The organism is Rhizobium sp. NXC14, from assembly GCF_002117485.1.
Classification (GTDB): Bacteria; Pseudomonadota; Alphaproteobacteria; order Rhizobiales; family Rhizobiaceae; genus Rhizobium.
Genome location: NZ_CP021030.1, coordinates 1,653,338 through 1,768,437, shown reverse-complemented (window position 1 = coordinate 1,768,437; position 115,100 = coordinate 1,653,338). Strand labels below are relative to the sequence as shown.

The 115,100-nt window shown below is 60.7% G+C and carries 102 protein-coding genes, 4 tRNA genes, 4 pseudogenes and 1 riboswitch (2 of these 111 running past the window's edge); of the genes and pseudogenes, 44 read left to right on the top strand and 66 right to left on the bottom strand.

The window, feature by feature from the left end:
• Positions 1-1,552, top strand: the 3' portion of a protein-coding gene (locus NXC14_RS08625; protein ID WP_085777808.1) for a ribonuclease E/G. Its footprint begins 1,316 nt before the window's first position; 1,552 of the gene's 2,868 nt are visible here — the last part of the coding sequence; its start codon lies off the left edge, out of view; its stop codon occupies positions 1,550-1,552.
• A gap of 143 nt (positions 1,553-1,695) precedes the next feature.
• Complete coding sequence (locus NXC14_RS08620) at positions 1,696-1,914, top strand: type II toxin-antitoxin system VapB family antitoxin (RefSeq protein ID WP_085777807.1); 219 nt, start codon at positions 1,696-1,698, stop codon at positions 1,912-1,914.
• On the opposite strand, the gene NXC14_RS08615 is transcribed toward NXC14_RS08620, so the two are convergent.
• On the bottom strand, positions 1,896-3,554 hold the full coding sequence (locus tag NXC14_RS08615) for an acyl-CoA dehydrogenase family protein (protein ID WP_085777806.1): 1,659 nt from the start codon (positions 3,552-3,554) through the stop codon (positions 1,896-1,898). The genes NXC14_RS08620 and NXC14_RS08615 overlap by 19 nt on opposite strands.
• A 178-nt stretch (positions 3,555-3,732) precedes the next feature.
• On the opposite strand from NXC14_RS08615, the gene NXC14_RS08610 reads away from it, so the two are divergent.
• The 9 genes from NXC14_RS08610 (at position 3,733) to rpmG (ending at position 15,303) form a co-directional block, all read left to right on the top strand.
• The gene (locus tag NXC14_RS08610; RefSeq protein ID WP_085777805.1) at positions 3,733-4,689 is read left to right on the top strand and encodes an aspartate carbamoyltransferase catalytic subunit; all 957 of its coding nucleotides are present in this window, start codon (positions 3,733-3,735) and stop codon (positions 4,687-4,689) included.
• Entirely contained in the window at positions 4,686-5,975 is a 1,290-nt protein-coding gene (locus tag NXC14_RS08605) for a dihydroorotase (RefSeq protein ID WP_085777804.1), read from the top strand. Before NXC14_RS08610 ends, NXC14_RS08605 begins: the two co-directional genes overlap by 4 nt.
• A 77-nt stretch (positions 5,976-6,052) precedes the next feature.
• Complete coding sequence (gene plsY / locus NXC14_RS08600; RefSeq protein WP_085777803.1) at positions 6,053-6,670, top strand: glycerol-3-phosphate 1-O-acyltransferase PlsY; 618 nt, start codon at positions 6,053-6,055, stop codon at positions 6,668-6,670.
• 2 nt (positions 6,671-6,672) lie between these two features.
• Positions 6,673-7,815, top strand: coding sequence for a DNA-processing protein DprA (dprA, locus tag NXC14_RS08595; protein ID WP_085777802.1), 1,143 nt, complete (start codon positions 6,673-6,675; stop codon positions 7,813-7,815).
• 245 nt (positions 7,816-8,060) lie between these two features.
• Complete coding sequence (gene topA / locus NXC14_RS08590; protein WP_085777801.1) at positions 8,061-10,715, top strand: type I DNA topoisomerase; 2,655 nt, start codon at positions 8,061-8,063, stop codon at positions 10,713-10,715.
• A 1-nt stretch (position 10,716) separates the two neighbouring features.
• Entirely contained in the window at positions 10,717-13,089 is a 2,373-nt protein-coding gene (gene rnr / locus NXC14_RS08585) for a ribonuclease R (protein WP_085777800.1), read from the top strand.
• A gap of 71 nt (positions 13,090-13,160) precedes the next feature.
• Positions 13,161-13,607: a DUF983 domain-containing protein gene (locus NXC14_RS08580; protein WP_085777799.1), complete on the top strand. Its 447-nt coding sequence runs from the start codon at positions 13,161-13,163 to the stop codon at positions 13,605-13,607.
• Positions 13,608-13,858: 251 nt separating this feature from the next.
• The gene (locus NXC14_RS08575) at positions 13,859-15,043 is read left to right on the top strand and encodes an MFS transporter (protein ID WP_085777798.1); all 1,185 of its coding nucleotides are present in this window, start codon (positions 13,859-13,861) and stop codon (positions 15,041-15,043) included.
• Positions 15,044-15,135: 92 nt separating this feature from the next.
• A complete protein-coding gene (gene rpmG, locus NXC14_RS08570; RefSeq protein WP_003587245.1) occupies positions 15,136-15,303 on the top strand; it encodes a 50S ribosomal protein L33 in 168 nt (55 codons plus the stop codon).
• 745 nt (positions 15,304-16,048) lie between these two features.
• Here the strand turns inward: rpmG and NXC14_RS08565 are convergent.
• Both NXC14_RS08565 and NXC14_RS08560 read right to left on the bottom strand, forming a co-directional pair.
• Complete coding sequence (locus tag NXC14_RS08565) at positions 16,049-17,422, bottom strand: PleD family two-component system response regulator (RefSeq protein WP_085777797.1); 1,374 nt, start codon at positions 17,420-17,422, stop codon at positions 16,049-16,051.
• An 18-nt stretch (positions 17,423-17,440) separates the two neighbouring features.
• Entirely contained in the window at positions 17,441-17,812 is a 372-nt protein-coding gene (locus NXC14_RS08560; RefSeq protein ID WP_003547430.1) for a response regulator, read from the bottom strand.
• Between the two features lie 133 nt (positions 17,813-17,945).
• On the opposite strand from NXC14_RS08560, the gene NXC14_RS08555 reads away from it, so the two are divergent.
• Entirely contained in the window at positions 17,946-18,254 is a 309-nt protein-coding gene (locus tag NXC14_RS08555; protein WP_085777796.1) for a DUF3572 domain-containing protein, read from the top strand.
• A complete protein-coding gene (locus NXC14_RS08550) occupies positions 18,251-18,925 on the top strand; it encodes a hypothetical protein (protein WP_085777795.1) in 675 nt (224 codons plus the stop codon). Before NXC14_RS08555 ends, NXC14_RS08550 begins: the two co-directional genes overlap by 4 nt.
• Here the strand turns inward: NXC14_RS08550 and NXC14_RS08545 are convergent.
• Positions 18,900-19,487 (bottom strand): GNAT family N-acetyltransferase, encoded by a 588-nt coding sequence (locus NXC14_RS08545; protein ID WP_085777794.1) that lies wholly within the window; start codon positions 19,485-19,487, stop codon positions 18,900-18,902. The genes NXC14_RS08550 and NXC14_RS08545 overlap by 26 nt on opposite strands.
• Before the next feature lie 76 nt (positions 19,488-19,563).
• Here NXC14_RS08545 and NXC14_RS08540 point away from each other — a divergent pair, with 76 nt between their 5' ends.
• Both NXC14_RS08540 and NXC14_RS08535 read left to right on the top strand, forming a co-directional pair.
• Positions 19,564-20,856 carry a DNA polymerase IV gene (locus NXC14_RS08540; protein ID WP_085777793.1) on the top strand — a complete coding sequence of 431 codons (1,293 nt, stop codon included), beginning with the start codon at positions 19,564-19,566 and terminating at the stop codon, positions 20,854-20,856.
• Positions 20,857-21,079: 223 nt separating this feature from the next.
• Positions 21,080-22,336: a L,D-transpeptidase family protein gene (locus tag NXC14_RS08535; RefSeq protein ID WP_085777792.1), complete on the top strand. Its 1,257-nt coding sequence runs from the start codon at positions 21,080-21,082 to the stop codon at positions 22,334-22,336.
• A 34-nt stretch (positions 22,337-22,370) separates the two neighbouring features.
• Here the strand turns inward: NXC14_RS08535 and dnaE are convergent, their stop codons facing one another.
• Complete coding sequence (gene dnaE, locus NXC14_RS08530) at positions 22,371-25,868, bottom strand: DNA polymerase III subunit alpha (protein ID WP_085777791.1); 3,498 nt, start codon at positions 25,866-25,868, stop codon at positions 22,371-22,373.
• 513 nt (positions 25,869-26,381) lie between these two features.
• Here dnaE and NXC14_RS08525 point away from each other — a divergent pair.
• Positions 26,382-26,843: pseudogene (locus tag NXC14_RS08525) on the top strand (DUF5680 domain-containing protein); the annotation flags it as partial.
• Positions 26,844-27,036: 193 nt separating this feature from the next.
• On the opposite strand, the gene NXC14_RS08520 reads toward NXC14_RS08525, so the two are convergent.
• From NXC14_RS08520 to NXC14_RS08400, 25 genes are all read right to left on the bottom strand, one after another.
• On the bottom strand, positions 27,037-27,720 hold the full coding sequence (locus NXC14_RS08520) for an ABC transporter ATP-binding protein (protein ID WP_085777790.1): 684 nt from the start codon (positions 27,718-27,720) through the stop codon (positions 27,037-27,039).
• A gap of 14 nt (positions 27,721-27,734) precedes the next feature.
• Positions 27,735-29,039 carry a lipoprotein-releasing ABC transporter permease subunit gene (locus NXC14_RS08515; protein WP_085777789.1) on the bottom strand — a complete coding sequence of 435 codons (1,305 nt, stop codon included), beginning with the start codon at positions 29,037-29,039 and terminating at the stop codon, positions 27,735-27,737.
• Positions 29,040-29,054: 15 nt separating this feature from the next.
• Positions 29,055-30,377, bottom strand: a complete 1,323-nt coding sequence (proS, locus tag NXC14_RS08510; protein ID WP_085780039.1) for a proline--tRNA ligase — start codon at positions 30,375-30,377, stop codon at positions 29,055-29,057.
• Positions 30,378-30,965: 588 nt separating this feature from the next.
• Positions 30,966-31,241 carry a DUF1467 family protein gene (locus NXC14_RS08505; protein ID WP_085777788.1) on the bottom strand — a complete coding sequence of 92 codons (276 nt, stop codon included), beginning with the start codon at positions 31,239-31,241 and terminating at the stop codon, positions 30,966-30,968.
• Positions 31,242-31,404: 163 nt separating this feature from the next.
• Positions 31,405-31,809 carry a methylmalonyl-CoA epimerase gene (mce, locus tag NXC14_RS08500; protein ID WP_085777787.1) on the bottom strand — a complete coding sequence of 135 codons (405 nt, stop codon included), beginning with the start codon at positions 31,807-31,809 and terminating at the stop codon, positions 31,405-31,407.
• 2 nt (positions 31,810-31,811) lie between these two features.
• Positions 31,812-33,482 (bottom strand): ribonuclease J, encoded by a 1,671-nt coding sequence (locus tag NXC14_RS08495; protein ID WP_085777786.1) that lies wholly within the window; start codon positions 33,480-33,482, stop codon positions 31,812-31,814.
• 17 nt (positions 33,483-33,499) lie between these two features.
• Entirely contained in the window at positions 33,500-34,264 is a 765-nt protein-coding gene (locus NXC14_RS08490) for a biotin--[acetyl-CoA-carboxylase] ligase (RefSeq protein WP_085777785.1), read from the bottom strand.
• Positions 34,264-35,709: an NADH-quinone oxidoreductase subunit NuoN gene (nuoN, locus tag NXC14_RS08485; RefSeq protein WP_085777784.1), complete on the bottom strand. Its 1,446-nt coding sequence runs from the start codon at positions 35,707-35,709 to the stop codon at positions 34,264-34,266. Before nuoN ends, NXC14_RS08490 begins: the two co-directional genes overlap by 1 nt.
• 18 nt (positions 35,710-35,727) lie before the next feature.
• On the bottom strand, positions 35,728-37,239 hold the full coding sequence (locus NXC14_RS08480; protein ID WP_085777783.1) for an NADH-quinone oxidoreductase subunit M: 1,512 nt from the start codon (positions 37,237-37,239) through the stop codon (positions 35,728-35,730).
• Positions 37,239-39,239: an NADH-quinone oxidoreductase subunit L gene (gene nuoL, locus NXC14_RS08475; RefSeq protein ID WP_085777782.1), complete on the bottom strand. Its 2,001-nt coding sequence runs from the start codon at positions 39,237-39,239 to the stop codon at positions 37,239-37,241. Before nuoL ends, NXC14_RS08480 begins: the two co-directional genes overlap by 1 nt.
• 7 nt (positions 39,240-39,246) lie before the next feature.
• Entirely contained in the window at positions 39,247-39,555 is a 309-nt protein-coding gene (gene nuoK / locus NXC14_RS08470; RefSeq protein WP_010066755.1) for an NADH-quinone oxidoreductase subunit NuoK, read from the bottom strand.
• Positions 39,556-39,578: 23 nt separating this feature from the next.
• Positions 39,579-40,193, bottom strand: coding sequence for an NADH-quinone oxidoreductase subunit J (locus NXC14_RS08465; protein WP_011424932.1), 615 nt, complete (start codon positions 40,191-40,193; stop codon positions 39,579-39,581).
• Positions 40,194-40,333: 140 nt separating this feature from the next.
• A complete protein-coding gene (gene nuoI / locus NXC14_RS08460; protein ID WP_004680064.1) occupies positions 40,334-40,825 on the bottom strand; it encodes an NADH-quinone oxidoreductase subunit NuoI in 492 nt (163 codons plus the stop codon).
• 40 nt (positions 40,826-40,865) lie between these two features.
• Positions 40,866-41,909: an NADH-quinone oxidoreductase subunit NuoH gene (gene nuoH / locus NXC14_RS08455; protein WP_085777781.1), complete on the bottom strand. Its 1,044-nt coding sequence runs from the start codon at positions 41,907-41,909 to the stop codon at positions 40,866-40,868.
• Positions 41,910-41,921: 12 nt separating this feature from the next.
• Positions 41,922-44,003, bottom strand: coding sequence for an NADH-quinone oxidoreductase subunit NuoG (gene nuoG / locus NXC14_RS08450; protein WP_085777780.1), 2,082 nt, complete (start codon positions 44,001-44,003; stop codon positions 41,922-41,924).
• Between the two features lie 222 nt (positions 44,004-44,225).
• Positions 44,226-44,909, bottom strand: coding sequence for a 5' DNA nuclease (locus NXC14_RS08445; RefSeq protein WP_085777779.1), 684 nt, complete (start codon positions 44,907-44,909; stop codon positions 44,226-44,228).
• Between the two features lie 2 nt (positions 44,910-44,911).
• Positions 44,912-46,216 carry an NADH-quinone oxidoreductase subunit NuoF gene (gene nuoF, locus NXC14_RS08440; RefSeq protein ID WP_085777778.1) on the bottom strand — a complete coding sequence of 435 codons (1,305 nt, stop codon included), beginning with the start codon at positions 46,214-46,216 and terminating at the stop codon, positions 44,912-44,914.
• Between the two features lie 10 nt (positions 46,217-46,226).
• A complete protein-coding gene (locus NXC14_RS08435; protein ID WP_085777777.1) occupies positions 46,227-47,390 on the bottom strand; it encodes an NADH-quinone oxidoreductase subunit E in 1,164 nt (387 codons plus the stop codon).
• Positions 47,391-47,406: 16 nt separating this feature from the next.
• Positions 47,407-47,679 carry a hypothetical protein gene (locus tag NXC14_RS08430; protein WP_085777776.1) on the bottom strand — a complete coding sequence of 91 codons (273 nt, stop codon included), beginning with the start codon at positions 47,677-47,679 and terminating at the stop codon, positions 47,407-47,409.
• Positions 47,679-48,869: an NADH-quinone oxidoreductase subunit D gene (locus tag NXC14_RS08425; protein ID WP_085777775.1), complete on the bottom strand. Its 1,191-nt coding sequence runs from the start codon at positions 48,867-48,869 to the stop codon at positions 47,679-47,681. The genes NXC14_RS08430 and NXC14_RS08425 overlap by 1 nt, the downstream gene beginning before the upstream one ends.
• A gap of 66 nt (positions 48,870-48,935) precedes the next feature.
• Positions 48,936-49,538, bottom strand: coding sequence for an NADH-quinone oxidoreductase subunit C (locus NXC14_RS08420; protein ID WP_085777774.1), 603 nt, complete (start codon positions 49,536-49,538; stop codon positions 48,936-48,938).
• An 18-nt stretch (positions 49,539-49,556) separates the two neighbouring features.
• Positions 49,557-50,141 carry an NADH-quinone oxidoreductase subunit B gene (locus tag NXC14_RS08415; protein ID WP_085777773.1) on the bottom strand — a complete coding sequence of 195 codons (585 nt, stop codon included), beginning with the start codon at positions 50,139-50,141 and terminating at the stop codon, positions 49,557-49,559.
• Positions 50,132-50,497, bottom strand: coding sequence for an NADH-quinone oxidoreductase subunit A (locus NXC14_RS08410; RefSeq protein WP_010055493.1), 366 nt, complete (start codon positions 50,495-50,497; stop codon positions 50,132-50,134). The genes NXC14_RS08415 and NXC14_RS08410 overlap by 10 nt, the downstream gene beginning before the upstream one ends.
• A gap of 247 nt (positions 50,498-50,744) precedes the next feature.
• Positions 50,745-50,821 (bottom strand) — tRNA-Asp (locus NXC14_RS08405).
• Positions 50,822-50,872: 51 nt separating this feature from the next.
• Positions 50,873-50,949: transfer RNA gene (locus NXC14_RS08400), tRNA-Asp, on the bottom strand.
• 411 nt (positions 50,950-51,360) lie between these two features.
• Between NXC14_RS08400 and NXC14_RS08395 the strand changes: the two genes are divergently transcribed.
• Positions 51,361-51,436, top strand: a tRNA-Val gene (locus tag NXC14_RS08395).
• 310 nt (positions 51,437-51,746) lie between these two features.
• The gene (locus NXC14_RS33940) at positions 51,747-51,959 is read left to right on the top strand and encodes a hypothetical protein (RefSeq protein ID WP_085777772.1); all 213 of its coding nucleotides are present in this window, start codon (positions 51,747-51,749) and stop codon (positions 51,957-51,959) included.
• A 24-nt stretch (positions 51,960-51,983) separates the two neighbouring features.
• Here NXC14_RS33940 and NXC14_RS08385 read toward each other — a convergent pair whose 3' ends face one another.
• Positions 51,984-52,532 (bottom strand): glutathione peroxidase, encoded by a 549-nt coding sequence (locus tag NXC14_RS08385; protein WP_085777771.1) that lies wholly within the window; start codon positions 52,530-52,532, stop codon positions 51,984-51,986.
• 126 nt (positions 52,533-52,658) lie between these two features.
• Complete coding sequence (locus NXC14_RS08380) at positions 52,659-53,021, bottom strand: hypothetical protein (protein WP_085777770.1); 363 nt, start codon at positions 53,019-53,021, stop codon at positions 52,659-52,661.
• Positions 53,022-53,185: 164 nt separating this feature from the next.
• On the opposite strand from NXC14_RS08380, the gene NXC14_RS08375 reads away from it, so the two are divergent.
• Positions 53,186-53,791 carry a class I SAM-dependent methyltransferase gene (locus tag NXC14_RS08375; RefSeq protein WP_085777769.1) on the top strand — a complete coding sequence of 202 codons (606 nt, stop codon included), beginning with the start codon at positions 53,186-53,188 and terminating at the stop codon, positions 53,789-53,791.
• Positions 53,792-53,796: 5 nt separating this feature from the next.
• On the opposite strand, the gene NXC14_RS08370 is transcribed toward NXC14_RS08375, so the two are convergent.
• On the bottom strand, positions 53,797-54,198 hold the full coding sequence (locus NXC14_RS08370; protein WP_085777768.1) for a cupin domain-containing protein: 402 nt from the start codon (positions 54,196-54,198) through the stop codon (positions 53,797-53,799).
• A 141-nt stretch (positions 54,199-54,339) separates the two neighbouring features.
• On the opposite strand from NXC14_RS08370, the gene NXC14_RS08365 reads away from it, so the two are divergent.
• The gene (locus NXC14_RS08365) at positions 54,340-55,326 is read left to right on the top strand and encodes an aldo/keto reductase (RefSeq protein ID WP_085777767.1); all 987 of its coding nucleotides are present in this window, start codon (positions 54,340-54,342) and stop codon (positions 55,324-55,326) included.
• A 231-nt stretch (positions 55,327-55,557) separates the two neighbouring features.
• On the opposite strand, the gene NXC14_RS08360 is transcribed toward NXC14_RS08365, so the two are convergent.
• The 7 genes and pseudogenes from NXC14_RS08360 to clpP all read right to left on the bottom strand — a co-directional run bounded on the left by NXC14_RS08360 (position 55,558) and on the right by clpP (position 65,327).
• Complete coding sequence (locus NXC14_RS08360; protein WP_085777273.1) at positions 55,558-56,529, bottom strand: IS110 family transposase; 972 nt, start codon at positions 56,527-56,529, stop codon at positions 55,558-55,560.
• A gap of 178 nt (positions 56,530-56,707) precedes the next feature.
• Positions 56,708-58,368: pseudogene (locus NXC14_RS08355) on the bottom strand (esterase-like activity of phytase family protein).
• Between the two features lie 92 nt (positions 58,369-58,460).
• Positions 58,461-59,356: pseudogene (locus NXC14_RS08350) on the bottom strand (DMT family transporter).
• Positions 59,357-59,548: 192 nt separating this feature from the next.
• Positions 59,549-59,700, bottom strand: a riboswitch (FMN riboswitch).
• Between the two features lie 116 nt (positions 59,701-59,816).
• A complete protein-coding gene (hupB, locus tag NXC14_RS08345; protein WP_003558438.1) occupies positions 59,817-60,092 on the bottom strand; it encodes a DNA-binding protein HupB in 276 nt (91 codons plus the stop codon).
• Between the two features lie 206 nt (positions 60,093-60,298).
• Positions 60,299-62,716 (bottom strand): endopeptidase La, encoded by a 2,418-nt coding sequence (lon, locus tag NXC14_RS08340; protein ID WP_085777766.1) that lies wholly within the window; start codon positions 62,714-62,716, stop codon positions 60,299-60,301.
• 401 nt (positions 62,717-63,117) lie between these two features.
• Positions 63,118-64,395 (bottom strand): ATP-dependent Clp protease ATP-binding subunit ClpX, encoded by a 1,278-nt coding sequence (gene clpX / locus NXC14_RS08335; RefSeq protein ID WP_004680013.1) that lies wholly within the window; start codon positions 64,393-64,395, stop codon positions 63,118-63,120.
• A gap of 302 nt (positions 64,396-64,697) precedes the next feature.
• Positions 64,698-65,327 (bottom strand): ATP-dependent Clp endopeptidase proteolytic subunit ClpP, encoded by a 630-nt coding sequence (gene clpP, locus NXC14_RS08330; RefSeq protein WP_038688182.1) that lies wholly within the window; start codon positions 65,325-65,327, stop codon positions 64,698-64,700.
• Between the two features lie 396 nt (positions 65,328-65,723).
• Between clpP and NXC14_RS08325 the strand changes: the two genes are divergently transcribed.
• Both NXC14_RS08325 and NXC14_RS08320 read left to right on the top strand, forming a co-directional pair.
• On the top strand, positions 65,724-66,977 hold the full coding sequence (locus NXC14_RS08325) for a GGDEF domain-containing protein (RefSeq protein ID WP_085777765.1): 1,254 nt from the start codon (positions 65,724-65,726) through the stop codon (positions 66,975-66,977).
• 146 nt (positions 66,978-67,123) lie between these two features.
• Positions 67,124-68,368, top strand: a complete 1,245-nt coding sequence (locus NXC14_RS08320) for a cytochrome P450 (RefSeq protein ID WP_085777764.1) — start codon at positions 67,124-67,126, stop codon at positions 68,366-68,368.
• Between the two features lie 61 nt (positions 68,369-68,429).
• Here NXC14_RS08320 and NXC14_RS08315 read toward each other — a convergent pair whose 3' ends face one another.
• The 7 genes from NXC14_RS08315 to NXC14_RS08285 form a co-directional block, all read right to left on the bottom strand.
• Positions 68,430-70,556, bottom strand: a complete 2,127-nt coding sequence (locus tag NXC14_RS08315; protein ID WP_085777763.1) for a bifunctional diguanylate cyclase/phosphodiesterase — start codon at positions 70,554-70,556, stop codon at positions 68,430-68,432.
• Positions 70,557-70,789: 233 nt separating this feature from the next.
• Positions 70,790-71,143: a cupin domain-containing protein gene (locus NXC14_RS08310; RefSeq protein WP_085777762.1), complete on the bottom strand. Its 354-nt coding sequence runs from the start codon at positions 71,141-71,143 to the stop codon at positions 70,790-70,792.
• Between the two features lie 253 nt (positions 71,144-71,396).
• Entirely contained in the window at positions 71,397-71,708 is a 312-nt protein-coding gene (locus NXC14_RS08305) for a DUF982 domain-containing protein (protein WP_085777761.1), read from the bottom strand.
• Between the two features lie 258 nt (positions 71,709-71,966).
• The gene (locus NXC14_RS08300; protein WP_085777760.1) at positions 71,967-72,344 is read right to left on the bottom strand and encodes a VOC family protein; all 378 of its coding nucleotides are present in this window, start codon (positions 72,342-72,344) and stop codon (positions 71,967-71,969) included.
• A gap of 84 nt (positions 72,345-72,428) precedes the next feature.
• The gene (locus NXC14_RS08295; protein WP_085777759.1) at positions 72,429-72,947 is read right to left on the bottom strand and encodes an AAA family ATPase; all 519 of its coding nucleotides are present in this window, start codon (positions 72,945-72,947) and stop codon (positions 72,429-72,431) included.
• Positions 72,948-73,363: 416 nt separating this feature from the next.
• Complete coding sequence (locus NXC14_RS08290; protein ID WP_085777758.1) at positions 73,364-73,588, bottom strand: hypothetical protein; 225 nt, start codon at positions 73,586-73,588, stop codon at positions 73,364-73,366.
• 102 nt (positions 73,589-73,690) lie between these two features.
• A complete protein-coding gene (locus NXC14_RS08285; protein ID WP_064711990.1) occupies positions 73,691-73,885 on the bottom strand; it encodes a hypothetical protein in 195 nt (64 codons plus the stop codon).
• Between the two features lie 624 nt (positions 73,886-74,509).
• Here NXC14_RS08285 and NXC14_RS08280 point away from each other — a divergent pair.
• Positions 74,510-74,752, top strand: coding sequence for a BON domain-containing protein (locus tag NXC14_RS08280; protein WP_085777756.1), 243 nt, complete (start codon positions 74,510-74,512; stop codon positions 74,750-74,752).
• A gap of 261 nt (positions 74,753-75,013) precedes the next feature.
• On the opposite strand, the gene NXC14_RS08275 is transcribed toward NXC14_RS08280, so the two are convergent.
• Together NXC14_RS08275 and NXC14_RS08270 are read right to left on the bottom strand one after the other, a co-directional pair.
• Positions 75,014-76,297, bottom strand: coding sequence for an O-acetylhomoserine aminocarboxypropyltransferase (locus NXC14_RS08275; protein WP_085777755.1), 1,284 nt, complete (start codon positions 76,295-76,297; stop codon positions 75,014-75,016).
• 119 nt (positions 76,298-76,416) lie between these two features.
• Entirely contained in the window at positions 76,417-76,845 is a 429-nt protein-coding gene (locus NXC14_RS08270) for a CoA-binding protein (protein WP_085777754.1), read from the bottom strand.
• Between the two features lie 116 nt (positions 76,846-76,961).
• Between NXC14_RS08270 and NXC14_RS08265 the strand changes: the two genes are divergently transcribed.
• Positions 76,962-77,285, top strand: coding sequence for a hypothetical protein (locus tag NXC14_RS08265; RefSeq protein ID WP_085777753.1), 324 nt, complete (start codon positions 76,962-76,964; stop codon positions 77,283-77,285).
• A gap of 473 nt (positions 77,286-77,758) precedes the next feature.
• Entirely contained in the window at positions 77,759-78,595 is an 837-nt protein-coding gene (locus NXC14_RS08260; RefSeq protein ID WP_085780038.1) for an EamA family transporter, read from the top strand.
• On the opposite strand, the pseudogene NXC14_RS08255 reads toward NXC14_RS08260, so the two are convergent.
• A pseudogene (locus NXC14_RS08255) lies at positions 78,596-79,422 on the bottom strand (enoyl-CoA hydratase). It abuts the gene before it with no gap.
• 82 nt (positions 79,423-79,504) lie between these two features.
• Positions 79,505-79,735 (bottom strand): DUF1127 domain-containing protein, encoded by a 231-nt coding sequence (locus tag NXC14_RS08250; RefSeq protein WP_085777752.1) that lies wholly within the window; start codon positions 79,733-79,735, stop codon positions 79,505-79,507.
• A gap of 92 nt (positions 79,736-79,827) precedes the next feature.
• On the opposite strand from NXC14_RS08250, the gene NXC14_RS08245 reads away from it, so the two are divergent.
• The 7 genes from NXC14_RS08245 to NXC14_RS08215 all read left to right on the top strand — a co-directional run bounded on the left by NXC14_RS08245 (position 79,828) and on the right by NXC14_RS08215 (position 86,387).
• Positions 79,828-80,706 (top strand): LysR family transcriptional regulator, encoded by an 879-nt coding sequence (locus tag NXC14_RS08245; RefSeq protein WP_085777751.1) that lies wholly within the window; start codon positions 79,828-79,830, stop codon positions 80,704-80,706.
• A gap of 292 nt (positions 80,707-80,998) precedes the next feature.
• Complete coding sequence (rplM, locus tag NXC14_RS08240; RefSeq protein ID WP_011424898.1) at positions 80,999-81,463, top strand: 50S ribosomal protein L13; 465 nt, start codon at positions 80,999-81,001, stop codon at positions 81,461-81,463.
• A gap of 2 nt (positions 81,464-81,465) precedes the next feature.
• On the top strand, positions 81,466-81,933 hold the full coding sequence (rpsI, locus tag NXC14_RS08235) for a 30S ribosomal protein S9 (RefSeq protein WP_011424897.1): 468 nt from the start codon (positions 81,466-81,468) through the stop codon (positions 81,931-81,933).
• A gap of 305 nt (positions 81,934-82,238) precedes the next feature.
• The gene (gene cml, locus NXC14_RS08230) at positions 82,239-83,429 is read left to right on the top strand and encodes a CmlA/FloR family chloramphenicol efflux MFS transporter (protein WP_085777750.1); all 1,191 of its coding nucleotides are present in this window, start codon (positions 82,239-82,241) and stop codon (positions 83,427-83,429) included.
• Between the two features lie 205 nt (positions 83,430-83,634).
• Positions 83,635-84,597, top strand: coding sequence for an agmatinase (speB, locus tag NXC14_RS08225; protein ID WP_085777749.1), 963 nt, complete (start codon positions 83,635-83,637; stop codon positions 84,595-84,597).
• Positions 84,598-84,658: 61 nt separating this feature from the next.
• Positions 84,659-85,591: an N-acetyl-gamma-glutamyl-phosphate reductase gene (argC, locus tag NXC14_RS08220; protein ID WP_085777748.1), complete on the top strand. Its 933-nt coding sequence runs from the start codon at positions 84,659-84,661 to the stop codon at positions 85,589-85,591.
• Between the two features lie 4 nt (positions 85,592-85,595).
• Positions 85,596-86,387, top strand: a complete 792-nt coding sequence (locus NXC14_RS08215) for a sulfite exporter TauE/SafE family protein (RefSeq protein ID WP_085777747.1) — start codon at positions 85,596-85,598, stop codon at positions 86,385-86,387.
• Positions 86,388-86,409: 22 nt separating this feature from the next.
• Here NXC14_RS08215 and NXC14_RS08210 read toward each other — a convergent pair whose 3' ends face one another.
• Positions 86,410-87,513, bottom strand: a complete 1,104-nt coding sequence (locus tag NXC14_RS08210) for a COX15/CtaA family protein (protein ID WP_085777746.1) — start codon at positions 87,511-87,513, stop codon at positions 86,410-86,412.
• A 114-nt stretch (positions 87,514-87,627) separates the two neighbouring features.
• On the opposite strand from NXC14_RS08210, the gene NXC14_RS08205 reads away from it, so the two are divergent.
• Both NXC14_RS08205 and NXC14_RS08200 read left to right on the top strand, forming a co-directional pair.
• On the top strand, positions 87,628-87,837 hold the full coding sequence (locus tag NXC14_RS08205; protein ID WP_003573983.1) for a DUF2842 domain-containing protein: 210 nt from the start codon (positions 87,628-87,630) through the stop codon (positions 87,835-87,837).
• A gap of 118 nt (positions 87,838-87,955) precedes the next feature.
• Entirely contained in the window at positions 87,956-89,197 is a 1,242-nt protein-coding gene (locus tag NXC14_RS08200) for a GNAT family N-acetyltransferase (protein ID WP_085777745.1), read from the top strand.
• A 29-nt stretch (positions 89,198-89,226) separates the two neighbouring features.
• Here NXC14_RS08200 and NXC14_RS08195 read toward each other — a convergent pair whose 3' ends face one another.
• Positions 89,227-91,392, bottom strand: coding sequence for a Wzz/FepE/Etk N-terminal domain-containing protein (locus tag NXC14_RS08195; RefSeq protein ID WP_085777744.1), 2,166 nt, complete (start codon positions 91,390-91,392; stop codon positions 89,227-89,229).
• Between the two features lie 188 nt (positions 91,393-91,580).
• Here NXC14_RS08195 and NXC14_RS08190 point away from each other — a divergent pair, with 188 nt between their 5' ends.
• From NXC14_RS08190 to NXC14_RS08175, 4 genes are read left to right on the top strand one after another with little or no spacing between them, the layout of a single operon-like run.
• Entirely contained in the window at positions 91,581-92,156 is a 576-nt protein-coding gene (locus NXC14_RS08190) for a polysaccharide biosynthesis/export family protein (RefSeq protein WP_085777743.1), read from the top strand.
• 3 nt (positions 92,157-92,159) lie between these two features.
• The gene (locus NXC14_RS08185; RefSeq protein WP_085777742.1) at positions 92,160-93,326 is read left to right on the top strand and encodes a glycosyltransferase family 4 protein; all 1,167 of its coding nucleotides are present in this window, start codon (positions 92,160-92,162) and stop codon (positions 93,324-93,326) included.
• A gap of 55 nt (positions 93,327-93,381) precedes the next feature.
• Positions 93,382-94,944 (top strand): undecaprenyl-phosphate glucose phosphotransferase, encoded by a 1,563-nt coding sequence (locus tag NXC14_RS08180; protein WP_085777741.1) that lies wholly within the window; start codon positions 93,382-93,384, stop codon positions 94,942-94,944.
• On the top strand, positions 94,941-96,185 hold the full coding sequence (locus tag NXC14_RS08175) for an O-antigen ligase family protein (RefSeq protein WP_085777740.1): 1,245 nt from the start codon (positions 94,941-94,943) through the stop codon (positions 96,183-96,185). The genes NXC14_RS08180 and NXC14_RS08175 overlap by 4 nt, the downstream gene beginning before the upstream one ends.
• A 20-nt stretch (positions 96,186-96,205) precedes the next feature.
• Here the strand turns inward: NXC14_RS08175 and NXC14_RS08170 are convergent, their stop codons facing one another.
• The 3 genes from NXC14_RS08170 to NXC14_RS08160 form a co-directional block, all read right to left on the bottom strand.
• Complete coding sequence (locus tag NXC14_RS08170; protein ID WP_085777739.1) at positions 96,206-97,039, bottom strand: carbohydrate ABC transporter permease; 834 nt, start codon at positions 97,037-97,039, stop codon at positions 96,206-96,208.
• Positions 97,039-97,932: a sugar ABC transporter permease gene (locus NXC14_RS08165; protein WP_085777738.1), complete on the bottom strand. Its 894-nt coding sequence runs from the start codon at positions 97,930-97,932 to the stop codon at positions 97,039-97,041. Before NXC14_RS08165 ends, NXC14_RS08170 begins: the two co-directional genes overlap by 1 nt.
• A 125-nt stretch (positions 97,933-98,057) precedes the next feature.
• Positions 98,058-99,404 (bottom strand): extracellular solute-binding protein, encoded by a 1,347-nt coding sequence (locus NXC14_RS08160; protein WP_085777737.1) that lies wholly within the window; start codon positions 99,402-99,404, stop codon positions 98,058-98,060.
• Between the two features lie 166 nt (positions 99,405-99,570).
• Here NXC14_RS08160 and NXC14_RS08155 point away from each other — a divergent pair, with 166 nt between their 5' ends.
• Positions 99,571-100,173, top strand: a complete 603-nt coding sequence (locus NXC14_RS08155; RefSeq protein ID WP_085777736.1) for a GNAT family N-acetyltransferase — start codon at positions 99,571-99,573, stop codon at positions 100,171-100,173.
• A 32-nt stretch (positions 100,174-100,205) separates the two neighbouring features.
• Here the strand turns inward: NXC14_RS08155 and NXC14_RS08150 are convergent, their stop codons facing one another.
• Positions 100,206-101,963 (bottom strand): glycogen debranching protein, encoded by a 1,758-nt coding sequence (locus tag NXC14_RS08150; protein WP_085777735.1) that lies wholly within the window; start codon positions 101,961-101,963, stop codon positions 100,206-100,208.
• A gap of 359 nt (positions 101,964-102,322) precedes the next feature.
• Here NXC14_RS08150 and NXC14_RS08145 point away from each other — a divergent pair, with 359 nt between their 5' ends.
• Both NXC14_RS08145 and NXC14_RS08140 read left to right on the top strand, forming a co-directional pair.
• Complete coding sequence (locus NXC14_RS08145; RefSeq protein WP_085777734.1) at positions 102,323-103,504, top strand: ROK family transcriptional regulator; 1,182 nt, start codon at positions 102,323-102,325, stop codon at positions 103,502-103,504.
• Positions 103,505-103,574: 70 nt separating this feature from the next.
• Entirely contained in the window at positions 103,575-103,868 is a 294-nt protein-coding gene (locus NXC14_RS08140; RefSeq protein WP_085777733.1) for a helix-turn-helix domain-containing protein, read from the top strand.
• A gap of 54 nt (positions 103,869-103,922) precedes the next feature.
• Here the strand turns inward: NXC14_RS08140 and NXC14_RS08135 are convergent, their stop codons facing one another.
• Positions 103,923-104,135, bottom strand: a complete 213-nt coding sequence (locus tag NXC14_RS08135; RefSeq protein ID WP_064801730.1) for a hypothetical protein — start codon at positions 104,133-104,135, stop codon at positions 103,923-103,925.
• A gap of 237 nt (positions 104,136-104,372) precedes the next feature.
• Between NXC14_RS08135 and NXC14_RS08130 the strand changes: the two genes are divergently transcribed.
• Positions 104,373-104,552 (top strand): DUF982 domain-containing protein, encoded by a 180-nt coding sequence (locus tag NXC14_RS08130; RefSeq protein ID WP_085780037.1) that lies wholly within the window; start codon positions 104,373-104,375, stop codon positions 104,550-104,552.
• 72 nt (positions 104,553-104,624) lie between these two features.
• Here NXC14_RS08130 and NXC14_RS08125 read toward each other — a convergent pair whose 3' ends face one another.
• Entirely contained in the window at positions 104,625-104,846 is a 222-nt protein-coding gene (locus tag NXC14_RS08125) for a hypothetical protein (protein WP_085777732.1), read from the bottom strand.
• A 541-nt stretch (positions 104,847-105,387) separates the two neighbouring features.
• On the opposite strand from NXC14_RS08125, the gene NXC14_RS08120 reads away from it, so the two are divergent.
• A complete protein-coding gene (locus NXC14_RS08120; protein WP_085777731.1) occupies positions 105,388-106,020 on the top strand; it encodes a class I SAM-dependent methyltransferase in 633 nt (210 codons plus the stop codon).
• Between the two features lie 81 nt (positions 106,021-106,101).
• Here NXC14_RS08120 and NXC14_RS08115 read toward each other — a convergent pair.
• Positions 106,102-106,178, bottom strand: a tRNA-Pro gene (locus NXC14_RS08115).
• Complete coding sequence (locus NXC14_RS08110; RefSeq protein WP_198175512.1) at positions 106,169-106,492, bottom strand: hypothetical protein; 324 nt, start codon at positions 106,490-106,492, stop codon at positions 106,169-106,171. The genes NXC14_RS08115 and NXC14_RS08110 overlap by 10 nt, the downstream gene beginning before the upstream one ends.
• A gap of 367 nt (positions 106,493-106,859) precedes the next feature.
• Here NXC14_RS08110 and NXC14_RS08105 point away from each other — a divergent pair, with 367 nt between their 5' ends.
• Positions 106,860-107,240 carry a hypothetical protein gene (locus tag NXC14_RS08105; protein ID WP_064801724.1) on the top strand — a complete coding sequence of 127 codons (381 nt, stop codon included), beginning with the start codon at positions 106,860-106,862 and terminating at the stop codon, positions 107,238-107,240.
• A 249-nt stretch (positions 107,241-107,489) separates the two neighbouring features.
• Here NXC14_RS08105 and NXC14_RS08100 read toward each other — a convergent pair whose 3' ends face one another.
• The 5 genes from NXC14_RS08100 to bcsA form a co-directional block, all read right to left on the bottom strand.
• On the bottom strand, positions 107,490-108,158 hold the full coding sequence (locus NXC14_RS08100) for an HAD family hydrolase (RefSeq protein ID WP_085777729.1): 669 nt from the start codon (positions 108,156-108,158) through the stop codon (positions 107,490-107,492).
• 77 nt (positions 108,159-108,235) lie between these two features.
• On the bottom strand, positions 108,236-110,578 hold the full coding sequence (locus NXC14_RS08095; RefSeq protein WP_085777728.1) for a cellulose synthase: 2,343 nt from the start codon (positions 110,576-110,578) through the stop codon (positions 108,236-108,238).
• Positions 110,575-111,621: a glycosyl hydrolase family 8 gene (locus tag NXC14_RS08090; protein ID WP_085777727.1), complete on the bottom strand. Its 1,047-nt coding sequence runs from the start codon at positions 111,619-111,621 to the stop codon at positions 110,575-110,577. Before NXC14_RS08090 ends, NXC14_RS08095 begins: the two co-directional genes overlap by 4 nt.
• The gene (locus NXC14_RS08085; protein ID WP_085777726.1) at positions 111,618-114,047 is read right to left on the bottom strand and encodes a cellulose biosynthesis cyclic di-GMP-binding regulatory protein BcsB; all 2,430 of its coding nucleotides are present in this window, start codon (positions 114,045-114,047) and stop codon (positions 111,618-111,620) included. The genes NXC14_RS08090 and NXC14_RS08085 overlap by 4 nt, the downstream gene beginning before the upstream one ends.
• On the bottom strand, positions 114,044-115,100 hold the 3' portion of the coding sequence (gene bcsA / locus NXC14_RS08080; RefSeq protein ID WP_085780036.1) for a UDP-forming cellulose synthase catalytic subunit. Its footprint extends 1,136 nt past the window's final position; only the last 1,057 of its 2,193 coding nucleotides appear in the window; its start codon lies off the right edge, out of view; the stop codon is at positions 114,044-114,046. The genes NXC14_RS08085 and bcsA overlap by 4 nt, the downstream gene beginning before the upstream one ends.

The window sequence follows — 115,100 nt, the reverse complement described above, 5'->3', positions numbered from 1 at the left end:
CCACCCGATCTTCTCGCGCTCCGGCATCGAGGCCCAGCTGGACCGCATGCTGCAGCCGCAGGTGACGCTGCGTTCCGGCGGCTATCTGATCATGAACCAGACGGAAGCGCTGGTTTCGATCGACGTCAACTCCGGCCGCTCGACGCGCGAACACTCGATCGAGGACACCGCGCTGCAGACGAACCTCGAAGCCGCGGAAGAAATCGCCCGCCAGCTTCGCCTGCGCGACCTCGCCGGCCTGATTGTCATCGACTTCATCGACATGGAAGAGAAGCGCAACAACCGCGCCGTCGAGAAGAAGCTGAAGGAATGCCTGAAGAACGACCGCGCCCGCATCCAGGTCGGCCGGATCTCGCATTTCGGCCTGCTCGAAATGTCACGCCAGCGCATCCGCGCTTCGGTTCTCGAATCGACGACCCAGGTCTGCTCGCATTGCGGCGGCACCGGCCACGTCCGTTCGCAGTCCTCCGTCGCCCTGCATGTGCTGCGCGGCATCGAGGAATATCTGCTGAAGAATACGACGCACAACATCACCGTGCGCACCACGCCCGACATCGCGCTCTACCTGCTCAACCACAAGCGCCAGACGATCGTCGATTACGAAGCGCGCTTTGGCGTAGCGATCATCATCGATGCCGACGGTTCGGTCGGCGCACAGCACTTTGCGATCGACCGCGGCGAGCCTGTCGAAAACCCAGTCAAGATCGAAAGCCTCTTCAACTTCGCAGCCATCCCCGAGGATGAGGACGACGACATCGTCATCGAGACTGATGAGGACGAAGACGAAGAACTCGAGGAAAAGGCTGCCGCGACCGAACGTCCCGCTGCGGCGCGTTCGGAAGGCGAAGGTGAAGGCAACCGCAAGCGCAAGCGTCGCCGCCGCCGTCGTGGCCGCAACGGCAATGCCGAGCAGCCGGCAGCCGCTGCAGGCGAAGCTGGCGACGAAGAGGAAGATGGCGACGATGAGGGCGCTGAGGGCGACGAAACCGCCGCCGCTGCACCCGAGAGCCGCGCCGAAAACGAGGAATCGCAGCGCCGCAAGCGCCGTCGCCGCGGCAAGCGCGGCGGTCGCCGCAATCGGGAGGACGGCTCCGAGCTGACGGCCAATGAAGCCGGCGAAGGCAGCGGCAGCGAGGATGAAGACGACGGCATTTCGGATGACGTCGCTCCAGGTGACGCCGCAATTGTCGAGACGGTTCCCGAACAGGCCGGCGAGAGCCAAGCTGTAACGGCTGCCGTCGAGGATATGGCCGTCATCGCCGAAGAGGTAAAGCCTGCCCGTGGCCGCGGCCGCCGCAAGCCCGCCGCAGCGCCGGTCGACGAACCAGTAGCGGAAGCAACACCCGCCGTTGAAGCCGAACCGGAGGTGGTCGAAGCTTCCGCCGATCTCGCAACGCCCGCCCAGGAAGAAGCAAAGCCGGTTCGCGCCAACCGCGAATCCAATATTTCTTCCTCAGAGCCGACGGTGAAATCCGCCCGTACCGAAAATGGCGAAGGCGACGAAGGCAAGCCGAAGAAAGCCGGCTGGTGGCAGCGCCGTGGCTTCTTCTGAACGCTGATTTTCGGACGTAAATGATGAGATCCGGCTGCGGCGACGCGGCCGGATTTTCGTTTATGGCGGCGGCATCGGCATCGACTTTCAGCAAGGCAGCGCGAGTACGTGTATTATTGAGATCACACACATGGGATGCGACCGTGCGAACGACTCTGGATATCGATAGGGGCTTGCTCGAAGCGGCAATGGCCGCCACGGGATTGGCGACGAAAAAGGCCATGATCGAACAGGCCTTGCGAAGCCTCGTCGACAGGCACCGTCAAAAGAATGCGATCGAAGATCTTGCAGTGATCGGCTGGGAAGGCGATCTCGACGAGATACGTCAATCCCCCGCTGACAATCAGGCGGCCGGGGGATAGAGCAGATCGACGATGTAGCTGGCGTCGAAGCGGGAGTCGAGCATGCCGTAGGTGGAGCGCCAGCCGCCGGCCAGGCGCGTCTCTATGAAGGCATCGGCAATGCGCCCTGCCCCGAGCCGGTAGAGCTCGGCGGCGCCGGCGGCAAGAGCCAGTTGCTCGACGAGCAGGCGTGCCGCGCCTTCGTCCTGTTCGCAGAGGGCGATTGCGGCGCGTAGCACGTCGATCGTTTTCGTCCCGGCGGGGCCGAGATCGCGCGCGAGGCCCGCAAAAACCGTTTCGAACAGATCCTTGCCACGGTTGAGCACCCGCAGCACATCCAGCGCCATGACGTTGCCGGAGCCCTCCCAGATGGCATTGACGGGAGCCTCCCGGTAATGACGGGCGATCGGCCGCTCCTCGATGTAACCGTTGCCGCCGATGCATTCCATCGCCTCGTAGATCAGCGCGGGTGCGATCTTGCAGCACCAGTATTTGGCGACGGGAGTCATGACGCGGGCATAGGCCGCTTCTTCGGCATTGCCGCGGGCCTTGTCGAAAGCATCGGCAAGACGGAAGGACAGCGCGGTGGCGGCCGCGACATCGAGCGCCATGTCGGCCAGCACGCGCGTCATGATCGGCTGATTGACGAGCATCCTGCCGAAGACGCTGCGGCCGCGCGTGTGATGCACGGCCTCGGCCAGCGAGGCGCGCATGATGCCGGAGGAGGCCAGTGCGCAGTCAAGCCGCGTCAACGTCACCATGTCGAGGATGGTGCGGATCCCGGCATCCGGGCCGCCGAGCAGGAAACCGAAGGTATCGGTGAACTCCACCTCTGAAGAGGCGTTGGACCGATTACCGACCTTATCCTTCAGTCGCTGGAACTGCAGTCCGTTCGCTGACCCGTCCTCCAGCAGGCGAGGCACGAGGAAGCAGCCCATGCCCTCCTTGGTCTGCGCCAGCATGATGAAGGCATCGCTCATCGGAGCCGACATGAACCATTTGTGGCCGGAAAGCCGGTAGATGCCTTCACTGACCTTTTCGGCAGCGCTGCGGTTGGCCCTGACATCGGTGCCGCCCTGCTTTTCGGTCATGCCCATGCCGATTGTCACCGCAGACTTCTGCATAGCGGGCCGGTTGGACGAATCATATTTGCGCGACAGGATCTTCGGCGCCCAGTCCTTCTGCACCGCAGGGGACGCCGACAGCGCGGCCACCGAAGCACTCGTCATCGTCAGCGGGCAGAGATGGCCAGATTCCAGCTGTGCCGTCAGGTAAAATCGCGCGGCGCGGACCTTGTGGCCTGCGTCCTTCGCCTCGATATCGGCCTGCGGATCCCAGACGGAGGAATGCAGGCCGACCGACATGGAGCGACGCATCAGCGCGTGCCAGGCGGGATGGAATTCGACGACATCGAGACGTTCGCCGCGCGGACCATGGGTGCGCAGCTGTGGCGCCCCCTGGTTTGCCATACGCGCCAGCTCCTGTGCCTCCGGCGAGGTGACGTAGCGGCCGATATTTTCCAGGTCTTCACGGATGCCGCGCGGCAGGGCCGCCGTCAGATCGACGATCAGAGGATCGGATCGATAGGCATTGATGCCGGACCACAGGCTCGGCTGGTTGAGTTCTGCGAGTTTGTCGTCAGTCCGGTTTGCGGAGGTCATTGTTCGCTTCTAGTGCAAGAACCCGGCAAGGAAAACCGGAAGTTATGATTCGCTTCATTCTGCTCTATCGGAATTCGGGCGAAAATGCATGGGGACATAAGCCTTTGCCCACAGCGCGTGCTTGCCCCGGCGGGCGGCACTCATTATAGACCCGCAAGAGACAGCAAGAGGCAGGGTCATGGTCTTTTTCCCCCACCGCCACCTCATTGGCATCAAGGGCCTCACCGAGCAGGATATCACCTATCTTCTCGACAAGGCGGACGAAGCCGTCAAGATCAGCCGCCAGCGAGAAAAGAAGACGTCGACGCTGCGCGGACTGACACAGATCAACCTCTTCTTCGAGGCATCGACCCGCACACAGGCCTCCTTCGAGCTTGCTGGCAAGCGGCTTGGCGCCGACGTGATGAACATGTCGGTCGGCAATTCCTCGGTGAAGAAAGGCGAAACGCTGATCGATACGGCGATGACGCTGAATGCAATGCGTCCGGACGTGCTGGTGATCCGCCATTCAAGCGCCGGTGCGGCCGCGCTTCTAGCCCAGAAAGTCTCCTGCTCGGTCGTCAATGCCGGCGACGGGCAGCACGAACATCCGACCCAGGCGCTGCTCGACGCGCTGACGATCCGCCGCGCCAAGGGCAAGCTTTCGCGGATCACCGTAGCGATCTGCGGCGACGTGCTGCACTCGCGCGTGGCGCGCTCCAATATCCTGCTGCTGAACGCGATGGGCGCACGCGTGCGCGTCGTCGCGCCCGCCACGCTGCTGCCCGCCGGCATCGCCGAGATGGGTGTCGAGGTGTTCCACTCGATGAAGGAAGGATTGAAGGACGCCGACGTCGTGATGATGCTGCGGCTGCAGCGCGAACGCATGTCCGGCGCCTTCGTGCCGTCGGTGCGCGAGTATTATCATTTCTACGGACTCGACGCCGAAACGCTGAAAGCAGCGAAGGACGATGCGCTGGTCATGCACCCCGGACCGATGAACCGCGGCGTCGAGATCGCCTCCGAGGTGGCCGATGGTCCGCAGAGCGTCATCGCCGAACAAGTGGAAATGGGGGTCGCCGTGCGCATGGCCGTCATGGAGACGCTGCTCGTCTCGCAGAACCAAGGTCCCCGAACCGACGGAATGATGGCATGAGCAACTCGATCGTCCTCAAGAATGTCCGCATCGTCGATCCCTCGCGCGATCTCGACGAGATTGGAACGATCATCGCTAAAAATGGCGTGATTCTTGCCGCCGGCAGCGGGGCGCAGAATCAGGGCGCGCCGGAAGGCGCCGTCGTGCGCGACTGCACCGGCCTCGTGGCGACCCCCGGCCTCGTCGATGCACGCGTCCATATCGGCGAGCCCGGCGGCGAGCACCGCGAGACGATCGCCTCGGCGAGCCGGGCGGCGGCAGCCGGCGGCATCACCTCGATCATCATGATGCCGGACACCGATCCCGTCATTGACGACATCGCGCTGGTGGAATTCGTCAGGAAGACGGCGCGGGACACGGCCAGCGTCAACGTCTATCCGGCAGCCGCCCTCACCAAGGGTCTTGCCGGCGAGGAGATGACGGAGATCGGCCTCTTGATGCAGGCGGGCGCCGTCGCCTTCACCGACGCCCATTCCAGCGTCCCTAACACACAGGTGCTGCGCCGAATCATGACCTATGCGCGCGAGTTCGGCGCCGTCATCTCCTGCGAGACCCGCGACAAATATCTCGGCGCCAATGGCGTCATGCATGAGGGACTTTTCGCCAGCTGGCTGGGGCTCTCCGGCATTCCGAAGGAAGCCGAGCTGATCCCACTCGAACGCGATCTCAGGGTGGCAGAGCTGACGCGCGGCCGTTATCATGCCCCGATGATCTCCGTGCCGGAATCGGTCGAAGCCATCGAACGCGCCCGGGGCCGTGGCGCCAAGGTGACCTCGGGCATCTCGATCAACAATCTGGCGCTCAACGAGAACGACATCGGCGAATACCGCACCTTCTTCAAGCTCTATCCGCCGTTGCGCCCGGAGGATGACCGGGTCGCCATGGCCGAGGCGCTTGCGAGTGGCGCGATCGACATCATCGTCTCCTCGCACGACCCGCAGGACGTCGACACGAAGCGCCTGCCGTTCGCAGAAGCGGCCGATGGCGCAGTCGGATTGGAAACGATGCTGGCAGCGGCCCTCAGGCTTCACCATGGCGGCCAGGTCGGCCTGATGCGGCTGATCGACGCCATGTCCACCCGCCCGGCACAAATCTTCGGCCTTGAAGCGGGCACGCTGAAGCCGGGTGCTGCGGCCGATATCACGCTGATCGATCTCGATGAGCCTTGGCTTGTCGCTAAAGACATGCTTCTCTCCCGCTCGAAGAACACGCCTTTCGAGGATGCCCGCTTCAGCGGGCGAGCGGTTGGGACTTACGTCTCGGGAAAGCTTGTCCACGCAGTTTAGAATCGACACCATCGCCGTTCATCCCCAGAGGGAAAAGGGCCGGACTTGAGGATAGCCACGGAGGGCTGAGGGGGCACATGTTATCCAATCTCATGTCATGGCAGATCACGCTGCCGATCGCACTTGCGGCTGCCGTCATCGGTTATCTCCTCGGCTCAATCCCCTTCGGCCTGATTCTCACCCGCGCCGCCGGCCTCGGCGATGTGCGCAGCATCGGCTCCGGCAATATCGGCGCGACCAATGTGCTCAGAACCGGAAATCGCAAGCTCGCCGCGGCAACCCTGCTGCTCGACGCCTTGAAGGCATCGGCGGCAGCCTGGATCGTCGGCTATTTCCTCGGTGAAGAGGCCGCGATCATCGCCGGCTTCTTCGCCTTCATCGGCCATCTCTTCCCCGTCTGGATCGGCTTCAAGGGCGGCAAGGGTGTCGCCACCTATATCGGCACGCTGCTCGGCGTCGCGCCGATCATGGTGGTGCTCTTCGCCGCCATCTGGCTGGCGGTCGCCGTCACCACCCGCTATTCCTCGCTGTCGGCCCTTGTCGCCATGCTCGTCATTCCGGTTGCCCTGTTGATATTGGGCAATGAAAAGGTCGCGGCCGTCATGGCGGTCATGACGCTCATCTCCTACTGGAAGCACAAGGCGAATATTTCGCGCCTGATGGGCGGAACGGAAAGCAAGATCGGGGCGAAGTGATAATGGATGCGCGGAGCGCGGGATCCACAGGCACGGTGCTCAGCGAAAGGCAGAGGATTGCCTGGCTGCGCCTGATTCGTTCCGACAACGTCGGCCCTGCAACTTTTCGCGATCTCATCAATCATTTCGGTTCGGCCGAGGCGGCACTCGCGGCGCTGCCAGAGCTTTCGGCGCGCGGCGGCGCGACACGGGGCATCCGCATTGCCGGCGAAGCCGAGGCGCACCGGGAACTGGAGGCGGCGCATCGTTTCGGCGCCCGCTTTGTCGGCATCGGCGAGCCGGACTATCCGCAGGCGCTGAAACAGATCGACGGTGCACCGCCGCTCCTTGCCGTCAAGGGCGCGCTTGCCGCCGCCAAACGACCGGCCGTCGGCATCGTTGGTTCCCGCAACGCCTCGGCCGCAGGCGCCAAATTCGCGGCGATGGTGGCGCACGACTGTGGCCGGGCGGGTTATACCGTGGTCTCCGGTCTGGCGCGCGGCATCGACACGGCAGCGCATCGGGCAAGTCTCGGCACGGGCACGATCGCCGCCCTTGCCGGCGGCCTCGACAAGCCCTACCCGGCGGAGAATATCCGTCTGATCGAAGAGATAACCGACGGCAACGGACTGGCGGTGAGCGAAATGCCTTTCGGCTGGGAGCCCCGCGCCCGCGATTTCCCGCGCCGGAACCGGCTGATTGCCGGCATTGCGCTCGGCGTGGTGATCGTCGAAGCGGCGATGCGCTCGGGCTCGCTGATCACGGCACGCCTCGCCGGCGAGTTCGGCCGCCTGGTGTTTGCCGTGCCGGGCTCGCCGCTCGATCCGCGCTGTCACGGCACCAACGGCCTGCTCAAGGACGGCGCCTCGATCGTTACCGAACCTGCCGATGTCATCGAGGCCTTGGCGCCGCTTGCGCAACTCGACCTCTTCCCTTTGTCGATGGTGGAGGAGCCGGCACGCGAGAGCAGAGCAATAACGATGCCGCCCGGCGATTCAGACCGGATGCGTGTCATCGGCGCGCTCGGACCGACGCCCGTCGAGATCGACGACGTCATCCGCCACACCGGCCTATCGGCATCCGCGGTTTATCTCATTCTCCTGGAACTCGACATATCAGGCAGGCTGCACCGGTATCAGGGCGGTTTCGTCTCGCTTTCCGATTGACGCTTGCGGGGTACGAGGGGGCGGCTTGCAAACGCAGGAACCGCGTGTCGAAAACGATAGCATTACAGCCAGAAGTTAAATTCCGTTGCGAATCCTGTTCCGATTGCACCAGATGCAAGGGGTAAAATTGTAGCAAACCCCTTGACCGCAGCGATTTCCCTGTCCATGTCGGAGGGCCAGTATCCAAGTTGCGCTGCGTGTTGCGCTGGCTCCCACGCCGGCGTGGCTGTTTTTAGAGAATCATCATGAATGTTGTAGTGGTGGAATCGCCTGCCAAGGCCAAGACGATCAACAAGTATCTGGGTTCGGGATACAAAGTGCTCGCCTCCTTCGGCCATGTGCGCGATCTGCCTGCCAAGGACGGCTCCGTTCTTCCCGATCAGGATTTCGAAATGCTCTGGGAGGTCGACGGCGCTTCGGCCAAGCGGATGAAGGACATCGCTGATGCGGTGAAGTCCTCCGACGGGCTCTTTCTCGCGACCGACCCTGACCGCGAAGGCGAAGCGATTTCATGGCACGTCCTTGACATGCTGAACAAGAAGCGGGTGCTGAACGGCAAGTCCGTCAAGCGCGTCGTCTTCAATGCAATCACCAAGAAGGCCGTCCTCGATGCGATGGCCGATCCGCGTGATATCGACGTGCCGCTGGTCGACGCTTATCTGGCGCGCCGCGCGCTCGACTATCTCGTCGGTTTCAATCTTTCGCCGGTTCTGTGGCGCAAGCTGCCGGGCGCGCGTTCGGCCGGCCGCGTCCAGTCGGTCGCGCTTCGTCTGGTCTGCGATCGCGAATCCGAAATCGAGCGCTTCATTTCGGAAGAGTACTGGAATATCTCGGCGCTGCTGAAGACGCCGCGCGGCGACGAATTTGAGGCAAGGCTGGTTTCGGCGCATGGCAAGCGGCTGCAGCCGCGGGCGATCGGCAACGGCGAGGATGCGGGCCGGCTGAAGGCATTGCTCGAAGGCGCCAGCTATATCGTCGATACGGTCGAGGCAAAACCGGTCAAGCGCAATCCGGGACCGCCGTTCACCACCTCGACGCTGCAGCAGGCCGCCTCCTCCAATCTTGGCTTCTCCGCCTCACGCACCATGCAGATCGCCCAGAAGCTCTATGAGGGTGTTGATATCGGCGGCGAGACGGTCGGTCTCATCACCTATATGCGAACCGACGGCGTACAGATGGCCCCGGAAGCGATCGGTGCTGCGCGCAGCGCCATCCTCGACCAGTTCGGCGAGCGTTACCTGCCTGAGAAGGCGCGCCTCTATTCCACCAAAGCGAAGAACGCCCAGGAGGCGCACGAGGCGATCCGTCCGACCGATTTCTACCGCTCTCCTGACCGCGTGCGCAAATTCCTCGATGCAGACCAGATCCGGCTCTACGAGCTGATCTGGAAGCGCGGCATCGCCAGCCAGATGGCGTCGGCCGAGATCGAGCGCACCACGGCCGAAATTACCGCCGACAATAAGGGCGAGAAGGCCGGCCTGCGCGCCGTCGGTTCGGTCATCCGCTTCGACGGCTTCATCGCCGCCTATACCGACCAGAAGGAGGACGGCGAGCAGAGCGATGACGGCGACGAGGATGGCCGTCTGCCGGAGATCAATGCGCGCGAGACGCTCGCCAAGCAGAAAATTAATTCGACCCAGCATTTCACCGAGCCGCCGCCGCGCTATTCGGAAGCCTCGCTGATCAAGAAGATGGAAGAGCTCGGCATCGGGCGTCCCTCGACCTATGCCGCCACACTGGCGACACTGCGCGACCGCGACTATGTGACAATCGACAAACGTAAACTCATCCCGCAGGCCAAGGGCCGGCTGGTGACGGCTTTCCTCGAAAGCTTCTTCACCAAATATGTCGAATATGATTTCACCGCCGACCTCGAGGAGAAGCTCGACCGGATTTCCGCCGGCGAATTGAACTGGAAGCAGGTGCTGCGCGATTTCTGGAAGGACTTCTTCGCGCAGATCGAAGACACGAAGGAACTGCGCGTCACCAACGTGCTCGATTCGCTGAACGAGGCGCTGGCGCCGCTCGTCTTCCCGAAACGCGAAGATGGCGGCGACCCCAGAATCTGTCAGGTCTGCGGCACCGGCAACCTTTCGCTGAAGCTTGGCAGATACGGCGCCTTTGTTGGCTGCTCGAACTATCCGGAATGCAACTACACCCGCCAGCTCTCCTCCGAAAATGGCGGAGAAGCGGAGGGTGTCTCGCTCAACGAACCGAAGAGCCTCGGCACCGACCCGACGACAGGCGAGGAACTGACGCTCCGTTCCGGCCGCTTCGGTCCCTATATCCAACGCGGCGATGGCAAAGAGGCCAAACGCGCCTCGTTGCCGAAGGGCTGGAAGCCTGAGGATATCGACTATGAAAAGGCGATGGCGCTGATCTCGCTGCCGCGCGATATCGGCAAACACCCTGAAACGGGCAAGATGATCTCCTCGGGCATCGGCCGTTACGGGCCGTTCCTTCTGCATGACGGTTCCTATGCCAATCTGGAAACCGTTGAGGATGTCTTCTCCGTCGGCCTCAACCGCGCCGTGACACTGATTGCCGAAAAAGCCAACAAGGCGCCGGGCCGGGGTGCGCGCGGTACGCCGGCGGCGCTGAAGACCCTCGGCGATCATCCCGAGGGCGGCGCCATCACTGTTCGCGACGGCAAATATGGCCCCTATGTCAACTGGGGCAAGGTCAACGCCACCCTGCCGAAGGGCAAGGATCCGCAAGCGATCACCATTGAGGAGGCGCTTGCGCTGATCACGGAAAAGGCCGGCAAGGCTCCCGTGGGCAAGGCGGCCAAAGGGAAAGCCAAGCCGAAGGCGGCCGCCGCCGAAGCCAAGACAACCAAGACGGCCGCCAAGCCGAAGGCAGCGAAGGCCAAGGCGCCCGCGAAATCGAAAAAGAGCTGACGTGAGCAGGACACCGCGCGACAGAACGAACCTCGCGGGCAAGCGCCCGGGCAAGATCGGCCGCGCCGGCAGGGATGCTTCCGCTGTCGAACCGCTGAACATCGTCCATGGCACGCTGCCCTCGCGCGAAGTGATCCTGCGTTTCATCGCCGATCATCCGCAGAAGGCTTCCAAGCGTGAACTCGCCAAGGCGTTCGGGCTGAAAGGCGACAGCCGCGTCGAGCTCAAGCACATGCTGCAGGAACTCGAGCAGGAAGGCATGCTGCAAAAGAGCCGCAAGTCGCTCATTCGTCCCGGCGCTCTTCCGCCCGTCACCGTTCTCGACATCACGACGCGCGACAAGGACGGCGACTTGATCGGCCGGCCGGCGGAATGGCCGGAGGAGCAGGGTGTGGCGCCTGCCGTCGCCATCCGCCAGCAATCGCCCGCAGGCCGCCAGGGTAAGGGCAAGGCACCCGTCGCCGGCCTCGGCGACCGAATCCTGGCGAAGATCTTCCCGGCCGTCGATCGCGGCGGACCGGCTTATACGGCGCGTATCATCAAGGTGATCGACAGGCGCCGCGGTGCGGCGATGGGCGTTTTCCGCAGCGCGCCGGGCGGTGGCGGCCGCCTGTTGCCGATCGAACGGCGCGGCGAAGAGATGGTGATCGATCCCGACTTCACCGGCGGCGCCAAGGACGGCGACCTGGTCGAGATCGAAGTCGCGCGCCTCGGACGCTTCGGCCTGCCGCGAGCCAAGGTCCTTTCCGTCGTCGGCTCGGTCGGCTCGGAAAAGGCGATCTCGATGATCGCGATCCATGCGCACGGCATCCCGCATGTCTTCCCGCCGGCCGTGATCGCGGAGGCAGAAGCCGCAAAACCAGCGACGATGGCGCATCGTGAAGACTGGCGTAACATGCCGCTGATCACCATCGATCCGGCCGACGCCAAGGACCATGACGACGCAGTTTACGCCGAACTCGATCCCTCGCCCGACAATCCTGGCGGCGTCATCGTCACCGTCGCGATTGCCGACGTCTCCTGGTATGTCCGCCCCAATTCGCCGCTCGACCGCGAAGCGCTGAAGCGCGGCAACTCGGTCTATTTCCCCGATCGCGTCGTGCCGATGCTGCCGGAGCGCATCTCCAATGATCTCTGCTCGCTGAAGGAAGGCGTCGACCGGCCGGCGCTCGCCGTGCGCATGAGCTTCTCGGGCGAAGGCCGCAAGATCGGCCATACCTTTCATCGCATCATGATGAAGAGTGCCGCTAAGCTCTCCTATCAGCAAGCGCAGGCGGCGATCGACGGAAGTCCGGACGACAAGACCGAACCGATGCTCGAGGCGATCCTGAAACCGCTCTGGCATGCCTATGGGGTGATGAAGCGCGGACGCGATCGGCGCCAGCCGCTGGAACTCGACATGCCGGAGCGCAAGATTCTGCTGAAATCAGACGGCACCGTCGACCGGGTCTTCGTGCCGCCGCGGCTCGATGCGCACAAGCTGATCGAAGAGATGATGATCCAGGCGAATGTCTGCGCCGCCGAAACGCTCGAGAAGAAGCGCCAGCCGTTGGTCTACCGCATCCATGATGGTCCAACGCTTGCCAAGCAGGAAGTCTTGCGCGAGTTCCTGGCGACACTCGGCATCTCGCTCGCCAAGGGCGGCAATGTGCGCGCCAACAGCTTCAACGGCATTCTGGCGAAAGCGGAAGGTACGGCGCATCAGACCATGGTCAATGAGATGGTGCTGCGCTCGCAAAGCCAGGCGATCTACAGTCCGGAGAATATCGGACATTTCGGCCTCAACCTGATGAAATACGCCCACTTCACCTCGCCGATCCGCCGCTACGCCGATCTCATCGTGCATCGCGCGCTCGTCGGTTCGCTCGGTTTCGGCGAAGGCGGCATCACTCCCGACGAAGAAGCCTCGCTCGACGATATCGCCGCCGAAATCTCGACCTTCGAGCGCCGGGCGATGGCGGCCGAGCGCGAGACCATCGACCGGCTGATCGCCCATCATTTGAGCACCCGCGTCGGCGAGGAGTTTGCCGGCCGCGTCTCCGGAGTTACGAAGTCCGGGCTCTTTATCACCTTACCGGACTATGGCGCCGACGGTTTCGTCCCTATATCTACGCTCGGCACCGATTATTTCATCTATGACGAGGCGCATCAGGCACTGTCGGGTGAAAAGACGGGCCTCGGCTATCGTCTTGGCGACAGCGTCACCGTGAAGCTTGCGGAAGCAATCCCGCTTGCCGGGGCCTTGCGCTTCGAGATGCTGAGCGAAGGACGCGAGATGCCGACGGCAGTGCGATCCTTTCATAAGGCCGGCCGCCGAGACAGCGGCCAGGTCCGCAAGAAACCGGGAACGCGTCCCCCGCGCGGACGCCGCTAAGCCGCTGTGCCGAAAGCAGCAATGGTCCTATTGCGGCGCTTCATGCTTTCTGCCTGACAGAGGAAGATGCAATGAACACACCGACCGATCCGGTCGCCCGCTACGGGGCCGAAGCCGAGCGTCCGCTCGGGCGTTCCATCATGCGCGGGCTGATGAACCGCTGCCCGGCCTGCGGCGAAGGCAAGCTCTTCCGCGCCTTTTTGAAACCGGTCGATCATTGCGCCGCCTGCGGCGAGGCGATCCATCACCATCGCTCCGACGACCTGCCGCCCTATATCGTCATCCTGGTCCTCGGCCACGTCATCGTCGGCGGCTACATGCTGACCGATCTGACCTTCGTGTTGCCGGTATGGGTCCATCTTGCCATATGGGCGCCGATCACGGTCATCGCCGCGCTCGCCTCGATCCAGCCGATCAAGGGCGGCGTCATCGGTCTGCAATGGGCGCTACGCATGCATGGTTTCGGCGGCGAGAGCGAAAGTCCCGATGATTACGAGCTTCCCCGCCGGCCGGATTGAGCGCCTTCACCTTCCAGACATATTTAGCGTGTAGTGCCAGCGCTCCACCGACCACTACCGACACGCGGGAGTCAACGATCTTTCAACGACTTGACATGGTAAGCTTTTCTTGTCTGAACAGGCTTTACATTCCGCAGATCACATCGGAAATACTGCGAAACGCCGCCCGTCACCTGGATTTGGCACATCTGTGTCCCTTCTCTGTGAGACGAGAGTTCGATTCGCTCGCGCAGCTTTCTAAGGATGGATAAATGTCTCAGCCGAGAACCGGCACACCGGGCGATGTCGAAGAAATCCATTGGCCTTCTCTGGTGGCAGCCATCTCGTCCATTTCAGCCGTCGGCATAGCAATCGGTCTCGGACTCCCGCTTCTCAGCATCATCCTCGAAAAACGCGGCATCTCGTCTACGCTGATCGGGCTCAACACGGCGATGGCCGGGATTTCGGCGATGGCCGCGGCCCCTGTTACCACAAAGCTCGCTCATAAATACGGCGTTGCGCCGACGATGCTCTGGGCGGTGCTGATTTCGGCGCTGAGTGCACTCGGCTTCTATTATGCCCAGGATTTCTGGATGTGGTTTCCGCTGCGTTTCGCCTTCCATGGCGCAACGACGACGCTGTTCATCCTCTCCGAGTTCTGGATCAACGCCGCCTCGCCGCCATCCAAGCGCGGCTTTGTGCTCGGCATTTATGCGACCGTGCTTTCCATTGGATTCGCCGCAGGACCCCTGCTCTTTTCCATACTCGGCAGCGACGGCATCTTTCCCTTCCTAGTCGGCGCGGGCGCGATCCTGCTTGCCGCCATTCCGATTTTCATCGCCCGTGACGAAAGCCCGGTGCTCGAGGAAAAGCCGGAATTGCATTTCATGCGCTACGTCCTGCTGGTGCCGACAGCGACGGCTGCCGTCTTCATCTTCGGCGCGGTCGAAGCTGGCGGGCTGTCACTTTTTCCGATTTTTGCCGTGCGCGCCCATTTCACCGAATCGCAGGCGGCGCTGCTGCTCACGATGATGGGCGTCGGCAACGTCATCTTCCAGATTCCGCTCGGCCTGCTCTCCGACCGCATCCGCGACAAGCGACCGCTTCTGGCAGGGATGGCGCTGATGGGCTTTGTCGGCTCGATGACGCTGCCGATCCTGGTCAACAACTGGCTGCTGATGGCCGGGATGCTGCTCTTCTGGGGCGGCTGCGTCTCCGGCCTCTACACGGTTGGCCTCAGCCATCTCGGTTCGCGGCTGACGGGTTCCGATCTGGCTGCGGCCAATGCCGCCTTCGTCTTCTGTTATGCGGTGGGAACCGTGGCTGGGCCACAGGTGATCGGCGCAGCAATCGACGTCGCCGGAAATAATGGTTTTGCCTGGGCGATTGCCGCTTTCTTCGGTCTTTATGCCCTACTTTCCGGCATCAGATTGATGTTCGTTCGAAAACGGACTTGACTTTTCGGGCGGGATTCGTAGTTTCGCGCCAGAATTTGCCGTGGAGCCCATCCGGCTTCCACGGCTTTCATTTTCTTAAAGGCAGGACGACCATGGCCAAGGCTACAACAATCAAGATCAAGCTGCTGTCGACAGCCGACACCGGTTTCTTCTACGTCACGACGAAGAACAGCCGTACGATGACGGACAAGATGACGAAGACGAAGTATGACCCGATTGCTAAGAAGCATGTCGAGTTCAAGGAAACCAAGATCAAGTAATCACTTGGCCTGACGGATTTCAAAAAGCGCGCGCCTTCGGGTTGCGCGTTTTTTATTGTCCTGGGACCGCCTTGGAAAATGATAGCGCAAACAGACAAACGCCGCCCTTCCATCTTCGGGAAGTGGCGGCGCTTTCTTGAAAGGGGGTCGGCCAGCATGCAAAACGGCACGAGGAACCGTTATGACTTGCCTACTAGCCGACCGACCCCACGACCCAGGAGATGCGGCGGACCTGAGCATCATGGGGTATCGACAGCTCCTCTGCGGAGCGCTTCTTTTATGAGCCGATAATTTGCGCAGAAATGAAAGAAAATCAACAAATTCTTAATGATGAATTTTCTGAGCTTGATTCTATGGTTAAAAGTCCAGTTTTGGAACATACAAAGATTTGACGGCTCTGCTTGACGGCAAAGCCTAATGACGAGGGACTCGAAGAAGTTCGACAATATACCTTAATAACTTAAGCAGCTCCTCCCCTTACGTGAGGTGATGCCGACACACTTTATTTGACCCCGTTGGCGACGGGCGTTTTTTATAGTTTTCATTTCATTTTGGGCTGGGCTCCAACATTCCGGAGACTGTCGCGCCGCCGCCCTATCCACAGCAACGCCGAGAGTCCATTTTTTGGTTACCGGGCTGCAAAAATTTGGGCCTACGTCGCACAGGCGAAGGTTAAAAATTGGTAACAAATCGCTTACCGCAGTGGAAAACCCGCAAATGGCGCGTATGGCGCCCAAGTGATTCGTCAAGCGGCCGCTGCGACCACGCGATTGCGGCCGGTATTCTTGGCCTGGTAAAGAGCTAGATCGGCCTGCTTCATCAGTTGGTCCGGCGTCAGCACCGCGCCGAAGCGCGAGGCGATGCCGAAGGACGCTGTGACGGCCAGGGCTTCACTTGAGCGCTTCAGCATGAAGGGAGCGCTTTCGACAGCCGCGCGCAGGCGCTCGGCGACGGCTGCGGCAACTTCAGGCGAGGTGTCCGGCATCACCACGACGAATTCCTCCCCGCCGTAACGGCAGGCGAGGTCGGCGCCGCGGATGGTTGAACGGACGCGGTTTGCGAATTCGCGCAGCACTTCGTCGCCGCCGTCATGGCCGTATGTGTCGTTCACCTGCTTGAAACGGTCGATATCGGTGATCAGCACCGAAAGCGGCCGGCCCCGCGCCATCGACCGGTTGAAGAGCACGTTCAGGTGATTGTCGAGATAACGTCTGTTGTAAAGGCCAGTCAGTGGATCGGTCACGGCAAGCTCGATCGTCTGCTTGACGCTGGCGCGCAGACGATCGTTATAACGCTTGCGACGGATCTGCGTCAGGCTGCGGGCGACGAGCTCGTTGGGATCGACGGGGCGGATGATGTAGTCGTTGACGCCGAGATCAAGCGCGCGGACGACCATGTCGTCGGTGCCCTGCTCGGTGATGATCAGGATCGGGAGGAAGCGTGTGCGCTCCAACGAGCGCAGTTGCGAGCAGAGCCGAAGCGGATCGTAATCGTCGAAATTGGCATTGACGATGACGAGATCGAACGCGTTCTCGGCCGCCTCGAAGAGGGCGGCCTGCGGATCGGAGAGCGCAAGCACATCGGCGATGGGCTTCAGCGCCCTGACGATGCGCTCTTGAGAATTGGCGCGGCCGTCGACCAATAGCACCTGGCCGGCCTCGTCGCCACGGCCTTCGGCTGCCTGCATGAGGTCGCCCATGCCCATCGTATGAGCGGTGTCGGCGCGGATGCGCAGTTCGTCACTCAACGTCTTCAGCCGCAGCAGGCTCTTCACCCGCGAGATCAACTGCAGATCATTGACCGGCTTGGTGAGAAAATCGTCGGCGCCGGCCTTCAGACCGCGTACCCGATCGGCCGGCTGGTCGAGTGCGGTGACCATGACGACTGGAATATGGGCGGTTTTCTGACTGGCCTTCAGCCGCTCGCAGACCTCGAAGCCATCAATACCGGGCATCATGATGTCGAGCAGGATCAGGTCGACCTGGTTGCGCTCGCAGATTGCTAGCGCTTCGTGACCGTCGGCCGCGGTCATCACGTCGAAATACTCCGCGAGCAGCCGCGCTTCAAGCAGCTTCACGTTGGCTGGAATATCGTCAACCACCAGTATTCGCGCGGTCATAATGGTCTTTCCGATGCGTCAGGCATCGCCCAGATAGGTCTTGATCGTCTCGATGAATTTCGGAACCGAGATCGGTTTGGAAACATAGGCTTCGCAGCCGCCCTGGCGGATCCGTTCCTCATCGCCCTTCATCGCGAAAGCCGTGACGGCGATGACGGGAATCACATGCAGCTCGTCATCTTCCTTCAGCCATTTCGTGACTTCGAGGCCGGAGACCTCGGGAAGCTGGATATCCATGAGGATGAGGTCGGGGCGATGTTTGCGCGCCAGATCGAGCGCCTCCATGCCGTTTCTCGTCTGAATCGTGGTATAGCCGGACGCCTCGATCAGGTCGCGAAAGAGCTTCATGTTGAGCTCGTTATCTTCTACAATCATTACCTGTTTGGGCATGACAAGCTGTCCCTACGTCCGTTCGCGCAGTCGTTCGTCCCATGAGAAATGCACATGCGGATGAATAGCTCCGTGAAACCGATAGCGCACGCTAGCGGTATTTGGTTGAAGAAAAGGTAACTTACCCCTCGAAATGCAAAGCAACTTCAAGACTTCGAAACAACAGGCGGCCGAGCCGCACGAGACGGCGATCGCCGTGCTCGGCTGGCTTGCCGCCGATCCCGACATGTTCGGCCGCTTCCTCGCACTCACCGGCGTGGCGCCCGAGCAGGTGCGCAACGCAGTCAACGATCCGGGTTTCCTCTCAGGCATGATGGACTTCCTGATGAACCACGAACCGACGGCGATGGCCTTCTGCACGGCGAGTGGCCTCAGCCCGGAGACGGTGACGGCCGCCTGGCGGCATTTCTCCTCGCCGGGGCTCGATTCGGGAGAATACTGAGCGTGACAAAGTTCGATGTTTCGCACATCCGGCTCGGCGAGCGGCCGCTGATCGTCTGCGACGTCGACGATGTCGTGCTGCGGTTCATCGACCCCTTCCAGCTTTTTCTTCAGAGCCAGGGTCACGCGTTTCTGCCGCGCTCGTTCAAGCTTCACGGCAACATCGTCTCGAAAGCGGACGGCACGGAGATCGGGGACCAGCAGGTCAGCCGGTTGATCGAGGAATTCTTCGAGGCGCAGGAGCTGTGGCAGACGCCGCTCGACCGCGTAGTCGAAACGCTCGACCGGCTTTCGCGCGAGGCCGATGTCCTGTTTCTGACGGCCATGCAGCCGCGGTTCCAGGAGCAGCGCCGTCGCCTGCTCGACAGGATGGGTCTGCTCTTTCCGCTGCTTGCCAGCGAAGAGCCCAAGGGGCCGATCGTCCACGCCTTGCATGCCAGCCGCTCCCTTCCCGTTGTCTTTATCGACGATATGGCGCGCAATCTGCATTCCGTCAGGGATCACGTCGCCAATTGCCTGCTCATTCACCTGATGCCGGATTCGCCCGTCCATCGTTTCGCTCCGGCGGCAGCCGACGACATCACCCGGGCCACCGATTGGGCGCATGCGGCCGAGCTGATCGAGGCCCACTTCCTTTCCGGCACAATCAACCGCGCAGTTCCAGCCGCATGAGCGGACGGCCGTCCTTGCGTCTGGCAATCGTCTCGAAACCGGCTGCCTCGAAGATTGCCGTCGAGCCGATGCAGAGCGTCACCGATTTCGACTGCTTCGCATGATCGATCGGGCAGGCTTCGAGCAGCCGCGCGCCCTGGCGCCGGGCATGGTCGATCGCGCCGGCGAGCAGGCGATGACTTAATCCCCTGCCGCGCAGTTTCGGCAGCAGGAAGAAGCAGCTGACAGCCCAGATAGAGGGATCACGCGCATCATCCTCCTCCAGCGGCCGCGAGACGGTGCGCGGTGAATTGAACTGCGGCACGTCGTGGCGCGGCCCGACCTGCACCCAGGCGACCGGTCCGCCATCGGCATAACAGATGATCCCCGGCGGCGGCCCGGCCCCGATCCGTTCGCGCATATGCGCCTTGCGCTCGTCGGCCGTCATCGTCGTCCTCGCCGCATGCGGCAAGCGCAGCGCGACACACCAGCAATTGTAAAAAGCGCCCTGCGGGCCGAACAGAGTCTCGAAGTCGCCCCACCGGTCTGCCGTCACCGGCTCGAAACGAAGATCTTTATCCAAAGGCAAAGCTCCCGTCCTCTCTTGTGACTCATAAGCTTAAGGCGTAGTGTCGCGCCGTTCAACCTTTGTTCTCACCATGACGCCCGCGCCTGACAAGACACCCGGCTTCTGTCGCGACTGCCTTGCCGAGCAGAAGGGTGAGGCGCGTCGTTGCCTATCCTGCGGCAGCCCGCGTCTGGTGCGCCATCGCGAGCTCTATCGACTGACGCTCGCGCATATCGATTGCGACGCCTTCTACGCGGCGGTCGAGAAGCGTGACAATCCCGAACTTGCCGACAAGCCGGTCATCATCGGCGGCGGCAAACGCGGTGTCGTCTCCACTGCCTGCTATATCGCCCGTATCCACGGCGTGCGTTCGGCGATGCCGATGTTCAAGGCGCTGGAGGCATGCCCCCAGGCCGTCGTCATACGCCCGGACATGGAAAAATATGTCCGGGTCGGGCGCCAGGTGCGCGCACTGATGCAGGATCTGACACCGCTGGTGCAGCCGCTGTCGATCGACGAAGCCTTCCTGGAGTTGGGCGGCACGGAGAGGCTGCATCATGATCCACCGGCGCGTACGCTCGCCAAATTCGCTCGCCGCATCGAAAAGGAGATCGGCATTACCGTATCGGTCGGGCTTTCCTATTGCAAATTCCTCGCCAAGGTCGCTTCCGACCTGCAGAAGCCGCGCGGCTTTTCCGTCGTCGGCCGTGAAGAAGCGGTGGAATTTCTGGCGCCGCGTCCCGTCACCACCATCTGGGGCGTCGGCAAGGCCTTTGCCGCGACGCTGGAGGCGGACGGCATCCGCACCATCGGCCAGCTACAGCAGATGGAGGAGAACGATCTGATGCGCCGCTACGGCAGTATCGGCCAGCGCCTTGCGCGGCTCTCGCGCGGCATCGACGACCGCGAGGTGCATCTCAACGACGCCGCCAAGAGCGTTTCGGCCGAAACGACCTTTTTCGACGACATCTCGCGCCACGACGATCTGGTGCCGATCCTGCGCAACCTTTCCGAGAAGGTTTCCTGGCGGCTTAAGAAAAACGATATTGCCGGCCGGACGGTGGTGCTGAAGATGAAGAGCGCCGACTTCAAGACGCGCACCCGCAACCGCAAGCTCGAGGACCCGACCCAGCTTGCCGACAGGATCTTCCGCATCGGGCTCGAACTTCTCGAAAAGGAAACGGACGGTACGAAATTCCGCCTGATCGGCATAGGCGTCACCGACCTCGGCGATGCCACCTGCGCCGATCCGCCCGATCTGATTGACCGGCAGTCAGGCCGGCGGGCGGCGGCCGAAGCGGCGATGGACAAGCTGCGCGACAAGTTCGGCAAGAATACGGTCGAAACCGGCTACACCTTCGGCAGCGGCAAGCGCGATCACTAGAACATCTCGCGGTGCGCGCTTGTTAGAGACGCAAAATAAAAACAATACCTTAAACCAAACAGATCAAACTTTGATTCATCCGGCATGCTTGCCTTTTATGTATGCGTGTCGTCAGCGCGGAACGCTGCACCGTTCCGGGCAAGCCGATGAGTCCGGGGTTTAAAATCTTCCTTAAACTTCGTCTCATAATGTGCAGGGCCAGTATTGCGTATGGTTGGGTATCATGTTCTCGCGTCTTGTCTTCGGCCTCGGCTTGCTGTCGGCCACCGCACTCGTGCACCCTGCTCTTGCCGCGGATGCACGCACGCTGCAGATCTTCGTCTCGAAGAACAAGCAGTCGCTTGTGGTTTATGACGGCACCGACGTCGTCGCGACCTCGAAGGTCTCGACCGGCAAGGACGGCCATACGACTCCGAGCGGCATTTTCTCGGTGCTCGAAAAGCAGAAATACCACGAATCCAACCTCTATTCGGCCGCCCCGATGCCGTTCATGCAACGCCTGACATGGTCCGGAATCGCGCTGCACGAATCCAATTCCGTGCCGCGTTATCCCGCCTCGCACGGCTGCGTCCGCATGCCCGGCGCCTTCGCAAAAATGCTCTACCGAATGACCGAGCCCGGCATTCCCGTCATCATCAGCGACGACGAATTGGTGCCGCAGCCGATCGACCATCCGAACCTTTTCCGCCCCGATGCGCCGGCAGCGATGCCGCTCCTTTCGGATGTCGAGCTGCGGCCCTCCATCCCCGTCAGTCCCGGGACACCGGTGCAGGTGGCGATGAACGACACCGCCGCAATGCCGATGCCGGCGGCATCGCCGGTTACCGCGCCGGAGGTCCGGCCGCCGTCCGAGCCGATCAGCATGCTCGTCACGCGGCGAACGCTGCGCGAAACGGTGATCGACATTCAAACGATACTCAATCAGCTCGGCTTTTCCGCCGGCAGTCCGGACGGGCTGCTCGGTCCGTCGACCGTGCAGGCGATCAACGCCTTCAAGATGCTGCGGCCGACGGAATTTGCCGGCGACAGGAGCCTGGTCTCCGACAGACTTCTCACATCGGTCTATTCCGCAGCCGGCAAGGGCGAGCCTCCGAACGGCGTCATCATGGTGCGGCAGGCCTTCAAGCCGATTTTCGAAGCGCCGGTAACGATCGCCGATCCGGGATTGGCGCTCGGCACGCATTTTTTCACGCTGCATGCGGTCGATGAACAGGCCGGAACGGCGGACTGGTTCGGCGTCACACTTAGCAACAACCTCTCCCGCGAGACGATGAAACGACTCGGCATCACCAGCCAGGAAAGCTCCATTGTCATGGGCAAGCCGATTGCCCTTTCGCTGAGCCGCATCACGATCCCCGACGAGGCCCGCCGCAGGATCGACGCACTGATCGCGCCCGGCTCGACGCTGACGATCTCCGACACCGGCCTTGGCCGGGAAACCGGCGAAGGCACGGATTTCATCACGATCACCCGTGGGTGACGAGATCAACGGGGTCGATCATCAACTGTGTTGATCAGACAAGCTCGACGTCAACGACGCCGGGGGCGGCGCGAAGAGCGGCAGCAATCTCGGGGGTGATGCGGTATTTCTCCGGCAGCGCCACTTCCACCTCGCGTTTGCCCTCCTCCTTGATGACAATGAAGGAAACCAGACCGTCACCCTTAGCATTCAGATGGCCGGCAACCATCTTCAGCGGCCCGGAATCGCGGACATAAACGCGCAGCGCCTTCTGCATCTGCAGCGACTTTTCCTCAAGCGACTGGATCGTCTGGATGCGAAGACCGATACCCTCCGGCCGCTCCTCACCGGTCGCTGTCAGCAGGAAGGATTTTCCGGACTCGAGCACGTCGCGATATTGGTTCAGCATCTCCGAAAACAGCACCGCCTCGAACTGGCCTGAAGAATCGGAAAAGACGATGATGCCCATCTTGTTGCCGGTGCGGGTCTTGCGCTCCTGCTTGGAGATGACGGTTCCGGCAAGGCGTGCATTGGCGGCGCCCTGTTTGATGGCCGCTGAAAACTCGGCGAAAGTCTGCACACGCATCTTCTGCAGGATGTTGTTGTAGGAATCGAGCGGGTGGGCCGTCAGATAGAAGCCCAGCACCTGGAACTCCTTGAGCAGCCGCTCCGATGCCAGCCAGGGTGAATAGGGCGGCAAGGAGATCTTCTCCGGGCCCGAGTTTAGTGCGCTGCCGAAAATGTCCGCTTGGCCGCTCAGCTTATTTTCCTGGGCGCGCTGGGCATAACCGAGGATGCGGTCGAGGCCGGCGGAAAGCTGGGCGCGGTCGGTGCCGAAACAATCGAAGGCGCCGGCATAGATCAGGCTTTCGAGCACGCGGCGATTCACCTGGCGCGGATCGATGCGCAGACAGAAATCCTCGATGCTGGCAAAAGGTTTGTCGCCACGCACCTCGACGATGTGGTCGACGGCGGATTCGCCGACGCCCTTCAAAGCGGCGAGCGCATAATAGATGCGGTTATCGCCGGTCTCGAAATGTCGGAAGGATGTCTGCACCGAGGGCGCAATCACCTCAATGCCCAAGCGCTTGGCGTCCTGCCGGAAATCATTGACCTTTTCCGTATTGGACATGTCGAGCGTCATCGAGGCGGCGAGGAACTCGACCGGATAATGCGCCTTCATATAGGCCGTCTGGTAGGAGACGATGGCGTAGGCGGCGGCGTGCGACTTGTTGAAGCCGTAGTTCGCAAACTTCGCCAAGAGTTCGAAGATGTTGTCGGCCTGCGGCTTCGAGACGCCGTTCTTGACCGCGCCGACGACGAAGCGTTCGCGCTGCTGGTCCATCTCCGCCTTGATCTTCTTACCCATGGCGCGGCGCAGAAGGTCGGCCTCGCCAAGCGAATAGCCCGACAGGACCTGGGCGATCTGCATCACCTGTTCCTGATAGACAATAACGCCCTGCGTTTCCTTGAGCAGGTGGTCGATCATCGGATGGATCGATTCCAGCTCTTCGTCGCCATGCTTGCGAGCATTGTAGGTCGGGATGTTCTCCATCGGGCCCGGGCGGTAGAGCGCCACCAGCGCGATGATGTCCTCGATGCAATCCGGTTTCATGCCGATCAGCGCCTTGCGCATGCCGGCACTTTCCACTTGGAACACGCCGACCGTCTCGCCGCGCGACAGCATCTCGTAGGTCGGTTTGTCGTCGAGAGGAATGGCCGCAAGATCGACTTTGATGCCGCGCTTGGCGACGAAATCGACGGCGACCTTCAGCACCGTCAGAGTCTTCAGGCCGAGAAAGTCAAACTTGACGAGGCCGGCCTGCTCCACCCACTTCATGTTGAACTGGGTGACCGGCATGTCGGAGCGCGGATCGCGATACATCGGCACCAGCTTGGATAACGGCCGATCGCCGATGACAATACCGGCAGCATGCGTCGAGGCGTGGCGATAAAGCCCTTCGATCTTCTGGGCAATGTCGAGCAGGCGCGCCACCACCGGTTCCTTCGCCGCCTCCTCCTGCAGCTTCGGCTCCTCTTCGATCGCTTTAGAGAGCGGCGTCGGATTGGCCGGATTGTTCGGCACGAGTTTGCAGATCTTGTCTACCTGACCGTAGGGCATTTCCAGCACGCGGCCGACGTCGCGAAGTGCGGCGCGCGCCTGCAGCGAACCGAAGGTGATGATCTGCGCCACCTGCTCGCGCCCATATTTCGCCTGAACGTAACGGATCACCTCTTCGCGACGGTCCTGGCAGAAGTCGATGTCGAAGTCAGGCATTGAGACGCGTTCCGGATTGAGGAAGCGCTCGAAGAGCAGCGAGAAGCGCAGCGGGTCGACGTCGGTGATGGTCAATGCATAGGCGACCAGCGAACCGGCGCCCGAACCGCGACCGGGACCGACGGGAATATCATGCTGCTTGGCCCACTTGATGAAGTCGGAAACGATCAGGAAGTAACCCGGGAAGCGCATGCGCTCGATAACGCTTAGCTCGAACTCCAACCGCTCACGATAATCCTTTTCCTCGTAACCCGGCGACATGCCGAGCGTGGCAAGCCGCATGTCCAGCCCTTCCACCGCCTGGCGGCGCAATTCGCCCGCCTCGGCGCGTTCGGCCTCCTCGGCATCGTCGGTGGCGCCAGTGAAGCGCGGCAGGATCGGCTTTCTTGTCTTCAACACGAAGGAGCAGCGCCTGGCGATCTCGATCGTGTTCTCAAGCGCTTCCGGCAGGTCGGCAAAGAGCTTGGCCATTTCGGCCCGGCTTTTCAGATAGTGATCCGGCGTCAGGCGAAAGCGGCTGTCGTCCGAGACGATGGCGTTATGCGCAACCGCCATCAGCGCATCATGGGCGTCGTAATCGTCGCGGGTCGGAAAGAAGGCCTCGTTCGTGGCGACGAGCGGCAGGTCATGCGTGTAGGCAAGCCTGACGATCTTCTGCTCGTGCCGCTTGTCGTAGGTGCCGTGCCGCTGCAGTTCGACATAGAGTCTGTCGCCGAAGAGACGCTTCAGCGTGAGCAGCCGGGCTCCCGCCTGGCCGGGATGACCTTCCCTGACAGCCGCGTCGACCGGTCCGGTCAGGGCGCCGGTCAAGGCGATCAGACCTTCCGTGCCTGCCTCTTCCAGCCAGGAGGCTCTGACATGTATGGCCTGGTTGCTATCGCCGCCGAGATAGGCGCGGCTGACGAGATCGACCAGCCTTTCATAACCGGCCTCCGTCGCGGCAAGTAGAACGATCGATGGCAGCTTGATCAGGGCCTGCTGACCGCCGCGCTTCTCACTTTCCAATCCGTCTTCCATGTCGATGGAGACCTGACAGCCGATGATCGGCTGCAGGCCCTCGTCCATTGCCTTCTGGGAGAATTCAAGGGCGACGAAGAGATTGTTGGTGTCGGTAATGGCGATCGCAGGCTGACTGTCGCTGGTCGCCTTGTAGAGGATCTTCTTCAGAGGCAGCGCACCCTCAAGAAGCGAATAGGCGGAGTGGACCCTCAGGTGGATGAAGCCCGGCGTGCCGCCGGTCGCCTCACCCATTGAACCCTTTTCCGTGTCCGCCATGATATGCCTTCCCAATTAACCGAAATGAATCGGATGCATTGTCGGCATTGAGGGCAATGATGTCCAGAAGAAGACCCGCGTGCGAACCGCATGACTGCCATGCGATCCCCTGAAAACTTTAGATCGCGATGACGATCAGCGAGAAGCTGGCAACGAACATTGCGATGGAGGTGAATGCTGCAATATCACGGATCATGTCAGTCATCTGGCTCTCCTTTACTTGTTATGTTTTCAATTTGTTCCATCTATGTTCCGATGTCAACAGGAATCTTTTCCTTTGCGCTTGCGTTTGAAAATGCCGGCTCCGGACTGCGAATCGAACCTCGCCGTCGGCGCTGGCTTTGAACATGCTCCGCGACCGGCTCGACATCGCCTGCCGAACGGATCCGTACAGCGCAGTCGATGTCTGATGCACCTGCGCCAAGTCGATCGGGCGATGCCCACTCTTTTGTTCTTCTTATGTTCTCATCGTTCTGCTATATCCGTATCAGATGAGGCAGGAGGAAGATGATAATGCTCGACACCGTGATACTGAACGACTTCATCGTAGAGGCGAAGGCCGCGACCTATGTCGGCGGTGGTGTGTCTCGTCCGCCCTGCCGGCCGGGTGCTCACGATATCGGCTACGAGCGCGGCGACTGGTCCTATCTCGACAGCTACTTCGGCGGCACCGACTTCGCCGGACAGGAAGTGATTTGGTTTGCCGGCGAACCCGTCTGGGCGATGAATTATTTCGGCCGCGTCGTCGCGTCCGATCTGATCGACGGCAGAGCCGCCGGAACGGTGATCAAGGCGGCGCTGTCGGCAATGTATCGGGAGGGCCGCTTTCTCGGCGGAATCGAATTCGATCATCCGTTCGGCCGCTATGTCGACCGCAGCGAAGGCGGCTGCGAGGGATTCAGCGGCCAGGAATGCATCATGGTCGAGGAGCGGAAGGCCTATGTGCTCGATTATCGCGGTGGGCTGGTTATTCCTGATGTCCGACCAGGAGGTCGGCGAGATCAGCCCCTCATCCGCATGCCGGCACCCTTTCCCCGCTTGCGGGGCGAAGGAGATGGCCGCGCCCCCTCCGTTCCCCACCTACCTCTCGCTGGGCAAGTCCCCTCGCCCCGTTTACGGGGAGAGGGTTAGGGTGAGGTGGTCAACAAAACAGCCATGGATAGCCGTCTCAAAAGTCGACGATCTTGCCGTCCGAAATCGTGACGCGCCGATCCATGCGGCCGGCAAGTTCATGGTTGTGGGTGGCGATGAGGGCGGCAAGGCCGGATTGGCGCACCAGCGCCTCCAGCGCATCGAAGACGTAGCTTGCCGTTTCCGGATCCAGATTGCCGGTCGGCTCGTCGGCAAGAAGCAGCGTCGGCGCATTGGCGACGGCGCGGGCGATCGCGACGCGCTGCTGTTCGCCGCCGGAAAGTTCAGCCGGGCGATGCGAACCGCGATGGCCGATGCGCATATAATCGAGAAGCTGGCCGGCTCGCTCCCGGGCCTCCTTCCAGGACAGGCCGGCAATCAGCTGCGGCATCATGATGTTCTCAAGCGCGGAAAATTCCGGCAGGAGGTGATGGAACTGATAGACGAAGCCGATCTCGCGTCGGCGGATCGCGGTGCGCTTCTCATCGGAAAGGCCATCGCAGGCAAGGCCGTTAATGGTAACCTCGCCGCCATCGGGATGCTCGAGCAGGCCTGCGACATGCAGCAGGGTCGACTTGCCTGTGCCGGAGGGGGCGACAAGGGCGACGATTTCCCCTTTAGACAGCGAGAAATCCGCACCCTTCAGGATCGTGAGCAGCGTATCGCCCTGCCCGTAATGGCGCTCGACGCCGGTAAGGTTGAGGACGAGGTTGCGGTTCATGAATGCGGCATTCCTTATTCGTAGCGCAGTGCCTGCACCGGATCGAGCCTGGAGGCGCGCCATGCCGGGAAGATGGTGGCGATGAAGGAGAGGCTGAGCGCCATGATGACCACCGAGATCGTTTCGCTGATATCCATCTCGGCCGGCAGCTGGCTGAGGAAATAGACCTGCGGATTGAAGATCACGGTGCCGGAGATCCAGGAGAAGAACTGGCGGATGGATTCGATATTGACGCAGACGAGAACGCCGAGCAGCACACCGGCAAGGGTACCGACGATGCCGATCGCCGCCCCGGTCATGAAGAAGATGCGCATGATGGCGCCGGCGCTGGCGCCCATGGTGCGCAGGATGGCGATATCGCTGCCCTTGTCCTTCACCAGCATGATGAGGCCGGAGATGATGTTGAGCGCCGCCACGAGCACGATCAGCGTCAGGATCATGAACATGACGTTGCGCTCGACCTGGAGTGCGGAGAAGAATGTCTGGTTGCGCTGACGCCAGTCGGTAAGGTTGATCTGGCGGCCGGCCGCCTCTTCCACCTTCGGCCTCAGGGCGTCGATATCATCGGGATGATCGACGAAGAGTTCGATCGACTGCACCAGCCCGGCGGCATTGAAGTAGAGCTGCGCTTCCTCGAGCGGCATGAAGATGATTGAGGAATCGTATTCGGACATGCCGATCTCGAACAGGCCGGAAATCTTATAGGATTTGACGCGCGGATTGACGCCCATCGGCGTGATGTCGCCTTCCGGCGAGGTCAGGGTAATGAGGTCGCCGACGCGCAGACCCAGCTGATCGGCCATGCGGGTGCCGATCAGCACGCCCTCGCCAGAGGCATAGCCCACCATGTCGCCGGATTTGATGTTGTCGGAGATTGTCTTGAGTTTCGTCAGGTCTTCGGCGCGGGCGCCGCGCACCAAAGCGCCGGTGCTGCCGCCAGCCTGAGCGGAGGCAAGCACCTGCCCTTCGACCAGGGGCAGCGCCATCTTGACGCCCGGCACCGCCGCGAGTTTGGCGGTCAGGTCGGGGTAATCGGTAAAGGGGCCATCGATCGGCTGCACGATCATATGACCGTTGATGCCGAGGATGCGCGAGACGAGCTCGGTGCGAAAGCCGTTCATGACGGCCATGACGATGATCAGCGTCGCAACGCCGAGCATGATGCCGACGAAGGAGAAGCCGGCGATCACCGAAATGAAGGCCTCCTTGCGGCGGGCGCGCAGATAACGCCACGCCACGAGGCGCTCAAAGGTGGAAAATGGCTTGCCAGCCGGACCCAAGCCGGATTTTGAACTCCGGTCCATTGCTGCCTCTGCCATTTCGCCTCCGTTTCCTTAAGCCACGAACCTGTTGATCGCCGCTTCGATGGTCATCGTTTCACGGGCGCCGGTCTTGCGGTCCTTCACTTCGACCTCGCCGTTCGCGACCGCACGCGGGCCGGCGATGATCTGGACAGGTACGCCGATCAGGTCGGCGGTCGCGAACTTCGTGCCGGCCCGGTCGTCGGTGTCGTCATAGAGCACATCCTTGCCGGCCTTTTTCAGCGCGGCGTAGATCAGCTCACAAGTATCGTCGCAGGCCTCATCGCCCGCCTTCATGTTGATGACGACGACATCGAAGGGTGCGACCGATGCCGGCCAGATGATTCCGTTGTCATCATGCGATGCTTCGATGATGGCGGGAACAAGGCGTGTCGGACCGATACCGTAGGAACCCATGTGAACGAAATGTTCCTTACCATCTGGCCCCTGCACTTTCGCACCCATCGGCTCGGAATATTTCGTGCCGAAGTAGAAGATATGGCCGACCTCGATGCCGCGGGCGGAAAGCCGCTCGGCTTGGGGAACGGCGTCAAAGGCTGCCTCGTCGTGCATTTCCGAGGTGGCCGCGTAGAGCGAGGTCCACTTGTCGAAGATCGCCTTGAGGCCTTCGACACTGTCGAAATCGGTGTTTTCGCCGGGAATATCGAAGCCGACGAAGTCCTTGTGGCAGAAGACCTCGGATTCGCCGGTATCGGCGAGGATGATGAATTCATGGCTGAGATTGCCGCCGATCGGGCCGGTATCCGCGCGCATAGGGATGGCGCGAAGGCCAAGCCGATCGAATGTTCTGAGATAGGCGGCGAACATCTTATTATAGGAATGCTCCGCCCCTTCGCGCGTCAGATCGAAGGAATAAGCGTCTTTCATCATAAATTCGCGCGAGCGCATGGTGCCGAAGCGAGGCCGGATCTCGTCACGGAACTTCAGCTGGATGTGATAGAGATTGAGCGGCAGGTCCTTGTAGGATTTGACGGAGGAGCGGAAAATATCCGTCACCATCTCCTCGTTGGTGGGGCCGTAGAGCATCGGCCGGTCCTGGCGGTCCTTGATGCGCAGCATCTCCTTGCCATAGGCATCATAACGGCCGCTTTCCTGCCAGAGCTCGGCCGATTGCAGGGTCGGCATCGAAAGCTCGATGGCACCGGCGCGGTTCTGCTCCTCGCGGATAATGGCGTTGACCTTGTCGAGCACACGCTTGCCGAGCGGCAACCAGGAATAGATGCCCTGAGACTGCTGGCGGATCATGCCGGCGCGCAGCATCAACCGGTGGGAGACGATTTCCGCCTCCTTGGGGTTTTCCTTAAGAATGGGCAAGAAGTAGCGAGACAGACGCATGGCGATTCCGGAGCAGTTGAGATCCCGCCGGCGAGCGGAATCGAAGATACTTGTGAATGTGGGAGCGTTCATAGCCGCTTCGCGGCGGGAAGGAAACCCGCAACTGCTGTCGGCCGCCTCCCGGATACGCATGTTCGCACCCGCAAAACGAAAGGGCGTGAAAAAGCGCGTATTTATAAGGACTTGAACGAAATTCTTGTCAACAGAAAAATTTTGCTAGAGTGTAGCAAAAATGCAAAAAAAGCTAATGACAAAGCCCAATCTTTGAGCTAGCTTTAGCTCACAAAACAGGCAGGAAGCTAAATTCTTGCTGTACTCGCGGTCAAGTCTTGGGAGGATCAGATCTTAGGCGCGCTCGTCGCAGCCCCGGCAACGGTTACAGATCACGCGATACTTAAAACAAGGCTTCTGGCCTTGTTTTTTTTTGGCTTTTCGCCCTCTCCTCCCATTCAAGCTCCAGACAGCTTCCGTAAGGGAAGCATCTCATTCCGTTAGGCGAGCTCTCTGACGCGCCAGCATGACGCCAATATGCGAGCTCGATTTCCATGATAAGATTTGCATATGCTCAAACTTTGAGCAAAAGCTATCTCAATAGAAGCTAGGCCCGAGTTGTGGAAGGGCATCGAAGCCCCAGCCGAAATAGGTGTCGCAGGCATACCAAGTGCCATAGATCAGCGCCGAGATCAGCGTCGTCAGCGAAAAGACGAAGGCGGCGCGAAAGCGGGTGGGCGCGCTTGGCACGGTGCCGAGCACGATATCGTCGTCTTCCGCCTGGGTGCGCAGCCCGATCGGCAGAACGGCGAACAGCGTCATCCACCAGATGATGAAGTAGACGGCGAATCCCTGAAGGAAGGTCTGGAGCATTATCTTTCCCGGTGGTGTCTTGCCGACAGAACGCGTGAAGCGCAGTGCCGCTTGGAGCTGGCGCACTTATACGGCGGAATAGCGTGCAACTCAAAGCGAAGGAAACATTTCGCCTTCTTTGGGTCATTCTGCCGCAGCGAAACCGTGTCCAATTGTATTTGATTTAGGCCTGTTCGAGTTCGATCAGCGTGCCGAAGAAATCCTTGGGATGCAGAAAGAGCACCGGCTTGCCATGCGCGCCGGTCTTCGGCTGGCCGTTGCCAAGCAGCCGCGCGCCGGCGGCGACCAGCCGGTCACGGGCGAGGATGATATCGTCCACCTCGTAACAGATATGATGCATGCCGCCGGACGGGTTCTTTTCGAGGAAGGTTGCGATCGGCGAGTCCTGCCCGAGCGGCTGCAGCAATTCCACCTTGGTGTTCGGCAACTCGACGAAGACGACGGTGACCCCGTGTTCCGGCAGAGGCTGCGGCTCAGATACCGCGGTCCCCAGCATGTCGCGATAAGCGGCCGTCGCCGCTGCGAGGTCGGGAACGGCGATGGCGATATGATTCACTCGGCCGAGCATGGTCAGACCTTGGTGACGAAGGCGGTGACAACGGGCTTTTTGCCCCAGGCGTGATTTGCGGCTGCGCGGATGGCACGGCGCACGGCCTCCTGCAGCATGTCGATATCCTTGCGGCGGGCACGCGGAATGCTTTCGATGGCGCTGATCGCCGCATCGTAGAGCGTATCCTCCATCTCCTCGCCTTCGTCATCATAAACCGGCAGGCCGATCGAGACGAGGTCGGGATCGCCGAGGATGTCATAACGCCCGTCGAGCACGATGCTGACCGCGACATGGCCGACATAGGAGAGTTTCTTGCGCTCGCCGATACCCATTTCGTCGAAATCGCCGATCAGCAGGCCATCCTTGTAGATGCGGCCATGCGGCGCTTCCGCGATCACCTCGACTGGGCCTGGCGCCAGCCGCAGGATATCGCCATTGCGCACCCGCGGCACGATCGCGATGCCGGACTGCTCGGCCAGCTCCTTATGCGCCGTCAGATGCGTCGCCTCGCCATGCACCGGCACGACGATTTTCGGCCGGGTCCACTCATACATCCGCTGTAACTCGTTGCGGCGCGGATGGCCGGAGACGTGGACGAGCGCCTCGGTATCGGTGATGATATGCACGCCCTGCTCGACGAGGCCGTTCTTGATGTCCTGAATCGCCTTCTCGTTGCCGGGAATGGCACGCGAAGAAAAGACGACGATATCACCTGCCGCAAAGGCCACATTGCGCATCTCGTCACGGGAGAGCTTGGCAAGGGCCGCCCGCGCCTCGCCCTGGCTACCGGTCAAGATGACGACGACCTTGTCGCGCGGGATATAGCCGTACTCCTCCTCGGAAATGAAAGGTTTGACCCCTTCCATCAGGCCGATGTCACTAGCGACATCGACGACGCGCTTCAGCGAACTGCCGAGCAACAGCACTTCGCGGCCGGCCGCCTCGGCAGCCTCGGCTACGGTGCGAATACGCCCGACATTGGACGAGAAGGTCGTGATCGCCACCCGGCCCTCGGCATCCTCGATGATCTTGCGCAGGCTTTCCGACACATCCTTCTCGGAGGGTGAAACGCCGTCGCGCAGGGCGTTGGTGGAATCGCACATCAGCGCCAGCACACCCTCGTCGCCAAGCTGGCGGAAGCGTGTCTCATCGGTCAGAGGCCCGAGCGAAGGCTCGTGGTCGATCTTCCAGTCCCCCGTATGGATGATGTTGCCGGCCGGCGTGCGGATCATCAGCGACATCGGCTCCGGGATCGAATGGTTGACGGCCACACCTTCGATGCTGAACGGGCCGACATTGATCGTGTCGCCTGCCTTGAACGGCGTCACCGGCACTTCGCCGATCGTTGCCTTCTCGAAGTTGCGTTTGGCTTCAAGCAGACCCGATGTAAAGGCCGAGGCGAAAACCGGAGCATTGAGGCCCGGCCAGAGATCGGCGAGTGCCCCGTAATGGTCTTCATGGGCATGGGTGATGATGATTGCCTTGAGATTCTTTCGTTCGCTGGCAAGGAAGCGGATATCGGGCAGCACGAGGTCGACACCCGGCAAGTCAGGTCCGGGAAAAGTAACGCCGCAATCGACCATGATCCACTGGCGATGCTCGGGCGGGCCGTAGCCGTAAAGGGCAAGATTCATCCCGATCTCGCCGACGCCGCCCAGAGGCAGGAATACCAATTCGTCCTGTTTGGCCATAATTTTCGTTTTTTCCGCTATCTAAAAAACACATCACCGGCGGCAATAGACATGATCGTGCCAGCGCCGGTATCGAGCATCAACAAGCCATTATCATCAATCCCGGCGAATTGTCCGGAAATCGACCGGTCCGGTAAATTGACCGTGATCTTTTCCCCGATGCCACAGGCAATGGCGCGCCAGCGCGCGGTGATTTCGGCAATGCCGCGGCCCTGATCCCATATTTCGAGCACATCCGCCATCGCCACGAAAAGGTGGGCGAAAAGTTCCTCCGGCGAAGCCGCGCTCGCATGCTGGCGCAGGCAGGTGACGGGATAGAGCGGATTGTCCGGCATGACCGAGACATTGATGCCGATGCCAACGATCAGCGCATAACGGCCATCCGGCAGCCCCTCGCCTTCGACCAGGATGCCGCAGGTCTTCTTTCTGCCGATGAGAATATCGTTCGGCCATTTGACCTCAAGCGGTTCGCCGCCAGGCGGCAGTACCCTGCGGATGGCCTGGTGAACGGCAACGGCAACCGCCAGCGGCAGCGAGCCGAGGCGCTCCATTGGCGCCGGGTCGATCAGCAGAAGAGACGCGTAGAGATTGCCGCGTTCGGAAACCCAGAGCCTGCCGCGACGGCCCCGGCCGCCGGTCTGCCTCTCGGCCGTCACCCAGAGATTGCCGGGATCCCCCGCCCGGGCTCGGGCGAGGCATTCGCTGTTGGTGGACGATGTTTCCGACAGAGCCTCATGCCTGATATCGCCGAGCGATATCCGGCGTCGTCCGTCGGAGGCCATCAGAAGAGCGTCGCGGCGGCAAGCTCTGCCGCGCCACCGATCGGGCCGCCGATAAGCACATAGGCGGTGACGAAGAGACCGGAGAGACCGAAGACCAGACGCAGGGCGCTGGAGACACGGGCGAATTCGCCGGTCGCTTCATCGAACCACATCAGCTTGATGACACGCAGATAATAATAGGCGCCGACGACCGAGGCGAGAACGCCGATGATAGCAAGCGCATAAAGCTTGGCTTCGATCGCAGCAACGAAGACGAAGTATTTGGCGAAGAATCCGGCGAGCGGCGGAATGCCGGCGAGCGAGAACATCAGCGCCGTCAGCACCACAGCCATGAACGGGTTGGTTGTGGAGAGGCCGGCGAGATCGTTGACGTTTTCGACGACGGTGCCGTCCTTGCGGCGCATCGACATGATGATCGCGAAGGTGCCGAGCGTCATGATCATGTAAATGACCATGTAAAGCATGACGCCGGAAACGCCGGTCTGGTTGCCGGCGGCAAGGCCGACCAGAGCATAACCCATGTGGCCGATCGAGGAATAGGCCATCAGTCGCTTGATGTTCTTTTGACCGATCGCGGCAAAGGAGCCGAGCAGCATCGAGGCGATCGAGATGAAGACGACGACCTGCTGCCAGTCGGCCAGGACTGGCTGGAAGGCGGTTATGACCATGCGTGTCATCATCGCCATGGCGGCAACCTTGGGGGCTGCGGCGAGGAAGGCGGTAACCGGCGTCGGCGCGCCTTCATAAACGTCCGGCGTCCACATGTGGAAGGGAACGGCCGAGATCTTGAAGGCGATTCCGGCGAGGATGAAGACCAGGCCGAAGATGAGGCCGAGCGAACGCGCGCCTTCAACCGAAAGCGCTTGGGCGATCTCGGCGAAATGGGTATGGCCGGTGAAGCCGTAGACCAGCGACATGCCGTAGAGCAGCATGCCGGAGGACAGCGCGCCGAGCACGAAATATTTGAGGCCGGCTTCGGTCGACTTCAGGCTGTCGCGGTTGATCGCGGCGACGACATAAAGCGCCAGCGACTGCAGTTCCAGCGCAAGATAGAGCGAGATCAGGTCGTTGGCCGAGATCATCAGCAGGATGCCGAGGGTCGCAAGCACCAGCAGAACCGGGAACTCGAACTTGTCGATCTGATTTTCGCGGGCATGCCCCATTGTCATGAACAGGGCGACCAGCGAACCGATGAGCGCCACCAGCTTCATGAACCGGGAGAAGCCGTCAGCCATATAGACGCCGCCGAAGGCGAGGCCTTCCGCCGGCACAAAGAGCAGCCACAGGCCGGATGCGAGCAGCAGGACGATGGCAAGGCCGGTGACGGCAAGGCCCGACCGCTCGCCTGAGAAGACGCCGACCATCAACAGGACCAGGGCGCCGACCGCGAGGATGAGCTCCGGCGCGGAAAGATGCAGACTGAGGAGAATTGTTTCAGCGGTCATGTCCGATAAGTCCCGTCATCATTTCATAGACAGCGCAACATTCTGCGCTGCGTGCACGGCGGCCGTGTAGTTGTTGACCAGCAGATCCACCGAGGCGGCCGTCGCATCGAAGACCGGAGCCGGATAAACGCCGAAGAAAATGGTCAGCGCGACCAGCGGATAAAGAATCAGCTGTTCGCGTCTCGAAAGATCGAGCAGCGCCTTCAGCTTTTCCTTCTCCAGGGCGCCGAAGATCACCCGGCGATAGAGCCAGAGCGCATAAGCGGCCGAGAGAATGACGCCAGTGGCGGCAAAGAGCGCGACCCAGGTGTTGACCCGGAAGACGCCGATCATCGTCAGGAATTCGCCGATGAAGCCAGACGTGCCGGGAAGCCCGACATTGGCCATGGTGAAGACCATCATCGCCACGGCATATTTCGGCATGTTGTTGACGAGGCCGCCATAGGCGTTGATCTCGCGGGTGTGGGTACGGTCGTAGACGACGCCGACGCAGAGGAAGAGCGCGCCGGAGACGATGCCGTGCGAGAGCATCTGGAAGATCGACCCCTGAACACCCTGCATGTTGGCGGCGAAGATGCCCATGGTCACGTAGCCCATATGAGCCACCGAGGAATAGGCGATCAGCTTCTTGATATCATCCTGCATCATTGCCACCAGCGAGGTGTAGATGATGGCGATGACCGACATGGCGAAGACGAGCGGCGCGAAATAGTCGGAGGCGACCGGGAACATGCCGAGCGAGAAGCGGATGAGACCGTAGCCGCCGAGCTTCAAGAGCACGCCGGCCAGGATCACCGAACCTGCCGTTGGCGCCTGGACGTGCGCATCGGGAAGCCAGGTGTGGACCGGCCACATCGGCATCTTCACCGCAAAGGAGGCGAAGAAGGCAAGCCAGAGCCAGGTCTGCAGCGCCGGCGGGAACTTGTAGGCGAGCAGCGCGGTGATGTCGGTCGTGCCGGCCTGCCAGTACATCGCCATGATGGCGAGCAGCATCAGCACCGAGCCGAGCAGCGTGTAGAGAAAGAACTTGTAGCTCGCATAGACACGGTCCTTGCCGCCCCAGACCCCGATGATCAGGAACATCGGAATGAGGCCCGCCTCGAAGAAGACGTAGAAGAGCACGATATCGAGCGAGACGAAGACGCCGACCATCATCGTTTCGAGGATGAGGAAGGCGATCATGTATTCCTTCAGACGCTTCTCGATCGAGAGCCAGCTCGCCAGCACGCAGAAGGGCATGAGGAAGGTCGACAGGATGACGAACAGCATGGAGATGCCGTCGACGCCGACGTGATAGCCGATGCCGGTGCCGAGCCAATCATGCTTTTCGAGCATCTGGAAGCCGGGATTGGCATTGTCGAAGCCGACCCAGATGAAGAGAGAGAGGACGAAGGTGAAGACGGTGGTGATCAGCGAGATCCACAGCACGTTCCTTCGACCGCTTTCGCTGTCGCCATTCATCAAGAGCAGGAGCACCACGCCGACGAGCGGCAGGAAGGTGACCGTTGAAAGAATAGGCCAATCGGTCATCAGAAGGAACTCCCGAGCATCATCCAGGTAACGAGCGCCGCAATGCCGAGCAGCATGGCGAATGCATAGTGATAGAGGTAACCGGTCTGCAGGCGGACGACGCGGTCGGTGACGGCTACAACGCGGGCTGCCACGCCGTTCGGGCCATAGGCATCGATGACGCCGACGTCACCCTTCTTCCACAGGAAGCGGCCAAGCGCCCTTGCCGTGCGGACGAAGAGGAAGTCGTAGAGTTCGTCGAAATACCACTTGTTGAGCAGGAAGTGGTAGAGCACGCGGTGCTGCTTGGCGAGGACGCGCGGCGTCTGCGGCGAGCGGATATACATGTACCAGGCAATGACGAAGCCGAGCACCATGGCGATGAAGGGGCTCAGGCCCACCAGCGCCGGAACATGGTGGAACTGTTCGACGAGTTCGTTCTCGGCGCCGGTAAAGAGTGCGCCCTTCCAGAACTCGGCATATTCCTCACCGTAGAACCGGCCTTCGAAGATCACGCCCGCAAACATGGCGCCGAGCGCAAGGATATAGAGCGGCACCAGCATGACCTGCGGCGACTCGTGGACGTGGTGCATGACCTCATGCGAAGCGCGCGGCTTGCCGAAGAAGGTCATGAAGATCAGGCGCCAGGAGTAGAAGCTGGTGAAGAGAGCCGCAATGACCAGCAGCGAGAAGGCGAAGCCCGAGACCGGCGAATGCGATGCATAGGTCGCCTCGATGATCACGTCCTTGGAGAAGAAGCCGGCAAGGCCGATCGGCGTGAAGGGAATGCCGACGCCGGTGATCGCCAGCGTGCCGATGATCATCAGGATGCCGGTCACTTTAATATGCGGCCACAGGCCACCCATGTAGCGCATGTCCTGCTCGCCATCGACGGCATGGATGACCGAGCCGGCGCAGAGGAAGAGCAGCGCCTTGAAGAAGGCGTGCGTAAAGAGATGGAAGATCGCGGCACCATAGGCCCCTACCCCGAGCGCCACGAACATGTAGCCGAGCTGCGAGCAGGTGGAATAGGCGATGACGCGCTTGATGTCGTTCTGGACCAGGCCGACAGTTGCCGCGAAGAAGGCGGTGATCGCGCCGATGACGGTAACGACGGTCAGTGCGTCGGGCGACAATTCGAAGAGCGGCGACATGCGGGCGACGAGGAAGACGCCGGCGGTGACCATGGTGGCGGCATGGATGAGGGCCGAGACCGGGGTCGGGCCTTCCATCGCGTCCGGCAGCCAGGTGTGCAGCAGGAACTGCGCCGACTTGCCCATCGCGCCCATGAATAGCAGCAGGCAGATGCCGGTCAGCGCATGCGCCTTGTCGAGCTGCATGCCGAAGAGGTTGAGGATCACTTCGCTCGCCTCGCCGCCGCCTTCATGCGGGGCGAAATTCGATGCATTAGCGAAGATCGTATCGAGGTTGATCGAGCCGAACAGCACGAAGACGCCGGCAATGCCGAGCACGAAACCGAAGTCGCCGACGCGGTTGACGATGAAAGCCTTCATCGCCGCGGCCGTCGCCGAAGGCTTCTTGAACCAGAAGCCGATCAGTAGATAGGAGGCGAGACCGACGCCTTCCCAGCCGAAGAACATCTGGGCAAGATTGTCGGCTGTCACCAGCATCAGCATGGCGAAGGTGAAGAGCGACAGATAGGCAAAGAAGCGCGGGCGATGCGGATCGGTATGCATGTAGCCGATCGAATAGATATGCACCAGCGTCGAGACCGTGTTGACCACGATCAGCATGACGGAGGTGAGCGTATCCACGCGCAGCGACCAGGAGACGTCGATGCCGCCGGACTGGATCCAGCGCAGCACCTCGACCTTGATCGGCCCGCCTTCAAGATGGCCCATGCCGACGTTAAAGAAGACGATCCAGGACAGGATGCCGGCAATGATCATCAGGCCGCTGGTGACATATTCCGAAGCCTTGGCGCCGATGGCGCGGCCGAAAAGGCCGGCGACGATCGCGCCGATCAAGGGAAGAAAGACAATAGCCTTATAGAGGAACATGAGCCACTCAGCCCTTCATCATATTGACGTCTTCGACCGCGATCGAGCCGCGGTTGCGGTAGAAGACAACGAGAATTGCAAGACCGATCGCCGCTTCGGCAGCCGCGACCGTCAGAATGAACAGCGCGAAGACCTGACCGACAATGTCGTTCAGGAAGTGAGAGAAGGCGACCATGTTGATGTTGACAGCAAGCAGGATCAGTTCGACCGACATAAGGATGACGATGACGTTCTTCCGGTTGAGGAAGATGCCGAAGACGCCGAGCGTGAAGAGGATGGCGCTGACCGTCAGGTAATGGGAAAGTCCGATGACCATGTTCTTTGTTCCTTGACCTGCCTTTAGACGCCCTGCCCGGGCTTGACCGACACCACCTCGACGGCGGTGGCGGGCGTGCGGGCAACCTGCCTTGAGATATTCTGCCGCTTGATGTTGGTGCGATGCCTCAGCGTCAGCACGATCGCGCCGATCATGGCGACCAGCAGCACCAAGCCGGCAATCTGGAAGAAATAGACGTAGTTGGTGTAAAGCACGTCGCCGAGAGCGGCCGTATTCGTACGCTCGCTGAGCGCCGGGATCGGCATGGCGACTGACTTGGCGATATCAGGCGAGATGACGCTGCCGCCGATCACGACGATCAACTCGGCCGCCAGGATGATCCCAATCAACCCGCCGATCGGCGCATATTCGAGCACGCCTGCCCTCAATTCGGTGAAGTCAATGTCGAGCATCATCACCACAAAGAGGAAGAGGACGGCGACGGCGCCGACATAAACGACGAGCAGGATCATCGCCAGGAACTCGGCGCCGAGCAGCAGGAACAGGCCGGCCGCGTTGAAGAACACCAGGATCAGGAACAGAACCGAGTGAACCGGGTTCTTCGCCCAGATGACCATGAACGCCGACGCCACAGCGACAAAGGCGAAAAGATAGAAAAATAGAGCCTGCAGACCCATGTTGGTGCCTTTTTCATCTTCCCCCGGGCAGCCGGGAGTTTCCCTGCCCGATGAAGCTTCGCGGCACTCGCCGGCAAAGCTCCTGTACATATTGACCGCGACAGGAGCGAGCCGCTCCATCACAGCATTTCAGATATCAATCAGCGATACGGCGAGTCGATCGCGATGTTGCGGGCGATTTCACGCTCCCACCGGTCTCCGTTATCGAGAAGGCGCGCCTTGTCGAAATAGAGCTCTTCGCGGGTTTCCGTCGCAAATTCGAAATTCGGACCTTCGACGATCGCATCGACCGGGCAGGCTTCCTGGCAGAAGCCGCAATAGATGCACTTCACCATGTCGATGTCATAGCGCACCGTGCGGCGTGTGCCGTCGTTGCGGCGCGGACCGGCCTCGATGGTGATGGCCTGGGCAGGACAGATCGCCTCGCAGAGCTTGCAGGCGATGCAGCGTTCCTCGCCGTTCGGATAACGGCGCAGCGCGTGCTCGCCGCGGAATCGTGGGGAGACCGGGCCCTTTTCGAAGGGGTAATTGATCGTCGCCTTCTGGCGGAAGAAATAGCGCATCGACAGAAAGAACGCGCCGAAGAATTCCTTGAGGAACAGCGAGTTGATGGAGCTGGACAAGCTTGCCATCTTCAACCTCCAATTTTGCCGGAAACGAGAGCAGGCATCATTACGCCCATCCCATCAGTTTCAGCACGAATGCAACGATAATCACCATAGTGAGCGACAGCGGCAGGAAGACTTTCCAGCCGAGACGCATGAGCTGGTCGTAGCGGTAGCGCGGGACGAAGGCTTTGACCATCGCGAACATGAAGAACACGAAGCATGCCTTCAGCATGAACCAGATGATGCCAGGGACCCAGTTGAGGATCCAGATATCGACCGGAGGCAGCCAGCCGCCGAGGAAGAGGATCGTCGTCAGCGAGCACATCAGGCAGACGGCGGCATATTCGCCTAGCATGAACATCATGTATGGCGAGGAGCCGTATTCGACCATGAAGCCGGCGACAAGTTCCGACTCCGCTTCCGGAAGGTCGAAAGGCGGGCGGTTCGTCTCGGCGAGCGCCGAGATAAAGAAGACGATGAACATCGGGAACAGCGACAGCCAGTGCCAGTCGAGGAACGAGGCCGGCAGGCCGAGCATGGTGCCGAGGCCATTGTGCTGCGCATTGACGATGTCGGTCAGGTTGAGCGAGCCGACGCAGAGCAGAACGGTGACGATGACGAAGCCGATCGAGACTTCATAGGACACCATCTGTGCGGCCGAGCGCAGCGCGCCGAGGAACGGGTATTTCGAGTTCGAAGCCCAGCCGCCCATGATGATGCCGTAGACTTCGAGAGAGGAGATCGCGAAAATATAGAGGATGCCGACATTGATGTTGGCGATCACCCAGCCGTCGGCGAGCGGCACCACCGCCCAGGTCGACAGCGCCAGAAGCACCGTAACCAGCGGGGCCAGCAGGAACACCGCCTTGTTGGCGCCGGCCGGAATGATCGGCTCCTTGAAGACGAACTTCAGAAGGTCGGCGAAGGACTGGAACAGGCCGAAGGGACCGACGACGTTCGGACCGCGGCGCAGCTGCACCGCCGCCCAGATCTTGCGGTCGGCAAGCAGCACGTAAGCGATGAAGACGAGCAGGCAGACGAGAAGCAGCAGCGACTGACCGATCATGATGATCCCCGGCCAGACATAGGTTGAGAAGAAAGAATCCATGAGTTCCTGCCCTTACTCTGCCGCGACTTTGAAATTGTTGCGGGCCAATGCCGAGCACTCGGCCATGACAGCCGAGGCGCGCGCTATCGGGTTCGTCAAATAGAAGTCTTTGACCGGCGACGCAAACCCTGACTTGTTCATCTTGCCGGCTTTTTTCGCGACTGCGGCAATTTGGGCGCTATCGGTTTCGGCGATCTCGTCGATGGCGGCGAAATGCGGGAAAGCGGCATAGAGCCGGCCGCGCAGTTCGCTCAGCGAATCGAAGGGAAGCTTCTTGCCGAGCACGTCCGACAGGGCGCGAATGATCGCCCAGTCCTCGCGGGCATCACCCGGCGCAAAGCCTGCGCGGTTGCCCATCTGGACACGGCCTTCGGTATTGACCCAGGTGCCGGACTTTTCGGTATAGGCTGCGGCCGGCAGGATCACGTCGGCATGGTGGGCGCCGTTATCGCCGTGCGAGCCGATATAGACGGTGAGCTTGGCCTTCTTGGCGGTGAAGTCGAGTTCGTCGGCGCCAAGCAGGAAGAGCACGTCCATTGCCGTCAGCATCTCGGCGGCGCTGACGCCCTTGGCACCGGGTACGAAGCCGAGGTCGAGGCCGCCGACGCGCGAAGCGGCAGTGTGGAGGACGGCAAAGCCGTTCCAGCCGTCGACGACCGCACCGACCGAACCGGCAAGCTTGGCGGCACTTGCGAGTACGCCGGCGCCATCGCTGCGCGACAGCGCGCCCTGGCCGATGATGATCATCGGCTTGGCGGCGTTCTTCAGGACGTCGGCGAAGGCATGACCGCCGTCGACCAGATCCTTCAGTGTGTCAGGTCCGCCGCCGAGATAGTCGTAGCTGTAACGCAGTTCACTGGGCTCGCCGATCACGCCGATCGGGAACTTGCCGCGGCGCCAGCGCTTGCGGATGCGGGCATTGAGGATAGCCGCCTCGAAGCGCGGATTGGCGCCGATGATCAGCAGCGCGTCGGCCTGGTCGATACCAGCAATTGTCGGGTTGAAAAGGTAGCTGGCGCGGCCGAGCGACGGATCGAGTGCCGTCCCATCCTGGCGACAGTCGAGATTGGCCGATCCCAGCGACTTCACCAGTTCGGAGAGCGCATACATTTCTTCGACGGAAGCGAGGTCGCCCGCGATCGCACCAATCTTGTCACCCGAGGTGGCGCTGACAGCAGCCTTGATGGCGCCGAAGGCTTCGGCCCAGCTCGCCGGCTGCAGGCGGCCGTCGCGGCGGACGTAAGGCCGGTCGAGGCGCTGCGTCTTCAAACCGTCCCAGATGAAGCGGCTCTTGTCGGAAATCCACTCTTCGTTGATCGCCTCGTTGACACGCGGCAGGATGCGCATCACTTCACGGCCACGGGTGTCGACGCGGATCGCCGAACCGACGGCATCCATGACGTCGATCGACTCGGTCTTGTTCAATTCCCAGGGGCGCGCGGTGAAAGCAAAGGGCTTGGAGGTGAGCGCGCCGACCGGGCAGAGGTCGACGACGTTGCCCTGCAGTTCGGAGGTCATCGCCTGTTCGAGATAAGTAGTGATCTCGGCATCCTCGCCGCGGCCGATCAGGCCCAGCTCGGAAATGCCGGCAACCTCAGTGGTGAAGCGGACACAGCGCGTGCAATGGATGCAGCGGTTCATCACCGTCTTGACGAGCGGGCCGATATACTTGTCCTCGACGGCGCGCTTGTCTTCCTGGTAGCGCGAGGTGTCGATGCCGAAGGCCATCGCCTGATCCTGCAGGTCGCATTCGCCGCCTTGGTCGCAGATCGGGCAATCGAGGGGATGATTGATCAGCAGGAACTCCATCACGCCTTCGCGGGCCTTCTTGACCATTGGCGTGTTGGTGAAGACCTCGGGCAGTTCGCCATTCGGGCCGCCCCGGATGTCGCGCACGCTCATGGCGCAGGAAGCCTGCGGCTTCGGCGGGCCGCCCTTCACCTCGACAAGGCACATGCGGCAGTTGCCGGCAACCGACAAGCGCTCGTGGAAGCAGAAGCGCGGAACTTCGGCGCCGGCATCCTCACACGCCTGCAATAGCGTGAAATGATCCGGAACTTCGATCTCGTTGCCGTCAATCTTCAGTTTTGCCATCGTCGCTCAGTCCTGTTTCCCGTTTGCCTGAAGACGGCAAACAAACCTGTTTTGCAACATTCTCTTTGCCGAGCCGGATCTTTCGTCCTGCCGGCAGCCGATGTCGCCCAAATTGTCTGTCGCGCGTTCCAGACGCGGAACCCGCACCGGCATCTGCGGCGTGAGGCCCCCGCCCCTTCGCCGATCCGCCCTATTTCCGGCCGGTTTGCACGGCCGGACTGTTCATTTCCTTCTGCGGCCCCGCCCGGCCAGAACCTTCGCCTGCCCAATCCAGTCATCACGCGCGATGCGGCCGCTAAGGCCGAGCTCGGCGTCGAGCCGGGCGATATCCTCGTCGGTCCAGGCGGCAATATCGGCGAAGCCGCGAATGCCTTTGGTGTTCAGCACCTGCTCCAGCTTCGGGCCGATGCCGGCGATCAGCTTGAGATCGTCGGCCTTTGCAGTCCGCTGAGCGGCTTTTGCTTTCACAGCCGGCTTTGGCCGGCTCGCCGGAACCGGTTCGGCAGCCGGCTTGACGACTGTCAGCCTCGGCCCAGCCTTCCGCTCGACCGCAGGATTGTCGGCCGCGGGCTTGCGGAAAGCCTTGACGGCCGGGCGGATATTTTCCGGTCGTATGTCGACCGCCGGCGCCGGTTCGTCGGGCGGCGTGTCATCAAGGGCTGCGGCGAGTTTGCCCGTCGTTTCCAGAGCGCCCTGTAAGGCTCCGAAAAAGGCGCTCGCCATCTGCGTCGAGAGGCCGAAACCGATTGCCGTTGCGGCGGCAAAGGCTGCGGCAGGGTGCGCCATCAGCGGATGCACAGGCATTGCCTGCGCGTTTTCCAGCATCTCGGCGGCAAGACGGCCGAAGCCGGCCGCGAAATCGGCGGTCTCTTCCTTCTTCCCACTCTTGGATGCCTTGTCCGTCATGATTATTCAGCCGCCTCCAAAACCGCCCCGTGGTCGAGCGCACTTGCCGTATACTGGTCGATTCGCTTTTCGATCTCAGGGCGGAAGTTACGGATCAGACCCTGCACCGGCCATGCTGCGGCGTCGCCTAGCGCACAGATGGTGTGGCCTTCGATTTGCTTCGTCACCTGGAATAGCATGTCGATTTCGCGCTTCTGGGCATTGCCCTTGGCCATGCGCTCCATCACGCGCCACATCCAGCCAGTGCCTTCGCGGCAGGGCGTGCACTGGCCACAGCTCTCATGCTTGAAGAACGCGGAGATGCGGGCGATCGCCTTGATGACGTCGGTGGACTTGTCCATGACGATCGAGGCGGCCGTGCCGAAGGAGGAGCCGACACCGCGCAGGCCGTCGAAATCCATCGGGCAATCGATGATGTCCTTGGCCGGAACGATCGGGCAGGATGCGCCGCCCGGAATGACGGCGAGCAGATTGTCCCAGCCGCCGCGGATGCCGCCGGCGTGGCGGTCGACCAGTTCGCGGAAGGTGATACCCATTTCCTCTTCGACGGTGCACGGCTTGTTGACGTGGCCGGAGAGCATGAACAGCTTGGTGCCGACATTGTTCGGACGGCCGATAGAAGAGAACCAGCCGGCGCCGCGGCGCAGGATCGTCGGCGCGACAGCGATCGATTCGACGTTGTTGACGGTCGTCGGGCAGCCGTAGAGACCCATATTGGCGGGGAACGGCGGCTTGAGCCGCGGCTGGCCCTTCTTGCCCTCGAGGCTCTCGAGCAGCGCGGTTTCCTCGCCGCAGATATAGGCGCCGGCGCCGTGATGGACGAAGATGTCCATGTCCCAGCCGAGCTTGTTGTTCTTGCCGAGCAGACCGTAATCATAACATTCATCGATCGCCGCCTGCAGCGCTTCGCGCTCGCGGATATATTCGCCGCGCACATAGATATAAGCGGTATTGGCGCCCATGGCGAAGCTCGCGACGACGCAGCCTTCGATCAGCGTGTGCGGATCGTGGCGCATGATGTCGCGGTCCTTGCAGGTGCCGGGCTCCGACTCGTCGGCATTGACGACGAGGTAATGCGGGCGGCCGTCGCTTTCCTTCGGCATGAAGGACCATTTGAGACCCGTGGGGAAGCCGGCGCCGCCGCGGCCGCGAAGGCCAGAGGCCTTCATCTCGTTGATGATCCAATCGCGGCCCTTTTCGAGGATCTGCTTGGTGCCATCCCAGTGGCCGCGGCTCATCGCGCCCTTCAGGGACTTGTCCTTGAGGCCGTAGATGTTGGTAAAGATGCGGTCTTTATCTTGTAACATGCTTCACCTCTTACCGCGGCTTCTTGCCGAAGACCTTGATATATTCCGCTTCGCCGCCCTTGGCGAGCGCCTTGGCCTGCTTGACCCAGTCGTCACGCTCGATGCGGCCGCGGAAATTCAGGTAGCCATCGACCCATTCGCGCTCGGCCTTCTTCCAGCCAGCGACCTGCGAGAAGGTGAAGATGCCGATTTCATTCAATATCGCCTCGATCTTCGGACCGACGCCGGAGATCATCTTCAGGTCATCCGGTGCGGCGGGCTTTTCGATGCCGGCTGGACGGTTCTTGTCGGTCAGGCTGGGCTTGGACGCCGGAGCGGTTTCGGCCTTGGCCGCAGCAAGCGCCGGCTCGGCAGGCGCCGTGCCGGAAACCGGCTGCTGCGCGGCTGCCTTGGCATTCTTCGCTGCTGCCTTCGGCGCCGTTGCCGGCGTCTTCAAGGCGGCATTGGTCTCGGCATCGGTGCTCTTTGGGCGGCCGGCCTCGGAGGGCGGGACCGGCGCGCCGTCGACCGGCGCCGCCACGGTTTCGGTATCGGCCTTCTTGGCGCGTGTCCTTGCCTTCGGCTCTTCCGTCGTCAGCGAGGTCGGGCCGCCTTCAGGTGCTGAGAATATCCGGTCGATCTGGGTGCCCGGCTTGATGCTCGCGCCATTGCCGGCGGCAAAGGTGTCGATGATCTCTTCGAGGCGCTCCGGCGTCAGGTCTTCGTAAGTGTCCTTCCCGATCATCACCATCGGGGCGTTGACGCAGGCGCCAAGACATTCGACCTCTTCCCAGGAGAGCGTGCCTTCGGCATTGCGCTCGAAGGGATGGGCATGGATCTTGCTCTTGCAGACCGACATCAGCGCTTCCGAGCCGCGCAGCATGCAGGGCGTCGTGCCGCAGACCTGGACATGGGCGCGCGTGCCGATAGGATGCAACTGGAACTGCGTATAGAAGGTCGCGACCTCGAGCACTCTGATATAGGCCATGTCGAGCATGTCGGCGATCTTTTCGATCGCCGCGCGCGTGACCCAGCCGTCCTGTTCCTGCGCCCTCATCAGCAGCGGAATGACCGCCGACTGCTGGCGGCCGGCGGGGTATTTCTGGATCGTCTTGTCCGCCCAGACCGCATTTTCATCGCTGAAGGCGAATGCGGCAGGCTGAAATTGATCTTCGGCTAATCGACGAACGGACATTCTTCCTCACGCCTTGTCAGTTTAGGGTTCCACACCGCGAAGCGGTCAAAGACTGCATTTCGCAGGCATAGGCCGACTGGTCTTTCTGCATAAATACGACGAATTTGCTGCCATTCGGAATGGCGGCCTTGATCTGATAGCCCTTGGACAAAAGCTCGCCCATGGACGATTGCTGCCCCGGCGGCGTCACTTCCTTATGACCCAGCGGCGTGCCGAGGGTGTCGGCCTCCTGGGCCGAAACCCCGGATGCCGCAAGAAGAATTGCGACGGCCAGCGGCAGAAGCTGCATCAGCGGTCCACCTCGCCAAAGACGATATCGAGCGAGCCAAGGACAGCAGCGACGTCGGCGAGCTGATGGCCGCGGCACATGAAGTCCATCGCCTGCAGATGGGCGTAACCCGGAGCGCGGATCTTGCAGCGATACGGCTTGTTCGAGCCGTCGGAGACGAGATAGACGCCGAACTCGCCCTTCGGCGCCTCGACGGCGGCATAAACCTCGCCGGCAGGCACGTGGTAGCCTTCGGTGTAGAGCTTGAAATGGTGGATCAGCGCTTCCATCGAGCGCTTCATCTCGCCACGCTTCGGCGGCACGACCTTGCCGTCGATCGACGAGAAAGGACCGGTCTTCGCATCCGAGAGCAGGCGATTGACGCACTGCTTCATGATGCGGACCGATTGGCGCATCTCGATCATGCGGATCAGGTAGCGGTCGTAATTGTCGCCGTTCTTGCCGATCGGGATGTCGAATTCAAGATCGGAATAACATTCGTAAGGCTGGGCGCGACGCAGGTCCCAGGCAGCGCCCGAACCGCGCACCATGACGCCGGAGAAGCCCCAGGCCCAGCAATCTTCCAGAGAGACGACGCCGATGTCGACGTTGCGCTGCTTGAAGATACGGTTGCCGGTCAAAAGGTCGTCAATGTCGTCGAGCGCCTTCAGGAACGGATCGCACCAGTCGCCGATGTCCTGCACGAGCTTTTCCGGCAAATCCTGGTGGACGCCGCCCGGACGGAAATACGCTGCATGCATGCGCGAGCCGCTGGCGCGTTCATAGAACACCATCAGCTTTTCACGCTCTTCGAAGCCCCAGAGCGGGGGTGTCAGCGCACCGACGTCCATTGCCTGCGTCGTGACGTTCAAGAGATGCGAGAGGATGCGGCCGATCTCCGAATAGAGCACGCGGATCAGCTGGCCGCGGATCGGGATCTGGATGCCGAGCAGCTTTTCGACGGCCATCGCATAGGCATGCTCCTGGTTCATCGGCGCGACATAATCGAGCCGATCGAAATAGGGTACCGCCTGAAGATAGGTCTTGGTCTCGATAAGCTTCTCGGTGCCGCGATGAAGCAAGCCGATATGCGGATCGACCCGCTCCACAATTTCGCCGTCAAGCTCCAGGACAAGACGAAGAACGCCGTGCGCCGCCGGATGCTGCGGTCCGAAATTGATGTTGAAGTTGCGGACGTTATGTTCTGTCATGGCGATCGGGCTCGCGTTCTCAGATATTCGGTGAAAGGCGGGCGCAATCCCACCAGCCGCCTTGAATTATTGCTTCGCTTTTTCATCACCCGGCAGCACGTATTCGGTGCCTTCCCAGGGTGACATAAAGTCAAAGTTTCGGAATTCCTGCTTCAGCTCGACAGGTTCGTAGACCACACGCTTTGCGGCGTCGTCGTAGCGCACCTCGACGAAACCGGTCGTGGGGAAGTCCTTACGCAGCGGATGGCCTTCGAAACCGTAGTCAGTCAGGATGCGGCGTAGATCCGGGTGGCCGGTGAACAGGACACCGTACATGTCCCAGGTCTCACGCTCGAACCAGTCGGCGCCGGGATGGACGGCGCAGGCCGACGGCACCGGCGTATCCTCGTCGGTCGCCACCTTGACGCGGATGCGCAGGTTCTTCTTCGGCGACAGCAGATGATAGACGACGTCGAAACGCAGTTCGCGCTGCGGCCAGTCGACGCCGCAAATGTCGATCAGGTTGACGAAACCGCACTTGGCGTCGTCACGCAGGAAGGTCAGGAGCGGGATCAGGTTTTCACCCGTCGCCGTCAGCGTCAGCTCGCCGTACTTCATCTGCGAGGCGAGGATCAGGTTGCCGCGCGCTTCGCCAAGATAGGAGGCAAGCTCAGTCAGGGCTTCACTCATATGCCTTGTCCTTAACCCTTAGCGTTCGATCGTGCCGGTGCGCCGGATCTTCTTCTGCAGCAGAAGCACGCCGTAAAGCAGTGCCTCCGCCGTGGGGGGACAGCCCGGCACGTAAATATCGATCGGCACGACACGGTCGCAGCCGCGAACAACCGAATAGGAATAGTGATAGTAGCCGCCGCCATTAGCACAGGAGCCCATCGAGATGACATAGCGCGGCTCAGGCATCTGGTCGTAAACCTTGCGCAGAGCCGGCGCCATCTTGTTAGTCAGCGTGCCGGCGACGATCATGACGTCGGACTGGCGCGGCGAAGCGCGCGGCGCAAAACCAAAGCGCTCGACGTCATAACGCGGCATGGAGAGCTGCATCATTTCGACAGCGCAACAGGCAAGACCAAAGGTCATCCACATCAGCGAGCCGGTACGAGCCCAGTTGATCAACTCGTCCGTCGAGGTGACGAGGAAACCCTTGTCGGCGAGTTCGTTGTTGATCTCGCCGAAAAATGCGTCGTTGCTGCCGATCAGCTTGCCGGTCGACGGATCGATGATCCCCTTCGGCTGCGGCGCGACGAGCGGCTGATTGCTCACAGGGGTCACTCCCATTCCAGGGCTCCCTTCTTCCATTCATAGATAAAGCCGATGGTCAGCACGAGGAGGAAGACCATCATGGACCAGAAGCCGAACCAGCCGATGGCGCCGAAGGAAACGGCCCAGGGGAAGAGGAAGGCGACCTCGAGGTCGAAGATGATGAAGAGGATCGACACGAGGTAGAAGCGGATGTCGAACTTCATGCGGGCGTCGTCGAAAGCGTTGAAACCGCATTCGTAAGCCGAGAGCTTTTCCGAATCGGGCGCTTTGAAAGCCACGGCGAACGGCGCAATGAGCAGCGCCAGGCCGATAACGAGCGCAATGGCGATGAAGATAGCGATCGGAATATAGGAACTGAGCAGTTCAGTCATCATGTTCATCCTTGCTTGCCGGAGGCGCCAGGCGGCGCATTTGGGCAATTGCCCGACAAGCGAACGTGCGTTGCAACAAGCCGTGGTTAGCGCAGCCGACGCCGCGGCGCAAGACTTTTACAGAGGCAATTCGACGCGTCGCGGGCGGACATTATCAAGCAGATGCAACGATGTCGCGACAAATCCGCAGAAGTCGATTCAAGCTGCATGCCTGACCCCTGGAAACTGCATGGCTTTCGGAAGAGAATGGCGCGAGTGACGGGGCTCGAACCCGCGACCTCCGGCGTGACAGGCCGGCACTCTAACCGACTGAGCTACACCCGCGCATGACGGACGGAAGAGCCGGACGGCGGCGACTGAACGCCTGCTTTGAAATGGCGCGAGTGACGGGGCTCGAACCCGCGACCTCCGGCGTGACAGGCCGGCACTCTAACCGACTGAGCTACACCCGCACTTCATTTCAAGCAATCCGGATGCCTTCGCACCCTCACCAAAACGGCTGGCCGTTTCGATGAGCGGCTAACTACGGGGTTCGCCTTTTAGTGTCAAGCAGGTTTGGAGACAAAACCATGACAGTCGTTGAATTGTTTCGGCAAAGCCGCTGCAGGAAGAACGAAAGCCGGCAATTCCAACCTCCGCAGCCGTAGCGAGGCACGATCGGAGCCGACAGCGCAGGCAAAATGCATAAGCCCGCGGCTCCCCCTCCCCTTTATCCACAGGCCGACCGAGCCCGTTCGGCAGCGCAGACGAGCAGACCACCGCCAAAAAAATCAAAAATTCTTCACAAACACTCTTGCGGTTTTGCCGCGATCCGCATAGATCACGGCCACCAACGCAGCAGGCCGATCGGCTTCGCCAGCGATGGGCGATTAGCTCAGTTGGTAGAGCGCCTCGTTTACACCGAGGATGTCGGGAGTTCGAGTCTCTCATCGCCCACCATTTTTCCTCTTGAGTTTCGAAGAGTAATGTAGCCGCAGTGATCTGCCCCTGATTGGCTCAATGCAGCTATCTGCCTATGCAGAAGCCATCTCACATGAACGCGACCCGACATTCGGCAAGACATTCCGGCACAGCATAGCTGTCCGGCAGGTCAAATGCGGCGCCGTCTGGGAAGCCAGGTTCCACCAAAACGGACTACTCCAGCCTCCGCGCACCTCCTATTAGGCGAATGGATGAGGGCGGGCAAAAATGAGACTATTCGTCGCCCGGAAGTCTCCGCGCTTGAAGGCTTACGGCGCCGGGGGGTACCATGAGAACTCTATGCTCCGCATTGACGCTGTGCATTGCGATTGCCCTTTGCACGCCAAGCTCCATCTATGTCAGCCTGCCCGGATACGCCTTCAAGACGAATCCGAAATGCCAGCGCCACGTACCGAAGACGAAGTTTGACAGAAGGTGCGACCAGCCGATACTGGGCTTCAAGGACTTTACGCCTCCGCTTGTGACCGTCCTCGGGATCTGAAGATCCTGCTCGGCTGCCGGCAAATCATCCCTTCGCCAACTCCTGATCCACCGCCGAAACCAGCCGCGAATCATCTGCCGTCACATCGGGCGCGAAGCGGGCGGCGACTTTGCCGTCGCGGCCGATCAGGAATTTTTCGAAATTCCAGAGAATGTCATCCTCGTCGCCGCCTGATATGCCGTGGGCATTCAGGCGTTCGCGCATCGGACCCTCGCCCGTCGTCTTCACGCCCGATTTGGTCAGCTGCCGGTAGAGCGGGTGCTGGGCCTCGCCCTTGACCGAGATCTTAGAAAAGATCGGGAAGGTGACGTCGTAGGTGGTGGTGCAGAAATCGAGGATCTCGGCGTCCGTGCCGGGTTCCTGGCCCTTGAAGTCGTTGGCGGGGAAAGCGGCGATGACGAAGCCGCGCTCGCGCTTTTCGCCATAGAGTCTTTCAAGCCCCTCATATTGCGGCGTCAGCCCGCATTTCGACGCGACGTTGACGATCAGAAGTACCCTGCCCTTGTATTCGTTCAGCGTAGTCTGTCGACCATCCACCGTCTTGACCGGAATATCCAGCACATTGCCCGTCATGGGAACCTCCAATTGGCACGGATCGTTCCGGGAGCTTAGCGATATCGCCGCTATTGTCATCAGGGTGAAGATCAACTCGACGTCAGCATCCCCGGCGTCGCCGTTTGGCGACACCGGGGGAGCCCGTCAGGCGGGCGAGGTTTCCCGTACGTCATCGAGTAGGAAATGGACGACGAGATAATCCGTCTTGTAGTGGCGGCCGCTGTCCGAGACGGATTCGACGCTGCCACCATCCTTTGGATGCCAGGGATGATAATGAGGGTTGGTGGTGATGAGCGTGATGGCCTTGCCGGCGAACGGTCCTTCGCCCAAGCGGAAGCGCATCTCGGCGAGCGGCCAGATTCGCTCGTAATCTTCCATGGCGATGCGTGCCTTCAGCGCTTTCCGGTGCAGCGGCTCGCCGGCGCCTGCTTCTGCGGATGATTCCAGCATCACTTCTTCGGCATGGGCAATGATGGCATTGAACTCTTCGGGCCACATCCGTCTCATGAAGTCGCTCCTCCCAGGGCTCTTTCGTCATTCACAGGCGAAACTTAACCTTTTGTCCGCAAGAAGCAAATTCTTGTCATGCCGTTGTCATCCGCCTCGGCTGCTCCTACGTTCCCCTCGAACCGCACAAGGGCCGTCAGCCGGCCCCAATCCCGAGATCAAAGATGAAGACACGTGAAGAAAGGCAGGCGCTGCGGGCGAGCATGCCGCGCACCCCGCTCAGCGCCCATCATATAGAAAACGCCCGGCTGCTGCCGGATCGGGGCGAACTGCTCTACCGGATCCCGAATGGCGGCATCGGCGTCGAGGTGGGAGCGGCCTTCGGCGAGTATACGGCGGAGATCCTGGAAAAGAATCGCCCGGCCCAGCTTTATCTCATCGATCCCTGGTCGATGGATCGCTACAGCTCCGGGCTCGACGCGATTCACACGAATTTCGCGGCCGAGATCGAGGCTGGCCGGCTGCACCTGATGCAAGGCACATCGCTCGACAAGCTCGCCGAATTCGAGGATGACTTCCTCGACTGGGCCTATATCGACACCGATCATTCTTTCGAGCTCACCTGGCAGGAGCTCCTGCTCTGCGAGAGGAAGGTGAAGCGCACAGGACGCATTGCCGGCCATGATTTCTGCACCGGCAACACCGTCAAACCGATCGTCTACGGTGTCGTCGAGGCGGTTACGAAATTCTGCAAGGATTATGGCTGGCAATTCGAATTCCTGACGGTCGAATCACACGCGCATTTTTCCTATTGCCTGAAGCGCCTTTGATCAGTTCACGCCTTGCCGGAATATTGTTCGTCGCTGACCTTTTCCATCCAGTCGACATGGCTGCCGTCCAATGCCTCGTGAATGGCAATATGCGTCATGGCCGTCTCCGGGCCGGCGCCGTGCCAGTGTTTTTCGCCCGGCGCAAACCAGACGGTGTCGCCGGCGCGAATCTCGCGAATCTCCCCGCCCCAGCTCTGGGCAAGGCCCTTGCCTGAGGTGACGATCAGCGTCTGGCCGAGCGGATGCGTGTGCCAGGCGGTGCGGGCTCCGGGTTCGAAAGTGACGGAGGTTGCCTTCACCCTTGCCGGCGTCGGCGGCTCGATCAGCGGATCCTGCCGAACGGCGCCGGTAAAATAGTCGGCCGGCGGCTTCATCGAGGGGCTGGAGCCAGCGGGCTTGATCTCCATGATCGTTCCTTTCCATCCATGCTGTTGAAGCTTTACGGTGCGACGATATTTGATCGAGGCGACCGATCAAGACCAGATCGGCAATTGCCGCGCAGTTGCCCGCCTGATAGGCCAAAGCGTTCATAACCTAGGGAGATGTTCATGAAACACCATGCGTTTGGCCGCATGCCGTTCACCGTTACCAATGTCGGCTTCGGCGCCTGGCAGATCGGCGGCTCCTGGGGCGATATCAGCGAGGCGGATGGGCGGGCGGCGCTGAACGCCGCGCTCGATGCCGGTATGACGTTCGTCGACACGGCGGATGTTTACGGCGACGGCCGCTCGGAAAAGATCATTGCCGATGTCCTGAGGACGCGCGGCGGCGAGCGCCCGATGGTCGCAACCAAGGCAGGCCGCCGCCTCAACCCACATGTCGCGGAAGGCTATACCAAGGCCAATCTCCAAGGCTTCATCGACCGCAGCCTCAAAAACCTCGCGGTCGACAGCCTCGATCTCGTGCAGTTGCACTGCCCGCCGCGCGAGGTGCTTTACCTGCCTGAGGTCTTCGAGGGCCTCGACGCGCTGCAGAAGGCTGGAAAGATCAAGGGTTATGGCGTTAGCGTCGAAAAAGTCGAGGACGGGCTGAAAGCGATCGAATATCCCGGCGTCGTCAGCGTCCAGATCATCTACAACCTTTTCCGTCAGCGCCCCGACCATCTGTTCTTCGAGGAAGCATGTCGCAGGAATGTGGCGATCATCGCGCGCGTGCCGCTGGCAAGTGGTCTTCTCTCCGGCAAGATCAGCCGCGAGACGCAGTTTGCCAGCGACGACCATCGCAATTTCAACCGCCACGGCGAAGCTTTCGATGTCGGCGAGACCTTTGCCGGCGTACCTTTCGAGGTCGGGCTGCAGGCGGTTGAGGAAGTGCGCAAGCTGGTGCCGGCCGGCGTCACTATGGCCGCCTTCGCGCTGCGTTGGATCCTGATGGCTGAAGCCGTTACTGTCGTCATCCCCGGCGCCCGCAATGCCGAACAGGCGAGAGCCAATGCGGCCGCAGCCGATCTCGCGCCGCTCTCGCCCGATGTGATAGTGGCGACGCGCGAGATATACAATCGGCTGATCGCGCCGCATGTGCATCAGCGCTGGTAAGGCTGGAGCGAGTCGCTTTTATTGAAGGCTGCAGCGAGCCGAGAGCGGCCCCTCACCGGCTGCCGCCATCGACCGGGGTCGCGGCACCGGTTTCGACCCGTCCTCCGGACCCCCGCGAGCGGGGCGAAGGGATATGCCGCACGTGCTTCCTTCACCTCGACGTTGCGCTTGGCACGTCCCCTCGCCCCGTTTTAACGGGGAGAGGGTTAGGATGAGAATCTGTGTTGGCTGTCAAGGCGGATTTGGTGTCCAGAGACGGTTCTGAGATAGAAGGCAGTTTGCCAGCACGAGCAGCTTTCGCATGATGGCGACAAGGATGACCTTGGCTGGTTTTCCTGTGGCTTTGAGCGTGTCTGCGAAACGAGCAAGCGCGGGATTGTAGCGACATGCCGACAAGGCGGCCATGTAGAGCGCGCGCCGGGGTGCGGGCCTGCCGGCGCGGATGGAACGACGTCCGGTTCGTGCACCGCTGTCGTTCGCGATTGGGGCAAGCCCTGCCAGCATGGCGGCCTGTTTGCCCGAACATGTCCCCAACTCGTCCATGCCGGCCATCAAGGCCAGGGCCGTGACGCGGCCGATGCCGGGAATGGAGGTGAGGATCTCGGCCTTGCGGCAGAGCTGCGGATCCTCGCCGACACATCGTTCGATCTCTTTGTCGAGACGTTCGACATGCTGTTCCAGCCGTCGCACAAGGCGGTTGAGTTCGCCGCGCAGAAAGGCAGTGGTGGCAGCCTTGCTGCGATTCTGCAGGGCGGTGATGTCGCATTTGGCTGCCGATCGTGCATTGACCAGCTCCTGCAAGGCCTCGATGTGAGGACTTGGCGGCGTGTCGGCCGGCGGGCGCAGGCTCTCGGCCAAGAGCGCCAGGAAACGGGCATCTAGCCGATCGGTCTTGGCGAGATAGCCGCAGGCGCGGGCAAACATGCGCGCGCGCAACGGATCGACCACGGCGACGGCAAAGCCATCGAGCCAAAGCGAGTGATGGGCGGGGCGATGGAACTTACCGGTTGCCTCCATCACGATGCTTTTGGGCCGATGCCTGGCCAGCAGCCGTTTCAGCTGGTCGATGCCGGTCTTGTCATTGCTAAACCGCCGGCTTTCGCCCAGCGGATGCAGATGAACATCAAGCCACTCTTTACTCACGTCCACACCGGCATAAACTACCGGCATCGCGTCTTCTTGGAACGAAACCTTGCCTTGCATGCGGGACTTGCTCCCCATCATCTGTTCAGGACAAACGCGAGGACGGCCGGACCAATCTCATCCCCGGTTCAAGCCAAGGGGCCTGCGGTCCCGGCCGTCCGCACTCCGGCGGATGGCCATCCGCCGGAGTGCGCACCGATCATCAATCAGCGCGAATTGAACATGCAAGGGGCAGCTTTCAGTTCGTGGCACTCAGTTCGACCGGAAAGAACAAGGTCTCGCCGGAAGAGTCGCTCACACCGTCATTATCGGTGACAGCGTAAGGCTTGCCGGAGGCGTCGAAGGTGAAGCCTTCGAGCTTGTCGAGCACATAGCCGTTCGTCACGGCCTTGAGTTCGTCGAGGAAGTCGTGTGCTTCGGTCTTCTTCACGACCGGCAGTTCGGTGCCGAGCTTGGCGGGCTTCAGTTCCGAGATCGCCACCTTGTAAAGCTTCTTCAGCCTGGCGGCGTCGCCGACGAGGTTGTCGCGCTCGATGATGTAAACGTTGTCGCCGTGGGCGGAGATCTCAGACAGGCCGACCCAGCCGCTTTCCGTCTTGTCGAGGGGATAGCGCACGGCGCCCCATTCCTTTTTCTTCGGATTGTAGGAGACGAGCTTGACGAAGCCCTTCTCGTCGTCACCCCACTCGCGCTGGACGGCCATCCAGAGCGTGGCATCGTCGCCGGTGCCGACAATGGTGACACCCTCGAAGCCGTAGCGAATTTCGTTGGCGGCGAGTTCCCTAGGCAGAGCAATCTCGGCCTTGATGTCGCCCTTGGCATTGACGTTGTAGAGCGCATGCGGGACGAGGCGCTCGCTGTTTCCCTCCGAGGCGAGCCAGAAGGAGCCGTCGGCTGCGACCGCAATGCCTTCGATATCGAGCTTCTGGGCCGGACCACCGTCGCGCTTGACGACGAGGGCGTCGGTGATCACGGCCGGTTTCTTGCTGGCGTCGATCGTGTAGATCGTCGGCTGCGAGCCCAGAACGCTGTCGCTGACGGCGTAGAGCATGCCCGGTTTTCCGGGAACGGCGGCGAGACCCGAAAGCGCTGCGAAACCGATCGGATTGCCGTCCTTCTCGGCGGAGACGATCTGTGGATAAGCTTTTTCGCCTTCCGAGCGCTCGTAGATCATCACGTGCGAGCGCACTCCGCCGTCCTTGCCGAGATCGAGTTCATTTGCGGTCGCAAAGAGATTACGCTGGGGGATAGCGACCCCGCCTTCCGGCGAAATGCCCGACGGCAGAAGCTGCACGAGTTCGGGGTCGGCGCCGGTATCCTTATAGACGCCGACGACCGAGGCGCGCTCGGCAAGCAGGAAGAAATACTGGTCATCGCCGAACTTGGCGGCTTCGAGACCTTCCGGCTCGACGCCCTTCGATCCCGAACGGCTTTCCGGATAATGGCCGATATGGGCGACGGCGCGTTCGAAGGATGCGCCCGATTCGTAGAGGACCTTGCCCGTCTTGTCGAAGATGGTGAAGCCGCGCGAGCCGCCCTGATAGTCGCCTTCATTGGCGACGACGAGGCGGTTGTCGTCCAGCCACTTCACGGCGTCCGGCTCGCGCAGCACGCCCTTCGATTCGCTCGAGAATTTCAGGGCGCCGTCGCGCTTCGTGTCGATGCCGGAGAGATCGACGCTGCCGGCGGTAAAGTGGGTCTTCACCTGAGCCGTGTTGGCGTCGATGATGACGTGATGATTTCCGCGGATGTCGGCGACAGCTTGTCCTTGTCAGCAGGCAGGTTCTGGGCGACCGGGAAGGAGGCGATGCGGTTGAAAACCGGCTCGGCCGCGGCCGGGACGGCAACGGATGCGAGAAGCACGGCAGCGAGCGCTGCCTTGCGCGATAAAATTGTCATGAAATCCCCCAATGTCGAAAGATCGAACAGAGGGGTTTTGCGGGACTGCCATGACAGAGACATGACAGTCCGCGAGTTTTCAGAGGTCGGCGTCAGGCCGGCTGCCTTTCCCGGCGCATCTCGTTTTGCATGATGAAGAGCGACGCTGAAAGAATGAGCGCGGCGCCCAGCCAGAGATAACCGGCCGGCGCATAACCGAAAAACAGCCAGCCGGCGAGCACGTTCAGCGGCAGCTTCAGATCATCGAATGGCTGGACATAGGCGGCGTCAGCACTGGCATAGGCTAGGGTCAGCAGATATTGCGCCACGACCGTCAGGAGGCCCGCCACAAGGAAGAGCGCGAGTGTCGTGCCTGTCGGTACGGCGAAGCCCGCCGCAAGTGCCAGACCGCCGTTGATCGGCGTCAGCAGCACACACAGCCAGACGGTGATGGTCTCTGGCCTCTCGATACCGGTCAGGCCCTTGGTGATGAGCGAGGAGGCACCCCAGAGCAGTGCCGAGAGCACCGGCAGGAGCGCTGCGCAGGTGAAACTATCAGACCATGGCTGGAGGATGATCATCACGCCGGCAAAGCCGACACCGGTCGCTGCCCAGCGGGCCGGGCCGACGCGCTCACCGAGGAACAGGCGGGCACCGAGAATGATGAAGAAGGGTGAGGTCATGACCAGCGCGATCGCCTGCCAGATCGGCACTGAGGCAAGACCGGAAACCCAGGCCTCGACACCAGGCGCGGCAAAGAGGACGCGCACGACGTGCCGCCGGGGATAGTCGGTACGCATCGCCGCAAGGCTTACGCAGGAAGGGCAAGGAGAAGAGGAAGGCAAAGGCATATTGCCAGAAGGCTGCGGAGGCTGGCGGAAAGGCGAGTTTCATGGTTAGCCACTGGGTGAAGACGTTGAGCAGCGAGAAGGCCACGCCTCCAAGCACCATGAAAGCAGCGCCGGCAAAAGGCGCGAGAACGCGGCATTGTAAGGGAAATCTGATTCATGTCTTCCATCCAGAACTACAGCGCCGCGCGTCTTTCCAGACGCGCAAAGGACGCTGTAGCGCTTTTAATTGCTGCATAATTCATCCTTAAATCGATTCCGATTTAAGGAATTATGCAGGCGACCAACATAAATCAGGACGCATGAGGCGACGGCGCGCAGGGGCCGGCAGTCCCCTGCCCGCTCACGGCCATGCTCATTCTCTTTCTTCCGGACTATACCGTCGGCTCCGGAATCGCACCGGATCTGCTGACCCTTCCCCGGCCGAAGCTTGAGAAGGCGCTCGCGGGCTCGGGCCACAGCCCTTACCGCCGGTGGGGACTTTCACCCCGCCCTGAGAACAGCATTGTTGGTAAGACAAAGCGCTGCATACGGCAAGCGGCAAAACAAAAGGGGTCCGGCAGCGCCGAACCCCTCGAAAACCTGCTCAGCCGTTCTCGTTTACGGCCGGCGGATGATGAATCAGCCGTTGACGGCGTCCTTCAGGCCCTTGCCGGGCGTGAACTTCGGCACGTTGCGGGCTGGAATATCGACTTCAGCGCCGGTCGACGGGTTGCGGCCCTTCGTTGCAGCGCGATGAGAAACGGTGAAGCTGCCGAAACCAGCGAGGCGGATATCGCCCTTGTTCTTGAGTTCGGCCTGGACAACGTCGAAAACCGCGTCAACAGCGGAAGCCGCGTCAGACTTCGTCAGTCCTGCCTTTTCGGCCACTGCGGACACGAGTTCATTCTTGTTCATGTTTCCACCCCTTTCTAAATGGTATGAAACGACTCAAATGTAAGCTAGGCGCAGAATAGGTTTCATCAGGCCCGCCGGGAACCCAAAAGCCCTGCAAATCAAGGAAAAGCAAGCGTCTCCATGACGTTTTCACAAAAAAGGCTGGCGTTTCCGCCAGCCTTTTTGCGTCTTTTGCTTCAATCGGGCATAAATGTGGCAAACGCCACTCAATGCGCGATCGTTGCGCCCGTATCGTCGAGGCCTTCGACCGACGTGATGACGGGCGTTTCCACCGTGCCATCCCACTCGATCGGCTCCGGCCGACGGATCAGCGCATGCTTGATCACCTCGCCCATCCGCGAGACCGGGATGATCTCCATGCTGTTCTTCACGTTATCCGGAATCTCCGCCAGGTCCTTGGCGTTTTCTTCCGGAATCAGCACTTTCTTGATGCCGCCGCGAAGCGCCGCAAGCAGCTTTTCCTTGAGACCGCCGATCGGCAGCACCCGGCCGCGAAGGGTGATTTCACCGGTCATCGCCACATGCTTGTTGACCGGGATGCCGGTCATGATCGAAACGATGGCGGTTGCCATGGCGACACCGGCCGACGGGCCATCCTTCGGCGTCGCACCTTCCGGCACGTGCACGTGGATGTCGTTCTTTTCGAACATCGGCGGTTCGATGCCGAAATCGACAGCGCGCGAGCGGACGTAGGAAGCCGCCGCCGAGATCGATTCCTTCATGACGTCCTTCAGATTGCCGGTAACCGTCATGCGGCCCTTGCCCGGCATCATCACGCCTTCGATGGTCAGCAGCTCGCCGCCGACTTCCGTCCAGGCAAGGCCGGTCACGACGCCGACCTGATCCTCGCCCTCAGCTTCGCCATGGCGGAAGCGCGGGACGCCGAGATAGTCGGCGATGTTGGCGGCCGTCACGTGAACGGACTTCGTCTTGCCCTTGATGATCTCGGTGACCGCCTTGCGGGCGAGCTTCATCAATTCGCGTTCGAAACTGCGGACACCGGCTTCGCGGGTGTACTGCTGGCTGATCGCCATCAGGGCATCGTCGCTGACCGAGAATTCTTCCGGCTGCAACGCATGTTCCTTGATAGCCTTCGGCAGCAGGTGCCGCTTGGCGATCTCGCGCTTTTCATCTTCGGTGTAGCCGGCGATACGGATGATCTCCATGCGGTCCATAAGCGGTGCAGGGATGTTCAGCGTATTCGCGGTCGTGATGAACATCACATCCGACAGGTCGTATTCGACTTCCAGATAGTGGTCCATGAAGGTCGAGTTCTGCGCCGGATCGAGCACTTCGAGCAGGGCCGAAGACGGATCGCCACGGAAATCCATGCCCATCTTGTCGATTTCGTCGAGCAGGAAGAGCGGGTTGGACTTCTTCGCCTTCTTCATCGACTGGATGACCTTGCCGGGCATCGAGCCGATATAGGTGCGGCGGTGACCGCGGATTTCGGCTTCGTCGCGAACGCCGCCGAGCGCCATGCGGACATACTCACGGCCGGTCGCCTTGGCGATCGACTGGGCGAGCGAGGTCTTGCCGACGCCCGGAGGGCCGACGAGGCAGAGGATCGGGCCCTTGATCTTGGTGGCGCGAGCCTGCACGGCGAGATATTCGACAATGCGTTCCTTGACCTTGTCCAGACCGAAGTGATCGGCCTCGAGGATCTTCTCGGCATTGTTGAGGTCGGCCTTGATCTTCGACTTCTTGCCCCACGGAATGCCGAGCAGCCAATCCAGATAATTGCGCACGACCGTGGCCTCCGCCGACATCGGGCTCATCTGGCGCAGCTTCTTCAGCTCCGCCTCGGCCTTTTCACGGGCCTCCTTGGACAGCTTGGTCTTGGAGATGCGCTCTTCCAGTTCGCTCATCTCGTCACGGCCTTCCTCGCCGTCACCGAGCTCCTTCTGGATCGCCTTCATCTGCTCGTTGAGATAATATTCGCGCTGGGTCTTCTCCATCTGGCGCTTGACGCGCGAGCGGATGCGCTTTTCGACCTGCAGCACCGAGATCTCGCCTTCCATGAAGCCGAGAGCCTTTTCGAGACGCTGCTTGACGCTCGTCGTCTCCAGCATCTCCTGCTTCTCGGTGATCTTGATCGACAGATGCGAGGCGACCGTATCGGCGAGCTTGGAATAGTCGTCGATCTGGCTGGCGGCACCGACCACTTCCGGCGAAATCTTTTTGTTCAGCTTCACATAGCTTTCGAATTCGGAAACGACCGAGCGCGACAAGGCTTCCAGTTCGACCGGATCGTCATGGGGCTCCTCGAGCACATGGCCGAGCGCCTCATAGAAATCCTCACGGCTCGTATAAGTGTCGATCTCGGCGCGGGCGCGGCCTTCGACCAGAACCTTGACGGTGCCATCAGGCAGCTTCAGCAGCTGCAGCACGTTTGCCACGGTGCCGACATTGTGGATCGCCGAAGGGTCCGGATCATCGTCGCTGGCGTTGATCTGCGTCACCAACATGATCTGCTTGTCCGAGCCCATGACCTCCTCGAGCGCACGGATCGACTTTTCCCGTCCGACAAACAGCGGCACGATCATATGCGGGAAAACCACGATGTCACGCAAAGGCAGAACAGGGTAGGCAGTGCTGCTCGCTACAGACGTTTTCTTCGTCATTTTTTATCCTTTCCATCGTCCCGTTGCCGGGCTCTTTGCACGGCCGCTTGGGATCAGCCGGCACTCTCACTTGGCCTACAAGTGGAGGTTCTTACTATGCTTTTCAAGCCACGCTAACGCCCGCGTTCCCCGGATATGACAGCTTCGTTACAACGGAACACCAGCACTATGAAACGCGTGGCTGGACCGGCGCTTACCACTTCCGACCCGGCTATATACAACGCCAGCAATACACTCACGGAATCACTGCATCATTGCCAAGCATCGCCCCTTGCGCAACATCGGCAAAGGCAAGCTCCAGTTCCCACCGGCAAAATACTAACAGCGCCTCGCATGGTTTTTCAAATAGAAAGGGGCTCGCCTATGGCAAGCCCCTTAAAATAACGGTGCGAACCATAAGATTACGCGGAAGCGTTGGCTTTTTCTTCCTGACGATCGGCATAGATGTAGAGCGGACGAGCCGAGCCGCGCACCACCTCCTCCGAGATGACCACCTCGCGCACGCCTTCCAGCGTCGGCAGTTCGAACATCGTGTCGAGCAGGATCTTCTCCATGATCGAACGAAGGCCGCGGGCGCCGGTCTTGCGCACGATCGCCTTGCGGGCGATTTCGCGCAATGCATCCTCGTGGAAGGTGAGTTCCACATCTTCCATCTCGAACAGCCGCTGATACTGCTTGATCAGCGCGTTCTTCGGCTCGGATAGGATCTGGATCAGCGCGTCCTCGTCGAGATCCTCGAGCGTCGCCAAAACCGGCAGACGGCCGATGAACTCGGGAATGAGGCCGAACTTGACCAGATCTTCCGGCTCCAGTTCGCGCAGGACTTCGCCGACGCGGCGGTCGTCCTGAGCTTTCACAGTCGCGCCGAAGCCGATCGAAGTCTTCTCGCCGCGGGCGGAGATGATCTTGTCGAGGCCGGCGAAGGCGCCGCCGCAGATGAACAGGATGTTCGTCGTGTCGACCTGCAGGAATTCCTGCTGCGGGTGCTTGCGGCCGCCCTGCGGCGGAACGGAAGCGACCGTGCCTTCCATGATCTTCAAGAGCGCCTGCTGCACGCCCTCGCCCGAGACGTCGCGGGTGATCGACGGATTGTCGGACTTGCGCGAAATCTTGTCGACTTCGTCGATGTAGACGATGCCGCGCTGCGCGCGTTCGACATTGTAGTCGGCCGCCTGCAGGAGCTTCAGAATGATGTTTTCGACATCCTCGCCGACATAGCCCGCTTCCGTCAGCGTCGTCGCATCCGCCATGGTGAAGGGAACGTCGATGATGCGGGCGAGCGTCTGGGCCAGATAGGTCTTGCCGCAGCCTGTGGGTCCGACGAGCATGATGTTGGACTTCGCCAGCTCGACTTCGCCGTTCTTGGAGGCGTGCGCCAGGCGCTTGTAATGGTTGTGAACGGCGACCGACAGGATCTTCTTCGCCTGCCGCTGGCCGATGACGTATTCGTCGAGGACCTTGATGATGTCCTGAGGCGTCGGGACGCCGTCGCGGGACTTGACCATCGAGGACTTGTTCTCCTCGCGGATAATGTCCATGCACAATTCGACGCATTCATCGCAGATGAAGACGGTCGGTCCGGCAATCAGTTTCCGGACTTCGTGCTGGCTCTTTCCGCAGAACGAACAATAGAGGGTGTTCTTGGAGTCGCCGCCGTTGCTGCCGCTGACCTTGCTCATATCACTTTCCTTCCAGCACGCCGCATTTCAAGGCGAAATCGCGGTCCACTCTATCAGCTCCTGGCGGCACTCCGTTTCCGGAGCCTTTGCCGAGAAGGGCTTCAGGGGCTACAAACCGGTCCCAATCAACCATGTCAGGGTCCCGGCGGCAACGAATTCCCCTTCGAATGCCGAATGCTATGTCATAAAAATTCAACATAGCATTAATAGTTACTATTAGCGTCTTCGTCGCCAGTTGAAAGCCTTGTTCGATCACAAATGAGATAGAACTGTGGCGAGGAAAACACCATCCCAATTAATTACTAGGCCTGCTCGCCTTCCATCTCGAGGCGTGATGTCAGAACCTTGTCGATGACGCCCCAGCCCTGGGCCTCGTCCGCATCCATGAAATGGTCACGATCGAGCGTCTTTTCAACTTCCTCGTAGCTGCGGCCGGTGTGCTTGACATAGACCTCGTTCAGCCGGCGCTTCATCTTTAGGATGTCGCGGGCGTGGCGCTCGATGTCCGAGGCCTGGCCCTGGAAGCCGCCCGAGGGCTGGTGAACCATGATGCGGGAATTCGGCGTGGCGAAGCGCATGTCTTTATGGCCGGCCGCCAGCAGCAGCGAACCCATGGACGCGGCCTGGCCGATGCAGAGCGTCGAAACTGCCGGTTTGATAAACTGCATCGTGTCGTAGATCGCCATGCCCGCGGTGACGACGCCACCGGGAGAATTGATGTAGAGAGCGATTTCCTTCTTCGGGTTTTCCGCCTCGAGGAAGAGAAGCTGGGCGCAGACGAGCGTCGCCATGTGATCCTCGACGGCGCCGGTCAGGAAGATGATGCGTTCCTTCAACAGACGGGAATAGATGTCGTAGGAGCGTTCACCGCGGTTGGTCTGTTCGACGACCATGGGCACGAGGGCCATTGCGGTATCAACTGGGTTTCTCATGTGCGTCCTTTGTCAACGTCATGCCGGCACGCCGGGAATCAAAGAAAATGTCTTATCCCTACATAGAGTGTCCCTGCCCTCCTCTTCAAGACACGCATTGGGATAACGTTAAGAAGACGGGGCAAGGCCCCAGGGCTTGGGCGCCGAAAGCCTCTTTCTCGCAAACGCCTGTCGGCGGCGAGCCCTCGATGTCGTCTCCCCTCGCTTTTCTCCATGACAGAATGAAGAAAAGGTTACTCCATTCGACAGCGCTCAAGCACGTTTACCCAACGGAAAGCCTATCGCCAGATACCGGCCGAAAATCGTGCCGCAGTGCAACGACATTAAGGAAGTGGCGAGCTTCCTCCGCAAGGATGCGGGCCAACAGACAAGGTCGACGGGCAAGGGGTTGCTGCCGTGTTCAATATCGCTACAGGTCTCGCCATCTGGTGTTCGGAGGCCATGACGCTCGCTCTGGTGCTCTTCGTCGCTTGGCGCCACAATGTCAGAAATGAAGCCTATCTCTATTGGGGCCTGGGCTTCTTTCTGACCGCCATAGGCTTTGCGATGATCTCGCTGCGCAGCGAAATCCCCAGCCTGTTTTGCATTGAGGTGGGCAATGCCATCGCGCTGCTCGGCCAGAGCGCCTGGGTGGCGGGTTTTCTCGCACTCGACCGCAAGAAGATCGAATGGTGGGCTCTGCTGCCGCCGGCAATCTGGCTGGCCGGGGTCTTTCTGCCCTGGGTCAACACTGATTATTCCAACCGCGTCGTGCTCTATAACCTCGCTTCGGCGACGGGCGCCACGGCATTGGCCATGGCGGTCGCCGCCGGCGACATCCGCCGTGAGCGCACCCGCACTAAGCTTATGGGAGTGTTCGTCATCCAGGGCTGCCTGTGTTTCGGCTCGGCGCTGACGATGGCGGTTACGCTGCCGAGCGATATCGAGGCAACTAATCTCGGCGGCGTCTCGGCCATGGCAAGCGCCTTCCTGCTCACCATCGCCTTCGCGCTTACCTGTCGACTGGTGATGGAGCGCTCCGAACGGCATCTGCGCGCCATGACGCTGACCGATTCCCTGACCGGCGTGCTCAACCGCCGTGGCCTGCTCGGTTATTTCGAGTCAATTCAGGAGAGAGCCCATAGCGAGCAGCGGCAGGTCGCGGTGATCCTTTTCGACCTCGATCATTTCAAGCGCGTCAACGACCGTTTCGGCCATCAATCCGGCGACGCGGTGCTCACCGCCTTCGCGCGCATGGCCCGGCAATATATTCCAAACAACATCTTCGGCCGCATGGGCGGGGAAGAATTCGCCGCCTTCGCAGCTGTCGCGGATCAGACGGAAGCCGAGGCGATCGCCGAAGCGATCCGTACCGAATTCTGCCGCCTTCCCGTCAGCACTGGCGAAGCAATCGTTCCGGTCACGGTGAGCATCGGCATCGCGCTCGCCTCCTCGATCGAAGCCAATATCGACAAACTGATCTCAGCCGCCGACCGGGCTCTCTATGCGGCCAAGGCCGCCGGCCGCAATTGCACGGTCACCTTCGGCGAAGAGGAAGCGGCGGCTCCAGCGCCAGCCACGCCGAGCACCACCGCCGGCGAACTCGTGCCCACGGTCGACGACCAGGTCGAGGCGCTGCGACGCATGGGCACGCTGTCACGGGCCGGTTAGCCGCAAGTCTGAAAACAGATTCAATCCCCAGGCTTAGACAAAAATTCTCGATATGGTCAGCGCGTCTGATCGGGCGTGCCCGGCTTCCGCCGGCCTTTCTCTCCCGCATCTTTTACAGGCCGGACAAATCCGTTAAGCCTCAACGCATGACCATACCGCCCTTTCTCTCGATCGATCGCGCCAGCCGCCATGTCTCGCTGGATGCTCGCAACCCGGCCTTCTATGGCAATCCGAACGCCGTCTATGCGGCTCTTCACGCCCACTGCCCGACCTTTTATTGGGAGGAGCAGAAACAGTGGTTCTTCACCGGCTACGACCATGTGAACGGACTGTTGCGCGACCGCCGCTTCGGCCGGCAGATCCTCCATATCGCCAGCCGGGAGGAGCTGGGCCTCGCCGAGCCGATGCCGCATCTTGAAAGTTTCGATCTCTCGGAACGTTACTCCCTGCTCGAGCTGGAACCGCCGGAGCACACGCGTCTGCGCACGCTCGTCAACCGCGCCTTCGTCTCACGCCATGTCGAGAAGATGAAGCCGGAGCTTGTCGCGCTTGCCAATCGGCTGATCGACGGCTTTGCGGAGAAGCGCGAAGTCGAGCTGCTCTCGGCTTTTGCCGACATCATCCCGGTGACTATGATTGCCCGCATGATCGGCATCCCCGAGGAGATGGGGCCGCAGTTGCTCGCCTGGTCGCATGCCTATGTGCGCATGTACATGTTCGGCCGCACACGCCAGCAAGAAGAAGAGGCCGAACGGGCGGCCAGAGAATTTTCCGACTATGTCAGAGGGGTAATCGCCGAACGCCGGGCAGAGCCTCGCGATGACCTGCTGACCCACATGATCCGCACGGAGCACAAGGGCCAGTATCTCACTGAAGAAGAACTCATTTCAACGACGATCGTGTTGCTCAATGCCGGCCATGAAGCGACCGTGCACCAGATCGGCAACTCCGTGCACACCATCCTCAACAGCGGTCGAGATCCGGCAGAACTCTTCCGGGACGATGCGGCGACGGAGCGCACCATCGAGGAGACCCTGCGCATCTGCGCGCCCGTCCACATCTTCCAGCGCTGGGCGCTCGAGCCCGCGGAGATCGACGGCGTTTCGTTCAAGCGCGGCGAAAAGGTAAGCCTCATCCTCGCCGCCGCCAATCTTGACCCGGCGAAATTCACCGATCCCCTCGCCTTCCGGCCTGATCGCAACGAGGCTCCAAACCTCTCCTTCGGCGCCGGCATCCATTTCTGCATCGGCGCGCCATTGGCGCGGCTGGAACTCAACGTCGTGGTACCGATCCTGTTCGAACGGCTTCCCGGCCTCAGGCTGGCAAAGACGCCCGTCGTCAAGGACGTCTATCATTTCCACGGGCTCGACCGCCTGGATCTCCGGTGGTGATCGGCACAGTATCCCAGATCGGCCGAAGTTCCGCCCAGCCTGCTGCCGCGATCTCGCGGCATTACGCTGCCTGTTCTTGAAGCTTGCTGGATATGTCGAGCGCCGACATCGGTTTTCCGATCAAATAGCCTTGCAGTTGGTCACAGCCGGCCTCCCGCAAGATCGCCGCCTGACGGCTATTCTCGATGCCCTCCGCCGTAACGGGAATCTGCAGAGCGGTCGCCAAAGAGATGGTCGCCTTGAGAACATCGGCGCCATTCGAGGCCTGGTCAAGAGCGGAGACTAACGAGCGGTCGATCTTCATCCGATCAAAGCCGAACTGCCGCAATGCGCCGATGCTTGCATAGCCGCAGCCGAAGTCGTCTAGCGCGAATTTGATACCGACTTGCTTGAGGTGATCTATCGACCGACGCGCCTGATCCGGATTGGTCATGAGGACGCCTTCGGTGATTTCCAACGTCAGCCGCCTCGGATCGAAATCGAGTTCCTGTAGGAGGGAGATCACGTCGGCGGCAAATTCCGGATTGCAGAGCTGAACCGGCGAGACGTTGACGGACAGGGCCATACCTGGCCAATTTCTGGCGTGCTCGATCGATGTTTTCAGCATATGACTGCCGAGCGCATCGATGAGGCCGCATCTTTCGGCAAGCGGAATGAAAATTTCCGGACTGATATTTCCTGTCGCAGTGCGCCAGCGGGCCAGCGCTTCAAGACCGGTCACCGCGCCCGTCGTCGCAGAAACGAGAGGTTGGAATACGGCTTCGATCGCGCCATTGCTGAGCGCATTCTTCAACAGAGCTTCCAGTTCAGCGATCCTTTCGCGCTCCCGATCCAGCTCGGGGTCATATTCGATCGCCCGGCCTTTGCCATTTTCCTTGGCGCGGTAGAGGGCCATATCAGCCCTGCGCAAAAGCTCCAGCGGCTCAATGCCTGCATCACGCGCAGCAGCTCCGATACTCGCACCAACTTCGATCGTTCGTCCGTCGATTTTGAAGGGTTCGACAAACAGCGCCAGAATGGTTTCTTCTATCTCCTGACGCGGAGCAGTGCCGGCCTGGACCAGAGCGAATTCGTCGCCTCCCAACCGGGCCGCAGCAACGACTTCGGGATGACAGGCGATCAGCGCGTTCGAAACGATCCGGATAAGGTCGTCCCCCACCGCATGACCCCAGGCATCATTGACGGCCTTGAACCCATCAAGGTCGACCAGATAGAGGCGGGGCGGCGCACTATCCGAACCCTCCAGGTCTTCCAGCAGGGCGAGAAGCCCATGCCTGTTCAGCAGGCCGCTCAGACTATCGTGATTTGCTTCGAAAATCGCTGCCTGCGCCAGTTGACGCAGACGCCGCGCTTCGGCTGCGCCCACCAGCAGAACGCCGGCCAGGAATAGCACGAGGATGATGATGGCGGCTGCAACGAAAGGGTAGACCTGTCGGAACACGGCGCTTCCCGGCGCTTTGCTCGGCCAGACGAGATGGCCGATGACGCCACCCTTCATATCCGTAATCGGTGTGTTCAGCAGACCCGGCTCGGGCGCGGCGGCAAGGCGCAAGCCCTCGAGTTCGTGTTCGTTTGACAGCGTACTGAGGACGTCCGAGTTGAACTCTTTGTAAAAGCTCAGCACGCTGAGCTTCGGAAGCTCGCCTTCTTTCTCGAAAGGCTGGATTGGCTGTGATGCGATGACAGCGATTCCGGTTTCCGTCTTAATGAAATTGACTACCGGCGCCTGTGGGAAATCGATGGCCGTATTGATCTGCCGGTAGAAAGCTTCGCCGAAAAAGGCGCTTGGCTGGAAGGGCTCGCCTTTGGCATAGGCGGAGACGATCGACGAGCGATCGGGACCGGTCACGATGGCACCGTCATAGAGCGGGTAATCCTCGCTGGTCTTTCCCCAGTTCTCATAAGCCCAATCCGCGGCTCCGGGAGTTGCGATCGCCTTATAGGCATCATCCCATACGGCGTTGTCGGTTGTCGTCGCGCTCAGGCGGCTGACAAAGGCTGCGATCGCTGCGCGTGAGGCGCGACTGGCCCTGGCATCGTCGATTTCGTTCGCCGATCGGGTCATCGAGGCCACGACGTGGGCCATGAGGCCGGTCAGAACGAGCGCGACGACAAGGAAGAAAACGGTGGTCGCAATGATGGAAGACGTTTGGGTCCGAACGTGCCTACCCGCAAGATTCGACGACATGCCAATCCCGAAAAGATGAATTTCAAGGCCATGTCTATAGTGACGGCAGGAGACATCATGTCCGCAATGCGCTGCAGATAAGGTCTAGCACTTGACGATTTAGGTTCGATTAATAGGCAACATCAAATGCCTTTTATCGGCGGAGGGGAAGCGGTTATTGCAGGAGAAACGGGTCATAATCGCAGCAAAGCGGGACAGGCCCGCCAACGTGAGAGTCGGCTCTGAGCCGCTGTTCAGACCTTGATTACATAGTCCTTGCGAGTCGTTTCAACCACTTCCCAGGTTCCCTTGAAGCCCGGCCTCAAGATCATCCGGTCGCCCGGCTTCAGATGCACCGGCTCACCGCCGTCCTCCATCACGATCGAATGGCCTGACAGCAGGCTGAAATATTCCCACTCTTCGTAGACGATCCGCCATTTGCCGGGTGTTGCCTCCCAGATTCCGGAATAAAGACCGCCGTCGGTCTCCTCCAGATTCCAGGTGCGAAATAGCGGATCGCCGGAGACGATCCGAGCGGCCTCCGGGGCGCCGAACTCGGGTTCGACGCCATTGATGTTGAAGGTGATGAAATTCGCCGCAACCATCATAAACCCTCCGCCGCCAGTGTCTTTCGCGGCAAACGTCTGCGCGCGAATGTTCGAAATCTTTGCAATTTGTCTCTCGTCGCACAGGGCATTTACCGCCTTGGGAACTGAGCCCTTTTCCCATCACCTTGAGCGACATTTGTGAAGATGGCGGTTAGGATTGACGGCAGTGCTTTCAGTTGTGAGAATTTTGCCAGCCTTGGCAGCGGTCGTATTTGACACAATGCTACCTGGTAGGAGCCGCTTGAAAGAGGGGCTATCTTGGCGCGGCCGAGCGCAGGTCCGGTCGCCGCTCTGTCACTCCGACGGGGACAATTGTCAGAGCAACGATACCCGCCTCATCGGCTGCAAGCAGAAGCGACTCGCGGAATCGTTCCGGGCTGATTTTGCCGGTAATTGCATCGACACAGGCTTTTACGGCAGCGACGTATTCCTCGCCGTCATCAGAGGGCCAATCGTTGATCAGGAGATGTGCCGCATCGCCGAGCGTCCGGACAATCTTGCGTGTTGCCGGACCGCGCAAAGCAAGCGCGACCGGCGTGAATGCCCCTGATGTATTCCAGCACATCGTCCCCGACCCTCAAGGCATGGTTACCGCAATCCTAACCGCGCAACATACGCTTGTTTTCTGAAATTTGGAATTGAAAACTGAGCAATAAAACCGCTTCACCGTGAAGTAGCGGGAACTAAAGAAAAGGGCTCAAGGACCTCCTATCCGAGCGCCCTGAGGCTCGGCAGCATTGTTCCGACCGATTTGCAATTGGTCGCCACCGAAGCGCAGCGCTCAGCGTTTGGCACGAAGCCCATAGCCGTCATGATGATCCAGTCAGTTCCTTTGGGTGCTGGTCACTCTGACATAATAGCCGTCGGGGTCGACAAGGCGAAAATCGCGCAGTCCCCAAGGCTGCATGGCGAGGGCGGAAAGCGGCCAGCCGCTCTCTTCCGCCTTGCGATAGGCATCCTCGACATCAGTGACCTTCAAGACGATCTCGACGCCGAGGCCGACCCTGTCGCCAATTTCGCCGCGTAGCGGATGATCGCTCGAAAAGACGCTTCGCGAATTAATCGCGATAACGGCGTCGCCGTTTCTCAGCGTTGTATATTCCGTGCTCGCCGAGCCCTCGACTTCAAAGCCCAGGACTCGCTGGTAGAAATCAATCGATGTCTGAGGCGTTTGGACAAACAACTCCAAAGTCAGGTGCAACTGGGCCTCCCTCTCTATGCTTTTAGCAGAACAAGCAGATGAACGCCGCACTGGAACGGTCAAACTTCAACTGCCTGGTCCGGATCAAACAGGCTGCCGCCGCAATTCGCAAAGGACTCGTTTCACTCCCTGTTCCAGCGACAGGTTCGATGTGTCGAGAATTTCGCAGCCGTATGCCGCTGCTTCATGCCGTAGGAAGGCGGCCCAGTTTATCATATCCGGATTTGCCAACTCAGGCTGGCCTCGATCAATCGAAAGGCGCCTGGCTCGGGTCTCGTCGTCGCAATCGATCAAGATACAGGAATGCGAACCGATCCCGGCACGTGCGGCCGCTTCGGCCAGAAAGGAAAAACGCGACTGGCCCTCGAATAGGAAGGTGCGCCCTTCTGCCAGGAGCGGCGACAGTCGCGCCATCCAGGCGAAAGTGGCCGCTCTCTGCCATCCTTCGACGGAGCCGAATTGACCAACCATCTCCTCGACGGGCGGAACCCCGATGCGGTCCTGGTAAAAGACGTCGATCTCTTGCCCATGAAGTCGCTCAATAGCTTCGGCGATTGTCGTTTTTCCGGCCCCCGATGCGCCAGTGAGAATGACGAGAGGCATGATTGCTCCATCCACCGCAGTCAGCAAAAGCTATCAGCAAGGCAGCGTCGGTCGTATTCCAAAGGTCGTCGGGCCGACATTGCGACGTCCGCCGCGAAGGCGAGCGAGGGCCGCCTCTTCAACGGGCACGGCACTTCAAAGGCGAAACGCCTTAGATCGCTCATCGAGCGCGCCGGCGTCTTCGGTCGCGAGGCTATTGCGCGAACTCTGGGGCTACCGCAGCACCATCGTCACGTGAGCAGGCGCTGGAGGCCCTCGGTCAAGAAGTGAGGCGACCCGCCGAAATACGAACAAGTCGCGTGACCTAACTCCGCCAATCAGAGAGGCACCATCTATCGCCTATTAGACTTTGTTACTGGCCTCGTATCGGATTTCGAGTGCGCTGAGATTCGCGATGTTCCCATGCCTCGGAGCGATTAATGGAGGGCTGCGGGCGCAGGCGCGATCAGGGGGAACCGCGCGATTAATATACTGGTGAGTTCCTCCTGGGTGCGATGGCCGCGATTGAAAAGGTCGATTGCCGCGCTGCAGATCATTTCCGATGTCTTGTCGTCCGGTTTGGCCTTGTAGTGCCTAAACCAAGATTGAACGGACAGCGAGAGCACGGCCCATTCTGTTTCTTGGACGCTCGTGATCAACATTCCTCATCTCCTCACAAGTTGAAACGCGGCAGCTTTGCAGGGCTTTACAAGTGAGCCTGCAATCCCATTTGTGCCGTGACGTTGAAGAATATCTCCTGCCATTCAGTGCGAGATGATCGCACGACCGCTGGAGGCCAGATGCTGTGTAATGGCGCGCCGGATTTCAGTAACCGTGTCGAAGAGCCTGTTGTCCAAGTCGATGACATTGAAGCGGACAGCGATGAATTTGAGGCGGTTTTCCACGGGGACCGCGATCCCGACTTCCTGACCATTGAATACGACAGCTTGCTTTTGCATAACAAACCTCGGGCGCGCCACACGGGAGCACCATCTTAGAAAAGTGGAACAAAGGGTTTACGACGCGTCAGACTGCCGTCGTAGGTCAGTATCGGATCGAGACGAGATCACGCATTCGCTGCACCACCGCGAAGAAACGAAGACGGACAAACAAAGTCATGATCCTCCCTCAAGCGAGGTCAAACGATCGCTGAGCAGCGCCGACAAGCGCCGATATTTCGGAACTTCTCGCTAAAAAACGTAGTCGAGAACTTTCAAGTAAGCAACTGATTTTTGTATTTATTTAGCGCTTTAAATCGTATGACAATTACCGCAGGTGCGAAGTTATAGATGATGTACGTTCATCCAACCTGTCGTCGAGGCCGGCTGGTGGGACCGACGTAAGCGACAGGGCCGTTATTGGGCAGGTCGAAGACCCAGTACGAACCATGGCTAGCGCCAATGTTTGCGGGGCTAACCGGCAAAAAGAGGCGATGTTCCGCTCCTGCGCTGCCTTCCAGAAGCTGTCGGGACCTACCTTCATGATGGCGGTACGCCTTCCGGCATGGCTTCTCGGACCTAAGTCCCTATCGCGAACCAAATTACCAGTTCGCTGTTTCCTTCGTATCACGAAGGAGGACTGCCATGAGCTTTGAGCCTGAAAGCCTAGCCAACGATCAGCTTGCGAGCGTGCAGGCCGCGGTGTCAGCGGAACCAGAGCTGGAAAGCTCGTCCATCTCTGTAAGCATGGTCGGCAGAAACGTCCTGTTGGAGGGCTATGTGGCCGGCTACGGTGATCGGGAGAAGGCGACGGCGATCGCCGCTTTGATCGCGGGCCCGGAGAACGTGCGTGATAGGATGCAGGACCGGGAGGAGATAAACGGGTAACGCGTCACCAAGCGGGAACTTTGGCGTAATCTCAACGCTTCCGCCCTTGTCGTTCGGCAAGGCATACTTGAATGCGTTTGTGACCACAATCAAACCGATTGACCAGGCCTTGTTGGAGGAAACGAGTAGTTGCGGGCTGCTGCCCTGAGGGCGATTGGTCTCACATCGCGCAGCAGATCGGCCACCCCCCTGCGCCAGCTATTCCAGGTTGTCGGCGATGTCGACTGACGCGCAAAAGCGAGGCCACGGCAGCCAGGACAATCAGATCTTCGAGAGCGCCTGCTCTAGATCGGCGATGATGTCGTTGACGTCTTCAATGCCGATGGAAAGCCGCACCACGTCGGGTCCGGCACCGGCGGCGATCTTCTGCTCGTCGCTCAGTTGCCGGTGCGTCGTCGAGGCCGGATGAATGACGAGCGAGCGGGTGTCGCCGATATTCGCAAGATGGGAGAAGAGCTCAACTCCTTCGACCAGCGTCTTACCAGCCTCATAACCGCCCCGGACGCCGAAGGTGAAGACAGAGCCTGCGCCCTTCGGCGAATAACGCTGCTGCATGGCATGGTTCGGATCGTCTTCGAGGCCGGCATAATTCACCCAGGCGATCTTGCTGTGCGCCTTCAGCCACCGGGCGACGGCGATGGCATTGTCGCTGTGGCGCTGCATCCTGAGCGGCAATGTTTCGATGCCGGTGAGGATCAGGAAGGCATTGAAGGGCGAAATCGCTGGGCCGAGGTCGCGCAGGCCGAGCACGCGGGCAGCGATCGCGAAGGCGAAATTGCCGAAAGTCGCGTGTAGAACCATGCCGTTATATTCCGGCCGCGGGCTCGACAGCATCGGGTAATTGCCTGACTTCGACCAGTCGAAGGTACCGCCGTCGACGATAAGGCCGCCCATGGAATTGCCGTGGCCGCCGAGAAATTTGGTCAGCGAGTGCACGACGATATCGGCGCCGTGCTCGATCGGACGGATGAGATAGGGTGTTGCCATCGTGTTGTCGACGATCAGCGGCAGGCCGTGGCGATGCGCGACGTCGGCAATGGCGGCGATATCGACGAAGGTGCCGCCCGGATTGGCAAGGCTTTCGATAAAGATGCCGCGGGTCTTGTCGTCGATCTGGCTTTCGAAGCTCGCCGGATCGGCGGAATCGGCCCATCGCACCTGCCAGCCGAAATTCTCGAAAGCATGGCCGAACTGATTGATCGAGCCGCCATAGAGCTTGCGGGCGGCGATGAAATTTTCGCCCGGGCGCATGATGGTGTGGAAGACGATCATCTGCGCCGCGTGGCCGGAGGCGACGGCAAGGGCCGCCGTACCGCCCTCGAGCGCGGCGACGCGTTCCTCGAGCACGGCCTGCGTCGGGTTCATGATGCGGGTGTAGATATTGCCGAAGGCCTGTAGGCCGAAGAGGGCGGCGGCATGATCGGAATCGTTGAAGACGAAAGCGGTCGTCTGGTAGATCGGCGTCACCCGTGCGCCGGTAGCCGGATCGGGCTGTGCGCCTGCGTGGACCGCCAAGGTGTTGAATCCAGGATCGTTCTTGGCCATGTCGCCCTCCGAATTGTTGCTCACGGGGCAGGATCATAGCTTGTCGCCGACGAAAGTTAACCGCGATCCGTTTCAACCCTTGGGCGTTCGGTGGAAAATCCGTCTCAGGGCAGCCCCCATCAGGCAATGAGACGAGGATATTCGATCGCCGGGCAGCGGTTCATCACCACTTTAATGCCGGCAGCCTCCGCCTTTGCCGCCGCGGCATCGTTGCGGACGCCAAGCTGAGCCCAGATCACCTTCGGCAACGGCCTCAGCGCCAACGCCTCCTCAACGACCCCATCGAGATATTCGGCGGCGCGAAAGACATCAATCATATCGATCGGCACCGGAACGTCGGCAAGACGGGCGTAGACGGTGCGGCCCTGTATCTGTTTGCCCGCCTGCCCCGGATTGACCGGTATGACCTCATAGCCGCGCGACAGCAGATAGCCCATGACGCCGTTGCTCGGCCGGGCCGGATTGGGCGAGGCACCGGTCAGCGCGATGGTCTTTACCGACTGCAGGATTCCGGCGAGATAATCATCCGTGTAGGCGTCGTGATCCATTTCCGTTTCTCCATTCCGGCAGCGCCTGTGAGCCTGCCGACATTTTTTTGCATTTCGGCAGAACCGGCTGCACGTGTTTGCGTATATAAGAGTTGAATGGCTCTGAGGATGATTCAATGAGAAAAATTGCTCTTGCCCTCATGCTTGTGCTCGCCGCATCACCGGCAGCAGCGATCTCGCGCTACAATCCGCTCACCATGAGCTGCGCCGGCGTGCGGGCTGCCATCCACAATCAGGGCGCCGTGATCTTCCGCTACCAATCTCCCCGCGGGCTGCCGCTTTATGATCGCTACGTGCGCAACAGCAATTATTGTGACGCGACCGATTATGCGGAATGGACCCATATCCCGACAAAGGACGATCCACGCTGCCCGGTTCTGAACTGCCAAAGCCTAGACAACCTTGACGGGATGCTCTTCGTTCCGCATCATCAGCTCTGACCTCCCCGCCGCCGCAACCCCTGCAGGTGCCGATCGCCTTCCGCGCTTGCAAACAGGCTTCCAGTTCAATCGCGCGATGCGATTTCTCTGAGAACATACAATCTGAAGCTTCTTTTTTCGCGTATATCAAAGTTATAGAAGAATATCTGTATTTCAGCAGCATAGAAAGATCCGACATGTAATTCCCTCAGCTGCTTTCCCCTTCCATTCCCCATAAGGTCACCATATGTTCTCTCGTCCATTAGAAACATCTCATAGTTGAGAAGATCGCGTGGATTGAACGCATATCGCGCGCACGTAAAACTTGTCGTCATACCCCGCCATTGTTTGCATATTGAAAGGATGATATTGGAGCCGAGAACGCATCCGCGACCGCGGCAATGCATTTTCGTGCAAATATCAGTTGTCTTTCCAGAATTCTGCCCCGTCGGGGCGAGGCGCTTCGCCTTCTTCCGCAGCACCGGACCTATCCCTTGCCTCTCGACGTCATCCTGCTCGTTCTGTTCGGTGCGTTGCTGCATGCGACATGGAACGCGATTGTCAAAGCGGGCAGCGATAAATCCCTGGATGCGGCGTTGATTTCGGCCGGCGGCGCAGTGTCCGCGTTGCCGTTTCTGGCATTTCTGCCGTTGCCACAAAGCGCGGCCTGGCCGTTCATCGGCGCCTCGGCCATCCTGCAGTTCGCCTATTTCCAGCTGGTTGCCGCCGCTTACCGAGCCGGTGATATCGGCCTCGTCTATCCGCTGATGCGTGGTTGCGCACCGTTGCTGGTCGCCGCGACAAGCGGCATCGTCCTGCGCGAACATCTTTCCGGCGCCGCTCTTGCCGGCATCATGACGATTTCAGCCGGCGTCCTGACGCTCGCCCTGGAGACTCGGCGCAGCAGCGGCCATGCGGTCGCCTTCTCGATTGCCAATGCGTTCGTCATCGCCAGCTATACTTTTGTCGACGGCATCGGCGCACGCCTTTCAGGCAATGCGGTTTCCTATACGTTGTGGATGTCGCTGCTGCCGCCGATACTGCTGTTTGCCTGGGCGGCATCCCAGCGCGGCAGCTTGACGGTGTTGCATCACGTTCGCCGCAACTGGTGGCGCGGGATGATCGGCGGCGCGGGATCGATTGCATCCTATGGGCTGGCACTTTGGGCGATGACGAAGGCGCCGGTAGCGACCGTTGCCGCACTGCGGGAAACTTCGATCCTCTTTGCGCTGGTGCTCTCCGTTGCCGTCTTCAAGGAAAAAGCCGGCATCTGGCGTTACGTCGCCGGCGTCGTCATCGCGGTCGGCGTGCTGGTTCTGAAACTCGCCTAATCATTCGCCCTTCCATTCCGGCTTGCGCTTGCCGAGAAAGGCGCCGATCCCTTCCTGCGCGTCCTGCGTCAGCATGTTGTCCACCATCACCATAGCGGCATAATCATAGGCCGCCTCCACCGGCAGTTCGAGCTGCCGATAAAACGCTTGCTTGCCGATTTTCAGGACCAGTGGCGATTTGCCGGCAATCACGGCGGCATATTTGGAAACGACCTGCCCAAGATACTGCTTCGGCACGATGCGGTTGACGAGGCCGAAATCCTTGGCGGTCGAGCGTCGATCGTCTCACCGGTCAAGAGCATCTCCATAGCCTGCTTACGATGCGCGGCACGGGAAACGGCCACCATCGGCGTCGAACAGAACAGGCCGATATTGACGCCCGGCGTGCAGAACGTCGAAGTGTCGGTGCAGATCGCCAGATCGCAGGATGCGACGAGCTGACAGCCCGCAGCCGTTGCAAGCCCATCGACCTCGGCGATGACAGGTTTTGGCAGATGCGCAATCTTCAGCATCAAATCGGCGCAGAGCCTGAAGCTTTTCTCGAAGAAAGCAGCGCCCTGATCTTCGTCGACGCGATGAGCCGTGAGTTCCTTAAGGTCGTGGCCGGCGGAAAAAACGGCGCCGGTCGAGGCGATGACGACGACGCGCACATCCAAATCCGCCTCCGCCTTTTCGAGCTCGGCCATCAGCGCTTGGAGAAGCGCGATCGACAGCGCATTAGTTGGCGGGTCGTTAAGCATGAGCCGCAGCACGCCGCCGCGCAACGAGCGGAGCAACAATCCGTCGGTCCTGTCCGCTTCCTTTCGGAAGGATACGATTTCAGCCATGATGCTGCTCCCTGCGCTCGATTTCCACACAGCCGTTCTGCCACACGGCGCCGCCCATTTCGAGCAGGATACGCCGTCGCAGTCAAAACCAGAACCATGATTTCGATCGCTCTGCCTTCGCCTGCGCAGGGGTCAGACCGATATCGCGAAGCTCGTCATCGGTGAGTTCCGACAGCTTGCGGCGGCTGCGACGCTTTTCGAGCCGACACTCTATGGCCGCCAGCAGCCGCCTGCCCCAGCGCGCCCTCTCGCGGCGTTTCAGCCGAAGGGCGCTGAGAGGTATCTCCAAGCTTTCGTCGAATTCCACGGTCATCCTTCATCCTTTCCTGACGGACGAAAGATGCGCTGGAAGACGCAGCGAAAGAAGCTTATGGATATTATCATACGCATAAGGATTTCTTTGGCATGCTCCTCAATCTCGATCAGCTTGCGACCTTCATCAATGTCGCCGACCTCGGCAGCTTTACGGCTGCGGCCGACAAGGAAGGCGTGACGCAGCCGGCCGTCAGCCTGCAGATCAAGGGGCTCGAACAGCGGCTCGGCGTCAGGCTGATCGAGCGCGTCGGGCGGCGGGCGCAACCGACGGCGGCGGGCATCGACCTGCTTTCACATGCAAGGCGTCTGCTTCAGCAGGCAGCCGCGGCGGAAGAAGCGATGATGCCCCACAGGGATGGCGCCAGCGGCCGGGTGCGCATCGGCAGCGGCGGCACGGCATCGATCCATCTGCTTCCCCGCGCCATCGCCGCCGCCCGGCAGTCCATGCCTGGCCTCGAAATCACCGTCTCGATCGGGAATGCCGACGATATCCTGCGCGATCTGGAAGCCAACAGCCTCGACATCGCCGTTGTGGCCCTGCCGGCATCGGGACGGAACTTCGAGATCGAACCCTTCTACGAAGAGGAATTGCTGGCTGTCGCCCCCGCGGGCAGCCCCGTGCCTAAGGGTGGACCGGACCCGGCCTTCATGCGCGACAGGACGCTGCTGCTTTACGAGGGCGGCAATACGAGGCGGGCAATCGACGCGTGGCTGGCCGCCCCGGATATCAGGATCCGACCGGCGATGGAGTTCGGCAGTATCGAAGCGATCAAGGAACTGGTGGCCGCCGGACTCGGCTGGTCGATCCTGCCGGGGTTAGCGGTAAAGCGCGACCGCGCCGGTCTCCTTACGACATCGTCGCTGCAGCCGAAGCTGACACGCCGCCTCGGCATGGTTCTTCGCCGGGACAAACATCTGACACGCGGCCTCCGGGAAATCATAAAAAGCCTGCGTTCCTTTGAGGATTAGCGATGGTTTTCGACCGACGGCGGGGCAACGCTGAAAACGTTAAACGGGCAAATATTCAGCCCGATTGTGGGGTATCACAACACCACACTGATAAGCTTTTGTTTTCACTTGTTCTTTTTTCCGACCATCGCGAAAGCCGATATTGACCCCGTGTCACATTGCCTCTATACACCGCGACAGAACGCAGCCTGTCCGGGCTGCTTTCTTTTTGGCAGGTTCGCGCTTGCCAATCCAAGCAACAAGAAACGCCCTTAAAGCCCTCGGGCCAAGGGTCCTAAAAGAGAGTATTGACATGGCAACCTTCTCACAGAAGCCTGCAGAGGTGGAGAAGAAGTGGGTGATCATCGACGCCGAAGGGCTGGTCGTTGGCCGTCTCGCTTCCATCATCGCTATGCGCCTGCGCGGCAAGCACAAGGCAACCTTCACGCCCCATGTTGACGACGGCGACAACGTCATCGTCATCAATGCCGACAAGGTGGTTTTCACCGGCAAGAAGTATTCCGACAAGGTCTACTACTGGCACACCGGTTATGCCGGCGGCATCAAGGAGCGCACCGCACGTCAGATCATTGAAGGCCGCTTCCCCGAGCGCGTCCTCGAAAAGGCCGTCGAACGCATGGTTCCGCGCGGCCCGCTCGGCCGTCGCCAGATGAAGAACCTTCGCGTTTACGCCGGTCCCAACCATCCCCATGAAGCCCAGCAGCCGGTCGCCCTCGACGTTGCCGCGCTCAACAAAAAGAACGTAAGGAGCGCCTGATCATGGCTGACCTCTCCTCCCTGAAGGATCTCGGCACGTCTTCCGAAGCTGCCGCTCCGGCCCACGTCCGCAAAGTCGATTCGCTCGGCCGCTCCTACGCGACCGGCAAGCGCAAGGACGCCGTCGCCCGCGTTTGGGTCAAGGCCGGCTCCGGCAAGATCATCGTCAACGGCAAGGACTTCACGGCTTACTTCGCCCGTCCGGTGCTGCAGATGATCCTGCGCCAGCCGATTGTCGCAGCTGCCCGTGACGGCCAGTTCGACATCATCGCAACCGTTGCCGGCGGCGGTCTTTCCGGCCAGGCCGGCGCTGTTCGCCACGGCCTGTCCAAGGCGCTGACCTACTTCGAACCGGGCCTGCGCTCGGTACTGAAGAAGGGCGGCTTCCTGACCCGTGACAGCCGCGTCGTCGAGCGCAAGAAGTACGGCAAGGCAAAGGCCCGCCGCTCCTTCCAGTTCTCCAAGCGTTAATCGTTTCGGACAGACGGAATTACGAAGGCCGGGGAAACCCGGCCTTTTTGTTTGGGCGTTTGAGGAATTCCGGCATCGCCTCGCCGGTCGCCATTGCCGCACTCCGGTTCTGCTGGTAGAAATCCGACAGAACGCTTCGCAAACGAGCGGAGCCGCAATCAAGGTCTCATCATGGGAACAACCAAGTCCGCAGACAACTAAGCCGCAACAACTTTGCGCTGTTGTTGCGGCATCTGTCCCAAAAAATCCGATACTGATGAAAGACAGATCGCCGCCGAATGAAATCATTTGAGCGGATCTTACCCATGTCTTATCCGAAAATTCCGTCGTGGAATTATTCCGTGCCGGCAAGCTTGTTGCTGATGGCTCCTTTCGACATCCTGGCGTCGCTTGCCATGGACATATATCTACCGGTTGTGCCGACGATGCCCCAGGCGCTCGGCACCTCGCCTGAAGTCGTCCAGTTGACCCTCAGCCTCTATATGCTTGTGCTCGGCGTCGGCCAGATTGTCTTTGGTCCGATCTCCGATATCGTCGGGCGGCGGCCCGTGCTGATCGGCGGGGCGGCACTATTTGCCCTTGCGTCCTGTCTGCTTGCCGGGGCCTCATCCGCACTTCTCTTCGTGGCCTTGCGATTGTTGCAGGCGATCGGCGCCTCGGCGGCTCTTGTCGCCACCTTCGCAACAGTGCGCGACGTCTACGCCGAGCGGCCGGAAAGCAGCGTGATCTATAGCCTGCTCGGTTCGCTGCTATCGCTTGTGCCTGCGTTCGGGCCGGTCGTCGGCGCGGTGATTGCCGACCACTATGGGTGGCGAGCCATCTTTCTCGTCATCGGCCTGCTGTCGATCATTGCAACTCTCAATGCCATCAGGCGCTGGCATGAAACCCGCCCTGTTACGTCGGCGACAACCATCGCAATAGGTCCGATCCTCGCGAGCTTTCCCTTCTGGATCTACACGACCGGCTTCAGCGCAGCGATGGGAGCCTTCTTCGTCTTCTTCTCGACCGCGCCCCGCATCCTGATCGATCGGGCCGGTTTTTCCGGCATCAGCTTCAGCTTCATCTTTGCTTCAGTGGCATTGGTGATGATTGTGACGGCGCGCCTTGCCAAACGCTTCATCACACGCTGGGGCATCGCAGGCAGCCTCGCAAGAGGCATGGCGCTGCTGCTTGTCGGCGCGGTGATGCTTGCCATGGGAGAGATGTTTTTGCAGGAACCGCTTGTCCGCCTCATTCTGCCGATGTGGATCATCGCCATCGGCATTGTCTTTGCGACAGCCGTTACGGCCAATGGTGCGCTTGCCGCATTCGGCAATAGCGCGGGAACGGCCGTGGCGCTCTACTTCTGCGTCGAAAGCCTGCTGGTCGGTGCTGCAGGCACATTGTTCGTGATTCTGCTCGACGGCGACACGGCCTGGCCGCTGGCGGCCTATACCGGGGCGGCAGCGCTGATAACCCTGGCTGGATTGCGCCAGCTTGCCCGGAAGGCCGTCTGAGGCCGCAGAATTGCGGCAGCGCCAACCGCAGAGCGACCGTCAAGCGGGGATCGCTTGAAATCTCGGCGCACCTCGCCTACCCCTTACCTGCCCCGAAAGGAAACATCCATTCCTTTCGGGATCGGTCAGTCGTGACCGGTGGCCAGGCGATATAAGGTCGACATCGAATGCGATTATGCTAGCGCGGACAGAGAAGGAGCCCCCTTTGGCGAACAAGACCATCGATCATGCCTTCACAGCGACCAACCTCACTTCGGCCGCCAGCGATCCCACCTTTGCCGGCGCTCTGTCCTTCATGCGCCGCCGCTTCACCAAAGAACTTGCCGGCGTCGATGTCGCCGTCTGGGGCATCCCCTTCGACGCCGCCACATCGAATAGACCGGGCACGCGCTTCGGCCCGCAGGCGATTCGGCGCGCCTCGGCGATATTCGACAACGATGCGCAATATCCCTTCAACCGCGAACTGTTTGCCGACATGGCGGTGATCGACCATGGCGATTGCCTGCTCGACTACGGCAACCATCAGGACACGCCCGGCGCCATCGAACGCCAGGCCAATGCGATCCTCGACAGCGGCGCCTTTCTGCTGACGCTGGGCGGCGATCATTACGTCACTTGGCCGCTGCTGAAAGCCCATGCCGCAAAACACGGGCCTCTCGCGCTGGTGCAGTTCGACGCTCACCAGGACACCTGGTTCGACGAAGAGCGGCGCATCGACCATGGCTCCTTCGTGGCGCGGGCCGTGCGTGAAGGCATCATCGATCCCGACCGCTCGATTCAGATCGGCATCCGTACCCATGCGCCGGAGGATTGCGGCATCAATATTCTCTATGGTCATCAGGTCGAGGAGATGAGCGGCGGCGACATTGCCTCGGCGATCATCTCTCATACGCGCGGCGCCCCCGCCTATCTCACCTTCGATATCGATTGCCTGGATCCTGCCTTTGCCCCAGGGACCGGCACGCCGGTTGCCGGCGGTCCGTCGAGCGCCAAGATCCTCTCGGTGCTGCAGCGTCTGCACCAACTCGATATCCGCGGCGCCGACGTGGTCGAAGTGTCGCCGCCTTACGACCATGCCGATATCACCGCCATTGCGGGGGCAACGGTGGCAATGTATATGCTTGGCCTTCACGCCGAGCGACGCGCCATTGCGGCGTCACAAGGCTGATTTATCATCGTTCAAATTGAAGCCGGAAATCCTCAGAACCCATTGAAAGCGCAGGTCTAACATGGCACCGAAAATCTTCATCGATGGCGAACACGGTACAACGGGTCTGCAGATCCGTACGCGCATGGCCGGCCGCCGCGATGTCGAGCTTCTGTCCATTCCCGAGGACGAGCGGCGCAACGCCGCCATGCGCGAGGACATGCTGAACAGCGCCGATATCGCCATTCTGTGCCTGCCCGACGACGCGTCGAAGGAAGCGGTTCAGATGGTTTCGGGCAACAATAACGTCCGCGTTATCGACACCTCGACGGCCTTCCGCGTCAATTCCGGCTGGGCCTATGGCTTTGCCGAAATGGACGGTGCACAGGCCGACAAAATCAAGGCCGCCCGTTTCGTCTCCAATCCCGGCTGCTATCCGACAGGCGCGATCGGCCTCATTCGGCCGCTGCGCGCCGCCGGCATTCTGCCGGATGGCTATCCGGTGACGGTCAACGCGGTTTCCGGTTATACCGGCGGCGGCAAGCAGATGATCGCGCAGATGGAAAACCCGGATCATCCGGATGCGATCACCGCGCCGCATTTCCTCTATGGCCTGGCGCTCACTCACAAACATGTGCCGGAGATGACCGTGCACGGCCTACTCGACCGCGCACCGATTTTCTCGCCGTCGGTCGGCAAATTCGCACAGGGCATGATCGTGCAGGTGCCGCTGCATCTCGACGATCTCGCCGAGGGCGCGACGATGGAAAGCATCCACGCGGCACTGGTTGCCCATTATGCCGGACAGGGCATCGTCACCGTCGTGCCGCTCGCCGAAAGCAAGGCGCTCCCCCGCGTCAACGCCGTCGAGCTCGAGGGCAAGGACACGATGAAACTCTTCGTCTTCGGTACGCCGGGTGGTTCCCAGGTCAATCTGGTGGCGCTGCTCGACAACCTCGGCAAGGGTGCCTCGGGTGCTGCCGTGCAGAACATGGACCTGATGCTCGCCAGCTAAGGCCATGATGCTGGATAGGCTTGTCGCCGACATGCAGACGTGGTTTGCCGCCGCCCTGCCAGGTCACGGCATTTATGCGCTGATGGCGTTTGCCTTGATCGCGGGGCTAGCCCGCGGCTTTTCCGGTTTCGGCGCAGCGTTGATCTTAGTCCCGCTCGGCGGCGCCATCGTTGGCCCGAAGCTGGTCTCGCCGATCCTGCTCGTCATCGACGGCATCGCCACACTTGGGATGATCCCACCCGCCTGGCGCGACGCCAACCGGTCCGAAGTTTTCGTCATGGCGGCTGGTGCGGCACTCGGCGTCCCGGCCGGCACGGCGCTGCTGGCGCTGCTCGACCCGGCGCTGCTGCGCTGGAGCATCACGATCATCGCCATCAGCCTGCTCGCGCTTCTCGTATCGGGATGGCGCTACCAAGGCGCGCCGTCAACGCCGCTCAGCAGCGGCGTCGGCCTGATCGCCGGACTTTTCAGCGGCGCCGCGCAGCTCGGCGGACCGCCTGTCGTTGCCTACTGGCTCGGCGGCAAGAGCGACTTCGCGCGCGTCAGAGCGAATGTCGTGCTGTATTTTTCGATCTCGTCCGTCTTCAGCACCATCAGCTATTATATCGGCGGTCTGTTCGTGCCCGCTGTCTTCGCCCTCACCGTCGTTATCCTGCCGAGTTATGCGCTGGGTCTCTATGGCGGCTCGAAACTGTTCGGGCTTGCCGAGGAGCGGACCTTCCGCATCGCCTGCTACATGCTGATCGCAGCGGCAGCCATCATCGGCATGCCGCTGCTCGACGGCGTGCTGCGTTAGAACGAATGACAGCCTCCCGCTTTCAATCGCGTTCGGTGATCGTCGTCTCGTGCGGGTATTCGCCGTAAAAGCCACGCCAGTTGGCGACGGCGAAACCGAATACAACAAGCGCGCCAGCCTGATGCAGCAGGCCCCAGTGAAGCGGCACCTGCATCAGCAGCGTGGCAATGCCGATCGCCGCCTGAACGGTCACCAGCGCGAAAAGCACGACGGCGCGGCGGGCATGGGTGGTCCAGGGTGCGGCGCGAAGGGCGATTACCATGTTGATCAGCACCAGTGCGAAGAGCGTATAGGCGCCGATGCGGTGGATGAACTGCACTGTCTTCGGGTTCTCGAAGGCATTGATCCAGAAGGGCTGCTGAATGAGCAGATCGGAGGGAATGACGGCGCCATCCATCAATGGCCAGGTATTGTAGGAAAAACCGGCATCGAGTCCCGCCACCAGGGCACCGAGATAGATCTGGAACAGCGCGAAAATGGCGATCACGGCAGCGAAGCCGCGCGAGCTGCGTACCGGCGCCGGATCGTTGGAGTGCGGCGACAGCCCGCGCATGATCCACATGCAGCCGGCAAAGATTAGGCAGGCCATGACGAGATGCGTCGCCAGCCGGTACTGACTGACATCAGTGCGAACGGAAAGGCCTGAGGACACCATCCACCAGCCGATGAAACCCTGCAGGCCGCCGAGCGCCAGGATGCCGACGAGCGGCCAGCGCAGGCGTTTCTCGATCCGCCCCGTCAGCCAGAAAAAAAGAAGCGGCAGCGCGAAGATCACGCCGATGCCGCGGGCGATCAGCCGGTGCGCCCATTCCCACCAGAAGATGCTCTTGAACTCGTCGACGGTCATGGAACTGTTCAATTGCTGAAATTCGGGAATGCGCTGGTAGAGGCGGAACTCCTCTTCCCATTCCGCGGCCGACAGCGGCGGAACGACGCCATGGATCGGCTTCCACTCGGTGATCGAGAGGCCGGAATTGGTGAGCCGCGTTGCCCCTCCGACGAGCACGAGACAAAAGAGCGCCAAAAGCACAAAGCCGAGCCACAGCCGCAAGGCGCGGCGGTCGCGGTTCTGCTTGCGTACTTCGCTCAGGATCGCCTGTTCCGTGGTGAGGTTCGCGACGGCCATGATGTCTCCTTCTATCCGGCAGTTGATTTGCCCCACCGGCTCATGCAAAACAAGCCCCGAAGCTTTGCGGCATGCCGTCGCGCCGCTCCGCGCTACCCATACAAGAGATAAACAATGCCCGTCCGCCTTCGCAAATTCATCGGCACGATCCTTATCATCGTGCTTGTGCTCGTCTATGCGCTGGTGGCGAACACGATCGCGGTGGCGACGCTCGGCAACGCCCCCTGGTGGGGGCACCTGCTCTATTTCCTGCTGACCGGCCTGCTTTGGGTCTTGCCGGCAATGGTGATCATCAAGTGGATGGCCGGGCCGCGGCAACAGTAGGCCATTAACGGCCGAATAACCGTGATCGGCGGAAAACCCCGCGGATGGGCGGCGGTTAAACCAAATATATGTCCTGCACACCTACCTTCCCGGTCAGCATTTTGACCGGAGAGTCCCCGTGCAGACGCAAAAGTTCGATATTGATGAACAGTCGTCAGATGATGGCGCGCTCGCCGATATGGCGATCTCACGCCTACGCCAGGTGAGTATGAAACTTGCCATGGCAAAAATCGACATCTCGGTTTTCGACGCGATGCAGCCATTGGAGGATGATTGGCGGGCTCTGGAGGTCGATGATCTCCATTCGCTTCATCAAAGCTACGATTGGTGCGCCGCCTGGGTGAATGCCTTTCAGCGGCCGCTGGCAATTCTCAAGGGCACCTATGCCGGCGAGACAGCCTTCATTCTGCCGATCGAGATTGTCAAATCCCGTGGATTGACCGTCGCAAAGTTCATCGCTGCCGATCACAGCAATATCAATACCGGTCTGTTCTCCGGCAATTTTGCCGAAAGTGGCGGCAGCATCGACGCGCAGAAGTTCGCGGCGCAGCTTCGGCAGGCCTTGAAGGGCCATGCAGATCTGCTGCTGCTGCAAAACGTCCCGCTGGAATGGCGCGGGCGGCAGACCCCGCTCACCGGACTGCCGATGGTGCAGAACCAGAACCACGCCTATCAATTGCCGTTGCTCTCCCATTTCGAGGAGACGCTGAAGCAGCTCAACGCCAAGAGCCGACGTAAGAAATTCCGCGTTCAGTCGAGGCGTCTGGAAGCAGCCGGGGGCGTCGACTACGTCATTCCACAAACATCGCAAGAGCAACACCACCTGCTCGACATCTTCTTCCGCTTGAAGAGTGCCCGCTTCGCGAGCCTTGGCCTGCCCGACGTCTTCGCCGATCGCGAAACACAGGCCTTCCTGCACGGCCTCATCGGCAAGCAAGATGATGCGAGACAATATTTCGCCCTGCAGATGCATGCGCTGCGGCTGAAGGGTGAAAATAAAGACGGGATCGCCGCGATATCAGGGATTTCGCGCAAGGGCGACCATGTCATATGCCAGTTCGGGGCGATCGACGAAGACCTTGTACCGGATACAAGCCCCGGCGAGTTCCTATATTGGCAGGCGATCGCAGGGCTGCATGGCAGAGGTGTCGCGCTGTTCGATTTCGGCCTCGGCGACCAGACCTACAAGCGTTCCTGGGCACCAGTGGAGACCGAGCATTATGATGTGGTCCTGCCGGTCTCGCCGTTCGGAGTCGCCGCAGGCGCCGCGCACCGGATCGTCACCCGTAGCAAGGCGCATATCAAGGCGCGTCCCAAACTCTATAAATTGGCCCAAGGCATCCGCGCACGGATCGGCTGAAATCGCTGAACACTTTCGCGCGACATGCTCTAGGCAGCCTGCCCGAGCTCCTGCTCGTCCGCTTGGCCGCCCGACATCAGCACGACGCGCTGATAGCCCGCCGCCTGGAACTCCGTCATCAGGGTAACGAAGATCGTCTCCTCTAGCTGCGGCAGGGAGAGGATAATTTCAACATCCCGGCTGCGCGTCAGCCGCGAGACGCCGGCGACATCGGCCGCACCGCATTCGACCACCACGACGTCGTAGGCGGCGGCGAGCGCATCGAGCAGCAGCGACAGCCGGTCGACACCGCGCATGGCGCGGCGCACGTCGCTCTGGCCCTGCGGGATCAGATGGGCATCGGAAAGCCGATCGCCATGGATCGTGTCGCCGAAGGCGGCCTCGCCGCACAGCAGATCGGTGACACCAAGAGCTGTCTGGTCCTCGGCCATCAGTTCTGTGGGATAGCCGGAGCCGGTCATATCAATCAGAACGACGCGGCGGCCGGCATCGGCGAGCATGCGCGTCAACGCAACAGTCGCCGCCGAACCGTTGTCACCAGTTGGAGATATGGCGATTGCCAGCGGCGCGCGGCTGCCCGTGAGGTAGTCCGCAACGGAGGCAATGGAAAATTCGTTGTCGTCCTCCGGCGCCTCTTCGGCGGCCGCCGTTTCTTCGATCCCGTCCTTTCCGTCATCCTCCGTGACAACGGCGAGCATGCTCGGCTGGACGAGCCTTCTGGCGGCCGGGGCGGCCTGCGCCACTTCCCTGTCTTCCGCGGCCATTTCCGCCTTGACTGCGTTACGGGACATATCGACGGCACGAAGCGCCCGACCGCTGAAGAGTTCGGCGAGCATGGTGACGATGGCGCTCAGGATCAGCGTCGCGACGGCGGCGACGACAACGATCGGCACCACCTTCGGGAAATAGGGATCGACCGGCTCGATTGCCCGGGACACGATACGGGCGTCGGCCGGGCTGGAATTGCGGTCGGCGCGCGAGGCGGCCTCGCGGTAACGAACCAGATAGGTTTCGAGCAGCTGGCGCTGGGCGTTTGCCTCGCGCTCCAGCGCGTTGAGGCCAACCTCGTCTTCGCCGGCACGGGCGCTGTTGGCCTGAACCGCGTCCTTCTGGCGCTCGAGCTCGCTTGCGCGGAGGTCGGCAACCTTCGCCTCATTTTCGATGCTGGCCAGAATCTTCTGCGTCTCCTGGCGGATTTGGCCGCGAATATCGGAGAGCTGGGCACGCAGGCTCTTCAGCCGGGGATGACTGTTGAGAAGGCTGGTTTGCAGATCCGATATTTGCGACTGCAGGCCCGATTCCGTCGCCTTCAGCCGCTGGATCGCCTGGGAAGACATGATGTCAGGCAGCGTATCGGAGGCTTCGCCCGATGACAGCGCATTGCGCACTGCCTGCGCCCTCGCCTCGGCATTGGCCTTGTCGCCCCGCACGCGGGTGAGTTCTGCGGAGATGTCATTAAGCTGCTGGGTGGGGAATGTGGTCGTGCCGTTCGTTTGCAGCAGACCGTGGTTGGTGCGATATTCGGCAACCTTCTTCTCGGCCTCGCTGACCTTCTGCCGCAGGTTTTCGATCTCCGGCTCGAGCCAGCGCGTCGCTTCCGAATTGGAGGCGAGCTTGGCGCCGCTCTGGGTGGAAAGGTAGACATTCGCCATGGCGTTCGGGATGGCGGCCGCGAGCTTCGGATCCTTCGACGTGAAATTGATGCCGATGACGCGCGAACCCGGCACTTGGTAGACCTGCAGCCGCTCGACGAAAGCGTCGATTACCCGTTCTTCCGGCGGGTTCTCGATCGGATTCTTCTTCAAATGCAGCTTCACCAGGATGCTGCTCATCGCCGAGCCGTTGGCGGCATCTTCGAATTCCGGCAGATTGTAGAGTTTCAGGTCGTTGATCACCTTCTTGAGGAGATCGGCCGATTGCAGGAGCTGCACCTGGCTGGCGATATTCAGCTCGTCCATCAGCGGCCCGCCGCCGGCGTCGCTCGCTTGCTGGGTACTCGCGAAGGCCGGTGCGCGGGGTTCGATAAGGATGCGTGTTTCGCTGCGATATTGCGGCGAGATGATCTTGGCGCCGGCAAAGGCGACGCCGGCCGCCGCGAGCGTTATCGTCAAAATCCTGAGCCGGCGCGCCCAAACGGCGCGAACCAGCTGGCCGAGGTCGATGTCCACATCCTGATCACGCACTACGCCGGACATGCTCTTACTCCACAACAAAATCGCCGCAAGCGTAAACGACCATGGTAACGCAACGGTTAATGGAGATCCTGCCAAGAATAGCGGCGATCGGCAAAGAACTGGCGAATTGTCATACGCCTTTTACCGGGCATTAACCCTAACGGATCGATAACGGCTGCACCGAGTTCATTTTCTGTGAGCACAAGCGGATGTCTGTCGCCCCGCCCAAGATCCTTTTGGCCCTGAGCCTTGCAGCCATCACGGCAGCATTGGGCGGATGCACTACGTATAAGCCGGCTCCGAAAGCCTTCAACGAGGCGACCATCCAGCCCTATACGCTTGATAGCGGCGACCGGCTGCGCATCACCGTCTTCGACCAGCAGAGCCTGACCAATACCTACACTGTGGATCAGGCCGGTTATATCGCCTTCCCCCTCATCGGCCAGGTCCCTGCCCGCGGCCGAACCCTGCAGCAACTTTCAGGACAGATCGCCCAGAAACTGCAGCAGGGCTATCTTCGCGATCCCGATGTCACCATCGACGTCGACCGCTACCGCTCGATCTTCATCATGGGCGAAGTCGGGCAGCCCGGCCAATATGCCTATGTTCCGGGCATGACCGTACAGAATGCCATCGCCGTTGCCGGCGGCTTCTCCAGCCGCGCCAACCAAAGCATGGTCGATGTCACCCGCAAGATAAACGGACAGGTCCTGACCGGCCGCATCAACATATCCGGCCCGATCATCGCCGGCGACACGATCTACGTTCGCGAACGGCTCTTCTGAGCAATGACAAGAGAGAGGCCGCTCCGCATTCTCCACTGCTTCAGGTCGCCGGTCGGCGGAATTTTCCGCCATGTCCGCGATCTGGTCGAGGAGCACAGCAAGGCGGGCCATCACATCGGCATCCTTTGCGACAGCTCGACCGGCGGCGAGCACGAGGACAGACTGTTCGACGATATCCGCCCATATCTCTCGCTCGGCCTGACGCGCGTGCCGATCCGCCGCTCGGTCAGCCCGTCCGATATCGCGACGATGTGGGATACGTACAAGAAGATTAAAAGTTTGCGGCCGGATGTGCTGCACGGGCACGGCGCCAAGGGCGGCGTGCTCGCGCGACTTGCCGGCTCAGCCCTGCGGGTGAACAGGTATCGCGTAGCCCGCCTCTATACCGCGCATGGCGGAAGCCTGCATTATTCGCGCTCCTCATTCACAGGACAGTTCGTCCTCAGGATGGAGCGCCTGCAGGAATATTTCACCGATGCGCTGGTCTTCATCTGCGAATACGAGCGCGACACCTATACCCGCAAGGTGGGCAAGCCGCGGACGAAGACGAAACTGATCTATAACGGCATCGGAGAGCGTGAATTCGAGCCGATCCACACCCGGTCGGATGCCGTGCATTTCATTTATGTCGGAATGCTTCGGGACCTCAAGGGTCCCGATCTGTTTGTCGATGCCTTCGCCAAGACCGAGCGGCTGCTCGGCAGGCCCCTTTCGGCGCTGATGATCGGCGACGGACCTGACCGGGACCGCTACCGCGAGATGATGATCGAGCGCGGCCTCGGCAAACGGATCGGCATGCTGCCGGCAATGCGTATCCACGAAGCCTTTGCCATGGCGCAAAATCTCGTCGTCCCCTCTCGCGCCGAAGCCATGCCCTATATCGTGCTCGAAGGGCTGGGAGCCGGCAAGACGATCATCGCCAGCCGCGTCGGCGGCATTCCCGAAGTGCTCGGCAAGGACAGTCCGGCTCTTGTCGAGCCAGGCAATTCCGACGATCTCGCCCGCGTCATGGCGGAAGCGCTCAGCACGCCCGGCTGGCACGCCAGAACAATGCCGTCGCATGAGGCGGTAAAGGCCGTGTTTTCCTCCACGGTGATGGCTCAGGATGTGCTGAAGCTGTACCATGAACTCGTCAATCCCGCCGGACAGGCAGTGTCCGTCGCCCTGTAAATATTTCTTAGGGGCTTTCTGGTATTCGCTTGCTGACAACGAGCGATAAAACCCCATGAACAAATTGGAAAAAAGCGATCAATTCGACGTGGAAGCGCTGCGCAAGCAAATTTCCGACATCGAGGCGCGCCGCAACGCAGGTCAGGCGCACTCCGCCGAACCGGTCGAAATCAATCATTATGCCCGGCAGATCGCCGAACAGTTCCGCGACGGTACCCGTTCGCCTGTCATTATTATCGGCCAATTGCGGCTGCTGGAATTCCTGGCGCTCTTTTTGATTGCCTTGATCGTCCACTACTTCTGGCCCGGCGACGGCAGCGATCCCCTGCTGGTGCGGGCAGGCATGGCCGCGATCGCTTCGGCCTCGACCGTCATCGCCCTGCAGCTTGCCGATACCTATACCATTCCCGCACTCCGGGCGAAGCTGCGGCTGATGCCACGCATTCTTGCTTCATGGACGATCGCGCTTGTGCTGACCATCGGCCTGTTTGCGCTCATTCGTGGCACGACATGGGCGATGGCCGATGCCTATGTTCCCTGGTTTGCCGCCGGGGTGCTGTTTCTCTCTGCCGAGCGTTTCCTTGTCGCCTACGGCATCCGCAATTGGGCGCGCAACGGCATCATGGAGCGGCGCGCCGTCATCGTCGGCGGCGGCGAACCGGCCAAGGAGCTGATCCGGATCCTCGAACAACAAGCCGACAACGACATCCGCATCTGCGGCATCTTCGACGACCGCGGCGAGAAGCGTTCGCCGATCATGGTCGCGGGTTACCCGAAGCTCGGCACAGTGGCGGAACTCGTCGAATTCGTGCGGCTGACGCGCATCGACATGCTGATCATCGCCCTGCCACTTTCGGCTGAGGCGCGTATCTTCGATCTCCTGAAGAAGCTCTGGGTCCTGCCGGTCGATATTCGGCTTGCGGCGCACGCCAACCGCCTGCGCTTCCGGCCACGCGCCTATTCGCATGTCGGCGCTGTTCCGATGCTCGACATTTTCAAGATGCCGATCCGCGACTGGGATTCCGTCGCCAAACGCGGCTTCGACATCTTTTTCACTCTGGTCGCGCTTGCGCTGCTCTGGCCGCTGATGGCCGCAACCGCGATCGCCATCAAGGCGACCTCGGAAGGCCCCGTCTTCTTCATGCAGAAGCGTCACGGCTTCAACAACGAAGTCATCAACGTCTTCAAGTTTCGCTCGATGTACACAAACATGGCCGATCCTACGGGCAAGGCCGCGGTGACCAAGGGCGACCCGCGTGTCACTCGCGTCGGAAGGTTCATCCGCAAAACCTCGATCGACGAGCTGCCGCAGCTTTTCAACGTGCTGCGGGGAGATCTCTCACTGATCGGTCCGCGTCCGCATGCGGTTCTTGCCCAGGCGCGCGACCGCGCCTTCGCCGATGTCGTCGAAGGCTATTTCGCCCGCCACCGCGTCAAGCCGGGCGTTACCGGTTGGGCGCAGATCAACGGCTGGCGCGGCGAGGTCGACAATGACGAGAAGATCAAGTTCCGCACGGCCTACGACCTCTATTACATCGAGAACTGGTCGCTCTGGTTCGATCTCAAAATCCTATTCCTGACGCCGATCCGGCTGCTCAACACGGAAAACGCCTATTGAGCGCGGTCGAGGCGACATATTCGCGTGTCGCCCAGCCGCAACGGGCGGCGCTGCGGCTCATCGGCTCGGCCTTCGTTGCCTTTGGCGTTTTCCTCTCCGGGTTTGTCATCGATGAGCCGGCGCCTTATGAACTGTGGATGGCGGGGCTGATTGGCCTCTGGTTCATCCTGGGCCTCAGAATTTCGCGCAGCGTTGCGCCGTTACTTGCCCTGCTACTCACTTTCAATATCGGCGGCATGCTGTCGCTGACCCAGATGAAGGACCTCGCAACGGCACCGATGTATATTGCCGTCTCGACCTTCCTGGCGCTGACCGCGGTTTTCTACGCGGCGATCATCGAGGACAGCCATAAGCGGCTGCCGCTGATCTTCAACGCCTGGACCATGGCTGCCGTCGTCACGTCGGCGCTCGGCGTGCTCGGCTATTTCCACGCCTTTCCGGGCTCGGAAGTATTTACTCTTTATGATCGCGCCAAAGGCGCGTTCCAGGATCCGAACGTCTTCGGCCCGTTCCTGGTGCCGCCGTCGCTCCATCTCGTCCACGGCATTCTGGTCGGCGATCTGAAGAAATCGCCGTTGAAGGCGGCCGCCCTTCTCGTGATTGCCCTCGGCATATTTCTCTCCTTTTCCCGCGCCGCCTGGGGTCTCTTTGCGCTCGGCGTCATGCTGTTGATTTTCATCATGCTGCTGAAGGAGCGCAGCGGCGCCTTCCGCTTGCGAGTGCTGATCCTGTCGCTGGCCGCGATCATCTTGTTGGTCGCATCGCTGCTCGTGGCGCTGCAGATCCCAAAGGTCGCGGAGTTGTTTTCGACACGCGCCCAGCTTGTGCAGCAGTATGACGGTGAACATCTCGGCCGTTTCGAGCGCCACAGGATCGGTTTCACCATGATGATGGAGCGCCCGCTCGGCATCGGCCCGCTCGTGTTCGGCACGATGTTTCCCGAGGACGAGCATAACATCTGGCTGAAGTCGCTCACCTCCTATGGCTGGCTCGGCTTCGTCAGCTATGTCGGAATGCTCCTCTGGACGCTCATCCTGGGTTTCCGGAACCTGCTTCACGACCGACCCTGGCAACCCTTCCTGATGATTGCCTGGATATCCGTTCTCGGCCACGCGGCGATTGGCAACGTCATCGACATCGACCACTGGCGCCATGTCTATCTGCTCTTCGGCACGGTCTGGGGCTGCGCGGCGCTGGAAGTGCGCCACAGGCGAGGCCGAACTCCCAAAGGAACGGCTTAGTCTGCCGCCTGATCACGGGGCTATTTCGTCGCGCCTGCCGTCAAGCCGGCAATAAACCGCCGCTGGAAAACGAGATAGGTCAGTATTAGCGGGGCGATGACAATGACGGCACCAGCGGTCAGAACCGGCGTGTTGACGGTATAGCGCCCCTGGAAAAACAGCATGCCGAGGGGCAGCGTCCGATAGGCATCGTCATTCACCAGAATGAACGGAATCAGAAACTCATTCCAGGTCCAGATGAACAGGAACAGCGCCAGTGTCGACATCGCCGGCACCATCAGCGGAACGACGATCTTGCGTAAAATATAGAATCGCCCCGCGCCATCGAGGACGGCCGCTTCCAGAATTTCTTCCGGCAATTGCTGCATCGCGCTGGCAAGAAAGATCGTCGAGAATGGTATCGACATCGCGATCTGCGGCACGATGACGGCCGTATAGGTGTTGATCAACCCAAGATACCGCACTTCATAATAAAGCGGGATGATGAAGGCCTCCGCCGGCACCATCATGCCGAGTGTCAGGATAGCGAACAGGGTGCGCCTTAGCGGAAAGGACAGATAAGCGAAGGCAAAACCAGTCAGCAGGCCCAGAAGGACACTTGCCGCAACGACAGGAATGACAACGATGATCGAATTCCAGAAGTAGATGTTGAAATGCCCGGCGTTCCAGGCATCAAGGTAATTTTCGAAATGCGGATAGGCCGGCAGCGCGAATGCGCCCTGCAGAACGTCGGCCTTGCTCTTGATCGAGGTCAGCAGCAGAAGCAGGAACGGCGTGATCGTTACAGCTGCAAGAAGCCAGAGGACAAGGCGAAGAAAGAGCGGGGCGGCGGGAATGTTGGACTTACGGCTCATCAAGCCATTCCTTTACTTTTTGAGCCCACCAGCCGGTGAATTGCAAAATTGATGGCGAAGGTCAGCAGCGCGCCGACAATGGCGATGGCCGCAGCCGCGCCGAACCGATTGAGCTCGAAACCGAGCTGATACATGTAGATATTCGGTACGAGCGTGGCGTTGGCGGGTCCGCCGCGGGTCATTGTAAAAATCAGGTCGAAGCTTTTGATCGAGGCGATGACCGTCAGCAGCAAAACCACCCTGATCTCCGGCATGAGAAGCGGCAGGGTTATCCAGAAAAACGTCTTTCGCGCCGAAGCGCCATCGACTTTCGCAGCATCAAAGAGCGATGGATCGATGCGCTGGATTCCCGTGAGGAAGATGACCATGCAGAAACCGAAGAAATACCAGGTGGCGACGATCCCGACCGCGGGAAGCACGAAGTTGAAATCTCCCAGCCACGGGAGTGCGAACATGCCCAAGCCCACCGCTCTCAGAAACTGGTTGAACGGGCCGAATGCAGGATTGTAGAGCCAAGCCCAGATGATGCCCAACACGGCAGTCGGCATGATATATGGGAGGAACAGGAATGTCCGCAGAGCGAGCTGTTCCTGTTGCTTCAGATTCCAGACGCAGGCGGCAAGACCTATGCCGAGCCCGAGCGGCAGGACGCAGTAGAATATCATCAGCTCGGCATTGTTGCGCAAGGCGATGTAAAAACGATTATCGGAAAAGAGGTCGATGTAATTGCCGAGGCCAACCCATTTGGGCACGGTCAAGCCATCCCAACTGGTTAGGCTCAACCCCAGAGCCGCGACAATCGGCCCGAAGACAAAGGCCGCGTAAAGCAGCAATCCGGGGAAGAGATAGATCCAATTGGTATGTTCGGAGCCATCAAGTGGGGAGCGCTTCATTCCGGTACTCCATGAAGCCAAAGCTATGGTCGTCGTGCAGCAAGGCTGAGATCGCGGCGCTGATTTCTTGAAATGATGTCGACGGGACGCAGGCCGCGGAAGGTCGCGGCCTGCGTCCGCGCCATTTATTTCTGACCCTTCAGGTAAGCCTGATAATCCTTGTCCATGGCATCGACAAAGGCTTCAGGCGTGATCTTGCCGGACAGGAGAAGCGGCGTGTTATCGTCGATTGTCTTCAACATTGTCGGACTCGACCAATCGGGATAGTGGCCGAGAGCGTCATTGGCGTTGAGCGTCTTCCACATCTCGATGCCGGCGCTCAGCAGCGGCGTGAGCTTGGGCTTCGCATCCGCCGCAAGCGACGTTGCCGGAAGATAGCTGGCATTGGCCCAAGTTTCGGCAGCCTTTTCCGAAACCATGTAGTCGATATATTCACCGGCTAGGTCCTGCGTTTTCTGATCTTTGGCAAGGCTCGTTATCGCCCACGCAAGATCCACGCCGCCGACGCTCAGCGGCTTAGTAATGCCTTTCGGGGCAGGAATGGCCATGAAGCCGATATCCTGGTTGTGCTGCATATCGCCGAAATACCAGGTTCCCGAGATCAGGAAGGCGCCCTGCCCAGATATGAAGAGCTGGACGGCGTCGTCACCCGAAATGCCCTCGAAACCGGGATAGAAATAGCCGCCCTGCGCCCACTTCTGCACCAGTTTTGCGGATTCGATGTTGCCCTTGGTGTTCCAGGAGCCGCCTCTGCCATAGATCAGATCATCAAGCTCGGCTCGATTGCTTGCGTCGATATGGGCTTGATCGATGGCGCCAATCATGTGCAGGGCCAGATGCTGCTTTGCGCTGCCCATCATGAATGGCGCAACGCCCTTTTCCTTCAGCTTGTCGAGATCGGCCAGGAGTTCCTCGAAAGTCTTCGGCAGCGCTATGCCGGCATCGTCGAGGATCTTCTTGTTGTAGTAGAGGCCGACGATCTCGGCGAGGCCTGATATGCCGTAGGTCTTACCGACGCCAAACTTTGGCCCATCCCAGCGATCTCGCGCCAGCACGGAATCGGACTGCCGCTTATCCCAGCTGTATTTCTTGATGTAGTCGTCAACCGGCAGGAGCAGTCCTTCCTTGACCATCGCGCCCATATCGCCGGCGCCCTGGTTGACTTTCGTGACGACCGGGCCGTTGCCTGCCGAAACCGCAAGCTTCAGCGTCAACTTCATGTCATCGAATGTGCGGGCGGTACGCTTGATCGTAACGCCGGGATGCGCAGCCTCGAAGTCCTTGTTCAGTTGCTCGATGACCGCACTCTGACCTTCATAGGTCTGGTCGTCCCATACAGCCAGATCGTCAGCGCGCGCCGCCGCCGAAAGGCTGAAGCTTACAAGCGCAGCGCCGGTCAGCGCGACAGCTGCCTTCCATTGGCTTGCCGACAGAATGTTGATCGATTTCACGCTACTTCTCCTCTGTTCCACCTTTATTCGGTTTATTCTCCACTCCCCGTTCAGGCCGGGCGCCACGCACCGGCCGAACGTTTTCTTCCCTCAGAGCTTTGCCGGGCTGGCGAATCTGAGGTAATCATCAATGCATCAGCCTTCTCGCGGCCTGAAATGACAAAGCCCCGCAGGAGGTGGCAATGTGATGGACACCAATTGCTTCATCCGTCCGGCGATTGATGCGGATATCGACGCCCTTTTCGACATCTGCCTGAAAACCGCGAATGGCGGAGACGATGCGAGCGCGCTTTACAGCGACCCGCATCTGCCCGGCTACATCTGGTCGGTACCCTATCTCAAATTCGCCAAAGACTTCGCCTTTGTTCTCGTCCAGAACGACCGCCCGGTCGGCTATGTCGTCGGCACGCCGGATACCAGCGCGTTCGACAGAGACTTGCAGGCGAACTGGTGGCCGTTCGTGCGCCGGGAGATCGCGGGACTGACGCCCGCCCGTCCGCGCGACGCCGACGTGATCGAGCGAATTCACAATCCCCGCAGCGGAACGGCGTGGCTTCAAGACATGTACCCCGCGCATCTCCACATCAATATTCTTCCCGGGCGTCAGGCAGCCGGCTGGGGACGCAGGATGATCAGCACCGAGCTTCAGGCGCTCAGGGATCATGGGGTCGGAGCCGTACATCTCGGCGTCGATCCGAACAACGAACGCGCCAGGGGCTTCTACCGCCACCTCGGCTTTTCGGAATTCGAACGGGATGGCGGCGTCGCCTTCGCAATGCGGATCGACTAGGGATTTGACTAGAGCCGACGACGCCGTAGAGTTCATGACATCGGCTCCGCATTCGCGGCGTCCAGCCCATATTTGAGAACCACCGCCGCCGGCATGGCGCTCCAGCCCTGAAGCAGCGAGCCGCGCCCGTAAGGCGGCGAGAAATACTCCACCGCGCCGATCCAGCCGTTGTCGAGGCAGGTTTCCCACCAGCGCGTCAATGCGTAGCGAGCGCCTCCAAGTCCGTGGCGAAGGCGTTCTTCGGCGTAGGCGCCGTCCCAATAAGGCCAGTCCGAGCCGTTATGGTAGCGGTAGGGAAAGGCGGTCTTGGATCGCAAATCGCTTTGCCGCTTGAATGGTGGATAGGCGCACATCACACCCCAACTGCCATAGGGCTGTTCCTGATTGTTGCGCGTTTCCAGTCTGGTTTCAAACGCTCTCAGGAGACCGACAGCCTTCTCCTCTGAAATAGCACTAAATCGCGACAAGGTCAGGCTGTCGAGAGCCAGATGATCCTCGACAAAAGAGCCAGGCGTTCCGTAGTCGATATATCCTCCAGTTGCCGGCACGAAGAGCCTGGCTTCGATTTCCCGGCGAGCAAGCATTGCGGTTTTGCGCGCATGTTCGGCAAGGCTCGGATCGTGCCCCTCGCCCAGTCTCGCCACCGCATCCATCGCGCCGACGAAGAGGCCGAGATCGTAGGAGACAAGGCCGTCACGGAAGACATTGTCGGCCCAATCTCGGTCGTTGCGCGGCTTCAGCGGCAGAACGCTGTCGGGACCGGCCAGACTGACATAGCGATCCATGATCGCCCTCACTGTCGGCCAATGAAACTGCACCTCGGCCACGTCTTTCGTAACGCCGAAATAATCATCCAGAAAAAGAATGAAGAAAAGCGGACTGTCGAAGTGGTCGCTCCACCAATCCTGCGGACGATTATGATACTCCGGAACTGCTCTTTTGTGGTTTCTGGGATTGGCCTTGCAGTCAGCGACGAAGCTCTGCCAGGCATCCGATTGCGCCGGTCCCGTCAGAATAACGCCGCTCGGGGCCTCTCCGTCGGGCTGGATTCCCTTGGCGAGCAGCCGGATCTCGTCGCGCACCGCCTCCGGAGCAAGCGTCAGAAGAGGCTGCATCGTCCAATAGCCATCGCGGTAATAGGTCCGCGCCGGAGCGCTATAGGCCTGCCCGGCGGCAAGGCCGGCGAAGGCGCCGTTTTCGTCGCGCCTTATGCTGGAAAGGGCCGCATGTATGCCCTGGCTGACCATGCTGCGCATCAGCGGGTCGGCCTCAGGCATCATGTCGCAACGCGCCACATATTCCGCGGCTTCGGTGATAATGGCTTCACTGGTGAGATCGAGCGCTCTCTCGGCTTCATTTCTCGAGGCACCGCCGGCAATCCGCAGATCGGACTCTTGAGCTTCCACGATAAGGGCGCCCCAGCCCATTTCGAAAATCTGCCGATGGCCGCTGCGGGACACCTTCGCTTTCGCGTCTCGCCCATCAGGCTCGTGCCACCAGGCGCAACGGCGCGCTGGATAGACGCCCTGCAGGCTCACTCCTTTGATCAGCATCACCGGCAGCGACTGCGCGACGAAAACACCGCCCTGTTTCGAGACGAGCCGGTTCGGAGCGTAACTATAGGGGCCGGCGATCGGAGAAAACCGCACGCGCCCCAAGCTGCCGGCACCCCAAAGGGCAAGATCGGCATATCCGTCCGGATGAACATCCGCCTGAAGGCGTGGCGCCATTATAGGCAGCAATACGCCGGCGTTCGCTGAAAGCTGTCCATCCGTCGAGGGCTTTATCATACACAGGTCCCCGACAGCCGTGTTGAGGAACCCGTAGAACGCGAAACGGAGAAACAGCCGAACCAGCCTGAGCCGATTCCTCTTCGGGCGATCTTGGCGCGTGCGCGCTGACCCAGACAATATGTATGGTGCATACTTGTCCACGACCCTCTTCAATCGCGCATGTGATTACGCGTTGATCCCCAGCCTACAGGCGGCTCCTCTTTTGTCAAGGACGTAGACAAATTGTCGACTTCCGTGTACTGAACTCGGCCAACGAGACGAGGGTTGAGGACTAAACCCGCCATTTCGCGATGGTTGAGAACCGGACCAACCTTACATTAGGGATACACCTCGAACTAATTGGAACGAGCAGCCGGATGGCAACGACCTCTTCTATCGTACAGACTCCCATCGCACGAAAAATCTCGACCAACGCGGTGATCCGGACCGTGTTAGCCAAGGGGAAGATCTCTCGCGCCGATATTGCCAAGCTGACCGGCTTATCGAAACAGACGATTTCCGATGTCGTGCGCGATCTTGAGGATGAGGGGTGGCTGAAAGCTGTCGGGCAGACCGATGGTCGTCCCGGCCGGAATGCGATCATCTATGAAATCAACGCAAGCGCGGGCCTGGCTGTCTCCATGGATCTCGGAGGCACCAAGATCGCTGCGGCTATCTGCGATCTGTTGGGTAACGTCGTTGCGGAAACCAAAATGCCCACCGATCCACGCGGTGGACCGCATCTCGTCAACCAGTTCAGCGACCTGATCACTCAACTCGCGCTTGCGGCAGGGACGACTGCCGACAAGCTGCGTCTCGTCGTTCTCGGCAGTCCCGGCGTTCTCGATCCGGCTACCGGACATATCAATGTGGCGCCGAATATTCCCGGCGTGGACGCGATGGATCTGCGGCAAGCGTTCAGCGACAAGATGGGCATACCGGTGATCATCGAAAATGACGTCAACCTCGCCGCGCAAGGGGAGAGATGGCGGGGACACGGCGTCGAGGTCGGCAATTTTGCTTTCGTGGCGCTTGGCACCGGCGTCGGCATGGGCATTATCGCCAATGGCGCGCTGTTGCGTGGTGCCCGTGGCGCGGCCGGCGAAATCGCCTATCTTCCACTCGGCGGCGATGCATTTGATCCCGGCGGTTTTACACTGGGAACCTTCGAGAGCGCGGTCGGCAGCGTTGCGATGCTGCGGCGCTATACCGGTTTCGGCGGCCGCAACGCTTCTACCGTGGCCGACCTCTTCGCGGCGTTCAATGCAGGCGAAACGAGCGCTATCGCCGCAATCGAAGAAACGGCGAGGCTGGTGGCCATCGCTATTGCCGCCATCGGAGCAACTCTCGACCCCGAGCTGGTGATCACCGGCGGCAGCATTGGTGCAAGGCCGGAACTCGTAAACGCCATCCGCGGTTTTCTGCCGCGTTGCACCCCCTACCCGCCGCGCATCGAGATCAGCCGCTTCGGCAACCGCGCCGCCCTCATGGGAGGCATGGGGATCGCCGTCGAGCGCATGCATGACGATCTGTTCGGTGTAAAATTGCGGGACGCTTGAAAATTACGACAGGTCGCAATCAGCCGCTGCGCCACTTGCGAAGCGCGGCAAATGCGCTAGATTTTGCGCCATGATCACTGCAACGCAGATACGCGGCGCGCGCGCCATGATCGGAATGAGCATCGAAGAGCTCGCCGCCGCAAGCGGCTTGCCGGTCGAGATCGTGACGGCGTTGGAAAAGGGCCAGTTTGAGGGTGAGCCGCATGCGCTGTTCGACGTGCGCAGTACCCTCGAGGCGCACGGCATCATCTTCCTGTCGAGCGGCAATCAAGATGAAGGCGGTCCCGGCATCCGGTTGCGGGCACGCACATCAACCGATGACGGCATCCGGCCGGAAAATCTCAATGCCGCCAATGATGACTGACCAGATCTATCCGTCAGGTTTCGCGGTCCCATCCTTTATTGCGGGAACCGGGTATCAGAGATAGGTCTTGGCAAGGTCGGCGAGTTTGCCGCCGTCTCTCACGCCCTGCCTGTAAAGCTGAATGATAACCGCACCGATCCTCTCGGCTTCCGGCGTCGTTCTGACCAGGCCGCGTTCGTCGCAGACCTTGTCGAGCACTTGCGAAAGCAGGTCGAGATCTTCCGAAAAGAGCGGTAAATCATGCGGATGAATTGATGACCTTAACATCACGCCGCACTTCCCTCCGAGGGCAAACGCCTACACGCTTGCATCGCCTGCCGCCCTCCGCAACCGGCAATGAGGTTATTATGCGTGAGGGTCCTAACTTTAGCAACTGCGCAAATTCCTGCGGAAGAAATTTTCCTCCCCGCGCGTGCAGCGTGTTTTGCAGGAGGGATCTGCGAATGCAACGTTGAGTAAAAAACACTTTCCCTCCCCGTCCAAGTCTTATCTCCAGCCACCGGCCTGATCGTTTCCACCGCCCGTGACGCCGTCGAATATCTGAACCGACGGCCGGGCAAGCGGGGGCGCGATTATCGCGTTGCGCTCCAATATTGTCCTGATGCGCTCGATCGGCTGCGCAGCCCGCACGCCACAGGAGTTTCCTTTGTCACAGCGGCGAAGGCCACAGGATTACCGGTGTGAGAGCGGCTCAGGCGTGTTGCGTTTTTTCAGATTCGCGGCTTGATCCTGATCCCGGCGTTGCCGTAACGTGCTTCAGGCCTTGCAGCGGCCGCCAGCGGCGATGAACGGCGGATCGATGAAGCCTTCGGTGATCACCTTAGCGGTCAGCTCGATCACTCGTTCCTCCGCAAGTTCGGCAAGCGCGAGGGCGACGTCGCCCTCCGACCAACCGGCCTTGACCGCCTCGTCCGACAGAGCTTGGAAAGCACCGGCAAGGGCCTGCCTGCAAGTTAGAGTCTGGTTCATATCCACCATGCGCTCGCACCAGGCAATCTCTGAGAGGAACAGTCCTAATCTACACATATTCGCAAAAGTGCGAAACGCCAAAAGGTTCTCTGAAATTCAAAACCAAGCCTGTCGGCCTAAAACTCTGTACAGTCTTAACAAAATAGACAGCTGTTCGTCCGTCTATTGATGGGTTTCAAAAATAACCAGAAAAGCTATTTTTTGACCACTCCCGTCAAGGGAGCATTTCATCACATGATTTACTTCACGTGGTCAAAATCAAACCAGATAGACTGACGATTTTCTCCACCTGATGACACGGATCCGAAGTCCGGCCGTTTTCAGCATCTTCGCGTTCAACTGTCAATCAGCTCCGGGATATTCCCGCCGCGAGCATGACTATCACTCGCATCGTGGTGAAGAGGAGCTTAAAGCGGTTCGGCCGATGGGCATCGGAGGATGCGGCGAATGCCGACCGGCGTTGATCACCTTATTACCATAACGGCACCACACTGCCGTCAAAGTCCGCCGTACCATTGCCTCGGCTCGTTCAATTTTTTCAGGAGGTAAAATGTCTATCGAACTGGACGCTACTACCTATGTTCACGCCAAGCCGACGACTGCTCATTCCTATATCCTGCCGACCGTTGTCGATGTTCTTGAAAACACTTTCCACGAGGCTAGCGAAACGGCGGTCTTTGATCTCGGCTGCGGCACCGGCGGCGCTGCCTCGGTGCTTGTGGAGAAAGGCTACGACGTCGTGGGCGTCGATCCGTCGGAGGACGGTATTGCGAAAGCGAAAGCGGTCCATCCCGATCTTCCGCTGGAAATCGGTTCCGGCTACGACGATCTTTCCAGCCGCTACGGGACCTTCGATGCGGTGATCAGCATAGAGGTGGTGGAGCATGTTTACGACCCGAAGGCTTTCTCGGCAACCATGTACGATCTGGTGAAACCGGGCGGCATTGCGGTCGTATCGACGCCTTTTCACGGTTACTGGAAAAATCTGGCTTTGGCGGTAAGCGGAAAGATGGATGACCATTTCATGCCGCTCAAAGAGCACGGCCACATCAAATTCTGGTCCCCGGGGACGCTCAGCACGCTGCTGCTCGACACAGGTTTCGAAGACGTCGACTTCGAATATGTCGGAAGAATTCCGCTTCTGGCAAAATCGATGATTGCAATCGCGCAGAAACCGCACTGACGGCCCGTTCTCTACCGCAGCCACGCACGCGCTGCACTCACATTTATCGTGATGTTCTGACTGGGATTTCAAGGGGATAAATGGTCGGGGCGACTGGACTCGAACCAGCGACCCCTTGACCCCCAGTCAAGTGCGCTACCGGGCTGCGCTACGCCCCGACCTGCCGAAACGGCTTGATTGCTTTATGAAATCGGCCTTCATAGCGCAAGGGGAAAATGAGGGTCGTGGAATAAAAATAGAACGGAAGCCGTCGAAAAGCACAGATCGGCGCAAACAGTCCCACGAAAGTCCCACGCGATGTTTCCGATGGCGAATTCGTTGACCATCCTTTCCATTTGAAACGCAAGGCGTGCTCAGCCTTCAATGACGGAGTCTCGTCGTCTGCGGTAGAAGCGAGCTCATTTGCAATCTGCGCCCGGCCTTTGGCGATTGCAGCTTTCTTTTCATCAGCGATGGCTTTGACTACCGCCAACCGGTGCTCGCGCTTGTGTCGTGCGACTGATGCGCCTACGGGAGTTACATTCACAAATCCAACGCGAGGTGTCGAGGTGGAAACCGGCGGTGCGGAGCATGATGTGCACGTGTTTCTCGCCGGTTCGCAAAACTTCGAATGCGAGTGGTATGCCAGGAAGAAGCTGTTTGCAGATAATGGCTCGGCTAAAGGCTATTGATCGCCAACAGACACTTGATGTTGGAAAACAATCGCGAGACCGAGACTGAAGTCCGATGTCACCACAAGCGGACATGGTGGGGTTGTTTGATTCACCGCAGTCAGACCACCATTTGCTTTTGGTCTCACCGCCCTACCTCAACCGACAGAGACAGTGGAGGAAGTCGCAGTGCGTAAGCCGATCATATTGTTTGCCTTTGCCGCGTTCGCCCTACCCGCTGATGCGATGGCGCAGTCGCCTGAGCTCGAGGATACCTGCAAATCCGTGGCAAAGAGCTTCTTCATGACCGATCAGCTCGCTATCGGCACCGTGCAATCCTTTCCCGAGTTGAAGCCGCCGGGTGTTCGCATGTCTTATTCGACGCGGCAGGGAACCGCGCCGGCCGAAATGACCGACATATTCGAATGCGAGTTCGACAAGGCGGACAAGCCGCACAACCTGGCGCGCTTCTGCGTGTCGAGCACGTGCTATTCACCGAACGCCGATGACGGTGACCGCAAGCGCCGCTTCGACGAAATGCGCATTCTCCTTAACCGCGCTGAGAAATAGGACGTCGGCGTGCTCGGCATGATTGGCAATCCCGCCGGCCGGATACTGCCCTTCGCTTCGAAGCGACGCCGGCAGCTGGGGTGCTGAGCGACTTTAACATGGAGCACAGCGCCGAGGGCCGAGCACGACCACCCTGGTCGGGCTTGCGACCGACTTTTTAAACCGAACTCAACGCACCGTTGCAAATCAATCAGCCGGAAGTCTCTTATGTCATTATGATTCCACTGACATCAGTTCGCCCGGTAACGTTCAGATTGCGACGACCTTCAGCCGGCCTTCAGCGGTCTGGCGAGGCTGCCACGCCCGATAATTGGCAACCGAAAAATGCGGAGTTTCGAAAGGGGTGGCGTGGGTTTCGGTGACGACGGTGACATCGGCGCCGGCGGCCTCGCCAGCGAGAATGCCGGCAACGGCATCTTCGAAGACCAGGCAGTTCGCCGGGTCGACCCCGAGTCGATGTGCACCGAGCAGATAACCCTCGGGGCTCGGCTTGCCCGATTTGACCATTTCGCCACTGACGATCACCCTCGGCATCGGAATGCCGGCTGCAGCCATGCGGCGCCTGGCGAGTTCGATCGGCGCCGAGGTGACGATCGCCCATCTGCCGTCGGGGATAGCGTTGAGGAAGCGGACGGCGTCGGGGATTTCGACGATGCCGTCGACGTCCTCCATCTCCTCGGCCAGCAGCAGATCCGCCTCGTGCGCCGGATCGACACCCGGCAAGCCGAGGCCGCGGATCACGTCGGAGGCACGGATGCCGTGAATCGTTTTCAGGAAAACCTCCGGCTCGAAACCATGGCGTCTTGCCCATTCACTCCAGACGCGCTCGACGACGGCAATGGAATTCAGCAGCGTTCCGTCCATATCGAAGAGGAAGGCGTCATAGGATCTATCGAGGACGTCGTGGTGACCGGGCACGGGTGTTTCCTTGCGAGCACGAGGCAGCCGGGGCCTCTCCGGCAGGCGAGTAGCCGAGAGCGGCGACGGCGTCAACGTCAGTCGTTGACATCGGGATGCGTGACGTTGCGAACATCGGCCAGACCACGTGCGGCGTCGCGATTGCCGGTCGCGGCGGCGGCTTCGAAGATCCGCATCGCGTCATCATACATTTTCAGATTGAGATAGCAGTAACCGCGCAGAACCATCAGATCGATGCGCTCCTGCTGCAACTGGGCGCGCTGATCGAGATAGATGAGGGTTTCACGGTAACGTCCCGCGTCGAAGGCTGACAAGGCGCGATCGGCGAGGATCGCCACCTGCAGTTCGGCAGCGCGCTGGTGGCTCTGCGGCGCCCTGGTTGCCGCAACGGCGGCATTGCTGGAAAGACCGGCGCGCAGATAGGCGAGACTCTGACCATAGGCTGCGTCTTCGCGGATCTTGCGGACCGGGCTCTGCAACGCCGTCTCGAAGGCCGAGACCGCCTCCATCGGCCGATTGATATCCATCAGGCACCAGCCGCGCGACAGCGCCTCGCCCGGCCCCAGTCGTCCCGCGTCGATAGTCGTCGAGCAGTCCCGCGCCTGGCGCGGACCGCGCTCGACAGTCACCGTCTGCATCGCCGGCCTTGCGGCGCGGATGGCGACCTCCGGTTGCGGCTGCCGCACAGTCGGCGCCGTGGAAGCGACCGGACGCTGCGGCTCTACCGGCTGGCCCGGCTGCTGCGCCGCGAGCGGCGCTTTTGCGGACAGCGTATCGGAGCTCGGCGCCAGCAAGGAAGTGTCCTGAAGACTGGCGATTCGCGCCGACCGGCCGGCCCAGCCGCGCTGGAGGTCGAGGACACCCTTGCGGTCGTTCAGCTGCTCACGCGTGACGGCAAGGCCATAGGCGGACGGTTCGTCGTCGGGTTTCCAGGCCAGCGCGGTCTCGAACCAGCGCGCGGCGGTCTGGAACTGGTTGAGAGAACGGGCATACCAGCCGAACTGCTGCGCCGTCGGCACATATTTCCGGGCGATGACTTCGGCTGCGATCCGATGAAGCACGTCCTCGGTCAGATCGGCCGGCGGTTGCAGCGCCATCAGGTTGGCAGTGGCGGCAAGATAGGTTGCGGTCGCGTCATCGGAATCGGCGCGCCAGCGGAACATCACGTCCTCGGCTTCCCGCGGCGCCTTGCGGGCGATCAGCGCCAGCGCCAACCCCTGCGAGGCGGCCGCCGTATCCTCCCTGTCGCGGGCGGCACGAAACCACTTTTCGGCATCGGCAGGGTTGTTGCGGCGAAGCTGGTGCCAGCCGAGCAGCAGCGCATCGGAGGCCAGCCCCTGGCTTTCGGCGAGCTTTTCGAGGTGAGCGATATAATTCGGCGCAATGGCGAGCTTCGGATCGTCGTTGCTTTCAGCGACGAAACGTCGGGCAAGGTTGTCGCGGATTGCATCGAATTCCCTGCTGCCGTCGACAGCGGGTTTTTCCAGCGCCAGCAGCGCCTGCATCGGCTGGTAGTCGAGCAGGGTCGAGGCTTTTTCGACCGTCGCCTGCCGTTCGGCAGCGTCGGTGCAGTTCTTCAGGATATAGGCATAAGCATCCTCCCCGCGCTGCGTCCTCTCCGTCCGGATGAAGGCTTCGGCGACACGCCAGAGCACGTCGACCTCGCTGCAGGTGAGCAGGCTCGGCGTCGCCGCGGCGATATCGACCACGGTCGCATATTGCCTGAGATCCGAAGCGTTGATGAGGCGGGAGCGGGCCTCGGCGACACCAAGCCGCTCGAGCAGATCGGCCGGCGGCTGCCATCCGGCGTCGGCGGCCTGACGGTCAGCGAGCGCTTTGCGCAACTCGGCATAGCGGCCATCGGAATAAAGCTTCCACATGGCCTCGAGCTGCTTGTCGCCGTTTTGCGGCACGGCGAGCGGATCGGCCGGCGGAACCCAGTTGGGATAAAGCGCCTGAAGCCGAGAGATTTCGGCCTGCAGGCGCACTTTGTCGCCCCGGCTGGCAAAATAGCGAAGCGCGCTTTCATCGACGGCAGGCGGCGCGGACGCCGCGGCCTTTTGAGGCGCCGGCGGTTCGGAAACGATCGGCGGCGCGACCGGGGCCGGCTCCGCAGCTGTCTGAGGCGCATCGGGTTGCGGTGCTGCCGGCTGCTCTGCAGCGACATTCGACTCACCGCTGCCCGGTGCCGGTGACGAAGTGATCGCTTCGATCCTGTCGGCGACGGTTTCGGCATTGAATTCGGAATTGCCCGCGGGAGCGTCGTCCGGCTTGATGCGGCCCATCATCAACAGCTCCGGCTCCGGCCTGTCTGCGGAGCCAAGGCCGAGCTTTTGCTGCAGGGCGCCACGATCCTTCAGTCCGGTGACGAGGGTCGCCACCACGACTGCCGCTGACATCGCCACGAGAGAAGCTTTCACAGACACTCCGGATGCTTCTCCCCGATAAAGGCCAGCCCCAGCAATTGAAGCGTGGACGGATAATAGAGCGTGGGTGCGAATTGCAGAGCCGAGACCGGCAGCCTGGTCCCGTCGACCACACAGGCCACAACATCGTTAACAATTCTATAACCCGGATCCAGCAACACGGTCTTCGGCCGGCCTGTGGTCAGATCGATCGTGGCCGGAATGCCATTCTGCGACATCCCCATTCGCAGGTGGTTCAACAGCGCCTTGTCTGTGATACCGCCGCGCGCGAGATAGAGCGGGATGCGAAGGGCATTATAGGCAAATTCGGCGTCGAAACCCTCTGCCGGTCGCGGTGGGCCACTGAGGCTGACCCATTCGGCAGGAAGCTTGCGCGGACCGAATTGCATCGTCTTCAACAGCGCCACGCCGTCGTCCGACAGCTCTTTCCAGGCATCGGAGGGAGCAAGCGCTGCCATGACAGGCATTGCCTCGTAAATCCAGTAGGAAGGATTGACGACGGGGCCGTCGTCACGATCGGCGGCGCCAAAACCTTCGCTGCCCGGCATCAGCAGCGTCCGGCCCGCCGAGTGGACGACGGCCTTCGCAAGCAGCGCCTGCGCCATGCGGGAGGCGGCGAGGATATAGTCGTTGCGCTTCCATGCGGTGCCGGCAAGCGCCAGGGCATAGGCGATCAGCATGTCGCCATCCGTGGCATTATTGGTGTCGGTCACGTGCGGCTTGACGTTGGGATCCCATTTCCATACGGCCAAGCCATCGTCGCGCAACAGCAGCTCGGTACGGGTAAAATACCAGATCTGCTCGAAATCCGCGGGGCTCGCCGAGAGATAAGCGAGCAGCATGCCATAGCCCTGTCCTTCGCTATGGCTGATATTGCCATTGCCGTTATCGATGATCCGGCCACTCGCATCGAGAAATTTCGCCTTATAGGCAGACCACGCATCGGCATTGATCATCGCCTGCTGTGCAGCGGCGGACGGGCTTACGGGGGCGAATGTAAGCGTCGCCGCAAGCAGAAGCACGCGCCACCACCTCATTTGGACCGGCCCAGCGTTTTGAGCATGCGCGAGGTAGCGACGCCGATCAGCAGCACGAAGACGACGAGCAGCGAAGCATAGGAGAGGATATTCGTCGACAACCAATTGGCGGCGATCAAGCGGTAATTGACGATCGACCAAGGCGTGGATGGGACGAAATCGAAGCGGGTGACGGGCACCGCATCGATCTTGCCCGTCTTGCTCGAATAGGTGGTGATATGGCCTGATATCTGCGGCCAGTTCAACTGACCGGTCAGCACTTCGAGCCCTTCGCGCAGATCCTTTGCCGAGGGTGCCGCCACCACGGTCCACGAACCCTCTCCCAGGGGGCTGGAGCCTTGCGCAACCACGAGCGTGTCGGCGTTGGAGGGGGTGAAGACCGTCTCGGCCCCGGGGATGAACTGCAGCGAACTGCGGGTGATGTCGAAATTGCGCCCCAGCCATTCACGGAAGGCAGTGATGCGGCTGCGCAAGATACCGCCGCTCACCTTGGAATTCCACTCCTCGAAGGCCGTGCCGGTATCGACGACGCCTGGCTGCGTGTCGGCCACCGGACGCCACGAGGCTTGGCTCGCCGTCGAGATGTTGGCCTGCGTCAACGCGGTTGCCGGCATCTGCGAAATCGAGCCGATGAAGATGGCGTCCCGATCGCCGATGGTATTCGGCGACGCCACGGTTTCGACGGCGATCGGATGACCGGCCATCACCGCCATCTGACCGAGCAGCGTAGCGGCGGCCGAAAGCGTATCTGCATCGACGCGATCCATGAAGAGCGGCGTCGGTTCCGTCGCCCGGCCATAGGGATAAGCTGTGCCGGACATTGCGGCCAGGTTCGGACGCTGCCCGACGCGGGCAAAATCCGGAATGTGCACTTCGGAGGTATCGAACAGCGCAAAACGGGGATTGGCACCGGCGGTAGCACCCGGAGCACAAGCGGCATCGTCCTTCGTCATCAGGATCGTCTCGATCGCAATCGTATTGAGGCCGGGTTTGAAGTGGCGCATCGTCACGCGGATCGGCAGATGACGGAGAATGCCGCCGGTGGTCGAAGTAAGCGGCACGGTGGAGGCGATGTTGTCGTTGACGTAGATATCGATATGGCTGCCGGGAAGCACATTGTCGGTATAGGCGGCGTCGAGCAGCACCTTGGCCTCGCCATAGGCATTGGCATAGAAGTCGGCCGGCACGGCGACATTGAAGCTGGTGCGGAACCGCCGGCCGGAAAATTCCGTGGTCTTCACGCCGAGTTGTGAGAGGGCGATGCTGGTGTCGGAAAAGACCAGCGGCGCATTCGGCGCGCTCCAGCGCTCGGTGGTCAGTGCATCGCGGCGGACGTCCGCGGACCTGTCAGTCGGCGAAACGATGGCATCCATCGCGGAGGAGACTGCTTGCCATGAGGGGCCGCTGATCAGAAGCACCGGCGAGCCGCTGCGCGGATCGGTCACGAAAGCGGCGAGCGGCGCGCTTTCGGCCCCGGGCGGTAGGCCGGGAAAGAACGGCCGCAGCTCCGCGGCGGTCCCGACGAGCACACCGAGCTTGCCAGGACCGGCGGCCGGAAGAGAGGCGGCGCTGAAGGCAAATATCTGGTTCGGCATGCTGCTCAGCACCGACAGGCCCTGTGCCAGCCGCAACAACGGCTTGGTCGTCCCCGGCTGCTCCAGCGCCGGGACGACGATATCGAACTCCGTCCTGCCCGCGCCATCGATGCCGATAGCGCGGATCGCGTCGGCGCTCGAAAGCTCCGCAGCATTCCCGCCGGCAAAGCTCAGATAGGTTCCGGCCGGATCGATATTCGACCATAATTCATAGGTGGACTGAATGCTGCAGTCGGTGCGGTGGCGCTGCTCTGCCTGGAAGGTCACGAGATTGGCGCCCGGCTGCAACAGGCCGGGGGGAACTTCGAAAGTGACGGCGGAAGAGCCGTCCGCCGAGCTGACCCGCTGCTGACCGATCGGACGATTGTTGAGATAGACGGTCAGCGCGGATGCTTCCGGCGCGACGACGATCGAATTCTGATAGGCGAAGGTGAAACTTGCCTTGGCGGCCGCCTGCTCGGGCGTCAGATAGACAGACCATGACCGGCGGTCATATTCGCCATTGAGGCTGAATTTCGAAAAGGGCACTAAGTAACGCCTGATATCGCGGTGGCGCGGCTGCGAAGCGGCATTCGCCGCGCCGGGCTGAAGCGCCGGCGCTGCCGGCTGCGGCACGACAGTGATCGGCGCAGGAGCGGGTGCGGGCGCAACGGAAATGGGTGGCGTGACAGGTACTGGCGCCGTCGCTGCGGGCGGAGCAGGCGGCGTCAATCTCGGGGCAGTAGACGCGCCGGGCGGACGCTCGCCGGACATGTCGAAGGGCGCCGTCTGCGCCTGGGTGACAGCGGGGGCATGCAACAGGAGGAGCGCGGCGGCGACGATCTTTCTCATCCGGCATTGACCTTTGCCGCCCGCTGCTGCGCCTCCCGCTCCGGCCGCATGCTGCGGAAGAGGTAAACCAGGCCGCGGCTGGTCTGATAGAGGGACAGGCCGAGAAACCAGATGGTGCCGCGAATGAGACCCGGATTGCGGCGCCGAGATTCCTGGAACTGGGTCCACTGATCGGAATTGGCAAACATCAGATCGGCGATCAGGCGATGATCAAGCGCGCTTTTCGGCACGTATTGGCAGCCGACATTGCTGATATCGCCTGATGGCTCGATGTTGCGGACGATCAGCGGCAGGGTTTCGAGATCTGCACCGCTATAGGGCCGGAAGCGCATCTCGCCGGGGGCGCCGACGAGCAGTTCATCGAGATGCTTGTTAAAGATATGCAGCCTTGCGCCATGGACGGAGACGTCCTCGATCGAGGCCGCATACCACTTGCCATTGGCATAGAACTCGCAGCGCCGGTTGACGCGGACGCGCCGGGACAACGCGCGCTCGCCACGTTCCGATACGACGCCGAGTGCGCAGCCGGCCATGATCAGATTGATCATGTTCCACCCGCCGACGACAAGTGTGACGTCGGCCTTATAGGGCTCGGCATAGATCCTGTAGAAGGTTATGACGAGCGCGATGATCTGCACCGCAAAGATCACGAAGAAGGGGCGGCTGATCTCCGACAGGCGGCTGACGGCGATCGATTCATCCTTGGCGGTAACCTTGAAGGTCGGCTTCCGCGGATTGAGCATGACCGAGACGACAGCTGGCAGCAGATGCACCGTCTGGACATATTCGTAAAGCTCGGAAATCCAGGGCCAGCGGAAGGATCCGTAGAGGTAATTCTGCATCATCAGATTCACGAGCATATAGGCAAGCGTATAGGCAAGGAATTCGCCGCCGGAGGCCGTGAAAATTTCCAGGTCGAAGAACAGGTAGAAGAGCGGCGCAAACAGGAAGATCGTGCGCGGGAACGGGAAGAGCCAGAACAGCGTGGATGACATGTAGCACAGGCGCTGCGGGATCGACAGGCCGCGCTTCAGAAGCGGGAAGCGGAAGCGC

Excerpts from the sequence above, each read along its gene's own strand:
- NXC14_RS08360 (WP_085777273.1), bottom strand. The coding sequence starts at position 56,529 with ATGCAAGGCAAGGTTTCGTTCCAAGAAGACGCGATGCCGGTAGTTTAT.
- NXC14_RS08315 (WP_085777763.1), bottom strand. The coding sequence starts at position 70,556 with ATGTCGTCGAATCTTGCGGGTAGGCACGTTCGGACCCAAACGTCTTCC.
- NXC14_RS08210 (WP_085777746.1), bottom strand. The coding sequence starts at position 87,513 with ATGGCCGTCGCGAACCTCACCACGGAACAGGCGATCCTGAGCGAAGTA.
- clpP (WP_038688182.1), bottom strand. The coding sequence starts at position 65,327 with ATGAGAAACCCAGTTGATACCGCAATGGCCCTCGTGCCCATGGTCGTC.
- NXC14_RS08310 (WP_085777762.1), bottom strand. The coding sequence starts at position 71,143 with ATGATGGTTGCGGCGAATTTCATCACCTTCAACATCAATGGCGTCGAA.
- topA (WP_085777801.1), top strand. The coding sequence starts at position 8,061 with ATGAATGTTGTAGTGGTGGAATCGCCTGCCAAGGCCAAGACGATCAAC.
- NXC14_RS08565 (WP_085777797.1), bottom strand. The coding sequence starts at position 17,422 with ATGACCGCGCGAATACTGGTGGTTGACGATATTCCAGCCAACGTGAAG.
- NXC14_RS08370 (WP_085777768.1), bottom strand. The coding sequence starts at position 54,198 with ATGGAGATCAAGCCCGCTGGCTCCAGCCCCTCGATGAAGCCGCCGGCC.
- NXC14_RS08415 (WP_085777773.1), bottom strand. The coding sequence starts at position 50,141 with ATGGGAGTGACCCCTGTGAGCAATCAGCCGCTCGTCGCGCCGCAGCCG.
- NXC14_RS08305 (WP_085777761.1), bottom strand. The coding sequence starts at position 71,708 with ATGTGCTGGAATACATCAGGGGCATTCACGCCGGTCGCGCTTGCTTTG.
- NXC14_RS08270 (WP_085777754.1), bottom strand. The coding sequence starts at position 76,845 with ATGGATCACGACGCCTACACGGATGATTATCTCGCCGGAATCCTGCAG.
- NXC14_RS08380 (WP_085777770.1), bottom strand. The coding sequence starts at position 53,021 with ATGAGACGGATGTGGCCCGAAGAGTTCAATGCCATCATTGCCCATGCC.
- NXC14_RS08540 (WP_085777793.1), top strand. The coding sequence starts at position 19,564 with ATGACGCCCGCGCCTGACAAGACACCCGGCTTCTGTCGCGACTGCCTT.
- NXC14_RS08580 (WP_085777799.1), top strand. The coding sequence starts at position 13,161 with ATGAACACACCGACCGATCCGGTCGCCCGCTACGGGGCCGAAGCCGAG.
- nuoI (WP_004680064.1), bottom strand. The coding sequence starts at position 40,825 with ATGGCAAGCTTGTCCAGCTCCATCAACTCGCTGTTCCTCAAGGAATTC.
- mce (WP_085777787.1), bottom strand. The coding sequence starts at position 31,809 with ATGCTCGGCCGAGTGAATCATATCGCCATCGCCGTTCCCGACCTCGCA.
- NXC14_RS08120 (WP_085777731.1), top strand. The coding sequence starts at position 105,388 with ATGTCTATCGAACTGGACGCTACTACCTATGTTCACGCCAAGCCGACG.
- NXC14_RS08610 (WP_085777805.1), top strand. The coding sequence starts at position 3,733 with ATGGTCTTTTTCCCCCACCGCCACCTCATTGGCATCAAGGGCCTCACC.
- NXC14_RS08135 (WP_064801730.1), bottom strand. The coding sequence starts at position 104,135 with ATGTTAAGGTCATCAATTCATCCGCATGATTTACCGCTCTTTTCGGAA.
- NXC14_RS08480 (WP_085777783.1), bottom strand. The coding sequence starts at position 37,239 with ATGACCGATTGGCCTATTCTTTCAACGGTCACCTTCCTGCCGCTCGTC.
- dprA (WP_085777802.1), top strand. The coding sequence starts at position 6,673 with ATGGATGCGCGGAGCGCGGGATCCACAGGCACGGTGCTCAGCGAAAGG.
- NXC14_RS08575 (WP_085777798.1), top strand. The coding sequence starts at position 13,859 with ATGTCTCAGCCGAGAACCGGCACACCGGGCGATGTCGAAGAAATCCAT.
- clpX (WP_004680013.1), bottom strand. The coding sequence starts at position 64,395 with ATGAGCAAGGTCAGCGGCAGCAACGGCGGCGACTCCAAGAACACCCTC.
- NXC14_RS08170 (WP_085777739.1), bottom strand. The coding sequence starts at position 97,039 with ATGAGCCGTAAGTCCAACATTCCCGCCGCCCCGCTCTTTCTTCGCCTT.
- nuoH (WP_085777781.1), bottom strand. The coding sequence starts at position 41,909 with ATGGATTCTTTCTTCTCAACCTATGTCTGGCCGGGGATCATCATGATC.
- NXC14_RS08125 (WP_085777732.1), bottom strand. The coding sequence starts at position 104,846 with ATGGTGGATATGAACCAGACTCTAACTTGCAGGCAGGCCCTTGCCGGT.
- NXC14_RS08385 (WP_085777771.1), bottom strand. The coding sequence starts at position 52,532 with ATGACGGGCAATGTGCTGGATATTCCGGTCAAGACGGTGGATGGTCGA.
- NXC14_RS08245 (WP_085777751.1), top strand. The coding sequence starts at position 79,828 with ATGCTCCTCAATCTCGATCAGCTTGCGACCTTCATCAATGTCGCCGAC.
- lon (WP_085777766.1), bottom strand. The coding sequence starts at position 62,716 with ATGACGAAGAAAACGTCTGTAGCGAGCAGCACTGCCTACCCTGTTCTG.
- NXC14_RS08085 (WP_085777726.1), bottom strand. The coding sequence starts at position 114,047 with ATGAGAAAGATCGTCGCCGCCGCGCTCCTCCTGTTGCATGCCCCCGCT.
- rpsI (WP_011424897.1), top strand. The coding sequence starts at position 81,466 with ATGGCTGACCTCTCCTCCCTGAAGGATCTCGGCACGTCTTCCGAAGCT.
- NXC14_RS08155 (WP_085777736.1), top strand. The coding sequence starts at position 99,571 with ATGGACACCAATTGCTTCATCCGTCCGGCGATTGATGCGGATATCGAC.
- nuoL (WP_085777782.1), bottom strand. The coding sequence starts at position 39,239 with ATGTTCCTCTATAAGGCTATTGTCTTTCTTCCCTTGATCGGCGCGATC.
- NXC14_RS08515 (WP_085777789.1), bottom strand. The coding sequence starts at position 29,039 with ATGGCAGAGGCAGCAATGGACCGGAGTTCAAAATCCGGCTTGGGTCCG.
- NXC14_RS08285 (WP_064711990.1), bottom strand. The coding sequence starts at position 73,885 with ATGCAAAAGCAAGCTGTCGTATTCAATGGTCAGGAAGTCGGGATCGCG.
- NXC14_RS08205 (WP_003573983.1), top strand. The coding sequence starts at position 87,628 with ATGCCCGTCCGCCTTCGCAAATTCATCGGCACGATCCTTATCATCGTG.
- rpmG (WP_003587245.1), top strand. The coding sequence starts at position 15,136 with ATGGCCAAGGCTACAACAATCAAGATCAAGCTGCTGTCGACAGCCGAC.
- NXC14_RS08145 (WP_085777734.1), top strand. The coding sequence starts at position 102,323 with ATGGCAACGACCTCTTCTATCGTACAGACTCCCATCGCACGAAAAATC.
- NXC14_RS08185 (WP_085777742.1), top strand. The coding sequence starts at position 92,160 with ATGACAAGAGAGAGGCCGCTCCGCATTCTCCACTGCTTCAGGTCGCCG.
- NXC14_RS08445 (WP_085777779.1), bottom strand. The coding sequence starts at position 44,909 with ATGACGGACAAGGCATCCAAGAGTGGGAAGAAGGAAGAGACCGCCGAT.
- NXC14_RS08280 (WP_085777756.1), top strand. The coding sequence starts at position 74,510 with ATGAGCTTTGAGCCTGAAAGCCTAGCCAACGATCAGCTTGCGAGCGTG.
- plsY (WP_085777803.1), top strand. The coding sequence starts at position 6,053 with ATGTTATCCAATCTCATGTCATGGCAGATCACGCTGCCGATCGCACTT.
- NXC14_RS08605 (WP_085777804.1), top strand. The coding sequence starts at position 4,686 with ATGAGCAACTCGATCGTCCTCAAGAATGTCCGCATCGTCGATCCCTCG.
- NXC14_RS08215 (WP_085777747.1), top strand. The coding sequence starts at position 85,596 with ATGATGCTGGATAGGCTTGTCGCCGACATGCAGACGTGGTTTGCCGCC.
- NXC14_RS08535 (WP_085777792.1), top strand. The coding sequence starts at position 21,080 with ATGTTCTCGCGTCTTGTCTTCGGCCTCGGCTTGCTGTCGGCCACCGCA.
- NXC14_RS08320 (WP_085777764.1), top strand. The coding sequence starts at position 67,124 with ATGACCATACCGCCCTTTCTCTCGATCGATCGCGCCAGCCGCCATGTC.
- NXC14_RS08190 (WP_085777743.1), top strand. The coding sequence starts at position 91,581 with ATGTCTGTCGCCCCGCCCAAGATCCTTTTGGCCCTGAGCCTTGCAGCC.
- NXC14_RS08150 (WP_085777735.1), bottom strand. The coding sequence starts at position 101,963 with ATGATAAAGCCCTCGACGGATGGACAGCTTTCAGCGAACGCCGGCGTA.
- NXC14_RS08490 (WP_085777785.1), bottom strand. The coding sequence starts at position 34,264 with ATGGCCTCCGACGGACGACGCCGGATATCGCTCGGCGATATCAGGCAT.
- NXC14_RS08165 (WP_085777738.1), bottom strand. The coding sequence starts at position 97,932 with ATGAAGCGCTCCCCACTTGATGGCTCCGAACATACCAATTGGATCTAT.
- NXC14_RS08435 (WP_085777777.1), bottom strand. The coding sequence starts at position 47,390 with ATGTCCGTTCGTCGATTAGCCGAAGATCAATTTCAGCCTGCCGCATTC.
- NXC14_RS08180 (WP_085777741.1), top strand. The coding sequence starts at position 93,382 with ATGAACAAATTGGAAAAAAGCGATCAATTCGACGTGGAAGCGCTGCGC.
- nuoG (WP_085777780.1), bottom strand. The coding sequence starts at position 44,003 with ATGGCAAAACTGAAGATTGACGGCAACGAGATCGAAGTTCCGGATCAT.
- NXC14_RS08295 (WP_085777759.1), bottom strand. The coding sequence starts at position 72,947 with ATGCCTCTCGTCATTCTCACTGGCGCATCGGGGGCCGGAAAAACGACA.
- proS (WP_085780039.1), bottom strand. The coding sequence starts at position 30,377 with ATGCGTCTGTCTCGCTACTTCTTGCCCATTCTTAAGGAAAACCCCAAG.
- NXC14_RS08420 (WP_085777774.1), bottom strand. The coding sequence starts at position 49,538 with ATGAGTGAAGCCCTGACTGAGCTTGCCTCCTATCTTGGCGAAGCGCGC.
- nuoF (WP_085777778.1), bottom strand. The coding sequence starts at position 46,216 with ATGTTACAAGATAAAGACCGCATCTTTACCAACATCTACGGCCTCAAG.
- NXC14_RS08505 (WP_085777788.1), bottom strand. The coding sequence starts at position 31,241 with ATGCTCCAGACCTTCCTTCAGGGATTCGCCGTCTACTTCATCATCTGG.
- NXC14_RS33940 (WP_085777772.1), top strand. The coding sequence starts at position 51,747 with ATGAGAACTCTATGCTCCGCATTGACGCTGTGCATTGCGATTGCCCTT.
- NXC14_RS08410 (WP_010055493.1), bottom strand. The coding sequence starts at position 50,497 with ATGACTGAACTGCTCAGTTCCTATATTCCGATCGCTATCTTCATCGCC.
- NXC14_RS08250 (WP_085777752.1), bottom strand. The coding sequence starts at position 79,735 with ATGACCGTGGAATTCGACGAAAGCTTGGAGATACCTCTCAGCGCCCTT.
- rplM (WP_011424898.1), top strand. The coding sequence starts at position 80,999 with ATGGCAACCTTCTCACAGAAGCCTGCAGAGGTGGAGAAGAAGTGGGTG.
- hupB (WP_003558438.1), bottom strand. The coding sequence starts at position 60,092 with ATGAACAAGAATGAACTCGTGTCCGCAGTGGCCGAAAAGGCAGGACTG.
- NXC14_RS08495 (WP_085777786.1), bottom strand. The coding sequence starts at position 33,482 with ATGGCCAAACAGGACGAATTGGTATTCCTGCCTCTGGGCGGCGTCGGC.
- NXC14_RS08425 (WP_085777775.1), bottom strand. The coding sequence starts at position 48,869 with ATGACAGAACATAACGTCCGCAACTTCAACATCAATTTCGGACCGCAG.
- NXC14_RS08140 (WP_085777733.1), top strand. The coding sequence starts at position 103,575 with ATGATCACTGCAACGCAGATACGCGGCGCGCGCGCCATGATCGGAATG.
- NXC14_RS08520 (WP_085777790.1), bottom strand. The coding sequence starts at position 27,720 with ATGAACCGCAACCTCGTCCTCAACCTTACCGGCGTCGAGCGCCATTAC.
- cml (WP_085777750.1), top strand. The coding sequence starts at position 82,239 with ATGTCTTATCCGAAAATTCCGTCGTGGAATTATTCCGTGCCGGCAAGC.
- NXC14_RS08465 (WP_011424932.1), bottom strand. The coding sequence starts at position 40,193 with ATGGGTCTGCAGGCTCTATTTTTCTATCTTTTCGCCTTTGTCGCTGTG.
- NXC14_RS08430 (WP_085777776.1), bottom strand. The coding sequence starts at position 47,679 with ATGCAGCTTCTGCCGCTGGCCGTCGCAATTCTTCTTGCGGCATCCGGG.
- NXC14_RS08375 (WP_085777769.1), top strand. The coding sequence starts at position 53,186 with ATGAAGACACGTGAAGAAAGGCAGGCGCTGCGGGCGAGCATGCCGCGC.
- NXC14_RS08195 (WP_085777744.1), bottom strand. The coding sequence starts at position 91,392 with ATGTCCGGCGTAGTGCGTGATCAGGATGTGGACATCGACCTCGGCCAG.
- NXC14_RS08555 (WP_085777796.1), top strand. The coding sequence starts at position 17,946 with ATGCAAAGCAACTTCAAGACTTCGAAACAACAGGCGGCCGAGCCGCAC.
- NXC14_RS08290 (WP_085777758.1), bottom strand. The coding sequence starts at position 73,588 with ATGTTGATCACGAGCGTCCAAGAAACAGAATGGGCCGTGCTCTCGCTG.
- NXC14_RS08365 (WP_085777767.1), top strand. The coding sequence starts at position 54,340 with ATGAAACACCATGCGTTTGGCCGCATGCCGTTCACCGTTACCAATGTC.
- argC (WP_085777748.1), top strand. The coding sequence starts at position 84,659 with ATGGCACCGAAAATCTTCATCGATGGCGAACACGGTACAACGGGTCTG.
- NXC14_RS08615 (WP_085777806.1), bottom strand. The coding sequence starts at position 3,554 with ATGACCTCCGCAAACCGGACTGACGACAAACTCGCAGAACTCAACCAG.
- nuoK (WP_010066755.1), bottom strand. The coding sequence starts at position 39,555 with ATGGTCATCGGACTTTCCCATTACCTGACGGTCAGCGCCATCCTCTTC.
- NXC14_RS08560 (WP_003547430.1), bottom strand. The coding sequence starts at position 17,812 with ATGCCCAAACAGGTAATGATTGTAGAAGATAACGAGCTCAACATGAAG.
- NXC14_RS08090 (WP_085777727.1), bottom strand. The coding sequence starts at position 111,621 with ATGAGGTGGTGGCGCGTGCTTCTGCTTGCGGCGACGCTTACATTCGCC.
- dnaE (WP_085777791.1), bottom strand. The coding sequence starts at position 25,868 with ATGGCGGACACGGAAAAGGGTTCAATGGGTGAGGCGACCGGCGGCACG.
- NXC14_RS08265 (WP_085777753.1), top strand. The coding sequence starts at position 76,962 with ATGAGAAAAATTGCTCTTGCCCTCATGCTTGTGCTCGCCGCATCACCG.
- nuoN (WP_085777784.1), bottom strand. The coding sequence starts at position 35,709 with ATGACCGCTGAAACAATTCTCCTCAGTCTGCATCTTTCCGCGCCGGAG.
- NXC14_RS08275 (WP_085777755.1), bottom strand. The coding sequence starts at position 76,297 with ATGGCCAAGAACGATCCTGGATTCAACACCTTGGCGGTCCACGCAGGC.